This is a genomic window from Pantoea sp. Ap-967 (genome assembly GCF_011752565.1).
Taxonomy (GTDB): Bacteria; Pseudomonadota; Gammaproteobacteria; order Pseudomonadales; family Pseudomonadaceae; genus Aquipseudomonas.
Genome location: NZ_VWXK01000015.1, coordinates 57,672 through 156,766, shown reverse-complemented (window position 1 = coordinate 156,766; position 99,095 = coordinate 57,672). Strand labels below are relative to the sequence as shown.

Annotated in this window: 98 protein-coding genes, 4 tRNA genes and 1 pseudogene; 53 read left to right on the top strand and 50 right to left on the bottom strand. The window is 64.1% G+C overall.

Annotated elements, in window-relative coordinates; translation table 11 throughout:
• Positions 1-604: 604 nt before the first annotated feature.
• The 3 genes from F3J45_RS17505 to F3J45_RS17495 form a co-directional block, all read right to left on the bottom strand.
• Positions 605-847, bottom strand: a complete 243-nt coding sequence (locus tag F3J45_RS17505; RefSeq protein ID WP_167065255.1) for a hypothetical protein — start codon at positions 845-847, stop codon at positions 605-607.
• Between the two features lie 93 nt (positions 848-940).
• Positions 941-1,468, bottom strand: a complete 528-nt coding sequence (gene gloA, locus F3J45_RS17500) for a lactoylglutathione lyase (protein WP_167065252.1) — start codon at positions 1,466-1,468, stop codon at positions 941-943.
• Positions 1,469-1,693: 225 nt separating this feature from the next.
• Positions 1,694-2,053 (bottom strand): histone-like nucleoid-structuring protein, MvaT/MvaU family, encoded by a 360-nt coding sequence (locus F3J45_RS17495; protein ID WP_167065249.1) that lies wholly within the window; start codon positions 2,051-2,053, stop codon positions 1,694-1,696.
• A 356-nt stretch (positions 2,054-2,409) separates the two neighbouring features.
• On the opposite strand from F3J45_RS17495, the gene F3J45_RS17490 reads away from it, so the two are divergent.
• A complete protein-coding gene (locus F3J45_RS17490; protein WP_167065245.1) occupies positions 2,410-3,699 on the top strand; it encodes an OprD family porin in 1,290 nt (429 codons plus the stop codon).
• A gap of 23 nt (positions 3,700-3,722) precedes the next feature.
• Entirely contained in the window at positions 3,723-4,472 is a 750-nt protein-coding gene (gene cobF, locus F3J45_RS17485; RefSeq protein ID WP_167065242.1) for a precorrin-6A synthase (deacetylating), read from the top strand.
• A 103-nt stretch (positions 4,473-4,575) separates the two neighbouring features.
• Here cobF and F3J45_RS17480 read toward each other — a convergent pair whose 3' ends face one another.
• Positions 4,576-4,926 carry a response regulator gene (locus F3J45_RS17480; RefSeq protein WP_167065239.1) on the bottom strand — a complete coding sequence of 117 codons (351 nt, stop codon included), beginning with the start codon at positions 4,924-4,926 and terminating at the stop codon, positions 4,576-4,578.
• 269 nt (positions 4,927-5,195) lie between these two features.
• Here F3J45_RS17480 and F3J45_RS17475 point away from each other — a divergent pair, with 269 nt between their 5' ends.
• The 5 genes from F3J45_RS17475 to F3J45_RS17455 are packed head-to-tail and all read left to right on the top strand — an operon-like array spanning position 5,196 to position 11,677.
• Entirely contained in the window at positions 5,196-8,645 is a 3,450-nt protein-coding gene (locus F3J45_RS17475; protein WP_205300565.1) for a response regulator, read from the top strand.
• Positions 8,642-9,463: a protein-glutamate O-methyltransferase CheR gene (locus F3J45_RS17470; RefSeq protein ID WP_167065233.1), complete on the top strand. Its 822-nt coding sequence runs from the start codon at positions 8,642-8,644 to the stop codon at positions 9,461-9,463. The genes F3J45_RS17475 and F3J45_RS17470 overlap by 4 nt, the downstream gene beginning before the upstream one ends.
• Complete coding sequence (locus F3J45_RS17465) at positions 9,460-10,035, top strand: chemotaxis protein CheB (protein WP_167065230.1); 576 nt, start codon at positions 9,460-9,462, stop codon at positions 10,033-10,035. The genes F3J45_RS17470 and F3J45_RS17465 overlap by 4 nt, the downstream gene beginning before the upstream one ends.
• Entirely contained in the window at positions 10,029-11,255 is a 1,227-nt protein-coding gene (locus F3J45_RS17460; RefSeq protein WP_167065227.1) for a hybrid sensor histidine kinase/response regulator, read from the top strand. The genes F3J45_RS17465 and F3J45_RS17460 overlap by 7 nt, the downstream gene beginning before the upstream one ends.
• Before the next feature lie 44 nt (positions 11,256-11,299).
• Positions 11,300-11,677, top strand: coding sequence for a response regulator (locus F3J45_RS17455; protein ID WP_023629509.1), 378 nt, complete (start codon positions 11,300-11,302; stop codon positions 11,675-11,677).
• A 198-nt stretch (positions 11,678-11,875) separates the two neighbouring features.
• Here F3J45_RS17455 and F3J45_RS17450 read toward each other — a convergent pair whose 3' ends face one another.
• Genes F3J45_RS17450 through F3J45_RS17440 form a run of 3 tightly spaced genes read right to left on the bottom strand, consistent with a single transcriptional unit; the run spans position 11,876 to position 14,514 of the window.
• Positions 11,876-12,457 carry a TetR/AcrR family transcriptional regulator gene (locus tag F3J45_RS17450; RefSeq protein ID WP_167065224.1) on the bottom strand — a complete coding sequence of 194 codons (582 nt, stop codon included), beginning with the start codon at positions 12,455-12,457 and terminating at the stop codon, positions 11,876-11,878.
• A gap of 11 nt (positions 12,458-12,468) precedes the next feature.
• Complete coding sequence (locus F3J45_RS17445; protein ID WP_167065221.1) at positions 12,469-13,317, bottom strand: 3-hydroxybutyryl-CoA dehydrogenase; 849 nt, start codon at positions 13,315-13,317, stop codon at positions 12,469-12,471.
• A 12-nt stretch (positions 13,318-13,329) separates the two neighbouring features.
• Positions 13,330-14,514 carry an acetyl-CoA C-acyltransferase family protein gene (locus F3J45_RS17440; RefSeq protein WP_167065218.1) on the bottom strand — a complete coding sequence of 395 codons (1,185 nt, stop codon included), beginning with the start codon at positions 14,512-14,514 and terminating at the stop codon, positions 13,330-13,332.
• A 165-nt stretch (positions 14,515-14,679) separates the two neighbouring features.
• Here F3J45_RS17440 and F3J45_RS17435 point away from each other — a divergent pair, with 165 nt between their 5' ends.
• Entirely contained in the window at positions 14,680-15,690 is a 1,011-nt protein-coding gene (locus F3J45_RS17435; RefSeq protein ID WP_167065215.1) for an AraC family transcriptional regulator, read from the top strand.
• A 157-nt stretch (positions 15,691-15,847) separates the two neighbouring features.
• On the opposite strand, the gene F3J45_RS17430 is transcribed toward F3J45_RS17435, so the two are convergent.
• On the bottom strand, positions 15,848-17,347 hold the full coding sequence (locus F3J45_RS17430; RefSeq protein ID WP_370526400.1) for a catalase: 1,500 nt from the start codon (positions 17,345-17,347) through the stop codon (positions 15,848-15,850).
• 370 nt (positions 17,348-17,717) lie between these two features.
• Positions 17,718-17,885: pseudogene (locus tag F3J45_RS30525) on the bottom strand (carboxymuconolactone decarboxylase family protein); the annotation flags it as partial.
• 254 nt (positions 17,886-18,139) lie between these two features.
• Here F3J45_RS30525 and F3J45_RS17420 point away from each other — a divergent pair.
• On the top strand, positions 18,140-19,336 hold the full coding sequence (locus tag F3J45_RS17420) for a CynX/NimT family MFS transporter (RefSeq protein WP_167065206.1): 1,197 nt from the start codon (positions 18,140-18,142) through the stop codon (positions 19,334-19,336).
• On the opposite strand, the gene F3J45_RS17415 is transcribed toward F3J45_RS17420, so the two are convergent.
• Complete coding sequence (locus tag F3J45_RS17415; protein ID WP_167065203.1) at positions 19,329-20,762, bottom strand: PLP-dependent aminotransferase family protein; 1,434 nt, start codon at positions 20,760-20,762, stop codon at positions 19,329-19,331. The two genes, F3J45_RS17420 and F3J45_RS17415, sit on opposite strands and share 8 nt — an antisense overlap.
• A gap of 277 nt (positions 20,763-21,039) precedes the next feature.
• Here F3J45_RS17415 and codB point away from each other — a divergent pair, with 277 nt between their 5' ends.
• From codB to F3J45_RS17390, 5 genes are all read left to right on the top strand, one after another.
• Entirely contained in the window at positions 21,040-22,305 is a 1,266-nt protein-coding gene (gene codB, locus F3J45_RS17410) for a cytosine permease (protein WP_167065200.1), read from the top strand.
• A complete protein-coding gene (locus F3J45_RS17405; protein ID WP_167065197.1) occupies positions 22,302-23,519 on the top strand; it encodes a PucR family transcriptional regulator ligand-binding domain-containing protein in 1,218 nt (405 codons plus the stop codon). The genes codB and F3J45_RS17405 overlap by 4 nt, the downstream gene beginning before the upstream one ends.
• A 6-nt stretch (positions 23,520-23,525) precedes the next feature.
• A complete protein-coding gene (gene codA, locus F3J45_RS17400) occupies positions 23,526-24,764 on the top strand; it encodes a cytosine deaminase (RefSeq protein WP_167065194.1) in 1,239 nt (412 codons plus the stop codon).
• A gap of 229 nt (positions 24,765-24,993) precedes the next feature.
• Positions 24,994-25,737 carry a sulfite exporter TauE/SafE family protein gene (locus tag F3J45_RS17395; RefSeq protein WP_167065192.1) on the top strand — a complete coding sequence of 248 codons (744 nt, stop codon included), beginning with the start codon at positions 24,994-24,996 and terminating at the stop codon, positions 25,735-25,737.
• A gap of 77 nt (positions 25,738-25,814) precedes the next feature.
• Positions 25,815-26,543 carry a hypothetical protein gene (locus F3J45_RS17390; protein WP_167065189.1) on the top strand — a complete coding sequence of 243 codons (729 nt, stop codon included), beginning with the start codon at positions 25,815-25,817 and terminating at the stop codon, positions 26,541-26,543.
• Here F3J45_RS17390 and nhaR read toward each other — a convergent pair.
• The gene (gene nhaR, locus F3J45_RS17385; protein WP_167065186.1) at positions 26,534-27,427 is read right to left on the bottom strand and encodes a transcriptional activator NhaR; all 894 of its coding nucleotides are present in this window, start codon (positions 27,425-27,427) and stop codon (positions 26,534-26,536) included. The genes F3J45_RS17390 and nhaR overlap by 10 nt on opposite strands.
• Positions 27,428-27,561: 134 nt before the next feature.
• On the opposite strand from nhaR, the gene F3J45_RS17380 reads away from it, so the two are divergent.
• Positions 27,562-27,816 (top strand): hypothetical protein, encoded by a 255-nt coding sequence (locus F3J45_RS17380; protein ID WP_240164635.1) that lies wholly within the window; start codon positions 27,562-27,564, stop codon positions 27,814-27,816.
• 28 nt (positions 27,817-27,844) lie between these two features.
• Positions 27,845-28,597 (top strand): TerC family protein, encoded by a 753-nt coding sequence (locus F3J45_RS17375; RefSeq protein WP_167065183.1) that lies wholly within the window; start codon positions 27,845-27,847, stop codon positions 28,595-28,597.
• Between the two features lie 50 nt (positions 28,598-28,647).
• On the opposite strand, the gene F3J45_RS17370 is transcribed toward F3J45_RS17375, so the two are convergent.
• A complete protein-coding gene (locus F3J45_RS17370) occupies positions 28,648-28,812 on the bottom strand; it encodes a hypothetical protein (protein WP_167065180.1) in 165 nt (54 codons plus the stop codon).
• Positions 28,813-29,024: 212 nt separating this feature from the next.
• On the opposite strand from F3J45_RS17370, the gene F3J45_RS17365 reads away from it, so the two are divergent.
• Positions 29,025-29,702: a peptidase C39 family protein gene (locus F3J45_RS17365; protein WP_167272452.1), complete on the top strand. Its 678-nt coding sequence runs from the start codon at positions 29,025-29,027 to the stop codon at positions 29,700-29,702.
• A gap of 199 nt (positions 29,703-29,901) precedes the next feature.
• On the opposite strand, the gene F3J45_RS17360 is transcribed toward F3J45_RS17365, so the two are convergent.
• Positions 29,902-31,185, bottom strand: a complete 1,284-nt coding sequence (locus F3J45_RS17360; RefSeq protein ID WP_167065177.1) for an FAD-binding oxidoreductase — start codon at positions 31,183-31,185, stop codon at positions 29,902-29,904.
• A gap of 201 nt (positions 31,186-31,386) precedes the next feature.
• Here F3J45_RS17360 and F3J45_RS17355 point away from each other — a divergent pair.
• From F3J45_RS17355 to F3J45_RS17340, 4 genes are all read left to right on the top strand, one after another.
• Positions 31,387-31,463, top strand: a tRNA-Val gene (locus F3J45_RS17355).
• A 249-nt stretch (positions 31,464-31,712) separates the two neighbouring features.
• Positions 31,713-31,789 (top strand) — tRNA-Val (locus F3J45_RS17350).
• Positions 31,790-31,946: 157 nt separating this feature from the next.
• Positions 31,947-32,519, top strand: coding sequence for an SPOR domain-containing protein (locus tag F3J45_RS17345; protein ID WP_167065174.1), 573 nt, complete (start codon positions 31,947-31,949; stop codon positions 32,517-32,519).
• A gap of 69 nt (positions 32,520-32,588) precedes the next feature.
• Positions 32,589-33,014: a GTP pyrophosphokinase gene (locus tag F3J45_RS17340; protein ID WP_167065171.1), complete on the top strand. Its 426-nt coding sequence runs from the start codon at positions 32,589-32,591 to the stop codon at positions 33,012-33,014.
• A 7-nt stretch (positions 33,015-33,021) separates the two neighbouring features.
• On the opposite strand, the gene F3J45_RS17335 is transcribed toward F3J45_RS17340, so the two are convergent.
• The gene (locus F3J45_RS17335) at positions 33,022-33,264 is read right to left on the bottom strand and encodes a DUF1654 domain-containing protein (protein WP_167065168.1); all 243 of its coding nucleotides are present in this window, start codon (positions 33,262-33,264) and stop codon (positions 33,022-33,024) included.
• 203 nt (positions 33,265-33,467) lie between these two features.
• Here F3J45_RS17335 and F3J45_RS17330 point away from each other — a divergent pair, with 203 nt between their 5' ends.
• Complete coding sequence (locus tag F3J45_RS17330) at positions 33,468-35,867, top strand: membrane-bound PQQ-dependent dehydrogenase, glucose/quinate/shikimate family (protein ID WP_370526398.1); 2,400 nt, start codon at positions 33,468-33,470, stop codon at positions 35,865-35,867.
• A 102-nt stretch (positions 35,868-35,969) separates the two neighbouring features.
• Here the strand turns inward: F3J45_RS17330 and F3J45_RS17325 are convergent, their stop codons facing one another.
• From F3J45_RS17325 to F3J45_RS17270, 12 genes are all read right to left on the bottom strand, one after another.
• Positions 35,970-36,677 carry a GntR family transcriptional regulator gene (locus F3J45_RS17325; RefSeq protein WP_167065165.1) on the bottom strand — a complete coding sequence of 236 codons (708 nt, stop codon included), beginning with the start codon at positions 36,675-36,677 and terminating at the stop codon, positions 35,970-35,972.
• A gap of 201 nt (positions 36,678-36,878) precedes the next feature.
• On the bottom strand, positions 36,879-37,898 hold the full coding sequence (locus F3J45_RS17320) for a proline racemase family protein (RefSeq protein WP_167065162.1): 1,020 nt from the start codon (positions 37,896-37,898) through the stop codon (positions 36,879-36,881).
• A 10-nt stretch (positions 37,899-37,908) separates the two neighbouring features.
• Positions 37,909-39,390, bottom strand: coding sequence for an aldehyde dehydrogenase family protein (locus F3J45_RS17315; RefSeq protein ID WP_167065159.1), 1,482 nt, complete (start codon positions 39,388-39,390; stop codon positions 37,909-37,911).
• On the bottom strand, positions 39,387-40,667 hold the full coding sequence (locus tag F3J45_RS17310) for an FAD-binding oxidoreductase (RefSeq protein ID WP_167065156.1): 1,281 nt from the start codon (positions 40,665-40,667) through the stop codon (positions 39,387-39,389). The genes F3J45_RS17315 and F3J45_RS17310 overlap by 4 nt, the downstream gene beginning before the upstream one ends.
• A gap of 57 nt (positions 40,668-40,724) precedes the next feature.
• Positions 40,725-41,600, bottom strand: a complete 876-nt coding sequence (locus F3J45_RS17305) for a dihydrodipicolinate synthase family protein (protein ID WP_167065153.1) — start codon at positions 41,598-41,600, stop codon at positions 40,725-40,727.
• A gap of 49 nt (positions 41,601-41,649) precedes the next feature.
• Positions 41,650-42,315 carry an amino acid ABC transporter permease gene (locus tag F3J45_RS17300; protein ID WP_167065150.1) on the bottom strand — a complete coding sequence of 222 codons (666 nt, stop codon included), beginning with the start codon at positions 42,313-42,315 and terminating at the stop codon, positions 41,650-41,652.
• 10 nt (positions 42,316-42,325) lie between these two features.
• Positions 42,326-42,997, bottom strand: a complete 672-nt coding sequence (locus F3J45_RS17295; protein ID WP_167065147.1) for an amino acid ABC transporter permease — start codon at positions 42,995-42,997, stop codon at positions 42,326-42,328.
• 10 nt (positions 42,998-43,007) lie between these two features.
• Positions 43,008-43,706 carry an amino acid ABC transporter ATP-binding protein gene (locus F3J45_RS17290; RefSeq protein ID WP_240164640.1) on the bottom strand — a complete coding sequence of 233 codons (699 nt, stop codon included), beginning with the start codon at positions 43,704-43,706 and terminating at the stop codon, positions 43,008-43,010.
• A 176-nt stretch (positions 43,707-43,882) separates the two neighbouring features.
• The gene (locus tag F3J45_RS17285) at positions 43,883-44,713 is read right to left on the bottom strand and encodes a transporter substrate-binding domain-containing protein (RefSeq protein WP_167065141.1); all 831 of its coding nucleotides are present in this window, start codon (positions 44,711-44,713) and stop codon (positions 43,883-43,885) included.
• Between the two features lie 221 nt (positions 44,714-44,934).
• Positions 44,935-45,843: a LysR family transcriptional regulator gene (locus F3J45_RS17280; RefSeq protein ID WP_240158328.1), complete on the bottom strand. Its 909-nt coding sequence runs from the start codon at positions 45,841-45,843 to the stop codon at positions 44,935-44,937.
• A 299-nt stretch (positions 45,844-46,142) separates the two neighbouring features.
• Positions 46,143-47,297, bottom strand: coding sequence for a cysteine desulfurase family protein (locus F3J45_RS17275; protein WP_167065135.1), 1,155 nt, complete (start codon positions 47,295-47,297; stop codon positions 46,143-46,145).
• Positions 47,298-47,462: 165 nt separating this feature from the next.
• Complete coding sequence (locus F3J45_RS17270) at positions 47,463-48,389, bottom strand: LysR family transcriptional regulator (RefSeq protein WP_167065132.1); 927 nt, start codon at positions 48,387-48,389, stop codon at positions 47,463-47,465.
• A 139-nt stretch (positions 48,390-48,528) separates the two neighbouring features.
• Here F3J45_RS17270 and F3J45_RS17265 point away from each other — a divergent pair, with 139 nt between their 5' ends.
• Positions 48,529-49,758 (top strand): acyl-CoA dehydrogenase, encoded by a 1,230-nt coding sequence (locus F3J45_RS17265; RefSeq protein ID WP_167065129.1) that lies wholly within the window; start codon positions 48,529-48,531, stop codon positions 49,756-49,758.
• Positions 49,759-50,123: 365 nt separating this feature from the next.
• Here F3J45_RS17265 and F3J45_RS17260 read toward each other — a convergent pair whose 3' ends face one another.
• The 3 genes from F3J45_RS17260 to F3J45_RS17250 form a co-directional block, all read right to left on the bottom strand.
• A complete protein-coding gene (locus F3J45_RS17260; RefSeq protein ID WP_167065126.1) occupies positions 50,124-51,125 on the bottom strand; it encodes a TerC family protein in 1,002 nt (333 codons plus the stop codon).
• Between the two features lie 210 nt (positions 51,126-51,335).
• Complete coding sequence (locus tag F3J45_RS17255; protein ID WP_167065123.1) at positions 51,336-51,728, bottom strand: glycine zipper domain-containing protein; 393 nt, start codon at positions 51,726-51,728, stop codon at positions 51,336-51,338.
• A gap of 73 nt (positions 51,729-51,801) precedes the next feature.
• Positions 51,802-51,984 (bottom strand): hypothetical protein, encoded by a 183-nt coding sequence (locus F3J45_RS17250; protein WP_205300564.1) that lies wholly within the window; start codon positions 51,982-51,984, stop codon positions 51,802-51,804.
• 178 nt (positions 51,985-52,162) lie between these two features.
• On the opposite strand from F3J45_RS17250, the gene F3J45_RS17245 reads away from it, so the two are divergent.
• Positions 52,163-52,513: a hypothetical protein gene (locus tag F3J45_RS17245; protein WP_167065120.1), complete on the top strand. Its 351-nt coding sequence runs from the start codon at positions 52,163-52,165 to the stop codon at positions 52,511-52,513.
• Between the two features lie 100 nt (positions 52,514-52,613).
• Here F3J45_RS17245 and F3J45_RS17240 read toward each other — a convergent pair whose 3' ends face one another.
• From F3J45_RS17240 to F3J45_RS17225, 4 genes are all read right to left on the bottom strand, one after another.
• Positions 52,614-53,381 carry an SDR family oxidoreductase gene (locus F3J45_RS17240; protein WP_167065117.1) on the bottom strand — a complete coding sequence of 256 codons (768 nt, stop codon included), beginning with the start codon at positions 53,379-53,381 and terminating at the stop codon, positions 52,614-52,616.
• Positions 53,382-53,404: 23 nt separating this feature from the next.
• Positions 53,405-54,472: a phosphotransferase family protein gene (locus F3J45_RS17235; RefSeq protein WP_167065114.1), complete on the bottom strand. Its 1,068-nt coding sequence runs from the start codon at positions 54,470-54,472 to the stop codon at positions 53,405-53,407.
• A 184-nt stretch (positions 54,473-54,656) separates the two neighbouring features.
• Entirely contained in the window at positions 54,657-54,974 is a 318-nt protein-coding gene (locus tag F3J45_RS17230; RefSeq protein WP_167065111.1) for an SCP2 sterol-binding domain-containing protein, read from the bottom strand.
• 56 nt (positions 54,975-55,030) lie between these two features.
• On the bottom strand, positions 55,031-55,741 hold the full coding sequence (locus F3J45_RS17225; protein ID WP_167065108.1) for a histidine phosphatase family protein: 711 nt from the start codon (positions 55,739-55,741) through the stop codon (positions 55,031-55,033).
• A 195-nt stretch (positions 55,742-55,936) separates the two neighbouring features.
• Between F3J45_RS17225 and sohB the strand changes: the two genes are divergently transcribed.
• From sohB to F3J45_RS17210, 3 genes are all read left to right on the top strand, one after another.
• Complete coding sequence (gene sohB / locus F3J45_RS17220) at positions 55,937-56,956, top strand: protease SohB (RefSeq protein WP_167065105.1); 1,020 nt, start codon at positions 55,937-55,939, stop codon at positions 56,954-56,956.
• 154 nt (positions 56,957-57,110) lie between these two features.
• Positions 57,111-57,184 (top strand) — tRNA-Cys (locus F3J45_RS17215).
• A gap of 501 nt (positions 57,185-57,685) precedes the next feature.
• Positions 57,686-57,880 carry a hypothetical protein gene (locus F3J45_RS17210; protein WP_167065102.1) on the top strand — a complete coding sequence of 65 codons (195 nt, stop codon included), beginning with the start codon at positions 57,686-57,688 and terminating at the stop codon, positions 57,878-57,880.
• A 1-nt stretch (position 57,881) separates the two neighbouring features.
• On the opposite strand, the gene F3J45_RS17205 is transcribed toward F3J45_RS17210, so the two are convergent.
• On the bottom strand, positions 57,882-58,322 hold the full coding sequence (locus tag F3J45_RS17205) for a DoxX family protein (RefSeq protein ID WP_370526397.1): 441 nt from the start codon (positions 58,320-58,322) through the stop codon (positions 57,882-57,884).
• 112 nt (positions 58,323-58,434) lie between these two features.
• Positions 58,435-58,519 (bottom strand) — tRNA-Leu (locus tag F3J45_RS17200).
• 253 nt (positions 58,520-58,772) lie between these two features.
• On the opposite strand from F3J45_RS17200, the gene F3J45_RS17195 reads away from it, so the two are divergent.
• The 4 genes from F3J45_RS17195 to F3J45_RS17180 all read left to right on the top strand — a co-directional run bounded on the left by F3J45_RS17195 (position 58,773) and on the right by F3J45_RS17180 (position 62,116).
• Entirely contained in the window at positions 58,773-59,060 is a 288-nt protein-coding gene (locus F3J45_RS17195) for a hypothetical protein (RefSeq protein WP_167065099.1), read from the top strand.
• Between the two features lie 79 nt (positions 59,061-59,139).
• On the top strand, positions 59,140-60,300 hold the full coding sequence (locus F3J45_RS17190; RefSeq protein WP_167065097.1) for a nitrogen regulation protein NR(II): 1,161 nt from the start codon (positions 59,140-59,142) through the stop codon (positions 60,298-60,300).
• A gap of 5 nt (positions 60,301-60,305) precedes the next feature.
• Complete coding sequence (locus F3J45_RS17185; protein ID WP_167065094.1) at positions 60,306-61,751, top strand: ATPase domain-containing protein; 1,446 nt, start codon at positions 60,306-60,308, stop codon at positions 61,749-61,751.
• 11 nt (positions 61,752-61,762) lie between these two features.
• Positions 61,763-62,116: a response regulator gene (locus F3J45_RS17180; protein ID WP_167065091.1), complete on the top strand. Its 354-nt coding sequence runs from the start codon at positions 61,763-61,765 to the stop codon at positions 62,114-62,116.
• A gap of 65 nt (positions 62,117-62,181) precedes the next feature.
• Here F3J45_RS17180 and csrA read toward each other — a convergent pair whose 3' ends face one another.
• The 8 genes from csrA to F3J45_RS17140 form a co-directional block, all read right to left on the bottom strand.
• Positions 62,182-62,379 (bottom strand): carbon storage regulator CsrA, encoded by a 198-nt coding sequence (gene csrA, locus F3J45_RS17175; RefSeq protein ID WP_012315047.1) that lies wholly within the window; start codon positions 62,377-62,379, stop codon positions 62,182-62,184.
• Between the two features lie 254 nt (positions 62,380-62,633).
• Entirely contained in the window at positions 62,634-63,656 is a 1,023-nt protein-coding gene (locus F3J45_RS17170) for a DNA topoisomerase IB (protein ID WP_167065088.1), read from the bottom strand.
• Between the two features lie 57 nt (positions 63,657-63,713).
• Positions 63,714-64,805, bottom strand: a complete 1,092-nt coding sequence (gene modC / locus F3J45_RS17165; RefSeq protein ID WP_167065085.1) for a molybdenum ABC transporter ATP-binding protein — start codon at positions 64,803-64,805, stop codon at positions 63,714-63,716.
• A gap of 1 nt (position 64,806) precedes the next feature.
• On the bottom strand, positions 64,807-65,487 hold the full coding sequence (gene modB, locus F3J45_RS17160) for a molybdate ABC transporter permease subunit (RefSeq protein WP_167065082.1): 681 nt from the start codon (positions 65,485-65,487) through the stop codon (positions 64,807-64,809).
• Entirely contained in the window at positions 65,487-66,245 is a 759-nt protein-coding gene (gene modA, locus F3J45_RS17155) for a molybdate ABC transporter substrate-binding protein (protein ID WP_167065079.1), read from the bottom strand. Before modA ends, modB begins: the two co-directional genes overlap by 1 nt.
• Positions 66,246-66,410: 165 nt before the next feature.
• Positions 66,411-67,487, bottom strand: a complete 1,077-nt coding sequence (locus F3J45_RS17150) for a nitronate monooxygenase family protein (RefSeq protein ID WP_167065076.1) — start codon at positions 67,485-67,487, stop codon at positions 66,411-66,413.
• A gap of 25 nt (positions 67,488-67,512) precedes the next feature.
• The gene (locus F3J45_RS17145) at positions 67,513-67,683 is read right to left on the bottom strand and encodes a hypothetical protein (protein ID WP_167065073.1); all 171 of its coding nucleotides are present in this window, start codon (positions 67,681-67,683) and stop codon (positions 67,513-67,515) included.
• Positions 67,684-67,691: 8 nt separating this feature from the next.
• Entirely contained in the window at positions 67,692-67,994 is a 303-nt protein-coding gene (locus F3J45_RS17140) for a DUF1883 domain-containing protein (RefSeq protein ID WP_167065070.1), read from the bottom strand.
• 160 nt (positions 67,995-68,154) lie between these two features.
• Here F3J45_RS17140 and F3J45_RS17135 point away from each other — a divergent pair, with 160 nt between their 5' ends.
• The 8 genes from F3J45_RS17135 (at position 68,155) to F3J45_RS17100 (ending at position 75,685) form a co-directional block, all read left to right on the top strand.
• Entirely contained in the window at positions 68,155-68,514 is a 360-nt protein-coding gene (locus tag F3J45_RS17135) for a hypothetical protein (RefSeq protein ID WP_167065067.1), read from the top strand.
• A gap of 145 nt (positions 68,515-68,659) precedes the next feature.
• A complete protein-coding gene (locus F3J45_RS17130) occupies positions 68,660-69,310 on the top strand; it encodes a cytochrome c (RefSeq protein WP_167065064.1) in 651 nt (216 codons plus the stop codon).
• Positions 69,307-70,221 carry a c-type cytochrome gene (locus F3J45_RS17125; RefSeq protein ID WP_167065061.1) on the top strand — a complete coding sequence of 305 codons (915 nt, stop codon included), beginning with the start codon at positions 69,307-69,309 and terminating at the stop codon, positions 70,219-70,221. The genes F3J45_RS17130 and F3J45_RS17125 overlap by 4 nt, the downstream gene beginning before the upstream one ends.
• Positions 70,222-70,416: 195 nt before the next feature.
• On the top strand, positions 70,417-71,256 hold the full coding sequence (gene galU, locus F3J45_RS17120) for a UTP--glucose-1-phosphate uridylyltransferase GalU (RefSeq protein WP_167065058.1): 840 nt from the start codon (positions 70,417-70,419) through the stop codon (positions 71,254-71,256).
• Between the two features lie 180 nt (positions 71,257-71,436).
• Positions 71,437-72,792: a glutathione-disulfide reductase gene (gene gorA, locus F3J45_RS17115; RefSeq protein WP_167065055.1), complete on the top strand. Its 1,356-nt coding sequence runs from the start codon at positions 71,437-71,439 to the stop codon at positions 72,790-72,792.
• A gap of 299 nt (positions 72,793-73,091) precedes the next feature.
• On the top strand, positions 73,092-73,655 hold the full coding sequence (gene ahpC, locus F3J45_RS17110) for an alkyl hydroperoxide reductase subunit C (protein ID WP_004375926.1): 564 nt from the start codon (positions 73,092-73,094) through the stop codon (positions 73,653-73,655).
• 125 nt (positions 73,656-73,780) lie between these two features.
• Positions 73,781-75,343, top strand: coding sequence for an alkyl hydroperoxide reductase subunit F (ahpF, locus tag F3J45_RS17105; RefSeq protein WP_167065052.1), 1,563 nt, complete (start codon positions 73,781-73,783; stop codon positions 75,341-75,343).
• 153 nt (positions 75,344-75,496) lie between these two features.
• The gene (locus F3J45_RS17100) at positions 75,497-75,685 is read left to right on the top strand and encodes a hypothetical protein (RefSeq protein WP_167065049.1); all 189 of its coding nucleotides are present in this window, start codon (positions 75,497-75,499) and stop codon (positions 75,683-75,685) included.
• A 5-nt stretch (positions 75,686-75,690) separates the two neighbouring features.
• Here the strand turns inward: F3J45_RS17100 and F3J45_RS17095 are convergent, their stop codons facing one another.
• Positions 75,691-76,338: a YceH family protein gene (locus F3J45_RS17095; protein WP_167065046.1), complete on the bottom strand. Its 648-nt coding sequence runs from the start codon at positions 76,336-76,338 to the stop codon at positions 75,691-75,693.
• A gap of 77 nt (positions 76,339-76,415) precedes the next feature.
• Complete coding sequence (locus tag F3J45_RS30520) at positions 76,416-76,958, bottom strand: WYL domain-containing protein (protein ID WP_167065044.1); 543 nt, start codon at positions 76,956-76,958, stop codon at positions 76,416-76,418.
• Positions 76,959-77,127: 169 nt separating this feature from the next.
• Between F3J45_RS30520 and F3J45_RS17085 the strand changes: the two genes are divergently transcribed.
• Together F3J45_RS17085 and F3J45_RS17080 are read left to right on the top strand one after the other, a co-directional pair.
• On the top strand, positions 77,128-77,373 hold the full coding sequence (locus F3J45_RS17085) for a type II toxin-antitoxin system Phd/YefM family antitoxin (protein WP_167065041.1): 246 nt from the start codon (positions 77,128-77,130) through the stop codon (positions 77,371-77,373).
• Positions 77,363-77,644, top strand: a complete 282-nt coding sequence (locus F3J45_RS17080; RefSeq protein ID WP_167065038.1) for a type II toxin-antitoxin system RelE/ParE family toxin — start codon at positions 77,363-77,365, stop codon at positions 77,642-77,644. The genes F3J45_RS17085 and F3J45_RS17080 overlap by 11 nt, the downstream gene beginning before the upstream one ends.
• Positions 77,645-77,695: 51 nt before the next feature.
• On the opposite strand, the gene F3J45_RS17075 is transcribed toward F3J45_RS17080, so the two are convergent.
• Complete coding sequence (locus tag F3J45_RS17075) at positions 77,696-78,604, bottom strand: LysR family transcriptional regulator (RefSeq protein WP_167065035.1); 909 nt, start codon at positions 78,602-78,604, stop codon at positions 77,696-77,698.
• A 216-nt stretch (positions 78,605-78,820) separates the two neighbouring features.
• On the opposite strand from F3J45_RS17075, the gene F3J45_RS17070 reads away from it, so the two are divergent.
• Both F3J45_RS17070 and F3J45_RS17065 read left to right on the top strand, forming a co-directional pair.
• A complete protein-coding gene (locus F3J45_RS17070) occupies positions 78,821-80,125 on the top strand; it encodes an MFS transporter (protein WP_167065032.1) in 1,305 nt (434 codons plus the stop codon).
• A gap of 30 nt (positions 80,126-80,155) precedes the next feature.
• Positions 80,156-81,376, top strand: coding sequence for a Zn-dependent hydrolase (locus F3J45_RS17065; protein WP_167065029.1), 1,221 nt, complete (start codon positions 80,156-80,158; stop codon positions 81,374-81,376).
• Between the two features lie 289 nt (positions 81,377-81,665).
• On the opposite strand, the gene F3J45_RS17060 is transcribed toward F3J45_RS17065, so the two are convergent.
• Entirely contained in the window at positions 81,666-83,090 is a 1,425-nt protein-coding gene (locus F3J45_RS17060) for a PLP-dependent aminotransferase family protein (protein ID WP_167065026.1), read from the bottom strand.
• Positions 83,091-83,417: 327 nt separating this feature from the next.
• Here F3J45_RS17060 and F3J45_RS17055 point away from each other — a divergent pair, with 327 nt between their 5' ends.
• Entirely contained in the window at positions 83,418-84,830 is a 1,413-nt protein-coding gene (locus F3J45_RS17055) for an amino acid permease (protein ID WP_167065023.1), read from the top strand.
• Between the two features lie 3 nt (positions 84,831-84,833).
• Here F3J45_RS17055 and F3J45_RS17050 read toward each other — a convergent pair whose 3' ends face one another.
• A complete protein-coding gene (locus tag F3J45_RS17050) occupies positions 84,834-85,001 on the bottom strand; it encodes a hypothetical protein (RefSeq protein WP_205300563.1) in 168 nt (55 codons plus the stop codon).
• A gap of 118 nt (positions 85,002-85,119) precedes the next feature.
• Here F3J45_RS17050 and F3J45_RS17045 point away from each other — a divergent pair, with 118 nt between their 5' ends.
• From F3J45_RS17045 to tam, 4 genes are all read left to right on the top strand, one after another.
• Entirely contained in the window at positions 85,120-85,656 is a 537-nt protein-coding gene (locus F3J45_RS17045; protein WP_167065017.1) for an RNA polymerase sigma factor, read from the top strand.
• Positions 85,653-86,495, top strand: a complete 843-nt coding sequence (locus F3J45_RS17040; RefSeq protein WP_205300562.1) for a FecR family protein — start codon at positions 85,653-85,655, stop codon at positions 86,493-86,495. The genes F3J45_RS17045 and F3J45_RS17040 overlap by 4 nt, the downstream gene beginning before the upstream one ends.
• 106 nt (positions 86,496-86,601) lie before the next feature.
• Positions 86,602-89,022 (top strand): TonB-dependent receptor, encoded by a 2,421-nt coding sequence (locus tag F3J45_RS17035; protein ID WP_167065014.1) that lies wholly within the window; start codon positions 86,602-86,604, stop codon positions 89,020-89,022.
• An 87-nt stretch (positions 89,023-89,109) separates the two neighbouring features.
• Complete coding sequence (tam, locus tag F3J45_RS17030; RefSeq protein WP_167065011.1) at positions 89,110-89,886, top strand: trans-aconitate 2-methyltransferase; 777 nt, start codon at positions 89,110-89,112, stop codon at positions 89,884-89,886.
• Positions 89,887-89,978: 92 nt separating this feature from the next.
• Here the strand turns inward: tam and F3J45_RS17025 are convergent, their stop codons facing one another.
• Positions 89,979-90,848 carry a LysR substrate-binding domain-containing protein gene (locus F3J45_RS17025; protein WP_167065008.1) on the bottom strand — a complete coding sequence of 290 codons (870 nt, stop codon included), beginning with the start codon at positions 90,846-90,848 and terminating at the stop codon, positions 89,979-89,981.
• Between the two features lie 244 nt (positions 90,849-91,092).
• Between F3J45_RS17025 and F3J45_RS17020 the strand changes: the two genes are divergently transcribed.
• The 5 genes from F3J45_RS17020 (at position 91,093) to F3J45_RS17000 (ending at position 97,180) form a co-directional block, all read left to right on the top strand.
• Positions 91,093-92,409: an MFS transporter gene (locus F3J45_RS17020; protein ID WP_167065004.1), complete on the top strand. Its 1,317-nt coding sequence runs from the start codon at positions 91,093-91,095 to the stop codon at positions 92,407-92,409.
• A 14-nt stretch (positions 92,410-92,423) separates the two neighbouring features.
• Positions 92,424-93,815 carry an FAD-dependent oxidoreductase gene (locus F3J45_RS17015; protein ID WP_167065001.1) on the top strand — a complete coding sequence of 464 codons (1,392 nt, stop codon included), beginning with the start codon at positions 92,424-92,426 and terminating at the stop codon, positions 93,813-93,815.
• A gap of 95 nt (positions 93,816-93,910) precedes the next feature.
• Positions 93,911-94,621, top strand: coding sequence for a YebC/PmpR family DNA-binding transcriptional regulator (locus F3J45_RS17010; RefSeq protein WP_167064998.1), 711 nt, complete (start codon positions 93,911-93,913; stop codon positions 94,619-94,621).
• Positions 94,622-94,743: 122 nt separating this feature from the next.
• Positions 94,744-95,688, top strand: coding sequence for a LysR family transcriptional regulator (locus tag F3J45_RS17005; protein ID WP_167064995.1), 945 nt, complete (start codon positions 94,744-94,746; stop codon positions 95,686-95,688).
• Between the two features lie 79 nt (positions 95,689-95,767).
• The gene (locus tag F3J45_RS17000) at positions 95,768-97,180 is read left to right on the top strand and encodes a DOPA decarboxylase (protein ID WP_167064992.1); all 1,413 of its coding nucleotides are present in this window, start codon (positions 95,768-95,770) and stop codon (positions 97,178-97,180) included.
• Positions 97,181-97,288: 108 nt separating this feature from the next.
• Here F3J45_RS17000 and F3J45_RS16995 read toward each other — a convergent pair whose 3' ends face one another.
• Entirely contained in the window at positions 97,289-98,662 is a 1,374-nt protein-coding gene (locus tag F3J45_RS16995; protein ID WP_167064989.1) for an MFS transporter, read from the bottom strand.
• Positions 98,663-99,095: the final 433 nt, after the last annotated feature.

The following is a 99,095-nucleotide window of genomic DNA, read 5'->3' as shown; positions in this document are numbered from 1 at the left end:
GCCAACCCGCGTTGTTGGCGCAGGGCCTGGTAGGAGCGAGCGTAGCTCGCGATGGGCTGCAGAGCAGCCCCGGCACTCTGAGCCGCGAAGCTGAAAACCTCGGGCCGCTGCGCGCCCCATCGCGAGCTACGCTCGCTCCTACCGCGTCCGCGCAACGGGGTGCGGCCTACGCTGGAACAAGTCAAGGCTGCCGTGGCCTTTGCACGGCAGCAATAAGCCAACCCGCGTTGTTGGCGCAGGGCCCGGTAGGAGCGAGCGTAGCTCGCGATGGGCTGCAGAGCAGCCCCGGCACTCTGAGCCGCGAAGCTGAAAACCTGGGCCGCTGCGCGCCCCATCGCGAGCTACGCTCGCTCCTACCGCGTCCGCGCAACGGGGTGCGGCCTACGCTGGAACAAGTCAAGGCTGCCGTGGCTTTTGCAAGGCAGCAATAGGCCAACCCGCGTTGTTGGCGCAGGGCCTGGTAGGAGCGAGCGTAGCTCGCGATGGGCTGCAGAGCAGCCCCGGCACTCTGAGCCGCGAAGCTGAAAACCTCGGGCCGCTGCGCGCCCCATCGCGAGCTACGCTCGCTCCTACCGCATCCGCGCAAACCCTGTAGGTTCGAAACTCAGAACGCCTTGTGGCCCTTGTCCAGCTGTTCGTCCACCAGCGACCGGCCATGGGCCAGCGACACATGCTGGGCATTGTCCAGGTCGGCGAAGAACTTCAGCGGCATCGAAATGCGCCTGCTGGTGTGCCCGTGCGGGTCGGTGATCAGGCAGCCGGCGGCATAGGGCAGGGGGGAGTCGGGGTGGGGCATCACGCTGGCGGTGATGGTGTGCTCGCGGTATTCACAGTGAAGAGATTGCATCGTCCTTACCTCGCTGTGGCATGTGAAGCAGTTACCTTCATATACCACAGCAAGGGGCCGGGAGTTCCCGGCCCGACGAGCGCGAGCCGGTGGTCAGCCCTTGAGTTCGCCCGGCTGGATCACTTCCACCCAGTAACCGTCCGGGTCCTTGACGAAAGCCAGGTGGTTCATGCGGCCGTCTTGCAGGCGCTTCTGGAACGGCACGTCCAGGGCCTCGAAGCGGGCGCAGGCCTCGCGCACGTCCGGCACCGAGATGCAGATGTGGCCGAAGCCGCGCGGGTCGGTGTTGCCGTTGTGGTAGGCGAAGTCCGCGTCGTTTTCGGTGCCGTGGTTGTGGGTCAGTTCCAGCACGCCTGGAATCGACTTCATCCACTGGTGGCGCTCGGCGTCGTCAGCCGGGATTTGCGCGGGGTCGACCAGGGCCAGGAAGTACAGGCTGAAGGCGGCCTCAGGGAAGTCGCGTTTGTCGACCAGGCGGAAACCCAGCACGCGGGTGTAGAAGTCCAGCGATTTCTCGATGTCCTTGACCCGCAGCATGGTGTGGTTGAAGACGAACTGGGCGGTGGCGTTGTCCGGTTGCGCGGTGACACCCGGCAGGGTTTGCAGATCGTGCAGGCTCATGGGTACTCCAGAGGCGGGGCTGGCACCTGCGTGCCAGCGAAACAAACAGGCGGCCATGATACGGCAGTGAAGCGATTGCGCAAATGAAAGCGCCCTGCACGAGGGCAGGGCGCTGGAATTAGAGGCCCGCATGTGCGGGCGCGTGATGGGGTCGCTAGTCCTTTAGCTGTCTCGATACTGACCCCGCGCTTGTGAAAAAAGTGTGAAGTTGGCGTTGAAGTTTCATCAGCGCACCCAACTTTCCACCGTGCCGGCGCCGTACTGTTCTTTCCACGCCTTCAGGCCGCGGTGGTTGCCGCCCTTGGTTTCGATCAGCTCGCCGGTGTGCGGGTTTTCATACACTTTGACCACGCGCGGACGGCGTTGCTGTTTCGGCGCCGGGGCTGCGCCTCGGGTGACTGCCTTGGGATCGAGAATGGCGATGATGTCGCGCAGGCTCTTGTCGTAGCTTTTCATCAGGCCGACTAGTTTCTGCTCGAATTCGATTTCGCGTTTGAGGCCGTCATCCTTTTTCAGCGCCTCCAGTTGTGCCATTTGTTCCTGGAGCGCTTTTTCGGCAGCACGAAACTCTGCAAGTCTGGACACTGTAATCACTCCTATCCGTCTTTCGTGGCAGGGCGTGACGAACATTGAGGGGCAATAAACGCCGGCCACGTGGGGGGTTGCTACTGTTCGCTGATAACGAGTGTAGACACTTGCAGCAGTTGGGTAAACCGCAAACTTTTTATAAGTAACGGGGGAACTTAAGCGCTTTGTTGTGCGGTAATTTCGATACCCAAGGCACGTTTTCCAAGCGCCCTAGACCATGGTCCTATGGTGCAGGCCAGAGCCCTTGGGCGATGATTTCCGATGATGGCTGGGCGTTCTTTCGCCGGGCCCCTTGTTGTGCCGCCACCGCGCTGTGCTTCGTTTTTCTGCCTTTCTTGTGGACGTTCCCTCGCATGTTTGCCCCCCTTGCTCTCGCCCCCGGGCGCCGTGTTGCCGGCCTGTTGCTGTTGTGTGCCGGAGCCCAGGCCCAGGCGGGCGGTTTTCTTGAAGACAGCCGTGCCAAGCTCGAAGCGCGCACGGTATATTTCAACCGCGATTTTCGTGACGGCCACAGCAGTTCCAGCCAGGGCGCATCCAAGCGCGAAGAGTCCGCGCAGGGTTTTATTCTCAATGTACAATCTGGATATACCCAGGGCCCGGTCGGCATTGGCGTAGATGCGTTGGGTTTGTTCGGCCTCAAGCTCGATTCCAGTGCCGCTGACAGTAACAGTGGTTTGCTGCCGTCTTCCGGGCATGACCCGCGGCATTCGGCAGACCAGTACGCCAAGTTTGGCGTGGCGGCCAAGGTGAAGGTTTCCAACACCGTGCTCAAGTACGGTTCGATGATGCCGGACCTGCCCTTGATCAAGTACAACGATGGCCGCCTGCTGCCCACCTTGTTCCATGGCGCGATGCTCACGTCCGAACAGGTGCAAGGCCTGACGTTCACCCTGGCGCGCCTGAACCAATACACCACGCGCGATTCCACCGACCGCCAGGATATTCGCGTGCATTGCAAGAACAAGCGCTATGCCTGCGATATCACGGCGGACCATTTCGACCTGGCCGGCGTGGACTACCGTTTCAACGACAAGGTCAGCGCCCAGTACCAGGTAGCGAAACTGGAAAACATCTACCGCCAGCACTTTCTCGGCCTGGTCGCCAGCCAGCCGCTGGCGGTGGGCAGCCTGTCGGCCGACCTGCGCCTGATCAAGAGCGATGACATCGGCAACGCACGTGCCGGCGAGATCGACCACCGTGCGTTCAGCGGCATGCTCGGCTACAGCCTTGGCGGGCACAAGGTCAGTGCCGGCTGGCAGCGCATGTATGGCCAGAGCGCCATGCCGTACCTCGACGGCAGCAACCCGTACCTGGTCAACTATGCCCAGGTGAACGACTTCGCCGCCGCCCAGGAGCGTTCCTGGCAACTGCGCTACGACTACGACTTCAAGGCCCTTGGCGTGCCGGGCCTGAGCTTCCTCACCCGCTACATCAACGGTGACCATGTCAAGGTGCCGGGCAGTAACGCCCAGGGCAAGGAATGGGAACGCGACACCGAACTGAAGTACCAGGTGCAAAGTGGCACCTTCAAGGATGTCAGTGTGCGCCTGCGCAATTCCACGTTCCGCAGCAACTATGAGAAGTGGGCGCGTGACATGGACGAGACGCGGGTCATTGTCAGCTATAACTTCTCTATCTTCTAAGGGGCCAGGTAGCGGGCGGAGCCATGAAAACGTTGTTGTTGATCGGCATTGGCCCGGGCGACCCACGGCAGGTCACGGTCGAGGCGGTCGAGGCCTTGCGCCGTGCCACGCTGTTCTTCGTGCTCGACAAGGGTGCTGGCAAGGACGAGCTGGTGCACCTGCGCAAAGCCATTCTCGAACGTTACCGGCCAGAGGGCGGCTACCGCCTGGTGCAAGTGGCAGACCCCAAGCGCGATGCCCAGGCGCCCGACTACCTGGGCGCGGTGCACGACTGGCACCGCCAGCGGGCGGCGCTGTATGCGCAATTGCTCGAAACGGAAATGGGCGCCGAGGATATTGGCGCCTTTTTGCTATGGGGGGAGCCTGGCCTGTACGACAGCACCTTGCGCATCCTCGACCTGGTCCGCGAACGTGGGGTGGCGCTGCGCTTGCAGGTGATACCGGGCATCAGCAGCGTGCAGGCCCTGGCGGCGCGGCACCAGGTACCGCTGAACCGTATCGGTGAACCGTTGCTGGTGCTACCTGGGCGGCGCTTGGCCGAGTTGGAACAGGTGGACAACGTGGTGGTGATGCTGGACGGGCAGGGGGTGTTTGCCGCCCTGCAGGACCCTGGGCTGATGATTTACTGGGGGGCCTACCTGGGCACCGAGGATGAAGTGCTGATTGCCGGGCCCCTGCAGGCGGTGAAGGCGCAGATTCTGGAGGTTCGCGAGCGTGAGCGGGCGCGCAAGGGGTGGATCATGGACACCTACCTGTTGCGCCGGGAAGTGTAGAGCAAGGGCCGCTTGCGCGGCCCATCGCGAGCGGTGCTCGCTCCTACCCGGCCTGCGTCAACCCTCGTAGGAGCGAGCGCAGCTCGCGATAGGCCCCCCCACCTCAAGGCGTACCCAGAATCTCCAACACCTTGTTGCGCAACTGCTCGATGCTGAACGGCTTGCCAATCAGGTGCATGCCTTCGGGCACCTCGAAGCTCTCGGCGTAGCCGCTGGCAAACAGCACCGGCAGCAACGGCCTGACGGCGCGCGCCCTGGCCGCCAGCGCTTCGCCGCGCATGTCCGGCAGGCCAACGTCGGTCATCAGCAGGGCCAGGTGCTGGTCGGCATCTTCAATGACCTTCAGGGCCGCCGCCGCATTTTCCGCCTCAAGGGTGCTGTAGCCCAATTCGTCGAGCACTTCGACCATCAGCATACGGACGATGTCGTCATCTTCGACTACCAAAAGGTGCATGTTGGCTTCCTGTTGAAAAAAAGGCGTGTCCTACTCTGTGCGCCAGGCACTGGCAGAAGTTCCCGAGGATACCGGCCTATGCAAATAGATGGAACGATTCGCGCATGCCACCTTCAAATACTGGCTAAATGCCCTGCCGAACCGGCGAAAGCTGGTTAGACTCGCTGTGTACCGGTGAGCGCAGCGGCAGGCAAATGACAGGCGCCGGCCGCCACACTTTTTCATGGACTCTTACGCGCGGGCGTTTCCAGATGATTCAAGCAGCCACGATGGACCAGCAAAGTTTCCGCAAGCTGTTGAGCCGCAACATTGGTTTGCCCCTGGGGGTAGGCCTGCTCGGCGCAGTGGCCTTTGTTGCGGTGATCAACTACCTGCTCACCGCCATGCAGTGGGTCGAGCACACCGACCGGGTGATCGGCAACGCCAACGAGACGGTCAAGCTGTCGATCGACATGGAAACCGGCATGCGCGGCTTCCTGCTGACCGGCGACGAGCGTTTCCTCGACCCCTACGAGGTCGCCAAGCCCCGCGTCCTGGGCAGCCTGGAAAGCCTCAAGGAGCTGGTCAAAGACAACCCCCAGCAGGTCGACCGGATCGACCGGCTGATTGCCCTGCAAAATGCCTGGAACAGCTTCGCCAGCGAAATGATCACCCAGCGCCGCAGCGGCGGTGACTTCCGGGCTTCGATCGGCAATGGCCGCGGCAAGCGCATCACCGACGAAATTCGCAAGGAATTCGATGCCCTGGTCGGCACCGAGCAACAGCTGCGCATGACGCGCACCGAGTCGGTCAGCTCGGTGACGGTGACATCCATTACCGTATTCGTGGTGCTGCTGGTTGGCCTGAGCGGGTTGCTGGCCTATTTCGGCCGTCGCGACCTGATGACCTTGTCCGGCACCTACAACGATAACCTGCTAGCCCAGGAGCGTGCCGCCCAGCGCCTGGAACAGCAGGCCTGGCTGCGTGCCGGCCAGACGCAACTGGCCGAGCAAGTGCTGGGCCAACTGACCCTGCCGATGTTGGGCGAGAATATCCTGCGCTTTTTCGCCAGTTACCTGGGCAGCGTGGTCGGCGCCGTGTACGTACGCGACGAGCATGGCCGCCTGGTGCGTGTGGCCACCTATGGCCTGGCGGCCGAGGAGCAGGCCCGCGAGCAAGTGCTGGGCGACCATGCCGGGCTGCTGGCCCAGGCGGTGCGCGAAGGGCGCCTGCTGCGCCTGGACGACCTGCCGCAAGATTACTACCACCTGAGCTCTGGCCTTGGCAGCGGTTTGCCGCGCAGCGCACTGCTGATGCCGGCCAGCGACGACGGGCAGATCAATGGCGTGCTCGAACTGGGTTTCCTGCGCCCGCTGGTGGAGCGTGACGAAGAGTTGCTGCAGCGGGTGGGCGGCAACCTGGGCATTTCCATCGAAAGCGCCCGTTACCGCCAGCGCCTGCAGGAAGTGCTGGCTGAAACCCAGCAGCTCAACGAAGAGCTGCAAGTGCAGCAGGAAGAACTCAAAACCGCCAACGAAGAGCTTGAAGAGCAGTCGCGGGTGCTCAAGGAGTCCCAGGCCCACCTGGAAACCCAGCAGGCCGAGCTTGAGCAAACCAATGAACAGCTGTCCGAGCGTACCGAGTCGCTGGACCGCAAGAACGACGAGCTGAGCCTGGCCCAGGAAGAGTTGCAGGCCCGTGCCGACGACCTGCAGCGTTCGAGCAAGTACAAGTCTGAATTCCTCGCCAACATGTCCCACGAGCTGCGCACGCCGCTCAACAGCTCGCTGATCCTGGCCAAGTTGCTGGCCGAGAACGGCGAGGGCAACCTCAGCGCCGAGCAGATCAAGTTCGCCGAGTCCATCTATTCGGCGGGCAACGACCTGCTCAACCTGATCAACGACATCCTCGACATCGCCAAGGTCGAGGCCGGCAAGCTGGAAGTGCGCCCGGAAAACACCCAGCTTGAGCGCCTGGTCGAGGGCCTGCGCGGCATGTTCCTGCCCATGGCCGAGCACAAGGGCCTGGCCTTCGAGGTCAGCGTCGAACCGCAGGTGCCGGCGACCCTGTTCACCGACCGCCAGCGCCTGGAGCAGGTGCTCAAGAACCTGCTGTCCAACGCCCTCAAGTTCACCGAACGCGGCCAGGTCAGCCTGAGCATCAGCCACCAGCCGGGCGCTGGCATCACCTTCTCGGTGCGCGACAGCGGCATCGGCATTGCTTCCGACCAGCTGGAGGCGATTTTCGGCGCCTTCCACCAGGTCGATGGCACCAGCAACCGCCGCTACGGCGGCACGGGCCTGGGCCTGTCGATTTCCCGTGACCTGGCGCACCTGCTGGGTGGGCAGATCAGCGTCGACAGCAGCCCCGGCAAGGGCAGCGTGTTCAACCTGACCCTGCCGGAGCACTTCGAGGCGCAAGGCAAGCCCATCGAAGCGCTGAGCCTGCGCCCGGCGGTCGATAGCCTGCCGCCGGCGCCCAAGGCCGCCGCACCGGCAGTGGTCAAGCGCCAGGCGCCTGCGTTCGCCGACGACCGCGACCGTGCACCGTTCAACAACCGCTGCATCCTGGTGATCGAGGACGAGCCGAACTTCGCCCGTATTCTGTTCGACCTGGCCCACGAGCTGGGCTACAGCTGCCTGGTGGCCCAGGCCGCAGACGAGGGCTACGAGCTGGCCGCGCAGTATGTGCCCGACGCCATCCTGCTGGACATGCGCTTGCCCGACCATTCCGGCCTCACCGTGCTGCAACGCTTGAAGGAGCAGGCCAGCACCCGGCACATCCCGGTGCACATCATTTCCGTGGAGGACCGCGTCGAGGCGGCCATGCACATGGGGGCGGTGGGCTATGCGGTCAAGCCCACCAGCCGCGAAGAACTCAAGGAAGTGTTTGCCCGCCTGGAAGCCAAGCTCACGCAGAAGCTCAAGCACATCCTGCTGGTGGAGGACGACGACCTGCAGCGTGAGAGCATCGCCCGCCTGATTGGTGACGATGACGTCGAGATCACCGCCGTGGCCATGGCCCAGGACGCCCTGGAGCTGCTGCGCGACAACATCTACGACTGCATGATCATCGACCTCAAGCTACCCGACATGCTCGGCAACGAGCTGCTCAAGCGCATGACCGCCGAGGACATCCGCGCCTTCCCGCCGGTGATCGTCTACACCGGGCGCAACCTCACCCGCGAGGAGGAGGCCGACCTGCTCAAGTATTCGCGCTCGATCATCATCAAGGGCGCGCGTTCGCCAGAGCGCCTGCTGGACGAAGTGACGTTGTTCCTGCACAAAGTCGAATCGCAGCTGTCCAACGAACGTCAGCGCATGCTCAAGACCGCGCGCAGCCGCGACAAGGTGTTCGAGGGGCGCAAGGTGCTGCTGGTGGACGACGATGTGCGTAACATCTTCGCCCTGACCAGCGCGCTGGAGCACAAGGGCGCCATCGTCGAAATCGGCCGCAACGGGCGTGAGGCCATCGAGCAACTGGAGCGCAACGACGACATCGACCTGGTGCTGATGGACGTGATGATGCCGGAGATGGACGGCTTCGAGGCCACTCGCCTGATTCGCCAGCAGCCGCGCTGGCGCAAGCTGCCGATCATCGCCGTCACCGCCAAGGCGATGAAGGACGACCAGCAACGTTGCCTGCAGGCGGGTGCCAATGATTACCTCGCCAAACCGATCGACCTGGACCGCTTGTTCTCGTTGATCCGCGTTTGGCTGCCGCAACTGGAGCGAATTTGACTAGCGAACGTAACACCGATATCGAGATCCGGCTGCTGATCGAGGCGATCTACCTCAAGTACAGCTACGACTTTCGCAATTACTCCGGCGCCTCGATCAAGCGCCGGATCCTGCACGCACTGCGCCAGTTCAGCTGCCTGACGGTGTCGGCGTTGCAGGAACGGGTGCTGCACGACCCGGGCATGTTCATGCAGTTGCTGCAGTACCTGACGATTCCGGTCAGCGAAATGTTCCGCGACCCCGGCCACTTCCTGGCCTTGCGCCAGGAGGTGGTGCCGCTGCTGCGCACCTGGCCGTCGATCAAGGTGTGGATCGCCGGCTGCAGCACGGGTGAGGAGGTGTACTCCATGGCTATCCTGCTGCGCGAGGAAGGGCTGCTGGAGCGCACCATCATCTATGCCACCGACATCAACCCGCACTCGCTGGACCGCGCCAAGCAGGGTATCTACTCGGTGCAGAACATGAAGGAATACGAGGAGAACTACCGCCTGGCCGGTGGCCGCCGGGACTTCTCCGAGTACTACACAGCGGCCTATGGCAACGCCATCATGGACAGCAGCCTGCGCGAGAACGTGACCTTCGCCGACCACAGCCTGGCCACCGACAGTGTGTTTTCCGAAACCCAGCTGGTGTCGTGCCGCAACGTGCTCATTTATTTCAACAAGGACCTGCAGGACCGCGCCCTGGGCCTGTTCCACGAGTCCCTGTGCCACCGTGGCTTCCTGGTGCTGGGCAGCAAGGAGTCGGTGGACTTTTCCGCCTACAGCGACCGCTTCGAGCCGTTGGTCAAGCCTGAACGGATTTTCCGCAAATCATGAAGGGCGTGCGCGCGGTGGTGATCGGCGCCTCGGCGGGCGGCGTCACGGCACTGTTCACGGTGCTGGGCAGCCTGCCGGAGCACTTCGCCATCCCGGTGCTGTGCGTGTTGCACCTGCCCGATGACCGCCACAGCCAGCTGGCCGAAGTGCTGGAGCGGCGCCTGCACCGGCCGGTGTGCCAGGCCGCGGACAAGCAAATGATCAGCGCCGGGCAAGTCTACGTGGCCGGGCCGGGCTACCACCTGTCGGTGGAAACCGATTTCAGCCTGTCACTGAGCCAGGAGGAACCGGTGCACTTCTCGCGCCCGGCCATCGACTACCTGTTCACCTCGGCAGCCGATACCTATGGCGCCGGGCTGCTCGGCATCCTGCTCACCGGGGCCAACGAGGATGGCGCCGAAGGCCTTGCCTACATCAAGAACAGCGGCGGCCGGACCGTGGTCCAGGACCCCCGCGATGCACAGGTGGCGCTGATGCCCGAGGCCGCCCTGGCCTTGCACCAGCCCGACCTAATCCTTTCTCTGAGCGGTATCGGGCAGTTGCTCGCCACCCTGGAACCCAGCGCATGCTAAGCCTCACCCCTGCCAAACTGCTGATCGTCGACGACCTGCCGGAAAACCTGCTGGCCCTCGATGCCCTGATCCAGGGCGAGGACCGCGAGGTGCACCAGGCACAGTCGGCAGAGGCGGCCTTGTCGCTGTTGCTCGAACACGAGTTTGCCCTGGCTATCCTCGATGTGCAGATGCCGGGCATGAACGGCTTCGAGCTGGCCGAGCTGATGCGGGGTACGGAAAAGACCCGCAATATCCCGATCGTCTTCGTTACCGCGGCCGGGCGCGAGATGAACTACGCCTTCAAAGGTTATGAAAGCGGCGCCGTGGACTTTCTGCACAAGCCTCTGGACACCCTGGCGGTGAAAAGCAAGGTGTCGGTGTTCGTCGACCTGTACCGCCAGCGCAAGGTGCTCGACCGCCAGTTGCAGGCCCTGGAGCGCAGCCGCCAAGAGCAGGAGATACTGCTGGGGCAGTTGCAGACGGCGCGTTGCGAACTGGAGCACGCCGTGCGCATGCGCGACGACTTCATGTCGATCGTCTCCCACGAAGTGCGCACGCCGCTCAATGGCCTGATCCTGGAAACCCAACTGCGCAAGATGCACCTGGCCCGTGGCAACCTTGGCGCCTTCAGCGCCGACAAGCTGCAGGCGATGGTCGAGCGTGACGAGCGGCAGATCAACAGCCTGATCCGCCTGATCGAGGACATGCTGGACGTGTCGCGTATCCGCACCGGCAAACTGTCGTTGCGCCCACGCCCATTCGACCTGGGGCAACTGGTGCAAGGCCTGGTGGAGAACTTCGCCGCCCAGGCCACGGCCCAGGGCACGCAGATCGTGTTGCAGCGTTGCCAGGCGCTGGTGGGCGAGTGGGATGAATTTCGGATTGAACAAGTACTGGCCAACCTGTTGTCCAATGCCTTGCGTTACGGCGAGCGGCAACCGGTGGAGGTGCGGGTGTTCGAGCAGGAGGGCATGGCCTGGGTGCAGGTGCAGGACCACGGCATCGGCATCAGCGCCGCCAACCAGCAGCGGATTTTCCAGCAGTTCGAGCGGGTGGCCACCCAGCATGCCAGCGGCGGGTTGGGCCTGGGGTTGTACATCTCGGAGCAGATCGTGCATGCCCATGGCGGCCGTATCCAGGTGCACAGCGAAGTCGGCGAGGGCGCCACGTTCAGCCTGCTGCTGCCGCTGGCGGGGGCGACAGAACAAAATGACCAGGTGCGGGCAACCTCTGCCTAGGCCTGGGGTCTGATGGCCAACTGTATGAATTTCAAGGCGTTATCATGAGCGAAGATGCACAAGATGTGGTGTTGGTCGTTGAGGATGAGCCGGCGATCCGGATGATCCTGCGCGATTACCTGGCAGGTGAGGGCTACCACGTGCTGGTGGCCGAGGATGGCGAGCAGGCATTCGCCATTCTGGCGAGCAAGCCGCACCTGGACCTGATGGTGACGGACTTCCGCTTGCCAGGGGGTATTTCCGGGGTGGAGATTGCCGAGCCTGCGGTGAAGCTGCGCCCGGACCTGAAGGTGATCTTCATCAGCGGTTATCCGGCGGAAATCCTCGAGTCCGGCAGCCCGATCGCGCGCAAGGCGCCGATCCTGGCCAAGCCGTTCGACCTCGATACCCTGCACGAGCAGATTCAGGCCCTGTTGCGTTAGGCTGTGCCGGCCGGTAGGAGCGAGCGTAGCTCGCGATGGGGCGCGCAGCGGCCCCAGGGTCTCGGCTTCGTCACATAGAATGCCGGGGCTGCTTTGCAGCCCATCGCGAGCTGCGCTCGCTCCTACAGGTGCAGCTCGCGCTTGTAAATGTGATCCGCGAACATCGGCAGAGCCTTGGCCATCCACTGCATCGCCTGCCTACCGCAGGGTCCGCTCAATCCCTCCAACCAGCAGGCGCTCCATCAACCCAAGCCCCTGCTCTTCAGGCAGCCCCTTGAGCATCCCAGGCAACTGGTTGAGCAAGGTCGCCAGCACATGCGCCGTGGCCACCCACTCCTCTTTTTGCAGCATGGAACGCGGCGCAATCAGCCGCAGCAACCCTGCCTCATAGCCCTTCCTCAGCACCGCCAAGCGCGCTTGCTGCGCCTCACTCAAACAGCACAAGTCCCGCTCGGCCAGGCGAAACTGCAACGGCCGTTCGGCATGCAATTGCCAATGCGCGGCAATCAGGCAACCCATGGCCGAGGCCCCGCGCGCCATGGCCCGGCGGCCTTGCTCCAGGGTGGCTTGCAGTTCCTCGTACAGCTCCTCGATCAGGTCGTACAGCAGGTCTTGCTTGCTGGGGAAATGGTGATACAGGGAGCCTGCGGTCAAGCCCACATGCGCCGCCAGCTCGCGCATGCTGACCTGGCCGAAGCCCTTTTCGGCGAACAGCGCCATGGCCCGGTCGCGTCGCTCCTCGAAGTTGGCACAGCGCATCGCGGCATTGACCGGGGGCATGGCCTGCGCTCCTAGTAGGTGAAGAAACCGCGGCCGCTCTTGCGCCCCAGCCAGCCGGCCGCGACCATTTCCTTGAGCAGCGGGGCAGGGCGGTACTTGCTGTCGTTGAAGCCTTCGTGGAAGGCCTCCATGATCGCCAGCAAGGTATCCAGGCCGATCAGGTCGGCCAGGGCCAGCGGGCCGATCGGCTGGTTGCAGCCAAGGCGCATGCCGGTGTCGATGTCCTCGGCGCTGGCCAGGCCTTCCTGGCGCACGAAGATCGCTTCGTTGATCATCGGCACCAGGATGCGGTTGACCACGAAGCCTGGGCGGTTACCGGCGGTGATTGGCGTCTTGCCGAGCTTTTCGGTCACCAGCAGGGCCTGGGCATAGGTGCTGTCGCAGGTCTGCAGGCCACGGATGATTTCCACCAGGGCCATCATCGGCACGGGGTTGAAGAAGTGCACGCCGATAAAGCGCTGCGGCTGTTCGATGCTGGCCGCAAGCTCGGTCACCGACAGCGACGAGGTGTTGGTGGCGATCAGGCAGTCTGCGCCTACGTTGGCCGCCACCTGCTGCAGAATGCGCTGCTTAAGCGCCAGGTTTTCGGTGGCCGCCTCGATCACCAACTGCGCAGTGGCCAGCTCGGCGTAGTCGGTGCTGGTGCGAATGCGGGTTTTCGCCGCCGCCGCGCGTTCGGCATCGAGGGTGCCTTTGCTCACCTGGCGCTCCAGGTTCTTGCCCAGGGTCGCCACGCCGCGCTCCAGCGCCGCCTGCGACACGTCCACCAGCAGCACCTGGTAGCCGGCCACCGCACACACCTGGGCAATGCCGTTGCCCATGGTGCCCGCGCCGATCACTGCAATCTGTTCAATGCTCATGCTGGTGCCCCCTCAAACTCGCTCGAAGACCACGGCGATGCCCTGGCCACCGCCGATGCACATGGTCGCCAGGGCGTAGCGGCCCTGGATCCGCTGCAGCTCATGGATGGCCTTGGTGGCGATGATTGCCCCGGTGGCGCCGACCGGGTGGCCGAGGGAAATGCCCGAGCCGTTGGGGTTGACCTTTTCCGGGTCGAAGCCCAGTTCGCGGGTTACTGCGCAGGCCTGGGCGGCGAAGGCTTCGTTGGACTCGATCACGTCCAGGTCGGCCACCGTGAGGCCCGCTTTTTCCAGCACCTTGCGCGTGGCCGGGATCGGCCCCAGGCCCATCAGCTCCGGCTCCACGCCAGCGTGGGCGTAGGCCACCAGGCGCGCCAAGGGCTTGAGGCCAAGGCGGCGCACGGCATCAGCGGTGGCCAGCACCAGGCCGGCGGCGCCGTCGTTGATGCCGCTGGCGTTACCGGCGGTGACGGTGCCGTCTTTCTTGAACACGGTCTTCATGGCGGCCAGTTGCTCGGCGCTGACGTCGGCACGCACGTGCTCGTCGATGGCGAATTGCACGCTGCCTTTGCGGGTTTTCAGTTCCAGCGGCACGATCTGGCTGTCGAAACGGCCCTCGGCCTGGGCGCGGGCGGCGCGGCGCTGGCTGGTCAGGGCCAGCTCATCCTGCATTTCGCGGCTGATGCCCAGCTTGGCGGCGACGTTTTCGGCGGTGATGCCCATGTGGAAGTGTTCGAAGGGGTCTTGCAGCACGCCGACGGTGTAGTCGATGCCCTGCAGGTCGCCCATGCGTGCACCCCAACGGGCTTGCGGCAGCAGGTACGGGCCGCGGCTCATGGACTCGGCGCCGGCGGCCAGGGCCACCTCGGCATCGCCCAGGGCCAGGCACTGGGCCGCCGACACGATGGCCTGCAGGCCCGAACCGCACAGGCGGTTGACGTTGAAGGCCGGGGTTTCCTTGGGGATGCCGGCGTTCATGGCGGCCACCCGCGACAGGTAGGCATCACGCGGCTCGGTCGGGATGACGTTGGCCATCACCACATGGCCGATCTGCTCGGCAGGCACCCCTGAGCGCTCGATGGCGGCGCGGGTCACGGCGGTGGCGAGGTCTGCCAGGGGCAGGTCCTTGAGGGCGCCTCCGAAGCCACCGATGGCGGTACGGACGGCACTGACGACATAGATTTCTGCGTTGCTCATGGCGGCTCCATTGCGTGGGCATGGCGGGAGCGGGCCAGGCTCTGCGAGAATGGCCGGCGATCCCGGATGGGGTCCGAGTCTAGGCAAAGGCTTTAGCGCAGCCTATGCCGGATCTGTTCAGTCAACCTGGCACTTTTTGCCACTCAGCATAGACAGCGAATTCCCATGCGCGATACCGATACGGTCGCGGTGTATTTTCTCAACGCCATGCTCCACGCCCTGCGCGAGCAGCCCGAGGCCCGTGATGCGCGGCTGCGCGGGGTAGGCATCGACCCGGCGCTGCTCGGCCAGCCCCAGGCGCGGGTGCCGGCCAAGGCCTTTGCCCAGCTATGGCTGGAAATGATCGCGCTGCTGGGCGATGAGTTCTTCCAGCTCGACAGCCATGGCATGCCGCTGGGCAGCTTCGCCTTGATCTGCCGGGGGTTGATCCAGGAGCCGAACCTGGAAAAGGCCTTGCGCCAGTGCCTGGGCAATTTCGGCCTGTTCCTGCGCGACCTGCGGGGCAGCCTGACGGTGCGCGGCGGGCGTGCGGTGATTGTTGTGCGTTCGGCCATCGCCGACCCGCTGACCCGGGTTTACGCCGAGGAAACCTACCTGGTGCTGGTAGTCGGGCTGTTGTGCTGGCTGGCCGGGCGGCGTATCGCCATCGACCGCACGGAGTTGGCCGTGGCCCGCCCGGCCCAGGATGATGACCCGCTGCTGTGGGGGCCAGACTTGCGCCTGGGCAGCGGGCGTACCGAGGTTGAGTTCGACAGCGCCTGGCTGCGCTTGCCGGTGGTGCAGGACTTGGCGGGGTTGAAAACCTTTCTGCGCAGTGCGCCCCAGGGGCTGGTGATTCGTTTTCGCAACCACAACGGCTTGGTGGCCCAGGTGTACCGGCACCTGCGCACCCGCCATTATGGGCAGTGGCCAACCTTGGCGGCATTGGCCGAGCGCCAGGGCATCAGTGCCAGCACCTTTCGCCGGCAATTGGAGCGTGAGGGGCGTTCGTACCAGCAGATCAAGGACGAGGTGCGCCGGGCCATGGCCTTCGAGCGCTTGCGCGAGGGGGTGTTGAGCATTGCCGAAATTGCCGAACAGGCCGGGTTCCAGGAGCCCAGTGCGTTTCACCGGGCGTTCAAGAAGTGGACGGGGCAGAGCCCGGGCAGTTACCGCGCGAGGTTGGCGATTCCGTAGGGGATGTCAGCCCTATGGAAACATCTGATTTAACAAAGAACCCTGTAGGAGCGGGCTTGCCCCGCGAACACCGGCGAAGCCGGTGCCACGCACCGCGTCGCCTGCTTCGCGGGGCAAGCCCGCTCCTACAACAGAGGATGGGCGCGCGCCTGGGCGGTCAATCTTCCAGCTGCGCCGCCAGCGCCTTGACCCGCTGCAGCTCGCCCTTGGCCACTTTGGCCACCTTCGCCCCATACTCGGCATCGGCTTTGTACAGGAACGACAGCATGATGTGCTTGCTCTCGTCATCGGCCACCGCCAGCGACTGGCCGAAACTGTTCACCAGGTCGCGCTGCTCGCTGGCCGAATACGACCGGTACAGCTCACCGGCCTGGCGGAAGTTCTGCTCCCGGGCAATGCCCTGTTGCTGAGTGCTGCCATTTAACGCCAGCTGGCTGGCACGCGCCGTCGGGCTGACCGTGCTCGGCTGCAGGCGGCTCGGCTCGTAGTTGACCATGCTGCGGCTACGGTTGGGGTTCAGTGCGCCGTCCTGGTTGCCATTGTTGACCGCCGCCCGGGGCTGGTTGATCGGCAGGCTGCCGGCATTGGCGCCCACCCGGTACATCTGGGTGTCGGCGTAGGAGAACAGGCGGCCTTGCAGCAGGCGGTCCTCGGAAGGCTCGATGCCGGTGATCAGGTTGGAAGGGGCCAGGGCGACCTGTTCGGTTTCCTGGAAGTGGTTGCCGACATTGCGGTTGAGCACCATTTGCCCGACCCGGCGCTCAGGCACGTCGGGCCAGATCTTGGTGGCGTCGAGCGGGTCGAAGTCGAAGCTTGCCAGTTGCTCGGGGCGCAGGGTCTGGATGTACAGGTCCCATTTGGGGAAGTCGCCCCGGTTAATGGCGTGGACCAAGTCCTCGGTCATGTGGCTGAAGTGCTTGGCCTGGATTTTTTCCACCGCCCTGGGGTCGAGGTTTTCCTGCCCCTGCAGGCTTTTCCAGCGGAACTTCACGTAGGTGGCCTGCCCCTGGGCGTTGACGAATTTATAGGCATGCACGCTGTTGCCGTCCATGTGCCGGTAGCTTTTCGGCGTGCCTTGGTTGGAGTACAGCAGCGTCAGGGTGCGCGTGGCTTCGGGCATGTGCGAGAACAGGTCGAAGCGCCGGGCATCGTTGCCCAGGTTGGTGCGCGGGTCTGGCTTGAAGGCGTGGACCATGTCCGGGAACTTGATGGCATCGCGGATGAAGAAGGTCGGGAAGTTGTTGCCCAACAAGTCCCAGTTGCCGCTGCTGGTATAAAACCGGGTGGCGAAGCCGCGGGGGTCGCGCAGGGTTTCCGGTGAATGCAGGCCGTGCACCACCGAGGAGAAACGCACGAACACCGGGGTTTTCTCACCGGGGGTGAACAACGCAGCCTGGGTGAGTGCAGAGAGGTCTTCGAAGGCGGTGAATTCACCATGGGCACCGGTCCCACGGGCGTGTACCACGCGCTCCGGTACGCGCTCGCGGTCGAAGCGTTGCAGCTTCTGGATCAGCTGCACATCCTGCAGCAGGGTCGGGCCTGCGCTGCCTGCAGTTTGCGAATGCTGGTTGTCGCCCACCGCCGCGCCGTTGTCGCGGGTCAGGGGGGCGGCCAGCAGCGTGGGGCTGACGATCACGGTGGCACACAGGATGGTCAATGCAGCACGGCGGTGGCGGGTGGCTCGCATGGAAGGGCGCTCGCTTGATGAAGGAAGCGCCGATGCTAGTAAGACCGTAGGTTGCGCACAGTAGGTGGCTTCTACCTGTAGCGTAGGAAAGGGCGGTGCTGCTACACCCGATTGAGGGGGGTCAAGCGGGCACCATGGCAAAGCCCACGCCGAACCGGTTCCAGGCATTGATGGTGGCGATGGCCAGGGTCAGGTTGACCACTTCGGCCGGTTCGAACTGCGCCTGCAGTGCCTCGTACTCCGGCTGCGGCGCGCCGCGCTCGGGCAGGCGGGTCAGGCATTCCACCCAGGCCAGCGCAGCGCGCTCGCGGGGAGTGAAGTAGCGGGTTTCCTGCCAGACGCTCAGGGTTTGCAGGCGGGCCTCGGTTTCCCCGGCCTGGCGCGCATCGTTGGCGTGCAGGTTCACGCAGTAGGCGCAGCCGTTGATCTGCGAGGCGCGCAGGCGAACCAGTTCGAGCAGCGAGTTTTCCAGGCCGGTTTTGGCCAGGGCCTGTTCCAGGCCGACCATGGCCTTGTAGGCCTCGGGTGCGTGCTTGGCCCATTCGATACGGTTGTGCATGGTGTGCTCCAGAGCATGTGGGGTGGACAAGGCGCTACCTTAACGGCCACGGACGCGCTGCCCGATAGCCAATTGGCCGCTTTGCCAGGAGGCCAATCGCGAGCATTCAGGAGGCCACTGACCTGCATCCAATCTCTTCATTTCTGCCTTGACCGATCAGCCAGGATAATGCCCGGATTGTGTATCTGGAGTGGCGATTCGTGATGAGAGGGGCATTGAACCTGTTGCTGGTGGTGTTGCTGGCACTGAACCTGCGGCCGATCCTGACCAGCATTGGCCCGTTGCTGGAGCCAATGCGTGCCAGCACCGGGCTGGGTTACCAGCAGGCGGCGCTGCTGACCGCGCTGCCGGTGCTGTGCATGGGCCTGGTGCCGCTGCTGCAGCCCTGGCTGCGGCGCTGGATCAGCGAGCATGGCGGCATGCTCGGCGGCCTTGCGGCCATTGGCCTGGCCTGCCTGTGGCGGCTGCAACTGGACAGCGCCTGGGCGCTGATTGCCAGCGCCGTGCTGGCCGGCCTGGGCGTGGCGGTGGTGCAGGGGATGATGCCGGGCCTGGTCAACCGCTGGTTCCCCACGCGCCTGGCGGCGGCGATGGGCCTGTACTCGGCCGCGTTGATGAGCGGCGGCGGCCTGGCAGCCGTGCTTGGCCCGCATGTCAGCGGGCATTTCGGGCACTGGCAGGCCGGCCTTGGCCTGTGGGCGATACCGGCGCTGCTGGCGGTGCTGGCCTGGGCCACCCTGCGCCCGCGCCAGGGCGCGGCGAAACTGGCCGGCGCCGCCGAGGGGCACTGGTTCGGCACGCGCCGGGCATGGTTGCTGGCGCTGTACTTCGGCCTGATCAATGGCGGCTACACCAGCATGGTCGCCTGGTTGCCGGCCTACCATCTTGAGCACGGCGGCACGGCCCAGGGGGGCGGCGACCTGGTGGGGCTGATGACCGTCTTCCAGGTGTGTGGCGCCCTGGGCCTGCCGCTGCTGCTGCGCCGTTTCAGCGACCGGCGCCCGGGCCTGTGGCTGGCGCTGTCGATCCAGCTGCTGGGCTTTCTCGGCCTGCTGCTGGCGCCGGGCCTGATGATGGGCGTGTGGGTGGCGATGATTGGCTTTGGCCTCGGGGCGTGCTTCAGCCTGAGCCTGACCTTGACCCTGGAACATCTGAAAACCCCGGGTGAAGCCGGCAGCCTGGCGGCGTTCGTGCAGGGCATCGGCTTTATCGTGACCGGCATCATTCCCTACATCACCGGCTGGTTGCGCGATGTCAGCGGCGATTTCCAGGCATCTTGGACGCTGCTGACGGTTACCGTGCTGGCCATGCTGCTGGTCACCGCCTGCTTCGCCCCGCGTGGCTATGCCGCCGCCATTGCCCGGCCAGGGCAGGGGGCGCGCAGCGCTGCGCTCAGCTAAGGCGCTGCAGGGTATCGCGCACCCGGTCCAGGGCCGGGTCGATGTCCAGCAGTTCGATGGCGCCGAAGCCCAGCAACAGGCCCGGGCGCACCGGTGCTTCGCTGAAGAACGGCGCCAGCGAATACAGGCCCACCTCGACCCGGCGCGCCAGGCTGGCCAGCAGCTCCACATCCACCCCCGGCCGCGCCAGGGCGCTGAGGTGAAACCCGGCATTGGCCGGCACGGCGCTCAGCCAGGGGGCCAGGTCGCCGTCCAGGCGCGCCAGGATGCGTTCGCGGCGGGCACTGTAGATGTCGTGGCAGCGGCGGATGTGCTTGTTCAGGTGGCCTTCGCCAATGAACCGTGCCAGGGCCCACTGCAGCAGCGTTGGGCTGTGCCAGTCGCTCAGGTGCTTGGCCACGCAGGCGGCCTGCAGCACCGCTGGCGGCAGCACGGCGTAGCCCAGGCGCAGTTCCGGCAGCAAGGTTTTGGAGAAGGTGCCCACATACGCCACCAGGCCCTGCCGGTCGAGGCGCTGCAAGGCGTCGCAGGCGCGGCCCTGGTAGCGGAATTCGCAGTCGTAGTCGTCCTCGATGATCAAGGCACCCAGCTCGGCAGCCTTGGCCAGCAAGGCTTGGCGGCGCCGTTCGCTCATCGGCATGCCCAGCGGGAATTGGTGCGAGGGCGTGACGTAGATCAGCCGGGTGCCGCCTGCGATTTGCTCGACACACAGCCCCTCGTCGTCCACCGGCACCGACTGCAGCCGGGCGCCCAAGGCCAGGAACAGCTGGCGTGCCGGTGGGTAGCCGGGGTCTTCCATTGCCACCGGGCAGCCCGGTTCGACCAGTACCCGGGCGATCAGGTCCAGCGCCTGCTGGGCACCGTTGCACACCAGCACATCGGCGCTGCTGCAATGCACGCCGCGGGCGTAGGCGATGTGGTGGGCAATGGCCTCGCGCAATTCGGGCAGGCCCTGGGCGGAAAATTGCCGCTCGGGGTGCCGCTGGCTGCGGCGCAAGGCGTAGTTCAGGCAACTGCGCCACTGGTCGAAGGGAAACTGCGCCTTGCTCGAAGCCCCGCCAACGAAGTCGTAGCGCGACGGCGTTTCCTGGGCGCGCCGGCCCAGCACGGTGGCGCGTTGCTGCCAGCGCTCCAGCGAGGCCGCAGCTGCCAGCGGCACGGCCTGGGCCTGGGCTGCGCGCAGGGGCTGGCGTGGGGTGATGAACGTGCCGCGGCCGACCACGCCGCTGAGCAGGTTGTCGTAGGTCAGGCGCGAGTAAGCCTCGGCCACGGTCTTGCGCGACACCCCGAGTTGTTCGGCCAGCAGGCGGGTAGGGGGTAGCTGGGAGCCGGCGGCGAGGTGGCCGCTGTCGATGCCAGCACGCAGCTGCTGGTACAGCTGCTCGGCCAGGCCTTTGCGCCCTTCGAGGCGGATGTGCAGTTCCATGGGGAGGGTCCGTAGCGCGCAAGTGCAGAGGATAGCGGATTGAATGAAGAAGGCCATGCCCAGGTGAAATCGGCGGGCCGCTGCGTCCTGATTTGGTGCGCGCCTGCCTCAAGTTAAGTCATAATGCACAGCTCAGTCGATTATCACGGGTAAAACTGTGCATTAAGCACATGTTTTGCTATGACGCATGCCCGCATTTTCCGCGCATGCCCCGGTACCCCGAAGCGGCCCGCATCTTGCTGTCTGAGCGCCATCTATCACCCTCGGAGCCCCACCCATGACTGCCCCCAGCGAATTCCCGCTGTCCGAAGCCCCGCCGTCCGCGCGCAAAGGCCTGTTGCCCATCGCCATGGTGCTGTTCAGCTTTACCTTCTTCACCGGCACCATGTTCGCCGGCGGCAAACTCGGCATGGCCTTCAATTTCGCCGACATGCTATGGATCGCCGCCATCGGCAACAGCTTGCTGGCGCTGTATGCCGCCGCGCTGGCGTTCATCGCCTCGCGCAGCGGCCTGAATACCGTGCTGATGGGGCGCTTCTGCTTCGGCGAGGCGGGCAGCCGGCTGTCGGACTTCCTGCTGGGCTTCGCGGAACTGGGCTGGTACGCCTGGGGCACCGCCACCGTGGCCATCGTGCTGGTGAAGATGCTCGGCCTGGGCGAAGGCTTCAGCACCCCGCTGATGGTGCTGTTCGGCTTGGGCTTCAGCTTGACCGCGATCATTGGCTTCAAGGGCCTGGACCTGTTGTCGCGGGTGTCGGTGCCGCTGATGTTCGTGCTGCTGGTGATCTCGATGGTGTTGGCCACCCGCCATGTGGGCGGCCTGGCGCAACTGGCAGCGCTGGTGCCCCACGAGGCAATGACCTTCTCGGCGGCGGTGACCATGGTCTTCGGCACCTTCGCCAGTGGCGCCACCCAGGCCACCAACTGGACCCGCCTGTCACGCAGCGGGCGGGTGGCGGTAACGGCCAGCGTGGTTGCCTTCCTGCTCGGCAACGGCCTGATGGTGGTGGCCGGAGCCTGGTGCGCAATGGTTTACCAGCAGGCCGATATCGTCGAGGTGATGATCCTGCAGGGCCTGTCGTTCGCTGCAGTGGTGATGCTCTGCCTGAACCTGTGGACCATCCAGGGCCCGACCATCTACAACGTGTCGGCCGCGGCCTGCCACCTGCTGCGCAGCGAGCGCCGGCGCACCATGACCCTGGCCGCTGCCGGCGTGGGGATCGTGCTGGCGGTGGGTGGCATGTATGAAATGCTGATTCCGTTCCTGGTGCTGCTGGGCTCGATCATTCCGCCGGTGGGCGGGGTGATCATGGCCGACTTCTGGTACCGCCACCGTGGCAAGTACCCGGCGCTGGCGGCGGTGAACCTGCCGCGCTACAACCTGACCGGCCTGGTGGCCTATGCCGTGGGCGCGGTCCTGGCCTATAGCTCGCCGTGGGTTGCACCGCTGGTGGGGATTGGCGCTTCGGCACTGTGCTACATCGCACTGCTGGAGCTGGGCGGCAAGGGCAAGCCAGTCGTAACGGAGCAGGTCGAGCCGTGAGCCTGGCCCTGGAAGAACTGCTGCGCCTGCCGGGCCTGGAAGTGATGGCCGTGCGTGCGGGCGCGCGCAACCTGCAGCGCACGGTGCGCTGGCTATACGTGGCTGAGAACGAAGGCATCGCCGAATGGGTGATCGGGGGCGAGCTGGTGTTCGTCACCGGCATCAACCACCCTCGCGACCAAGCCAACCTGCTGCGCCTGGTGGAGGATGGGGATGCCGTGGGCATCGCCGGGCTGGTGATCCTCACCGGTGGTGGCTATATCCAGGCCATTCCACAGGCGGTGGTCGAGCGCGCCGAACAACTGGGCCTGCCCCTGATCGAGCAGCCTTATGCGCTGAAGATGGTACTGGTCACCCACCTGATCGGCACCGCGCTGGTGCAGATGGGCCAGGTGCGGCGATCGCGCCACGACCTGCTGGGGCAATTGCTGACCGGCGACTACCCGAGCCTGGCCATCGCCCGCCAGCGTGCCGCGCACCTGCAACTGCCTCTGGACCAGCCGCAGCGCCTGGTCGCCTTGCGCCTGTCGGCGGTCGAGGCGCTGTTCCAGCGCCACGGGGCCGAGCAGGGCGAGCGCCTGTGGCAACAGACCCGCCAGGCATTGGAAGACCAGCTCGACGCCTGGTGCCGGCGCCTGCCGGGGGCGATGCACGCCGTGCTACCGGGTGAGCTGTTCATCCTGCTGCTGCCCGAGCAGGCCGGCCTGCGCGAGGCACTGGCGCGGCTGCACAAGCAGCTGCTACAAGCGGCAGGCGAGCTTGAGCTGTTCATGGGCCTGTCGACCACCGTGCGTGACTGTGCGCATTACCGCCAGGCCCTTCACGAAGCGCGCCAGGCCCTGGATGTGGCGCACAACCTGCGCCCGGCCACCGGCCTTTGCGATTTCAGCGAGCTGGGCGTATTGCGCCTGCTGCAGGGCATTGGCGACCGTGCGGTGATCGACGCCTTTGTCGCCCAGACCCTTGGCCCGCTGATCGAACCCGGGCGCAAGCACCCCCATGCCTTGCTGCACACCCTCGATGCGCTGCTGGGCGAGAACGGCAACGGGCAACGCGCCGCCCAGCGCCTGGGCCTGCACCGCAACACCATCAACCAGCGCATGCAACGTATCGAACAACTGAGCGGCCTGTCGCTCGACGACCCCCTGTTTCGCATGAACGCCTCGGTCGCACTGCTGATCTGGCGCATGTCCGAAGCCAATAACAAGGAGTAACGCCTGATGAATATCGTCAACGCCCGCTTGCGCGGCAAACCTGGCCTGCACCGAATCGAACTGGCAGGCGAGCGCATTGCCGCGATCCACGCCCAGCACGACGTGGTGGCTGCCAACCCCGGTGACATCGACTCCCGGCAAAACCTGGTGACCGCGCCGTTCGTGGAACCGCACATCCACCTCGACGCCACCCTGACCGCGGGCGAACCGGCCTGGAACATGAGCGGCACGCTGTTCGAGGGTATCGAGCGCTGGGCCGAGCGCAAGGCCATGACCACCCACGAGGACATCAAGACCCGCGCCACCAAGACCATCGGCATGCTGGTGGACCATGGCATCCAGCACGTGCGCACCCACGTCGATGTCACCGACCCGACCCTGGTCGCGCTCAAGGCCATGGTCGAGGTGCGCGAGGAAGTGCGCCACCTGGTCGACCTGCAAATCGTCGCCTTCCCCCAGGAAGGTATCGAGAGCTACGACAACGGCCGCGCCTTGATGACCGAGGCGGTGGCCCTGGGCGCCGATGTGGTCGGTGGCATCCCGCATTTTGAAAACACCCGTGACCAGGGCGTGTCGTCGATCAAGTTCCTCATGGACCTGGCCGAGCGCACCGGTTGCCTGGTGGATGTGCACTGTGATGAAACCGACGACCCGCAGTCGCGCTTCCTGGAAGTGCTGGCCGAAGAAGCGCGGGTGCGTGGCATGGGCGAGCGCGTGACGGCCAGCCACACCGTGGCCATGGGCTCCTACGACAATGCCTATTGCTCCAAGCTGTTCCGCCTGCTCAAGCGTTCGGGCATCAACTTTGTTTCCTGCCCAACCGAAAGCATCCACCTGCAGGGCCGTTTCGACACCTGGCCCAAGCGCCGTGGCGTGACCCGCGTGGGCGAGCTGGACCGTGCCGGCATCAACGTCTGCTTCGGCCAGGATTCGATCGTCGACCCTTGGTATCCGTTGGGCAATGGCAATATCCTGCGGGTGCTGGAAGCGGGCCTGCACATCTGCCACATGCTGGGTTACGAGGACATCCAGCGCTCGTTGGACCTGATCACCGACAACAGCGCACGTACCCTGAACCTGGGCGAGCGCTACGGCATCGAAGTGGGCCGCCCGGCCAACCTGCTGGTGCTGTCGGCCCCGGATGACTACGAGATGATCCGCAGCCAGGGGCATGCGCTGGTGTCGATTCGTGCTGGCAAGGTGCTGATGCAGCGCACGCCGGCGCAGGTCGAGCGTTTCGCCTGATACCCCCGCCTAGGCCTGGTAGGAGCGAGCGCAGCTCGCGATGGGCTGCAAAGCAGCCCCGGCATTCTGTGCAGCGAAGCTTGAAACCCGGGGCCGCTGCGCGCCCCATCGCGAGCTACGCTCGCTCCTACCAGGTTGGCGTAGGTCCGGGCTGTGTGAAAGGACAAAGGCAGACATTCGCCCCCGGCTCTGGCATGGTAACCGCCTCTGTTAGCCAAACAGCCCTGTCATGGATGCCTTCTACCTCATCGCCCTCGGCGCCGTCGTTGCCGGTTTCGTCCAGGGCCTTTCCGGTTTTGCCTTCGGCATGGTCGCCATGTCGTTCTGGGCCTGGGGCCTGGAGCCCCGGCTGGCTGCCTCGCTCACTGTGTTCGGCAGCCTCACCGGCCAGCTGATCGCCGTGTTCAGCGTGCGCCGCGGCTTCAGTTGGCCGCTGCTGTGGCCCTTCGTGCTGGGCGGTTTGGCGGGCATTCCGCTGGGGGTGTGGGTGCTGCCGTACCTGGACATGCTGTGGTTCAAGGCCGTGTTCGGCACCTTGCTGGTGCTGTGGTGCCCATTGATGCTGCTGGCGCCGCGCCTGCCCCGGCTACCGGGCAACCGCCTGGCCGACGGCGCGGTAGGTGTGGTCGGCGGTGCCCTGGGCGGCATTGGCGGCTTCACCGGCACGGTGCCGACCCTGTGGTGCACCTTGCGCGGCTTCGAACGTGACACCCAGCGCGCCGTGATCCAGAACTTCAACCTGTCGATGCTGCTGGTGACCATGCTCACCTACCTGGGCACCGGCGTGGTCACCTGGGACATGCTGCCAGCCTTCGGCGTGGTGCTGCTGGCCATGACCGTGCCAGCGGTACTGGGCACGCGGGTTTACCTGGGCATCAGCGAACTGGCGTTTCGCCGGGTGGTGCTGGGCTTGCTGACCGCCTCTGGAGTGGCCATGCTGAGCGCCTCGCTACCGGCGTTGTTGAGCCGCTGAACACTTGCCTGGCGGCAATGAACTTGGCACCCTTTGGGCCGCATCGATGTCAATGGCACTTTAGAAGGAAGCTACCCTTGAGTTGGGAAAAAGTCGGCAAACTCCTGGCCGCTGTGCTGCTCGGCGTGGTGGCCTTGCTGGTGGGGTACGCGGTGCTCAAGGACCAACCCCGGCTCACGGCCACCCTGACCTATGCCTACCTGACCTACCCCAGCCAGTTCAGCGAGCGCATCAGCCGTGCCAACGACCAACTCAAGTACGAGCGCTTGCAGCCACGCATCAACAGCATCGGCGAGGGCGCATTGAGCCAGTACCAGGTCGACAAGCTGGTCGAGCTGGCCCAGGAACCCTACGCGCAGCTGTTCGCCAAGCCTTTCGAGGCAGGCCTGGTGGACCACCGCACCGGCCTGCTGATCGACCTGCACAACACTGGCAGCAGCGAAGTGCGTCAGGTGAAGGTGCGCCTGCCGGTCAAGGGCCTGGTGCAGGTGCGCGATGCGGCAGGCAACGACAGCATCTTCGAATCAGCGACCTCGGGGGTGCAGATACCCGCCATCGAGCCGGGTGGGTCGAGCAGGGTCTGGGTGTACTTCGACGCCGACTATTCGCAAATCCGCCAGGGTGGCCTGGGCATCAGTTTCGATGGCGGCGAGGCGCAGGTGCGTGTCTACCATGAATACACCGGCTTCCCGGCGCTGGTGGCACGCTACAGCCACGAGGTGGTTGCATTGTTGGGGCTGGCGCTGCTTGCGGTGCTGGCGATGGGCTACGCCTGCCTGACCCGGCGCCCCCGGGCTCACCAGTGAAACAGCTGCCGCCGCGCGCCCTCGGTGATGGCCACGATCCCGGGGTGCTTGACCTTGCGCTCCACTGAAATGGCATAGAACGACTCCAGCACCGCGTCGGTTTGCCCGATCAGCATCACCCCGTACTGGCGGCAGACCTCTTCGGCGATCACGCTGGGGGCGACGAAAATGCCGCTGCCTGACTGGCCGAACGCCTGCATCAAGGCGCTGTCATCGAATTCCCCCACGATCCGTGGCTGCACCTGCTGCTCGCCCAGCCAGCGCAGCAAGCGGCTGCACATCACGGTTTCGGCGCCCGGAATCAGCAGCGGCGCATCCTGCAGGCAGGTGGGGAAGGGCGCGGCATGGCGTTTGGCCAAGGCCGGGGTGGCGAAGAAGCTCAAGCCGCACTCGCCAAGCTTCTGGCTGTAGCCCTTGATGTCCAGGTGGCTGGGCATCGGGCTGTCCGAAATCACCAGGTCCAGGCGTTGGATCGCAAGGTCTGCGAGCAGGCGTTCGAGTTTGTCTTCGCGGCAATTGATGCGCAGCGTGTCGTCCATTTCCATGGTCGGTGCCAGCAGGCGATAGACGATCGACTTGGGCACCACGTCGGCCACCCCTACGCGAAACAGAATCTGCTCCTGCGGGCCTGCGCGCAGCATGGCCTCCAGCTCGCCGCCGAGCTGGAACATCTGCTCGGCGTACACCAGCGCCTGGCGGCCGGTTTCGGTCAGTTCCAGTTGCCGGCCCACCCGCTGGAACAGCGCCAGGCCATAGGTTTCCTCGAGCAAGGTGATCTGCCCGCTGATGGTTTGCGGGGTGAGGTTAAGTTGCTCGCTGGCGCGGGCTACGCTGCCGGTCTTGGCCACGGCCCAGAAGTAGTGCAACTGCCGGTAGTTGAGCACGTCGGAAATTTCCGATTCGAAAAAACCGAAGTATACCGCTTGGAAATACGAATTTTCCGGATGTTTCAGCGTCTTTAGAATGCGAACCCATCAGGCGCAGTGCGCGCCGCCGGGATTTTCCAAGCGAGGACACCATGCTGCATCTCAAATCCATCGGCACCCCCCTGGTGCTGGCCTTGGCCCTGTTGGGCCTGGCCGGTTGCGACCAGGCCGAAAAATCTGCCCAGCAGATGCTCGACCAGGCCGCCCAGTCGGCCAAGCAGGCCATCGATGACACCAACAAGGCTGCCCAACAGGCCTTGAGCGATGCCATGGGCAAGCCGGAGCACGCGCCGAAGGGCGAGGGCCACCCGCCTGCCGACAAGAAAGCCCACACCCAGGAAATCTGACCCTTAACCGCCGCTGCAGGATCGACCGATGGAATACTTGCTGGAACTCGCCGCTAGCCCCACTGCCTGGGTTGCCCTGGCCACCCTGGTGGCCATGGAGATCGTGCTGGGCATCGACAACCTGATCTTCATCTCCATTCTGACCAACAAGCTGCCGGTGGAGTACCGTTCCAAGGCCCGGCGCATCGGTATCAGCATGGCCTTGGTGATGCGCCTGGCGCTGCTGAGCACGGTCGCCTGGATCGTCCAGTTGACCGACCCGGTGTTCGAGGTGTTTGGCAATGCCTTCTCGTGGAAGGATGTGATCCTGATTGCCGGTGGCCTGTTCCTGCTGTGGAAAGCGACCAAGGAGATCCACGAGAACGTCGACCCGCACGGCGCCAAGGAAGAGGCCAAGGTGTCGTCCACGGTAACCCTGGGCTTTGCTGCGGCGATCTTCCAGATTCTGCTGCTGGACATCGTATTTTCGGTGGACAGCATCATCACCGCCGTCGGCATGACCGAGCACCTGCCGATCATGATCATTGCCGTGATTGCGGCGGTGATCGTGATGATGGTAGCGGCCGACCCGCTGGCCAACTTCATCAATGACAACCCGACGGTGGTGATGCTGGCCCTGGGCTTCCTGATCATGATTGGCATGACGCTGATCGCCGAGGGCTTCGGTGCCCATGTGCCGAAAGGCTATGTGTATGCGGCAATGGCGTTCTCGACGGTGATCGAGATCCTCAACATCCTGGCCCGCCGGGCGCGGCTCAAGCGTGAAGCGGCTGAGGGGTGATGTAAAAAAAGCGGGGCGCCTTGCGCCCCATTCGCGCAGATTCGGATGTGTCAATGCACCCCGGCATGCCGCCGCACGGGCGGTGCCTTGGCCGGGGCTTGCGCTTGATGATGGGGCGAATGGCGCCGCACGATACGCAGAACGCCCCACAGCATGGCGGCCGCGACGCTCAGCCACATGCCCACCAGCATGAGAATTGCCATAGTCAGGCTCATGTGTGCCTCCTTCTCTTGGGCCGCCTTGGGTTGGCCCGCCAGACACTGCTTTAGTCTAGCTGCACGCCCATGACGTTCCATTGACCGAAGGTCTATTGCTTAAGCCGTTTGGTTTCATGCCTGCTGCGGGCTATACCCGCGCCGCGTGGCGCCCTATGATCGGTGGCCAGAGCCGGGCGCTGCCTGCCTGGCACCGAAATCAGCGAGTGTCCATGGAGCAACATTTCCTCACCACCGCCCGCCGCCGCCTGCTCGCCGCCTGCCTGCTGGCCGCCAGCCTCGCTGGCTGCGCCGGGGCGCCACCGGCCAACCTCAAGGGCTTGCCGCAGCGGGTCGAGATCAGCAGCGTGCCGTTCTACCGCGGCAATGCCAACCACAGCGGGGCCATGGCCCTGGCCGCGCTGCTGTCGCAGCAGGGCGCACCGATCACCCCGGGGCTGCTGGACAAGCCGCTGAACCTGCCCCAGGGTGCCGAGGCGCTGGAAACCGGCATCCCGCGCGTGGCGCGCGAGTACGGCATGGTGGTTTACCCGCTGGATAAGCAACTGGAGGCCTTGCTGACCCAGGTAGCGGCGGGGCACCCGGTGTTGCTGCGATACCAGGAAGGGTCGGCGTGGTGGAGCGAGCCGCGTTACGCGGTGCTGATCGGCTATGACCGCTACAAGAAGAGGGTGCTGTTGCGCGCTGGGATGCACCGTCGGCAGATGATGGCCATCGACGACTTTGCCTCGGCGTGGGCGAAGGAGGGGAGCTGGGCGGTGCTGGTGCAGCCGCCGCGGCAGCTGCCGGCCGAGGTGAATCGCCAGCGCTGGTTGCAGGCGGCCGATGAGCTGGCCAGGGCGGGGCAGGAGATTGCGGCGAAGCAGGCGGTCAATAGCCTGAACAAGTAATGTTGCTGGCCCGGCCCGGCCCGGCCCGGCACCGGCATTGGCACCGGCCCGGTACTGGCACCGGCACTGGCATCGGTTAGGAGCGAGCGTAGCTCGCGATGGGCCGGGCAACGGCCCCAGGTTTTCAGCTTTGCAGCTTAAACGGCGGGGCTGCGTTGCAGCCCATCGCGAGCTGCGCTCGCTCCTACCCCCCCCTCCATCAGAAGCCGAGGCGGTCGCGCAGGCTGTAGTACCAGGCACCAATGGCGCTGAACGGTACGCGCAGCATCTGCCCGCCCGGGAACGGGTAGTGCGGCAGGCCGGCGAAGGCGTCGAAACGCTCGGCCTGGCCACGCAGCGCCTCGGCCAGCACCTTGCCCGCCAGGTGGGTGTAGGTCACGCCGTGGCCCGAGCAGCCCTGGGAGTAGTAGATGTTGTCGCCAATACGGCCAACCTGCGGCAGGCGCGACAAGGTCAGCAGGAAGTTGCCGGTCCAGGCAAAGTCGATCTTCACGTTCTTCAGCTGCGGGAAGGCCTTGAGCATCTTCGGGCGGATGATCGCTTCGATGTTGGCCGGGTCACGCGCGCCGTACACCACGCCACCGCCGAAGATCAGGCGCTTGTCGCCGGTCAGGCGGTAGTAGTCGAGCAGGTAGTTGCAGTCTTCCACGCAGTAATCCTGCGGCAGCAGGGTACGCGCCAGCTCTTCGCCCAACGGCTCGGTGGTGATCACCTGGGTGCCGCACGGCATCGACTTGGCGGCCAGCTCTGGTACCAGGTTGCCCAGGTAGGCGTTGCCGGCAACGATGATGAACTTGGCGCGGACCTTGCCCTGCGGCGTGTGCACCACCGGGTTGGCGCCGCGCTCGATGCGCACGGCTGGGGTTTGCTCATAGATGATGCCTCCCAGCGATTCGACCGCGGCGGCTTCGCCCAGGGCCAGGTTCAGCGGGTGGATGTGGCCGCCGCTCATGTCCAGCATGCCGCCGACATAGCTGTCGCAGGCCACCACTTCACGGATGCGCTTCTGGTCCATCAGCTCCAGTTGGGTGTGGCCGAAGCGTTCCCACAGGCGCTTTTGCGATTCCAGGTGGCCCATTTGCTTGGACGTCAGCGCGGCGAATACACCGCCATCCTTCAGGTCGCACTGGATGTTGTACTTGGCCACGCGCTCACGAATGATGCGCCCGCCTTCGAAGGCCATCTTGCCAAGCAGTTGCGCTTCTTTTGGGCCGACGGTGCGTTCGATCACGTCGATGTCGCGGCTGTAGCTGTTGACGATCTGGCCGCCGTTACGGCCCGATGCGCCGAAACCGACCTTGGCGGCTTCCACGATGCTCACCTTGAAGCCGTTCTCCAGCAGGAACAGGGCGCTGGAAAGGCCGGTGTAGCCGGCACCGATGATGCACACATCGGTTTCCACCTCACCCTGCAGCGCCGGACGTGGCGGCACCGGGTTAGCCGAGGCGGCGTAGTAGGACTGGGGGTAGGGGGTGTTAGCCATGCTGCAGGAACCTCGTGTTTTATATTTTTAACGAATGTACCGATGCTATCAATAATAATAAACACCCGCTAGTCGTCCGTTGAAAATCCTTTACTCGGGCCCGGCCGCTCCTTCTCTATAAACAGGTTAAGATTCAGTGGGTTAGCGCGAAAAAAAGTGTTGACAGGGTTTTTGGATTGGGTAGAATGCGCACCACACGACAGGCACATAGCTCAGTTGGTTAGAGCACCACCTTGACATGGTGGGGGTCGTTGGTTCGAGTCCAATTGTGCCTACCAAACAAAGTCCCGGTTTCCGGGCGACGAAAAGGGCGATCCGAAAGGGTCGCCCTTTTTCGTTTGCGCTGAACATGCTGGCGCGAGCTGCGCTCGTTGCCATGTGCTCGTTGCCAGGGTATCCGCACGCGGCCGGGTAGGCGCTCGCGATGGCGTCCCCCGATCCCGCCCCAACAACGAAAGTTTTTGATTTTTTTGAAAAAAAACGCTTTACAGGTGTGCGTTCGGTCACTAATATGCGCACCACACGACAGGCACATAGCTCAGTTGGTTAGAGCACCACCTTGACATGGTGGGGGTCGTTGGTTCGAGTCCAATTGTGCCTACCAAACAAAGCCCCGGTTTCCGGGCAACGAAAAGGGCGATCCGAAAGGGTCGCCCTTTTTGCGTTCTACGGCTCCACGAAGCAGCGTGTAACCTTTAGTCGCGGGCGGCGGCCAGGGCGGCCATGCTAGAATCCGCCCCTTCGAATTTGGAGGTACACGCGTGCGCAAACTGGCAGTGGTAGTGGCAGTGCTGGCCCTGGCGGGCTGTGACAATGAGGTGGAAGGTGTGCACAAGCAGGTCGCCGAGCACCTGCACAACCCCAAGACCGCCAAATTCGGCAACGTGCGAATCGACACCAAGGGCACCATCTGCGGCCAGGTGCGTGGCAAGGACGACGCCGGGCAGTACGAAGCCTACCGTAGCTACGTGGCCATCAAGGGCAGCGATGGCCAGTACCAGATCATCGTCGACGATAACGGCAACGACCTGCGCATCCGCGAACAGTGCGGCGGCGCCGACCTGCAGCGCCGTGCCGAGGCACTGGCCGACCAGCCGGCGCCCGAAGGTTGGGACGTCGAGGTGATTCAGGGCGCCAACATGGGTGCGCTGTCCGACATGACCGCCCGGCTGATCGAGAAAGGCATCCCTTCTTCGGTGGAATACCGCGACGGTAAACCGGTGGTGCTGATGGGGCCGTTCCCCAGCAAGGCCGAGGCTGATGCGCGCAAAGCCGAGGTGATGGCCAAGCTTGGCACCGATTCGATCGTTATCCAGCACGGCGCCCAGCGCTGACCGGCAACCTGTTTTCTGTAGCCTTGTCCGTCTATGCTTGCCTTGACACAAGCCAGACGGGGAGGCCTCATGTCTACGCTGGAGCGGGCCATTGCCGTGGCCGCCAGGGCACATGAAGGGCAGTACGACAAGGGTGGGGCGGCTTACATCCTCCACCCGTTGCGGGTGATGCTACGGGTCAGTACGCCGGAGCAGCGCATTGTCGCGGTGCTGCACGACGTGATCGAAGACACACCACTGACGTTATCCGACCTGGCCCGCGAGGGCTTTCCGCTGAAGATTCTTGCAGCCCTGCTGGCGCTGAGCCGGAACAAGGGCGAAAGCTACCAGGACTTCGTCGTGCGCCTGGGGGTAGACCCGTTGGCGCGCACGGTGAAGCTCGCCGACCTTGCCGACAACAGCGACCTTTCCCGCATCCCATGCCCAGGCCCTGCCGACTTGGCACGGCTGGCCCGTTACCGCGAGGCCAGCGCCTACCTGCAGGCATTGCCCTGAGCCTTGGTCAATCTTCCTTGGGCACCGTCCAGAAAATCTGCACGCCGCCATCGTCGCGGTGGGCGAGGGTGACGTTGTCGTTCTCGGCAATTTCTTCCAGCAACGTTTCCCAGTCGTCTGGCGACTCGTGTTCCAGGCGGAAGATCAGCGCGGCGCGGCTGCGCTGGGCGAGCGGGTTGTTGATGATTTTCTGGATGCGCAGGCCCAGTTGCTGGTAGCTGCTTGGGGTTGCTTCGGCGGTGTTGGCCACGGAGGCGATTCCTTGTTGTGCTGTATGTGCGTACAGTATTTCACCGCGTGATTTTTCGCAACTGGGCTAACGCATTCCTGCAATGCCACCAGGGCGCGGGTGTGCGTGTCATTTGTTATGTGCACAAGTTTGGCTTCAAGTTTGTATGTTGTGCTGTACGCATGCGACAATTTGCCCTTCGTTAACCTAGGAAGGGCTGTAACGTGGTAGATGAAGTAAATCCAAGCCGGTTGGGGCGAGCATGGCTCGCGACCCTCGGCGCTATTATTCTGCTGGCCGGTGTGTACTTCATCGGCGGCGGTGGTTGGTTGGCCTGGCTGGGTGGCAGCTGGTACTTCCTGGTCGCAGGCCTGCTGCTGGTGGCCGCCGGTGGCCTGATCATGCGCCGGCGGATGCTGGGTGTGGGGCTGATCGCCTTGGTGGTGCTCTACACCGGCGCCTGGGCGTTGTGGGAGGTGGGCTTCACCTTCTGGCCACTGCTGTCGCGGTTGTTCGCGTTTGCCATCATTGGTGCTGCGGTTGCCTTCTCCATTCCCCTGTTCACCCGTGCACGCAATGCGCGCGTGGCCGGCGTGGCCTTGGGGGCGGTGGCTTCGGTCGGTGTCGTGGTCACGGCGGTCAGCGCCTTTACGCCCAAGAACATCATTCGTGATGCCGAGTCGGTAGCGGCGGCGCAAGACGTGGCCGTACAAGCCGGCGAGAAAGAACCCGGCGACTGGAAGGCATGGGCGGGCGATACCCACGGCTCGCGTTTCTCGCGGGTTGGCGACATCACCCCGGCAAACGTCAAGGACCTGAAAGTGGCCTGGACCGCGCACACCGGTGAGGCAGTGGTGCCTGGTGTGGGTGATGCCGAAGACCAGAACACCCCGCTGCAGATCGGTGACAGCTTGTATATCTGCACCACCTACAGCACGGTGATTTCCTACGACATCGACACCGGCAAGGAAAACTGGCGCTACGCGGCGGGCAAAGGTAACTCCACCTACCAGCGCTGCCGTGGCATGGCCTACTTCGATGCCACGTCGGCAAAGAAAGTGGCTGACGTGCCAGGCGTTGCCGCCGATGCAACGCTGGACGCTTCGGTGAGCCCGCAGCGTCTGATCTTCCCGACCGGTGATGGTCGCCTGATGGCCATCGATGCGCACACCGGCAAGCCGGTGGCCAACTTTGGCGACAACGGCGCCGTCGACCTCAAGGCCGGCATGGGCGAGGTCAAGCCTGGCTACTATCAGCAATCGTCCACGCCGCTGCTGGCCGGTAACCTGGTGATCGTGGGTGGCCGCGTGATCGACAACTTCGAAACCGGTGAACCGCCAGGGGTGGTTCGCGCCTTCGACGCCGTTACCGGTACGCTGGTGTGGGCCTGGGACCCGGGCAACCCTGAGGTTACGCGCGAGCCGTTGTCGCCAGAAGGCTACACCCGTGGAACCCCGAACGTGTGGGTGGCAGCGTCCTACGATGCCGAACTGGGCATGGTCTACCTGCCAACCGGCAACGCCACGCCTGACTTCTGGGCGGGCTTCCGTACCGAAGCGGACGACAAATACGGCTCTTCGATCGTTGCCGTCAACGTCGCCACTGGCCGCCCTGTGTGGTCGTTCCAGACCGTGCACCATGATATCTGGGACTTCGACGTTACCGGTCAACCGCTGATCTACGACATCCCCAACGATGACGGTTCGGTGTCCAAGGCGGTATCGGTGACCTCGAAAACCGGCATGATCTACCTGCTGGACCGCACCAACGGCAAGCCGCTGGCCAACATCGAAGAGCGCCCCGTGCCTCAGGGCAACCTGGCGGGCGAGCGCTATTCGCCCACCCAGCCGTACTCCGTGGGCATGCCGAACATCGGCAACGATGTGCTCAAGGAATCGGACATGTGGGGTGCCACGCCGTTCGACCAGCTGATGTGCCGGATCATCTTCAAGTCCAGCCGCTACGAGGGCGTGTTCACGCCACCGGGTGAGGACTGGGCGATCCAGTACCCAGGCTCGCTGGGCGGCATGAACTGGGGCGGTGCCTCGGTCGACCCGACCACTCACCTGATGTTCGTCAATGACCTGCGCCTGGGCCTGCACTACAACATGGTGCCAGCCAAGGACATCCCGCCGGGCACCGGCAGCAGTGAGGGCATGGGCATCATCGTGCAGAAGGGCACGCCATTCGGCACCTGGCGCGAACGCTTCATGTCGCCGTTGGGCGTACCCTGCCAGGCGCCGCCGTTCGGCACGCTGTCGGCGGTGAACCTGAAAACCCACAAGCTGGTCTGGCAAGTGCCGGTGGGCACCGTACAGGACACGGGCCCGCTGGGCATCGCCACCGGCCTGCAACTGCCGCTGGGCATGCCGACCCTGGGGCCGTCGCTGGCTACCAAGTCCGGGTTGCTGTTCTTTGCCGGCACCCAGGACTTCTACCTGCGTGCCTACAACAGCCGTACCGGGGAAGAGATCTGGAAGTCGCGCCTGCCAGTGGGCAGCCAGAGCGGGCCGATTACCTATCGCTCGGAGAAAACCGGCAAGCAGTACGTGGTAATTTTTGCGGGGGGATCGCCGCATTCTGACAAACGTGGTGACAGCGTGATCGCTTACGCGCTGCCGTAACGGGAAACAGCGCCGCTAGCGCGGCGCATCGCGAGCTACGCTCGCTCCTACGAGGGGCCGCGTAGCCGTACCCGCGGCGTGCCACAATTCCCTGTAATACCTTCAACCCACCGACATGCGCGCCGTCAGGTTTTGCTGCATGTAGTCCAGGAAACGCCGCTGGAACAGCATGGTGTGCTCATGGGCCGCTGCTTCCGCTGCATCCGGGTCCCGCGCCGCGATCGCTTCGATGATTTCATCATGGTCGCGGCCCAGGCGGTGGGCGCTGGCAGAGCTGACCACGTGATCGAAATGCAGGTGCAGCAACCGTTGCCCCTCACCCAGCAAACGCTCGTAGTAGGTGATGAAGTAGGGGTTGCGCCCGGCATGGGCAATGGCCATGTGGAAGGCCTTGTTGCGCTCGGACATGGCCTGGAAGTCGCCGGTGGTCACGGCGTTCAGGTAGGCCGTGTCGGCATCGCGAATTGCCTGCAGGTCTTCGGCCCGGTGCTGGGTAGCCGCCAGGCGCGTTACGGCGCGCTGGATCAGGTCAAGCGCCGACACGTAGTTGGGAAATTCCTCGATCTCGAAAGGCGTCACCAGCGTGGTGCGGTTCGGCAGGATGACCACCAGGCCTTCGGTAATCAGCCGGGCCAGGGCATCGCGCACAGGCGAGCGGGAAAGCCCGAACTGGGCCGCCAGGGATACCTCATCCAGCTGGACCCCGGGCTTGAGTTTCAGGGTGAGGATCTGCTTGCGCAGCTCTTCATAGATGTAGCGCCCGCTGTGCCGACGAGGGCCGCTTTCGGTGTCGTTATCTTTTGCCATCATCAGGTCTCGGTTGGTCTGGGCCGTATCATACAGGCCAGGCCTGGTGAACATTCAGTCTTTGCTGATTGGGTGTGGCTCCAGCATGAGGGAAGGCGTGGCGCCTGGTCAAACGGGCGTCATCCAGGCACCGGGAGCTTCTGGTTGCAAAGCAGGCAACTGCGCCCGGCATTCGCCGGGCGCAGCGGGGGGCGCGTCAGCGCTTCAGCCCACGCCCCAGGTGTCGCTGAGCATGAAGCCTGCCGCGAGTGGGTCGTGCGGGTCCACGCCCAGTTGCTGCAGGCCGTAAAGCCAGGCGCGCCCGGTCACCCGTGGCAGTACCGCCGGCTTGCCGGCGACCTCGGTGTGGCCCAGCAATTCCACTTGGAACTGCCCGCCGATGGTCGAGCGCGACACCAGCTGGTCACCGGCCTGCACCTTGCCACGTGCGGCCAAGGTGGCCAGGTTGGCCGAGCTGCCAGTGCCGCAGGGGGAGCGATCGACCCGCCCCGGTGGCAGGGTGGTGCAGGTTTGGTAGGTGCGATCGTCCAGACGGTTGCGGAACATCACATACGCCACTTCGTTGACCGAAGGCAGCAGCGGGTGCTGGATGTTCAACTGGCAATTGATCACATCCTTCAATGCAACGCCGGCATCGGCCAGGGCGCGGGCATTTTCCGGGGCGATCGACAGGCCCGTCTGTTCGACGTCAATCAAGGCATAGTAGACGCCGCCAAAGGCCACATCGATGTTGATCGTGCCGAACGCTTCGGTTTCGATGGCCAGGTCCAGGTGCTCGACGAAGGCGGGCACCATGTCCAGCGAAACGCTCAGGCAGCGCCCGTCGGCGCACTGGGCGCGCGCGGTGACCAGGCCGGCCGGAGTGTCCAGCACCACCGTGGTTTCCGGCTCCTGCATCGGCACCATGCCCAACTCCAGCAGCGCGGTGACCACGCAGATGCAGTTGCTGCCGGACATCGGGTGGGCCTTGTCGGCCTGCAGTACGATGAAACCGGCATGGGCTTCAGGGCGGGTTGGCGGCAGCAACAGGTTGACCGACATCTGCAGGCAGCCCCGAGGCTCCAGCGTCACCAGGCGACGCAGGCTGTCGTCCACCTCGTTGATGTAGTTCATCTTGTCGAGCATGGTGGCACCGGGAACGCCAAGAACGCCCCCGGTGATGACCTTGCCGATCTCGCCTTCGCAGTGCACTTCAGCCAGCTGAAGCGTCTGTTTCCAACGCATGGGTGTTACCTCACTTGATGTACCAGCCCCAAGGCTGTTCGCTGTCGTAGCGGGTGATCTGCTTGGTTTCCAGGTAGTTGTTCAGGCCCCATTCGCCCAGCTCGCGGCCAATGCCGCTGGTTTTGTAGCCGCCCCACGGCGCTTCGGTGAAGGTTGGCTGGGAGCAGTTGATCCAGACGATACCCGCGCGGAACTTGCGCGCAACGCGCTCGCAGCGTTCCAGGTCCCTGGACATGACCGCTGCACCCAGGCCGAAGCGCGAGTTGTTGGCGGACTTGATGGCCTCTTCCTCTGTATCGAACGGGCGGATGCACACCACTGGGCCGAAGATTTCCTCGTTCCAGATCCAGCTGTCTTCGGGTACGTCGGCGAACACGGTGGGTTGCAGGTAGAAGCCTTTGTCCAGGTGCGCCGGGCGCTCGCCGCCGCACACCAGCCGCGCGCCGGCTTCCAGGCCACGGGAGATGGCCTGCAGGGTGCCGTCGTACTGGCTGCGGTTGACCAGCGGGCCGAGCAGCACGCCTTCTTCCATGCCGTTGCCGATCTTGATTTTACGGGTTTCCTCGGCCAGGCGCTTGAGCAGCGGCTCATAGGCCGAACGCTCGACCAGCACGCGGGAGGTGGCCGAGCACACTTCACCTTTGTTCCAGAAGATGCCGAACATGATCCACTCGACGGCCTGCTCGATGTCGCTGTCGGCGAAGATCACGAAGGGCGACTTGCCGCCCAGCTCCAGCGTGACGTTCTTGATGTCCTGGGCGGCGGCTTGCATGATGCGGCTGCCCACCGGCACGCTGCCGGTGAAGGCCAGCTTGTCCACGCCAGGGTGCGCGGTCAGCGCTGCGCCGACCTTGGAGCCTGGGCCGGTGACGATGTTCAGCACCCCGGCAGGCAGGCCGGCTTCGTCGGCAATGCGTGCCAGTTCCAGGGCGGTCAGCGAGGTTTGCTCGGCGGGCTTGAGGATGATGCTGCAACCTGCCGCCAATGCCGGGGCGATCTTCCACGAAGCCATCAGCATCGGGAAGTTCCATGGCACGATGGCCCCGGCAACGCCAATCGGCTCCTTGCGGGCGATGGAGCTGAAACGGTCATCGGACAGGGTTACATCCTTCTCGCGATTGCGGTCCAGTTCCTCGGCCAGGTAGGCGTAGTATTCGAAGCAGCCAGCGGTATCACCGATGTCCCACATGGCTTCCGGGAACGGCTTGCCGTTGTCGCGCACTTCAATCTCGGCCAGTTCTTCCTGGCGGGCACGGATGCCGTCGGCAATCTTGCGCAGGTAGGCGCCACGTTCAGCGCCACTCAGGCGTGGCCAAGGGCCCTCGTCGAAGGCGGCGCGGGCCGCTTTGACTGCTACGTCGACGTCTTCGGCGCAACCTGATGCCACTGTGGCAATCAGGCGCTCGTCGCTGGGGTCGAAGGAATCGAAGCTGCCGCCATTGATCGGGCTGACCCATTGGCCGTTGATGTAGAACTGGTCGTAGCGGTTCATGCTGTACCTCCAATAAGGGCGAAGCGACGGGCGCTGAATGCGGTCAGGCTTTGTGCGGGTGTGCGCTGTGCGACCAGGTCGGCCACCAGGCGGCCGGTGGTGGCGCCCAGGGTCAGGCCGAGCTGGCCGTGGCCGAAGGCCATGATGACGTTGTTCAGGCGGGGCGAGCGGTCGATGACCGGCTTGGTGTCCGGCAGGAACGGCCGGTAACCGACACCGAACGTCATCCCCTGGGTGTTGAGTTGGGGCAGCACGCGGCGGGCCTTTTCCATGATGATTTCGGCGCGCTTGAAATTCGGCTCGGCGCCTGGGGCGGCGAACTCAATGGTGCCGCCGATCTGCAGGCCGCGGGTCATCGGGGCGAAGCAGAAGCCGCCGTCGGCGTAGATCACCGAATGGCGGATTTCCACGCCGGGCTGCGGCAATACCGCCTGGTAGCCGGCAATGCCCGCCAGCGGGATGTTCACCCCGAGGCTGTCGAAGAACGAACGTGCACCGGTGCCTGCAGCGACCACCACGTGGTCGGCTGGCAGCCGGGTGCCGTCGGCCAGGGTTACACCGCTGGCACGGTCATGGTTCTCGTCGATCTTCACGGCGCTTTGGCGCAGGCGAGTGCCGCCTAGGTGGACGAAGCTCTCGGTGAGCGCCGCGATAAAGCCTTCGGTGTCGCTGACGGCGCGCCAGTCAGGGAACATCAGGCCATGCTGGAATTTGCCGGCCAGTGCGGGTTCGAGGTCGCCAATGGCGGCGCCGTCGAGTTCTTCTGCCTTGAAGCCCAGTTGCTTGCGCAGCTCAAGGTGCGGGCGTTCATGGGCGAGGCCTGTGGGCGAATCGAACACTTCGAGGATCGGCCGGTCCCCCAGCAGGGTCTTGTCGGGGCAGGCATCGAGCAAGGGGGCGTAGTCGGCGTAGACGTGCTCGGTCAGGCGGGCCATGTCCTGGGCAATCTCATGGATCTTCGAGGCGCGGGCGCAGGCCAAGAAGCGCAGGAACCAGGGCAGGATGCCTGGCAGCGCGCTCGGGCGCAGGGCCAGGGGGCCTTTCTGGTCCAGCAACCAGCCTGGGATCTTCATCAGAATGCCAGGCTTGGACAGCGGGATGACCTCACTGACCGCCATCTGACCGCAACTCCACTTGGCGGTACTGTCGCCCGGTGCGGCGGGGTCGACCAGCGTGACCTTGTGGCCTTCGCGCTGCAGGTACAGCGCGCAGCACACACCGACGATACCGCCGCCGATGACTACGGCGTTCTGCGATGACGATTGTGGGGTGTTCATGGGTCTATCTCGTATCAATAAAGGTGCGAGGGGGCCGCCTGGCGGCCCCGTGGAGCATTACTGCTGGGTTGCTTCGAACGCCTTGCGGAACTCGGTTTTTTCTTCATCGGTCAGTGGCAGCAGCGGGGCGCGGGCATTGCCGACCTTGAAGCCGGCCAGCTCTGCGCCGTACTTGACCTTTTGCACGAACTTGCCGCTTTCCAGGTTGGCCATGGCCGGGAACAGGCTGCGCATGATCTGCTGGGCGCCACGGATGTCGCCGCTGGTGAAGGCCTTGTGGAAGGCCACGACCTTCTCCGGGAAGATGTTGGCCGGGCCGCAGATCCAGCTGTCGGCGCCCCACAGGTAGAAGTCCAGGGCCTGGTCGTCGGAACCGCAGGACAGCTGGATGCCTTTGTATTTTTCACCGATTTCGATGGCGCGCAACAGGTTGCCGCTGCTTTCCTTGATGCCGATCACCCGTGGGTGCTGGTGCAGAGCGGCGATCACATCCATGCCCACTTCGACGTTGGTACGGATAGGGTAGTTGTAGAGCACCACGTTGATTTCGGGGAAGGTTTCGAGAATGGTGTTGTAGTGGGCCAGCAACTCTTCCTGGGACGGCAGGGCGTAGTAAGGCGGGGCGATCAGCAGGTTGGTGTAGCCGGCATCGACGGTTTGCTTGATTTGCTCCAGCACTTCGCGGGTGCACGAGCCGTTGGCGCCGGCGATCAGAGTGCCGCGATCGCCCACCACTTCTTTCACGGTGGCCAGGATCTGGCGGCGTTCGTCGTTGGCCAGGGCGTAGTACTCACCGGTGGAGCCCAGGGGTACGAAGCCGCTGACACCGGCTTTGAGTTGATGCTCCAGGATCGCGGCCAGGGTGTCGTGGTCGACCTTGCCAGCGGCGTCGAATGGGGTAACCAGAGCAGGCAGGATGCCGTTCAGTTTCATGATGATTCTCCGAGTGGTTTTTTCAGTGATTAAGACCGGTCAGGTCGTTTCAATAGGCGTAGCGGCGCAGCAAGCGCCCTTCGACCACACCGACCAAGCGGGTCAGTGGGAAGGCCACGAGGAAATAAATCACCGCGACTGCCGAGAGGAACTCGACCGGGCGCGCGGTGCTGTTGGAAATGTTTTGTCCGACAAACATCAGGTCGGCGACACCGACTGAAGAGATCAGCGCGCTCTCTTTGAACAAACTGACTATGTTCGACAGCAGCGGTGGTACAGCACGCAGAAGGGCCTGGGGGAAGATCACGTAGAGCACCTTGACCTTCGACGTCAGGCCCAGCGCCGTGCACGCATCGTGCTGTTCACTGGCAATCGATTTCAGCGCGCCGCGGAAGGTTTCGCTGGTGATCGCGCCCATGAACAGGGTCAGGGCGATCAACACCGACACATAAGGTGGGATGTCCAGCCCGAACACCACCGGGAAGCAGAAGAACACCCAGAAAAGCTGAATCAGCAGCGGTGTGCCGCGGAAAAACTCTACGTAGAGGGTCAGCGGCAGGCGCAGCAGCGGGGTCTTCACTTGGCGCAGCATGCTGACGGCGAAGCCCAGCAGGCTGCCCAGCAGGGCACAGGCGCCGGTGAACGCCAAGGTCAGCAGCAGGCCTTTGAGCAGCACTGGCCAGTACGCCAGAACAACCGAGAAATCGAGTGGCATGGTGGGCTCCTCAGCGCTGGCCGGCCAGTTCCTGGCGCCGCTCGAACCACTGCACCAGCTGCGCAACCGGCAGCGACAGGGCGAAGTAGACCAGGGCGATCAGGGTGTAGGTTTCAAGGGGGCGGTAGGCTTCGGTGGCCAGGCTTTTGCCGACGTACATCAGGTCGGCCACCGCCACGATGGCCACCAGCGCGCTCTGTTGCAGGGTGCCGATGCCGTTGGTAATCAGCACGGGCAGGGCACTGCGCAGCGATTGCGGCAAAATCACGTACAGCGTGCGCTGCCAGCTTTTCAGGCCCAGGGCGATCGAGGCATCCAGGTGCTCGCGCGGAACCGCCTGAACACCGGCCCGGTAGGCCTCGGCGTTGAACGCCGTCAGGTTCAGCCCCAAGGCCAGGAAGCCCATGGCGATGGGGTCGATGAACACGTCGAACAGCATCGGCACGCAATAGAAGAACCAGATGATTTGCAGCAGCGCCGGGGTGCAGCGGAAGAACTCGATGAACAGCTGCGCCGGCCAGCGCACGAAGAACCAGCGGTTCAAGGTCATCAGGCACAGCACAAAGCCACAGGCCAGGCCGATCAGGTTCGCGACCAGCGCCAGCTCAAGGGTGACCTTCAGCCCGTCGAGCAGCGCCGGCAGGGTGCCGCTTAGAAAGTGGAAGTCGAATTGGTACGTCATGGCCAAGCCCTCAATCGAACTGCACGACCTTTTCGAGAAACTCGCGGGTGCGGGCTTCGCGAGGCTGGGTGAAGAGCTGTTCGGGTGGGCCTTGCTCGACCACCTTGCCGTTGGCGCAGAACACCACACGGGTGGCGATATGGCGGGCGAAGTGCATGTCGTGGGTGACGATGATCATGGCCATCTTCTGCTCGGCCAGCTGCAGCATCACGTTCTGCACCTCGATGACCATTTCCGGGTCCAGTGCCGAGGTCACTTCGTCGAACAGCATCAGGCGTGGCTCCAGCATCAGCGCCCGGGCAATCGCCACGCGCTGCTTCTGGCCACCGGAGAGTTGGCTGGGGTAAGCGTTGAGCTTGCTTTCCAGGCCCAGGCGGGCGAGGTAGGCCCGGGCTTTTTCGGTGGCCTGGGCCTTGCTCAGGCCGTGCACCTTGACCGGTGCCAGGATCAGGTTGCCGAGCACCGACAGGTGGGGAAACAGGGTGTAGTGCTGAAACACCATGCCGATCTGCTTGTGCAGGTGTTCATCCAGGGGCTTGCCTTGCTTGCGCGCCCCGTCGATGTACGCCTTGCCCTGGAACTGGATGCTGCCGCCCTGGATGCCCTCAAGGCCCATCAGCACGCGCAGCAGTGAACTCTTGCCGCTGCCGGACGGGCCGATGATCACCAGGCGGTCGTCGGCGCGCATGTCCAGGCTCATGCCGTCCATCACCACCAGCTGTTCTGAGTAAGCCTTGCGCACGTTTTGAAGCTGGATGAAGCCGCCGCCCTGGCCAATGTTCGGGATGAGCGAAGCCTGTGGCTGGGAAGCCACCCGTTGGGGAGTCGTCATAGCAGTTCTCTCCGCGAGGGCGCCCTGGCCGGGGCCCTCGCCGCGTCAAGGAATTACGGGGCCTTGTTGCCCGCAAGGATCTGGGCGGAGGCTTTGTCCACCAACTTGTCGATCTCACCGCTTTCGCGTTGCTGCGTCAGGTAGGCGTCGAGTTCGGCCATGTCGTCGGCGGGCGTTTGCAGGGGCAGGGCGAAGGACACGCCTTGCTTGGCCAGGGCCGGCACCGGCAGCACCTCGTTGGCCCAGGCATTGGCCATGGCGAACAGGTGGTTGGTGTCGTTGGCGTCGGCGAGGATGTCGGCGCGTTTGGACATCAGCGCCATGCGCGTTTCATCCGAGCCTGGCAGGCGCATGAGGGTGGCGTTCTTCACCGCTGCGGTCACCGCCTTGTCGGCGGCCGTGCCGGAGATCACGGCGATGGTCACGCCGGGCTTGTCGTAGTCACCCAGGTTGTTGCCGGCAGCGCTGAACTTGGGGTTCTTGCGGTTGACCAGCAACGAGATCTGGTAGTCGGTGGCGGGGACCGAGAAGGCCACTGCCTTGGCCCGCTCCGGGGTGTTGTTCAGCGCCATTGCCATGTCCCATTTACCGCTCTGCAGCCCGGCTACCTGGTTGTCCCAACTGGTGTCGACGAACTGTGCCTTGACCTTCAGCACCTGCTCGGCGAAGTCGCGGCACAGGTCGACGAAGAACCCGCTGTACTGGCCGGTGGCGGGGTCGCGCATAACGTAGGGCGCCGCGACCGCTGCGCCGCAGCGCAGCACGCCAGCCTGCTGCACAGCCTGCCAATGGGCGGTGTCGGCTTGGGCGAGCGGCTGCATGAGCCAGAGCGCCGCGCCAAGGCCGGCGAGGCGGCCGATATTGCGTGAAGTAAGCCGTGCCATTTCCAAATCTCTCCGGTGAGTTGTTCTTGTAGACAGAAGAGCAAGCGAAAAACGAACGCTGTGTTTTTATGAGTGCTGCATTGTGTGCAGCGATGCATTCAGGCTATTTCGATTTCCCGCCAGCTGTCAACACGGCCTCAATAATTTTTTGAAGCAAAAACGCCCTCGATCACATTGCCGGTGATCGAGGGCGTTGGCGGGGGTGTGGTGGGGAAGTGGGGCTACGCGGCGGTGCCGGTCAACTGCAGCGCCTCGATGAAGCGTTCGAGAATCAGGTTCTGCCGGCGGCCCTTGCGGGTGGCGACAGCCAGCTTCGAGTCGAAGTACAGGCGGCTGGGGTCCAGGGGGGCCATCAAGCCCTTGTCGACCCAGGTGGCGGCGTAATGGTCGGGCAAGAAGCCGATGTAACTGCCGGTGAGAATCAGAAACGCAATGCCTTCGCGGTCGGTGGCGGAGGCGGCGAAGTTCAGCAACTGGTGCAGGCCAATCGCTTCGGCGGTCATGCGGTACACGGGGATGACCGCATCCGCCTGGGCCAGTTGCGCGTCGGTGACCGTCGCGGCGCTGGCGAAAAGCGGGTGGTCGTGGCTGCAGTAGAGGTTGGAGCGTTCCTCGTACAGCAGGCTGTAGTCCAGGCCTGACAGGGGCGTTATCAACGGCACGGCGCCGACGTGCAGGCGGCCGTCGAGCAGGCCGCGCTCGATCTCGCCGGGGGTGCTCATGCTGAGGTTGATACGCACGCCGCTGCCCTCGGCGCGCACCGCCTTGAGCGCGTGGGTGATGCGCATTTTCGGCTGGGTGACCAGGTTGTTGACGATGGCCACGTTAAGGTCGCCGCGCAGTTGCTGGTGCATCTGGTTCACTTCACTGCGAAAGCCTTCGATGGCCACCAGCACGGTTTCGCTGGCGCGCAGCACTTCGCGGCCCTCATCGGTCAGGGCAAAGCCGGCCCGGCCCCGTTGGCACAGGCGCATGCCCAAGCGCTTTTCCAGGTCGCCCATGTGCAGGCTGATGGCCGAGCGGGTAATGCCAAGCACACTCTCGGCCCCAGAAAAACTGCCGCATTCGGCCACGGTCTTGAAGACGCGCAGCAGCCTCAGGTCGAAATCACTGACTTGGTGCAAGGGCATTTTTTTTATCATGCGTGAGTGATCCGATAACTTAGCTAAAGAAAATTCAGATTTAACGCACATTATGGATGGGTTCAAGCTAGCTGTCCCGAGCTACGAGGCAGCTTCAAATGTGACGGGGCCCCTGGCTTGCTGATCAGGCATCCAACTCCTGGCCTGCGCCGCCCTGGTAGGAGCGAGCGCAGCTCGCGATGGGGCGCGTAGCGGCCCCAGCGTTTCAGCTTCACGGCTCACAACGCCCGGGCTGCTTTGCAGCCTATCGCGAGCTGCGCTCGCTCCTACAGGGAATCGTCGGGCGCTTACCACAACGCCGGCGATGCAGAGGCCAGGGTGCGGCGGAACACTTCGATGGCGTGGTCGATTTCCGCTTCGTTGGTGAAGCGCCCGATGCTCACCCGTACGCTCTTGCGCGCTTGCTGATCATCCAGGCCCAGGGCCAGCAGCACGTGGGAGGCTGCATTGCTTGCCGAATTGCACGCCGAGGTGGTGGACAGCGCCAACTCACTGGCCAGTGCCGCGCTGTTGAACCCGGGCGTGTCGACCCGCAGGTTCAAGGTGTGGGGAATGCGTTGCTCGGCGCAACCATTGAGGCTCACCCCAGGCAGTGCCAGCAACCCGCTGCGCAGCCGTTTGGCAAGCTGCTGCAGGCGCTGGTGTTCGTGGTCGCCGGGTTCGCCGGCCAAGGCAAAGGCACTGCCCATGCCGACGATCTGGTGGCTGGGCAAGGTGCCCGAGCGCAGCCCGCGCTCATGGCCGCCACCGTGAATCTGCGCACGCATCAGTGCCCGGGCGCGTGGGCCTACGTACAAGGCGCCGATCCCCTTGGGGCCATACACCTTGTGCGCCGAGAACGACATCAGGTCCACTGCCAGGGCGCGCAGGTCAATGGCCAGCTTGCCCACCGCCTGGGCGGCGTCCACGTGCAGCAGGGCGCCATGGGCACGCACCCGTTCGCCAATGGCGGCGAAATCGGTGACCGTGCCCAGCTCGTTGTTGACTGCCATCAGTGATACCAGGCGGGTGTCGGCGCGCAGGGCGGCTTGCACGGCATAGGGCTGGATCAGGCCCGCGGCATCCGGCGCCAGCCGGGTGATGGCCCAGCCTTGGCGCTCCAGTTCGTTGACGGTGTCGAGCACGGCCTTGTGCTCCAGCTGGCTGGTAATCAGGTGGCCCGGTTGGCCGAAGCCCTGGGCGATGCCCTTGAGGGCGAGGTTGTTGGATTCGGTGGCGCCCGAGGTCCAGACGATGTCATCGGCGCTTGCACCCACGCGGTCGGCCACTTGCTGGCGGGCCAGTTCGACCACTTCGCGCGCGGCCTGGCCATAGGCATGGCCACTGGAGGCGGGGTTGCCGAAATTCACCTGGCGGCCAAGGCAGGTGAGCATTGTTTCGATCACCCGGTCATCGACCGGGGTGGTGGCGGCGTAGTCGAAGTAGAGCGGGGCGCTAGGCATGCGGCAAGTCCGTGCAGTGTTGCCTTGGAATCGGCAATCGTTGCACCCAGCCTACCCGTTCAGGCGAAAATGGATTTTCCTTTTATGCTGTAGTCAGCGGCCTTTTCGAGAATATTTTTCTATAAGGTTAGGTTGTCAGGGAATAGAAATCTTCGCCCGGACGGGTCAAGCGGGCTCCAGTGCCCGTTCCTCTTCGGCAACCACCCGTTGGCACAGCTCGATGATCTGCTCGCGCATCCAGCGGTTGGCCGGGTCTTGGTCCGTGCTCTCATGCCAGTAAAGGTGGGTTTCCAATGGCGGCACATCCACCGGCAGGGGCTGGAAACGCAATTGGTGGCGGCGGGCAAAGCGCTCGGGCACGGTCATCGCCATGTCGGTCTGCTGCAGCACCTGCGAAGCCATCAGGTAGTGCTGGGAGCGCAAGGCAACCTTGCGCTGCACGCCCATCTTGCCCAGCGCCAGGTCGACATAGCCCAGGCCATTGCGGCGGCTGGAAATATGGATGTGGGTCATGCCCAGGTAGTTGTCGAGGGTCAGCTTGGCATCGGCCAGGGGGTGGCCCTGGCGCAGGGCGCAGACGTAGCGGTCCTGCATCAGCTTGACGTGGCGAACCTGCGGGTCGGTGTTCAGCGGGGCGTCGACGGCGAAGTCCAGGCGCCCGGCGGCGAGTTCCTTGGTGGTTTCGCGGCGCTTGCACAGAAAGCTCTCGATCAGCACGGCCGGGGCCAGGCGGCGCAGGCGCTGGAACAGGGGCGGCAGGATCACCGCCTCGGTAAGGTCGGTCATGCTGATGCGGAAGGTTTTGTTCGCCTGTTGCGGGTTGAAGATGCGGCTTTCCTGCACCGAGGTACGCAGCAGGGCCAGGGCGTTGCGTACCGGGCCGATGATGTTCTGCGCCATGGGCGTGGGCACCATGCCCTGGGCGGTGCGCACGAACAGCGGGTCGTTGAAGGTTTCGCGCAGGCGCGACAGGGCATTGGAGACGGCCGGCTGGGTGATGCCGACGATCTGCCCGGCGCGGGTCAGGTTGGCTTCGGTGTAGATCGCGTCAAACACGATGAACAGGTTGAGGTCGACCTTGCTGAGGTTCATGGGCGCCGCTCTTTGTTGGAGTTATGGGTCGATCATATATCGGTTATGAATGTTTATACACGCGGAAAATAGACTAGGTAGATCGGGGTGGGCTGCTCTAGGCTCTGCCCATCTATTCCGAACCATGAAGGTAGCCCCAATGGATTTCGCCTATTCACCCAAGGTTCAGGCGCTGCGCGAGCGCGTCACCGCGTTCATGGACGCCCATGTCTACCCAGCCGAGCCGGTGTTCGAGCGCCAGGTGGCCGAGGGCGACCGCTGGCAGCCCACCGCGATCATGGAAGAACTCAAGGCCAAGGCCCGCGCCGAAGGCCTGTGGAACCTGTTTCTGCCCGAGTCGGAATACGGCGCTGGCCTGAACAACATGGAGTACGCGCCGCTGGCCGAGATCATGGGCCGTTCGCTGCTGGGGCCGGAACCGTTCAACTGCTCGGCGCCGGACACCGGCAACATGGAGGTGCTGGTGCGCTACGGTAGCGAGGCGCAGAAGCGCCAGTGGCTGGAGCCGCTGCTGCGTGGCGAAATCCGTTCGGCGTTCGCCATGACCGAACCGGACGTGGCCTCTTCGGACGCCACCAACATGGCGGCCACCGCCATGCGCGACGGCGACCAATGGGTGATCAACGGCCGCAAGTGGTGGACCTCCGGCGCCTGCGACCCGCGCTGCAAGGTGATGATCTTCATGGGCCTGTCCAACCCTGATGCGCCGCGCCACCAGCAGCATTCGATGGTGCTGGTGCCCACCGATGCACCCGGTGTGAAGATCGTTCGCCCATTGCCCGTGTTCGGCTATGACGATGCTCCCCACGGCCATGCCGAAGTGCTGTTCGAGAACGTGCGGGTGCCCTATGAGAATGTGTTGCTCGGCGAGGGCCGTGGCTTCGAGATTGCCCAGGGGCGCCTGGGGCCTGGCCGTATTCACCATTGCATGCGCTCGGTCGGCATGGCCGAGCGGGCGCTGGAATTGATGTGCAGGCGCTCGGTAGCGCGCACCGCCTTTGGCCGGCCCCTGGCGCGGCTGGGCGGCAACGTCGACAAGATTGCCGACTCGCGCATGGAAATCGACATGGCGCGCCTGCTGACCTTGAAAGCGGCCTACATGATGGACACGGTGGGTAACAAGGTGGCGCGCAGCGAGATTGCGCAGATCAAGGTGGTGGCACCGAACGTGGCGTTGAAGGTGATCGACCGGGCGATCCAGATTCATGGTGGGGCAGGGGTCAGTGGCGATTTCCCGCTGGCCTACATGTACGCCATGCAGCGAACCCTGCGCCTGGCCGATGGGCCGGACGAGGTACACCGGGCGGCGATTGGCAAGTACGAGATTGGCAAGTATGTGCCGGCGGAAATGTTGCGCAGCGGGCGGTGATTTAATTAACCCTGTGCCGGCCTCTTCGCGGCGGTTCGACGCCTCGACAAGCCCGCTCCCACAGGACCCGGTAGGAGCGAGCGCAGCTCGCGATGGGGTGCAAAGCAGCCCCAGCACTATGAGCCGCGAGGCTGAAACCCTGGGGCCGCTGCGCGCCCCATCGCGAGCTGTGCTCGCTCCTACCGGGGCGGCGCTGGCTTGGAGATGGGCGCTTGATCGGCAGCCCAGGGCTGTGGTGTAGGTCAAGCGCCGGTGTTCGCGTATCGTATTTTTGGGCACTCACGCTTTGCGGCGCGGCGGCTGGCAATGTTCCCTGATTGGTGTAGGAGCGGGCTTGCCCCGCGAAGAGGCCGGTACAGGCAACCTCAAACCTTCAACTGCGGCTCGTCCTTTTTCTGCCCACGCGTCCTGATCAGCGACACCACCACCCCACCCAGCAACAACCCGAACGTCACCCCCAGCGACAGCAACGCCGGCACCTTGCCGACCATGCCGTGGTAGAAGATCTTGCAGCCAATGAAGATCAGCACCAACGCCAGCGCATACTTCAGGTACACGAAGCGGTGCATCAGCGCCGACAGGGCGAAGTACAGCGAGCGCAGGCCGAGGATGGCGAAGATATTCGAGGTATAAACGATGAACGGGTCCTGGGTGATGGCGAAGATCGCCGGCACGCTGTCGACGGCAAACACCAGGTCGGCCAGTTCGATCAGTACCAGGGCCAGGAACAGCGGGGTGGCATAGCGCAGGGCCTTGCTCTGCCCTGGCGGGGTAAGGCGCACGAAGAAGTGCGAGCCATGGAGCTGGTCGGTGACCCGCAGGTGCCGGCGGACGAACTTGAGGATCGGGTTGTTGGCAAGGTCCGGCTGGCTGTCTTCCTTGGACAGGGCCATTTTCACCCCGGTGAACAGCAGGAACGCGCCGAAGATATACAGTACCCATTCAAAGTTCTGCACCAACGCCGCGCCCACGCCAATCATGATCGCCCGCAGGATCACCACGCCGAGGATGCCCCAGAACAGCACACGGTGCTGGTAGCGGCGGGGAATGGCAAGGAAGCCGAAAATCATCGCCATCACGAACACGTTGTCCATCGACAACGACTGCTCGACCAGGAAACCGGTATAGAACTCCAGCGCCGACTGCGCGCCCAGCTGATACCAGACCCATACGCCGAACAGCACGCCAACGCTGAAATAGCCCGAGTACAACAGCAGGCTCTCGCGCATTTCGATCTCGCGGTCCTGGCGGTGCAGTATGCCCAGGTCCAGTACCAGCAAGCCGATGACGACCGCCATGAAAACCAGCCACAACCAAGTGCTGGTGCCGAGAAACGGTGTGGTGAGAAATGCTTGCAGAGCTGTCATGAGCCCCTCCTGATCGATCGACGTGGCTGCCCGTGCATGTGGCAGCAGTGATCCGACATCACGGCGTGGCAGCCGTCAGAGGGGCCCGGTATCACATGGGCTGAGACTAGCCCCGTTTGCCTGTGATGCCGAGGATTGAGCTGTTACATTTCTTTGCCCGAATGCAACAGGCCGGCCCACGCGGGGGCCGGCCTGGCAGTACGCAATCGGTCAGCGGTGACGGTGGCGGCGGTGCTTCTTGCTGCTGTTGCTGTCACCCAGGTGGTTGCCGATGGCGCCACCTGCTGCACCGCCGAGGCCGGCGCCGATGGTCGAGCCGGCCTTGCCGCCGACGCTGCCGCCCAGCAGCGAACCGCCGGCCGAGCCCAGGCCACCGCCGATGGCGGCTTCGGTGCGGTTGCCCTTGCGCGCGCCTACGGCGCTGCCGGCTGCACCGCCGACACCGGCACCGATGGCGGCGCCGGTGCGGCCACCGAGTTGCTGGCCGACCACGTTGCCCAGAACACCACCCAGGCCACCACCGATGGCGGCGGTACCGTCACCGGCGAAAGCGCCTTGGCACAGCAGCAGGCCAAGGGCGAGGGAAGGTAGAGTCAGACGCATGTTAGAAACCTCGAAGGAGTCATCAGGTTGAATGCCGCACGGTCGGGCGGCGGGTCAGGGGGGTAAAGACGCCTCAGCGCCCGTAACGGTCACCGCGCCACTGACGATCATCGTCATCGTCGCGATCATGGTGGTGGTGACGATGGCCGCGGTCGTCATCGCGCCAGCCGCCGTCATCACGGTAATGATGGTGATAGCAGCCCGACAGGAGCAGCACGGTGGCAGTCAGCGCAAGGCCGGCAAAGCGAGTCTTCACAATATAGGTCCTTGATCCGCAAAGGTTTACGGGACACATCCTGAGACTGGAAACGATCCATTTGGTTTCCTTGCCGCGCAATATTTTGTCGGGCCAAGGATGAATGGCGCTCTGGCAGCTGCGCGCTGTGCCTGGCCAATGCTAGAGTCGCGTTCTTTTTTTGCCCCGAGGATGGAACATGCGAGCAATTCTGCCGATGGCTGCGGCGCTGGTGTTGGTTGGTTGCGCGAGCGCGGCCATGGACACGGCGCGCGCTGGCAAACCGACCGCGCAGCTCGATTCGCGCAAGGCGCCGGAGCTGGTTGCCCAATGCATTCAGTTCAGCTGGCAGAAGGAGGACGTGTTCGGCGATGACGCCAGTGGCTACCTGGAACCGCGCAAGCAGGGCGGGTTGACGGTGTATACCCGCGAGGCCGAGTCGTTCGTCGACGTGTACCCACAGGCGGGCGGAACCCACGTGGATTACTACGCGCAGAAGAACGATGGCGTGGCCTTGCAGCGCCGGGCTGCAGCGGCGACCTGCCTGTAACGGCGGCCTAGCGGGCGCCGCTTGTACGGCGCATCGCGAGCTTTGCTCGCTCCTACAGGGGGCGGCGCGGCGGCTGGCAATGTTCCCTGCGCCACCTCGCTCAGGACAGGTAGCCACCGTCCACGTTGAGCGCCGTGCCGGTGGTATAGCTGGACGCATCACTGGCCAGGTACAGCACCGCCCCGGCCATTTCCGAAGGGTCTGCCACGCGCTTGAGTGGAATCTGCTGCAGCGCGGTTTTGAGGATCGCTTCGTTCTTCACCAGCGCCGAGGCGAACTTGGTGTCGGTCAGGCCCGGCAGTAGGGCGTTGCAGCGAATGCCAAACGCTGCGCACTCCTTGGCGAACACCTTGGTCATGTTGATCACCGCCGCCTTGGTCACCGAATAGATGCCCTGGAAGTGCCCCGGCGACACGCCATTGATCGAAGCCACGTTGATGATGCTGCCGCCACCCCCTTCGCGCATCAGCTTGCCGGCTTCCACCGACATGAAGAAGTAACCACGGATGTTGACGTCGACGGTCTTCTGGAACGCCCCCGGGTCGGTGTCCAGCACGTTGCAGAACTGCGGGTTGGTGGCGGCGTTGTTGACCAGGATGTCCAGGCGCCCGAACTGTTCGCGGATGCCGGCGAACACCTGCTGGATCTGTTCCAGCTCACCGATGTGGCAGGCAACCGGGGTTGCCTTGCCGCCGGCGGCGATGATTGCCTCGGCCACGTGCTGGCAGCCGTCGAGCTTGCGGCTGGAGACGATCACATGGGCCCCCTGCTGGGCCAGCAGGTGGGCGATGGCTTCACCGATACCGCGGCTGGCGCCGGAGACGAAGGCGATCTTGCCGTCGAGGTCGAACAGGTGGGTCTTGGACATGCTGTTTTCCTTGTTGTCTGGCATCAAAGGGGAGATCTGCCGATGACCTGCAGGCTCATCTGCTCCAGTAAGCGGTTCATGTGGATGAACTGGGCGAAGCGTTTGTCCTGGGTCTGGCCGTGGTAGTAGCGGTAGTAGATCTGCTGCACGATGCCGGCCAGGCGGAACAGGCCATAGCAATAGTAGTAATTGAAGTTTTCCAGTTCGATACCTGCGCGCTCGGCGTAATAGGCGACGAACTCGGCACGGGTGAGCATGCCCGGGGCGTTGCTCGGTTGGCGCCGCATCAATTGCACCGGGGCCGGGTCGCTGGCCTCGATCCAGTACGCCAAGCTGTTGCCCAGGTCCATCAGCGGGTCGCCAAGGGTGGCCATCTCCCAGTCCAGTACACCGATGATGCGCATGGGGTTGTTGGCATCGAGAATCACGTTATCGAAGCGGTAGTCGTTGTGCACGATGCCTGGGCGCGGGTGGTCGGCGGGCATTTTCGCGTGGAGCCAGGCCACTACCTGCTCCCAGCGCGGTGCATCGGGGGTCAGGGCCTTTTCGTAGCGGCTGGCCCAGCCTTCGACCTGGCGCTGCACATAGCCTTCTGGCTTGCCCAGGTCGGCCAGGCCGCAGGCCTCGTAGTCAACCTGGTGCAGTTCAACCAGCCGGTCGATGAAGCTTTTGCACAGGGCCTCGGTGCGTGCAGGGTCCAGGCCCAGCCCGGTGGGAATGTCCGAGCGCAGGATGATGCCATTCACCCGTTCCATCACATAGAACTCGCCGCCGATCAACGAGGTGTCGGTGCAATGGGCATAGGCCTTGGGGCAGTAAGGGAAGCCATGGTTGAGCTGGTTGAGGATACGAAATTCGCGGCCCATGTCGTGGGCCGACTTGGCCTTCTGGCCGAACGGTGGCCGGCGCAGCACGAACTCGCGCTCCGGGTAGCTCACCAGATACGTGAGGTTGGAGGCGCCACCTGGAAACTGGCTGATGCGCGGCTGGCCGCTCAGGCCGGCGATGGTGGCCTTGAGGTAAGGATCGATGACGGCCGCGTCGAGTTCTTCGCCGGGGCGTACCTGGGTGGACTGGTCGGTGAGCGTCATGCGTTTTCCTTATTTTCTGTCGCAACGACTATTGGCTAATCTAATGGCCTTGCCAGGTTGGAACAAGCGTGCCAGGGCCATATAGGCAAGGGTGTTGCCGGTCGATCACTGCCCCGAATGCCGGGCAAAAAAAAACCGAAGCCACTCAGGCTTCGGTTTTTCGTGCTCGCGTGCTGCCCGCCACTCAGGAAGGGAACAGCTCGCTGAGTTTCATCGACAGCATCATGTCGCCTTCGACACGCAGCTTGCCGCCCATGAAGGCCTGCATGCCGTCGGTTTCACCGCTGACGATACCCTTGAGGGTTTCGCTGTCCATTACCAGGGTGCAGTTGGCATCCGGGTTTTCGCCTTCCTGCAGGTCGCAGGTGCCGTCCTTGACGATCAGCGCGTAGTGCTTGTTTTCGTCGGTGATGTTGAAGCCGAACACCAGGTCCAGGCCAGCGGCCGCGGACGGGTTGAACTTCTCTTGCATCTTTTTCACGGCATCAGCTACGGAGGTCATGGTGCATTCCTTATAGAGTGGTATTCATATCCCCGCAGGGACAAAACAGGCCGGGCTCAACGGTAGGTGATGAGCTCCGGCGCCCTCAACAGTTGCACGTGGGCTTGGCTGTTGAAGGAAGCCAGGGCCACGTCGCGGCCGCGGAACTTCAGCTGGCTGAGCGACGTGTTGATGATTTGCCAGTTCAGCGCAAAGGCCTGACTGGGGGTGATGCCGGTGACCAGGTGGAGCAGGGCGGCAATGGTGCCACCGGAGGTAAAGACGGCGATGTTGCCGCCACTGCCGGCGGCGTCCAGCAGCCGCTGCAAGCCGGCCTGTACCCGGGCGGTGAATGCCTGCCAGGTTTCCAGGCCATCGCCTGCGTGCTCGCCGGCATGCCAGCGCTGCACCATCAAGGCGAACAGGCGCTGGAACTCGCTACGGTTCTGTGCGCCGTTGCGCAGGATGTCGCGGGCCTGGGGCTCATCCTCAAGCAAGGCCGGCAACAGGGCGCGGATCACGCCGTCGGCATCGAACTCGTTGAAGGCTGCGTCAGTCTCAATGGGCGGAATCGCGCAGCCTTCGTGCTGCAGGGCTTGCAGGGCCAGCCGCGCGGTATCCTGCTGACGACGCAGGTCACCCGCCACGCAGCGGTCCAGTTGCAGGCCAAGCCGGGCCAGGTGTTCGCCCAGTGCCTGGCTCTGGCGCACGCCCACTGGCGACAGGACGTCGTAGTCGTCAGCGCCGAAAGAGGCTTGGCCATGGCGGATCAGGTAGAGGTTGCCCACGAAGGTATCCGGCTTTGGAGGTTGCTGCGAGGTTAGGATGCCCCACACAGGCTGTCAACGAAAAAACATACAAGCGTTTGAAAAGGTTGTTTGAACTGTGTTGCCAGCGTTTACCTCGGCTGGCGAGGGCACGGGCGCACCGGTATGCTTGGTTCAGTTTCGCGCCGAACGGGCGCAGGTTATTAAGGAGTCAACGTGGAGTTTCTTGCCGAATACGCAAGCTTTCTCGCTAAAACCGCCACCTTGGTGATTGCCATTCTGGTGGTGTTGTCGGCCATTGCCGGGCTGCGCGGCAAGGGCCGACGCAAGGCCGGTGGCCAATTGCAGGTCACGCGCTTGAATACGTTCTATAAAGAGCTGCGCGAGCGCCTGGAAAGCGGCCTGTTCGACAAGGCCGAGCTCAAGGCCCTGCGCAAGCAGCAGGCCAAGGAGCAAAAACAGCAGAAAAAGGCCAAGGCCGACGAAAAGAGCCGGGTGTTCGTGCTCGACTTCGATGGCGATATCAAGGCATCGGCCACCGAGAGCCTGCGCAACGAAATCACCGCGCTGCTCACCCTTGCCACGCCGCGTGATGAAGTGGTGCTGCGCCTGGAGAGCGGGGGTGGCCTGGTGCACAGCTATGGCCTGGCTGCTTCCCAGCTTGCGCGCATTCGCCAGGCCGGTATTCCGTTGACGGTGTGCATCGACAAGGTTGCCGCCAGCGGTGGTTACATGATGGCCTGTATCGGCGAGAAGATCGTCAGTGCGCCGTTCGCCGTACTCGGCTCGATTGGCGTGGTGGCCCAGTTGCCCAACGTCAACCGCCTGTTGAAAAAGCACGACATCGATTTCGAGGTGCTGACGGCCGGAGAATACAAGCGCACCCTGACCGTGTTCGGCGAGAACACCGAGAAGGGCCGGGAGAAATTCCAGGAAGACCTGGACATCACCCACCAGCTGTTCAAGGATTTTGTTTCCCGCTACCGCCCGCAGTTGCACATTGATGAAGTGGCCACCGGTGAAGTCTGGCTCGGCGTCGCTGCGCTGAACCGCAAGCTGGTGGATGCGCTGCAGACCAGCGACGAATACCTCAGCGACCGCGCCCGCACGGCCAACCTGTTCCACCTGCACTATGCCGAGCGCAAGAGTTTGCAGGAGCGCATCGGCATGGCGGCCAGCGGTACGCTGGAGAACACCGTGGTCGGTTTGTGGAGTAAACTCAGCCGCTGGCGCTAACACCTTGAGCCCGTTGAAATTTTTTTTCGTTCAGGGGGTTGCAAGGTGAAACGAATGCGGACATAATGGCGCCCATCGAAACGCAGCAAACTTTGAAAAAGGTTCAGCGTTTCAAGGAGATAGCAAAGCGCAAGCAGCTAGATCCGACCTTTGAGGCCGAGTAGCAAAGTGGTTATGCTCCGGATTGCAAATCCGTCTACGCCGGTTCGATTCCGACCTCGGCCTCCACCATTCGAAAGCCCCGCAACCCTTGAGGTTGCGGGGCTTTTTTAATGCCTGCGAATTGGCCGCCAATGGTCAGTCCGGGCCCTGAAAAAGAAAAACCCGCCAACCAGTGGCGGGTTCAAAAGAACGAGAGAAGCAGGGTTAGTGTGCCAAGGCCCTTGTCATCATTTCGTGAAAGGGCACATTGCGAACTGCGCTCCTATAGAGCGAATCGTAACTATCTGATTCAACTTATATTTTTGTAGGAGCGGGCTTGCCCCGCGAACACCGGCGAAGGCGGTGCCACGCACTGCGTCGCCTGCTTCGCGGGGCAAGCCCGCTCCTACAGGGGGAATGCGGCGCTTGTAAGCCAGGCAAAAAAAGCCCGCCATGAAGGCGGGCAACAAGCGTTTTGAAGGGAGAGCTTTCAGCCTGGGCCCGCCCGGTTAACCCAACATTAACGCCACCCATTGACCCCGCCCGCCGATCCGCCTATACAGGCGTGCCACGATTCCAGGAGCCACCATGCGCGACGAAGACGACCTGCACGAGCCCGAGCATGATCACCTGCTCGACCACGAATTCCTCGATGACGACTTCGAGCCAGAGGCCGACGCCCAGGGTGCCGAAGACGACGTCGAAGAGGACGAGGCGCTGTTCGATGACCTGGACGACGACGAGCCTGGTCACCCCGCCTGGCACGACGACCCGGACGACTGACTCAGCGCCCGTCGATCGAGTAGCGGCCCGGGCCGCTGACCGCCAGCACCAGCAGGCCGCCGAGGATGCTCATGTTCTTCAGGAACTGCGTCATGTTGGCGGCACGCTCAGGTTCGACCATGTTCCAGAAAGGGTGGCCAAGCAGGGCCGTGCCGAGCACGAACAAGGCGAACAGCAGCGCCAGCGGGCGGGTATAGAAGCCCAGGATCAAGGCAATGGCGACGAAAAACTCCATGACCACCGCCACCGCCGCCGCCAGCATCGGTGCCGGAGCGCCCAGCGAGGTCATGTAGCCCACCGTGCCCTCGAACCCGGTCAGCTTGGCCCAGCCGGAAATCAGGAAAAGGATCATCAGCAGCACGCGAGCAATCAGCAGAATGAAGTCGCGTTGACCATCGAGCAGGGAATAGCGCATGGCGGCGTTCCAGATGAGCGGTGACATGCTCAACTCTAGCAGTTGCGTTGGGGCTTGCAGGGAGCAGCTTGAAAGCGCCGCCCGCCAGGGGCGATGGGCTTTTGCAGGAGGGAGTCGTCAGGTGCCCACGGGGTGGACATGGTGCCCCGACCCGGACTCGAACCGGGACGTCTCGCGACGGCGCATTTTAAGTGCGATGTGTCTACCAATTTCACCATCGGGGCACGACGGCAAGTCGCGCATTAGACACCAAAAGCTTGCACAATTCAACGGTTTAGACGCTGTTCAGCGCTGCCGGGAAACCCCATGCTAGGCGCAGGCACCCGGCCATGGCGGGCTGTTTATAATCCATTGGTATAGCCCTGCGAGCTGTGGCGCCTATCCTCTACTCACTGAAGAGCAACCCCCAGTAATTGACACGCTGCTGTCATTACGCCACTGTTGCTCTTCTTGAATGGATCCAATGAGTGTGATGCCATGCCCCAGGCCGCTCCCCCTGCCGAAACCGGGCGCGTCGTTCGCCCGCGGCTGCGCTGGCGTCTGCTGTTGACCCTGGTACTGCTGCTGGGTGGGTTTCTGTATCTGACGCTGATGGCCCTGGGTGGCTACCTGCTGATGCTCGGCCTCGATGCCGCGAGCCCGCAGCCCCAGCGTTTGGTAGCGCTGGGGGCAGGGGCGGGGGTGATGCTGGTGTGCCTGTGGCTGCTCAAGGTGGCCATGCCCCGGCGCTTGAGCCCCGCGCTGGTAGAGCCTGGAAACACATGATCCGGCGTTGTGCACACCCCTTCATGCGTGGGCTCGGCTAAGCTCAACTCGTCCCTTCCGCTGTGCCTGTGGAGCTTGCATGGTTTCAGCCGACCGCACCGAACACCCAGACATGCCCGCCAGCCGCTACGAGCAACTGGTGCAATCGGTGGTGGATTACGCCATCTACATGCTCGACCCCAGCGGCCGAGTGGTGTCGTGGAACCCAGGCGCCGAACGGATCAAGGGCTACCGCGCCGAGGAGATCATCGGCCAGCACTTTTCCATGTTCTTCACCCCGCAGGATTGCGCCGACGGGCGCCCCGAGCGCCTGGTTCGCCAGGCCCTGGAGCAGGGTGTGGCGCAGGACGAAGGTTGGCGCGTGCGCAAGGATGGCACGCAGTTCTGGGCACTGGCCGCGCTGGATGTGATTCGCGATGAACAAGGCCAGATCATCGGCCTGGCCAAGGTTACCCGTGACATTACCAACCGGCGCGAATCGGCGCTGCAGCTCGATGCCGTTCGTGCCCAGCTGTTCCAGGCGCAGAAGCTCGAAGCCCTGGGGCAGCTCACCGGTGGCCTGGCGCACGACTTCAACAACATGCTCACCATCATCATCAGCTCGGCGCGCCTGGCCTTGGCCAGCCCAGACCCTGCTCGCGTGCGACGCATGATCGAGCATATTCTCGATGCCAGCCAGCGTGGTACCGAGCTGACCCAGCAGTTGCTCAGTTTCGCTCGCCACCGGCAGTTCGATGTTTCCCTGGTTGCACCCGCCGAGCTGGTTGCAGCCACGCGCAGCTTGCTCGAACACGCCCTGCCGCGTGATATCGCCTTGCTTGACGAGGTCCAGCCCGACCTGCCGCCAATCGAGGTGGATGCCGGGCAGTTGCAGATGGGCCTGCTGAACCTGTTGTTCAACGCCCGCGATGCCATTGGTGAACGCGGCACCATCCGTTTGGCGGCCGAGGCCGTGGAGCTGGCAGGCGAGGTGGACGGGCTCTGTGGCGCCTATGTGTGCTTCGAAGTGCGCGACAGCGGTGAAGGCATCGACCCGCAAGTGCTGCCGCGTATCTTCGAGCCGTTCTTCACCACCAAGGCCTTTGGCAAGGGCACAGGGCTTGGGCTGAGCCAGGTGTATGGTTTCGCCAAGCAAAGCAATGGCTCGATCAGCGTCGACAGCGCGCCCGGCCAGGGCACCTGCATGCGCCTGTACCTGCCGACCCACCAGCCTGGCGCGCGAGCGCAACTCGACAGGTAGCCATCATGGTGCAAACACTCAAGCGGCTGGTCACGGGAATTGACGGGCTCGATGCGCTGCTCAAGGGCGGGCTGGTGGCGGGTGCTTCCTACATCGTTCAGGGGCCGCCGGGCGCCGGCAAGACCATCCTGGCCAACCAGCTGGCCTGCGGCCATGTGCGCCGCGGCGGCAGGGTGCTGGTGGCGACCTTGCTCAGCGAGTCCCATGAGCGGTTGTTCCAGTACCTGGCCACCCTCGAATTCTTCGACCCGGCCCTGGTGGGTGACCCGATCCAGTTCGTCAGCGCGTTCGACACCCTGGAGCAGGAAGGCCTGGAGGCCGTGGTGCGCTTGCTCCGCCAGGAAATCGCCCGGCAGCAGGCCAGCCTGCTGATTGTCGACGGCGTGCTCAACGCCCGGGTGCGGGCGGAAACGGCGCTGGACACCAAGAAATTCGTCTCCGAACTGCAAGGCCACGCGGCCTTTGCCGGTTGTACCGTGTTGCTGCTGACCAGCGCCCGGCTGGACGAAGGCAGCCCCGAACACACCATGGTCGATGGCGTGATCGAACTGGGCGAGCAATTAATCGGTAGCCGCGCCGTGCGCCATGTGCAGCTGCGCAAGACCCGAGGCAGCGGTGCGTTGTCCGGCCGCCACGAGTGCCTGATCGACGAGGCCGGGATGCACGTGTTTCCGCGCCTTGAGGCGCTGTACAGTCACCCCAGCCAGCTCGGTGGCGAGTCGTTGAACCGGGTCACCACTGGTGTTGAAACCCTGGATGAAATGCTCGACGGCGGCTTGGCCCAAGGCTCGGTCACGCTGCTGATGGGGCCCTCCGGCATTGGCAAGACCTCCCTGGGCCTGGCCTTTCTCGGCGCCGCCAGTGCCCAGGCGCCGGCCCTGCATTTCGGTTTCTATGAAACCCCAGGCAGGCTGCGCATGAAGGCCGCCTCACTGGGTTACGATTTTGCAGCCCTGGAGCGCGAAGGCAGCCTGCAGCTGGCATGGCAACCCACCACCGAAGGGTTGCTCGACCAGGTTGGTGCGCGCTTGCTGGCCCAGGTCGAACAGCACGGCAGCAAGCGCGTACTCATCGACAGCCTCGGCGCTTTCAGCCGCCTGGCAGCGGACCCGGCGCGGCTCAATGCGTTCTTCCGCGCCTTGACCGGCGAATTGCGTGCGCGCGACGTCAGCGTGATGCTCACCTGGGAGATGCGGGACATTTTCGGCTCGGAAATCAGCGCGCCGGCCCCGGACCTGTCGAGCATCGTCGACAACCTCATGCTGATGCGCTTTGTAGAGCTCGATTCGCAATTGCGGCGCATGCTGTCGATTCTCAAGGTGCGCGACAGCCACCACGACCCGGCCCTTCATGAATTGCACATCGGGCCGCAAGGCATCAGCCTGCGCAAGGCATTCGAGGGCGCCTGCGGCGTGCTTTCCGGAACACCGGTGCCGCAAGGGGGTGGGTGACGGGGCGAACGATGAACACCATCCTGATCGTCGATGACGAATACCTGATTGCCGACATCCTCGGTTTTGCCTTGGAGGATGAAGGTTTTCTGGTAGAAAAAGCCAGCAACGGGCGCAGGGCGCTGGAAGCGCTCAGGGAAAAGCGCGTGGAGTTGGTGATCACTGACTACATGATGCCCATGCTCAATGGCGAAGAGTTGGTGATGGCGATTCGTGAGGAATTGCAACTGCACGACCTGCCGGTAATCCTCATGAGCGGCGCACAGGCCAGCCAAGGACGCCCGGAGCTATTCGCCGCGGTGTTCGACAAACCATTCGACATGGACAGCATGATCGCCAAGGTGCGCGAGTTGGTCGGCACCTGAGCTTTAGCTTGCGGCGTGCGCCGGCCAGTGGATCAAGCGCGTCCGTGCGGCTTGAAGCAGGAAGCTCAGTGTTGATCGTCGTGCTTTTCCGGCGCCGGGCTGCCGGCCTGGATGCGCTTGAAGATCTCTTCACGGTGCACCTGAACATCCTTTGGTGCATCGATGCCAATCCTCACCTGCATCCCTTTTACGCCCAGAATGGTGACTTTGATGTCATCGTTGATGACGATGCTTTCGCCAACCTTACGGGTGAGTATCAGCATGTAGTTCTCCTTGGTGATATAGAAATCCGCCTGGCCAAGTGCCGCAGCGGTGGGAGCTTGTCCCTCTTCCTTCTCATTAAAGACGCTTTCACGGGTTAGTAATTCCCTTGAAGGTAAATTCTGTTGCGCCTCTTTAAGTGGCAGGTGCCGAGGTAAAGCGCCAACCGGGTGTTGGCGGTGGTGCTCGATGGCAAGAATAGGGGGGTTCGGCCTTTATGGGAAATTTCTCTGCATGATGGGGTAAATAGCGCGGCTCAATGATCGTCCTTTTCCTCCAGGGCCTGGAGAAACAACAGCAGTGTCACTTCCTCCTGGTCCAGGCCTTTGCGTACCCGGCGCCCTGGCAGTCCGGCCAGGCGCCCGAGGGCGTAGTGCTCCAGTACTGCTGGGTGGATGTAGCAGCGCCGGCACACCGCCGGGGTGTTGCCCAGGCGCGTGGCAACCTGCTTGACGATGGCGGCGACCTGGCGCTTGGCTTCGCTTTCCGGTTCCCATTGCAACGGCCTGAGCAGGCTCAACGCCAGGCTGCTGCCGGCCCAGGTGCGGTAGTCCTTGGCGGTGAAGTCGGCACCGGTGAGCTGCTGCAGGAACTGGTTCACCTCGCTGGAGCCAATGCTGTGGCGCTGGCCGTCTGCATCCAGGTACTGGAACAGCGTCTGCCTGGGCAGCTCCATGCAGCGCTTGAGCAGGTTGGCCAGGCGTCGGTCGCGCAAGGTGACATTGTGTTCGACGCCGCGTTTGCCACGGAACTGGAAGCGGATGGTGCTGCCTTGGACCGTGACGTGGCGGTTGCGCAAGGTGGTCAGGCCATAGGACTTGTTATCGCGCAGGTAACGTTGGTTGCCAACCCGGATCAGGGTGTGGTCGAGCAGGCTGACCACCAGCGCCATCACCTTCTCCCGGTCAAGCCCCGGGCGGGCCAAGTGCGTTTGCAGCTGCGCACGCAATTTCGGCAAGGCCTGGGCGAAGGCCAGCATGCGCCCGTACTTGTGCTGGTCGCGCAATTCGCGCCATTGCACGTGGTAGCGGTACTGCTTGCGCCCGCGTGCGTCACGCCCAGTGGCTTGCAAATGGCCCTGGGGGTCTGCGCAGATCCACACATCGGTGTAGGCCGGCGGGATCACCAGGGCGGCGATGCGCGCCAGCGTGTCGCGGTCGCGTACCCGCTGGCCTTGGGCATCGAGGTAGATGAAGCGGTCGCGCCAGCGCCGGCGACTCAGGCCTGGCTGGTTGTCGTCCACATAATGCAGGCTGGGGGGCAGCGGGCAGTCGAGCATCGGCGGCGGGCCTCGATCAGGTGACTGATCAGTGGACCGCAGCCACGGTGATCTTGCTCAGCCGAGCAGCGCCACCGACTTGATCTGGGCGATCAGGGGCTGGCCCGGCTGCAGCGCGAGCTGGTCGGCCGAATAGCGCGTGATGCGCGCCAGCAGCGCATTGCCGCCGGCCTCCAGGCTTACCAGCACATGGGCCGGGTTGTCGGCCGGGCGTACTTCGCGCACCCGCACTGGCAGGCGGTTGAGGATGCTCGATGCGCAGCCGGCGTCGAGCGCCAGGCTGACATCGCGGGCCTGCACCTTGACCCGCAAGGTGCTGCCCATGCTGTGCGCCGGGTGGGCGATGCGCAGCTGCAGCCCGTCGCTGCCGGGCAGGCGCAGGTCGAGCAGGTCGTACTGCGGGTCGTGGCCAACCACCAGGCCTTCGAACACCACGCCGGCATCCTCGCCCTGGGCCAGCGACAGGTCCAGGCGGGCCAGGGTTTCGCCGATCGGCCCGCTGGCCATGGCCCGGCCTTGCTCCAGCAGCACCAGGTGGTCGGCCAGCCGCGCCACCTCGTCCTGGGCATGGCTGACATACACCAGCGGAATGTCCAGTTCGTCGTGCAGGCGTTCCAGGTAGGGCAAGATTTCGCGCTTGCGCGGCCCATCCAGGGCCGCCAGTGGCTCGTCCATCAACAGCAGCCGTGGGCTGCTGAGCAATGCCCGAGCGATGCCCACGCGCTGCGCCTCGCCACCGGACAAGGTCGATGGCTTGCGTGCCAGCAGGTGGCTGATGCCCAGTAGCTCACTGGCCTGGTCGAGGCTGACCTTGCGCTCGGTTGGCGCAATCCGCCGCCAACCGAACTCCAGGTTGCCGCGCACCGACAGGTGCGGGAACAGGCTGGCCTCCTGGAACACATAACCCACTGGGCGCAGCTGGGGTGCCTGGAAGTAGCCGCGGGTGCTGTCTTCCCACACCTCGCCGTTGACCTCGACGTAGGCACTGGCTGCGCGCTCCAGGCCGGCCAGGCAGCGCAGGCACGAGGTCTTGCCGGAACCGGAATGGCCGAACAGCGCGCTGATGCCGCGCCCGGGCAGTTGCAGGTCGACGTCCAGGGTGAAGTCGTCACGCGCCAGTTTCAGGCGCGCCACAATGGATCCGCTCATTTCAGCTCCAGCCAGCCTTGCTACGGCGCCCGGCATACAGCAGGAGCAGCACCAGGAACGAGAACACCAGCATGGCACCGGCCAGCCAGTGGGCTTGTGAATAGGCCATGGCCTCGACGTGATCGAAGATCTGCACCGAAACCACGCGGGTCTTGTCGGGAATGTTGCCACCAATCATCAGCACCACGCCGAACTCGCCCACGGTGTGGGCAAAGCCCAGGATGCTGGCGGTGACGAAGCCGGGCCGGGCCAGCGGCAGCACCACATGGACGAAGGTGTCCCAGGGGCTGGCGCGCAGGGTGGCGGCGACTTCCAGCGGGCGCTGGCCAATGGCGGCAAAGGCGTTCTGCAGTGGCTGTACCACGAAGGGCATCGAATACACGGTAGAGCCGATGACCAGGCCGGTGAAGCTGAACACCACGGTGCCCAGGCCCAGGGCCTGGGTTGCCTGGCCGAGCCAGCCGTGCGGGCCAAGGGCGATCAGCAGGTAAAAGCCGATCACCGTTGGCGGCAGCACCAGCGGCAGGGCCACCACCGCGCCCACCGGCCCGCGCAGCCACGAGCGCGTGCGCGCCAGCCACCAGGCGATGGGCGTACCGACCAGCAGCAGGATCAAGGTGGTCAGGCTGGCCAACTTCAGGGTCAGCCAGATCGCACCCAGGTCACTGGCGTCCAGTGGCATCAGATTTCATAACCGTAGGACTTGATCACCGCAGCGGCTTTCGGGCCCTTGAGGTAGTCGACCAGGGCCTTGGCCGCTGGGTTGTCCTTGCCCTTGTTGAGGATCACGGCGTCCTGGCGGATCGGGTCGTGCAGGTTGGACGGTACGATCCAGGCCGAGCCGTTTTCGACCTTGCCGTCCTTGTAGATCTGCGACAGGGCAACGAAGCCCAGCTCGGCATTGCCGGTGGAGACGAACTGGAAGGCCTGGGTGATGTTCTGGCCTTCGACGATCTTGCCCTTGGTGGCCTCGGTCAGCTTGAGTTTGTCCAGTACCTGGGTGGCGGCCAGGCCGTAAGGCGCGGCTTTCGGGTTGGCGATGGACAGGTGCTGGAACTGGTTCTTCTTCAGCACTTCACCCTTGTTGTCCACATAGCCGGGCTTGGCCGACCACAGCGCCAGGGTGCCGATGGCGTAGGTGAAACGCGAACCTGGGACAATTTCCTTTTCCTGCTCAAGCTTGGCCGGGGTGCTGTCATCGGCGGCGAGGAACACTTCGAACGGGGCGCCGTTCTTGATCTGTGCGTAGAACTGCCCGGTGGCGCCATAGGCGGCGACCAGTTTGTGGCCGGTGTCTTTCTCGAAGTCCTTGGCGATCGCCTGGATCGGCGCGGTGAAGTTCGCGGCGACGGCAACCTGAACCTCGTCAGCCCAGGCGCTGTTGAGGGAGATCAGGCTGGCCAGGGCGGTGGCGGCCAGGTGGGACAGGCGAATACGCATGAAGACAGCTCCTTGGGGTGGTTATCGTTATGGTGGTGACTATATAGCGATAGGCCATTTGTCGGGAAGGGGGCTGAAGAGAAGGGGATGAAGGCCGAGGATGATGTTGACGCCGTTGGCCTCTTCGCGGGCAAGCCCGCGAAGGGGGCGGCAGCGGTTCGATGGCTAGCGCGCTATCTGCGCCAAGGCTTTCTCGGCAATCTCCCGCGTCAACGCCTCGGCGCCCATAGGCCTGCCCAGGCGCAAGGCCTGGCCTGCCCACAGGTTGCTGAAATCGCTGTTGCCCTGGGGCTCGGTGATCGCCCGCAAGGGCATCAGCGCGCCCCCTGCCAGCGGAAAGCGCGGGGCCAGTGCGCTCATCGGCCCCAGCTCACGCATGATGCGGTTGTTGATGCCCCGCGCCGGGCGCCCGGTGAACAGGTTGGTCAGCGCCGTGTCGCTGGCCGCTGCGGTGTCCAGGGCATGGCGGTGGGCTGGCGACACCTTGGCCTCGGGGCAGAACAGGTAGGCGGTGCCGATCTGCACGGCGCTGGCACCCAGTGCCAGTGCCGCTACCAGGCCGCGGTGGTCGGCGATGCCGCCGGCGGCGATCACCGGCAGTTGCACGGCGTCGGCAATCTGCGGCACCAGGGCCAGGGTGCCGATCTGGCTGGTGATGTCGTTGCTCAGGAACATGCCCCGATGGCCACCGGCCTCATAGCCCATGGCGATGATTGCATCGCAGCCGTGGGCCTGCAGCCACAGCGCTTCCTGCACCGTGGTGGCACTGGACAGCACCTTGGCCCCGGTGGCCTTGACCCGCGCCAGCAAACCCGCCTCGGGCAGGCCGAAGTGAAAACTCACTACCTCCGGGCGCAACTGCTCCACCCACTGGCAGCTCTGTTCGTCGAAGGGCGCACGGTTGGACACGGGCGAGGGCGCCTCGTGGTCGGCGCCGACTTCCGTGTAGTACGGCTTGAGCGCCTGCTTCCAGCGGGCATCGCGCTCTGGGTCGGGCGCAGGTGGCTGGTGGCAGAAGAAATTGAGGTTCAGCGGGCGCCCCGGGCAGGCGGCACGGAACGCTTCGGCCTCGGCACGTACCTGCTCGCCGGTGAGCATGGCGCAGGGCAGGGCGCCGAGCCCGCCGGCCTTGGCCACGGCAATGGCCAGGGGTGAACCGCTGGCACCGGCCATCGGCGCTTGCAGCATGGGCAACTCGATGCCCAGCAGATCGAGGATACGACGGTCGGGCCAGTTGCTCATGCGCTACTCCTTGAATGCGGTGGCCTTACAGTGCCTTGCTCACCTGGATGTCGCTGATCTTCTCGGCGTCATCGCCGTGGATCTTGCGCAGGGCTTCCAGCGCCTGCTCGTGGGAGGCATCGGCCATCACGGCGAAGTCCCAGCGGCGCTGGCCGTCGAGCTTGTACTTGATGACGTACTTGATGTTCTGGGTCATGGCGGGCCTTATCCGAGTTTCGACGACGAGCGACGGATGATCTTGATCTTGTGGGTGAGGGTTGGCTTGCGGGTCACCGAGATCGGGCGCGTGGTTACGGTATCGATGGTGATGTTCCAGAACCCGGTGCTGGGTACGGTGATTCTGGCCGGGAAGCGTTCGAAGTGGCCACCGTGGTAGGTGTGCCGGCCGCCGTTCTTGAAGCTGCGGAAGTTGGCGTCGTTCATCAGGCGGATGTTGCAGCGCTGGGAGCATTCGATGACGACGATGTCGTCCTCGTTCAGGTGCTCGCGCTGGTGTACGAATTTCATGGGGTGCTCCGCAAAGTCTGGTTCTGCAAAGGCGAACGATACCACGATGTGAGCCTGCCCTGCCGCGCTTGGCCGCCGCGCCGTAGATAAATCTGCCAAAGCACGGAGCAAATGCGCCTTGCCGTTGTCGTACACATTCTTGATAGCAGAGGTGCTGCAAATGAAGTGGATGGTGGCGGCGTTGTGCCTGGCGCTTGGCGGTTGTGCCAGCGTCTCGGAACTGGAGCAATCGCGGGAAACCCTGGAAGTGATCTCTGGCAAGACGCCGCGTGAATTCGCCGATTGTGTGAAGCAGCGCCTGGCCGAGTCCCGTGGCCCACTGGAAGAGGAAAAACACGGCGAGGGCCTGCGCCTGATCGTGCCGCAGAAGCTCACCCCCGGCACGGGGCCGGCAGCGTTGGTGGACATCGGCAAGCGCGGCAGTGGCAGCAGCATCAAGCTGCACGAACGGCTCAACAATTTCCCACTGCGCCCTGGGGATGTGCGCACGCAAGTGACCGAATGCATCTCCGGTAGTTGATCTGGCGCAAGTGATGCGCGGTTAAAAGGCCATTTGCCATCCCTTGGTCGGCCCAGGCGTTGTTGCGGCTTTCCCTACGGGGCTAGTATCCATTTGCTTATGTTTTTTAAGCCTAAGCTTATAACAAAAGAAATGGAGATTCGTGATGACCCCGTTGAGTCGCGTCGTGATCGGCAGCTTGCTGATCTTGGCCTGGCCCGCGGCGCATGGCGCCGATGGCCAGAACGTATTCACCCAGGGTGGCGCCAGCCCCGCCGCCATGGCTTGCCTGGGCTGCCATGGGCCTGACGGCAAGGGCATGCCGGCTGCAGGCTTTCCCCGCCTGGCCGGCTTGCCGGCCGGCTACCTGAGCAAGCAATTGCATGACTGGCGCAGCGGCAGCCGCCAGCAGCCGGTGATGGCGCCCCTGGCCAAAGCCCTGACGGACGATGAAATAGATGCCGTCAGCGCTTACCTGGCCAGCCTGCCCGCCGACCCAGCGCCGCCCCTGCGGCGCCAGCAGATCGCGGGCAATGCCACCGAGCGCCTGGCCCTGTACGGCGACTGGCTGCGGCAGATTCCCGGTTGCGTGCAATGCCATGGCCCTGGCGGCAGCGGTGTGGGCGAGCATTTCCCACCCCTGGCCGGGCAGCCTGCGGCCTACCTGGTGGCGCAACTCAATAGCTGGCGCGATGGCAGCCGGCGCAACGACCCCAATCAGTTGATGGTCGGCGTGGCCAAGGCCATGACCGATGCCGAAGTCCAGGCGATTGCCGAGTTCTTCGCCCAGCCCGCCCGCCAGGAGGCCCAGCCATGAAGCGCCTGATGCCAACCCTGTTACTGCTGGCCATGGGCAATGCCTTGGCCGTGCCCATTGCCATGCCAGACCAGTCCCAACTGCAGGTGCCGGCTGGCGATGCCACGCCGCGCTTCATGCCCCCAGGCGAGGGCGAACTGCCGGACAACGCCTTTGGCAAGATGGTCCGTGAAGGCCACGCGCTGTTCGTCGACACCCGGCGCCTGATGCCCGAGGCCGTGGGCAACGGCATGAACTGCAGCAACTGCCACCTCGACCAGGGGCGCCTGGCGCATTCTGCGCCGCTGTGGGGTGCCTACCCGATGTACCCGGCGTATCGCAAGAAGAACGACAAGGTGAACACCTATGCCGAGCGCGTGCAGGGCTGTTTCCAGTTCAGCATGAACGGCAAGCCGCCAGCGGCGGACAGCCCGCAGATGACGGCGTTGTCGGTGTATGCCTATTGGTTGTCTACCCGCGCGCCCACCGGCGTGGAAATTGCCGGCCGCGGCTACCCCGACGTGCCGCAGCCCAAGGGCGGCTACGACTTTGCCCGTGGCCAGCAGGTGTACCGCGCGCAATGCGCTATTTGCCACGGTGACGATGGCCAGGGGCAAAAGGTGGCGGGCGAGTACGTGATGCCGCCGCTGTGGGGCAAGGACGCCTACAACTGGGGGGCCGGCATGCACCGGATCAACACCGCGGCTTCGTTCATCAAGTACAACATGCCCCTGGGCAAGCCGGGCACCTTGAGCGACCAGCAGGCCTGGGACGTGGCCGCCTGGGTCAACCGCCACGAGCGCCCGCAGGACCCGCGCCTGGTGGAAGGTTCCATCGAGAAAACGCGGCTGAAGTTCCATGCCAATGATGGCGTCAACCTGTATGGCCAGCAGGTCGATGGGGTGTTGCTGGGGCAGGGCAGCGGCCATTGAGCATGGCGCCCGGCCCCTGCGCGGCGTGCCCGTGCAGGGGCCGGATGACGTGATTTTCACGAACGGTTTGGAACTATCTACACTGAGATTTCTCTATGATGGCAGCGGTCGCCACAGGCAGGGCATTGTAAGCTGCATGCCGCCTGATTAGACTGCGCCGAATTCCACAGGCCTCGCCTTTGTTTAAGGATGTTTATGATCAAGAAATGCTTGTTCCCCGCAGCCGGCTACGGCACGCGCTTCCTGCCTGCTACCAAAGCCATGCCCAAGGAAATGCTGCCGGTGGTCAACAAGCCGCTGATCCAGTATGGCGTTGAAGAGGCACTGGATGCCGGCCTGAACGAGATTTCCATCGTTACCGGCCGCGGCAAGCGTGCGCTGGAAGACCACTTCGACATCAGCTACGAGCTGGAAACCCAGATCAAAGGCACCGACAAGGAAAAATACCTGGTCGGTATCCGCCGCCTGCTCGACGAGTGCTCGTTCTCCTACACCCGTCAGACCGAAATGAAAGGCCTGGGCCACGCCATCCTGACCGGCCGCCCACTGATCGGTGACGAACCGTTCGCCGTGGTGCTGGCCGATGACCTGTGCGTCAACCTCGACGGCGACGGCGTGCTCGCGCAAATGGTTGCGCTGTACAAGAAGTACCGCTGCTCGATCGTCGCCATCCAGGAAGTCGACCCGCAGGAAACCAACAAGTACGGCGTTATCGCCGGTGAAGAGATCAAGGACGGCATCTTCCGTGTCGACGCCATGGTCGAGAAGCCCAAGCCTGAAGACGCACCGTCGAACCTGGCGATCATCGGCCGTTACATCCTGACCCCGGACATCTTCGAGAAGATCGAACAAACCGAGCCGGGCAAGGGTGGCGAGATCCAGATCACCGACGCGCTGATGAAGCAGGCCGCTGAAGGCAACGTGATTGCCTACAAGTTCAAGGGCAAGCGTTTCGACTGCGGTGGCGCTGAAGGCTACATCGAAGCGACCAACTTCTGCTTCGAGCACTTCTACAAGGCTGGCAAGGCTTACTGATTCACGCTGTTGCTGATGGCTGGGGCCGCTTTGCGGCCCTTCGCGGGGCAAGCCCGCTCCTACACGGCCGGTGCAAATCCCAAGATTTGCACACAACCTGTAGGAGCGGGCTTGCCCCGCGAAGGGGCGCAAAGCGGCCCCAGTGCGTTATGCTGGGCGCCTGCCAAGGAGACTGAATACATGGCCTACGATTTTGATCTGTTCGTGATTGGCGCCGGTTCCGGCGGCGTGCGCGCGGCGCGCTTCGCTGCAGGCTTCGGTGCGAAAGTGGCAGTGGCCGAAAGCCGCTACCTGGGCGGCACCTGTGTCAACGTTGGCTGCGTGCCGAAAAAACTGCTGGTGTACGGCGCCCACGTTGCCGACGAACTGGAACAAGCTGCCGGCTTCGGCTGGACCCTGGAAGAAGGCCACTTCGACTGGGGCACGCTGATTGCCAACAAGAACCGCGAGATCGAACGCCTCAACGGCATCTACCGCAACTTGCTGGTGAACAGCGGCGTGACCTTGCTGCAAGGCCATGCGCGCATCACTGGCGCCAACGAAGTGGAAGTGCACGGCCAGCGCTACAGCGCCGAGCATATCCTCATCGCCACCGGCGGCTGGCCGCAGGTTCCGGACATCCCGGGCAAGGAACTGGCGATCACCTCCAACGAGGCCTTCTACCTCAAGGAACTGCCACGCCGGGTGCTGGTGGTCGGGGGCGGTTATATCGCCGTCGAGTTCGCGGGCATCTTCCAGGGCCTGGGCGCCGATACCACCTTGCTGTACCGCGGCGACCTGTTCCTGCGCGGCTTTGACGGCTCGGTGCGCACCCACCTCAAGGAAGAATTGGAAAAACGCGGCCTGAACCTGCAATTCAACGCCGATATCCAGCGCATCGACAAGCTCGAAGATGGCACCTTGAAGGCTACCCTCAAGGATGGCCGCGAACTGTTGGCCGATTGCGTGTTCTACGCCACTGGCCGGCGGCCGATGCTCGACAACCTGGGCCTGGAGAACACCGGCGTGGAGCTGGACGCGCGTGGCTATATCCGCGTCGACGACCAATACCAGACCACTGCCCCTTCGGTACTGGCCATCGGTGATGTGATTGGCCGTGTCCAACTCACCCCCGTGGCCCTGGCCGAGGGCATGGCCGTGGCGCGGCGCCTGTTCAAGCCCGAGCAGTACCGCCCGGTGGACTACCAGAACATCCCGACCGCCGTGTTCAGCCAGCCGCCGATCGGCACCGTGGGCCTGACCGAAGAGCAGGCGCTGGAAGCTGGGCACAAGGTGCAGGTCTTCGAAAGCCGCTTCCGCGCCATGAAGCTGACCCTCACCGACATTCAGGAAAAAACCCTGATGAAGCTGGTGGTCGATGCCGAAACCGACAAGGTGCTGGGTTGCCACATGGTCGGGCCGGATGCCGGCGAGATCATCCAGGGCCTGGGCGTGGCCTTGAAGGCTGGTGCCACCAAGCAGCAGTTCGACGAAACCATCGGCGTGCACCCCACGGCCGCCGAAGAATTCGTCACCATGCGCACCGCCACCCGCTGATCCATGTGGGAGCGGCCTTGCGTCGCGAAAGGGCTGCAACGCAGCCCCAGGTGCCCTGACGATATCGCCTGGGGCCGCTGTGCGGCCCTTTCGCGACGCAAGGCCGCTCCCACAGCAGGCTCCACTGCAAAGGGGGCGCGGTGCGCAATCCTTTGCTCAGCCCATTCCCTTCTATTAATTATCTCCGGTTATAGCCAAAACCAATCACCAGCATGAGCTTTGCCAATGAGCCTTTGTCGGGAGCAGCGGTTAGGATTCTCTCCATCAACTGATTCCAACCCCATGAAGGAGCGTCTCTCATGCCAATCATCAACAGCCAGGTCAAACCGTTCAACGCCACTGCCTACCACAAGGGCGAGTTCGTGCAGGTCAGCGAAGCCGACCTGAAAGGCAAGTGGTCCGTCGTGTTCTTCTACCCAGCCGACTTCACCTTCGTCTGCCCGACCGAACTGGGTGACCTCGCCGACAACTACGCCGAATTCCAGAAACTGGGCGTGGAAATCTACGGCGTGTCCACCGACACCCACTTCACCCACAAAGCCTGGCACGACACCTCGGACACCATCGGCAAGATCCAGTACCCACTGATCGGTGACCCGACCCACGTCATCTCGCGCAACTTCGACGTGCTGATCGAAGAAGCCGGCCTGGCCGATCGCGGTACCTTCGTGATCAACCCGGAAGGCCAGATCAAAATCGTTGAACTGAACGACGGTGGTGTAGGCCGCGATGCTGCCGAGCTGCTGCGTAAAGTGAAAGCTGCCCAGTACGTTGCCGCTCACCCAGGCGAAGTGTGCCCAGCCAAGTGGAAAGAAGGCGAAGCGACCCTCGCGCCTTCGCTGGACCTGGTCGGCAAGATCTAAGCCGATGCGCACCCCGCGGGCGGTGGACAGCCGCCAAAGCTGAAGTACCTACCGCCCCGTAAAAGCGCCCGGGCGACCTCGCCTGGGCGTTTTTGTATCCGAGTTTTGAAAAAGGAATCGCCCGTATGTTGGACGCCACGCTTAAATCGCAACTGAAAACCTACCTGGAGCGGGTCACCCAGCCGATCGAGATCGTTGCCTCCCTCGACGACGGCGCGAAGTCCCGCGAATTGCACGACCTGCTGGTGGAAATCGCCGGCCTGTCAAACCTTATTACCTTCAGCGCGGACGGCACCGACGCCCGTCGCCCTTCGTTCTCGCTGAACCGCCCGGGTGCCGACATTAGCCTGCGCTTCGCCGGCATCCCCATGGGCCACGAATTCACCTCGCTGGTACTGGCGCTGTTGCAAGTCGGCGGCCACCCATCGAAGGCCAGCACCGAGGTGATCGAGCAGATCCAGGCCCTGGAAGGTGAATTCACCTTTGAAACCTACTTCTCGCTGTCGTGCCAGAACTGCCCGGACGTGGTTCAGGCGCTGAACCTGATGGCCGTGCTCAACCCCAATGTGCGCCACGTGGCCATTGACGGCGCGCTGTTCCAGGACGAAGTGGAATCGCGCAAGATCATGGCGGTGCCGAGCATCTACCTCAACGGTGAACTGTTCGGCCAGGGCCGCATGGGCCTGGAGGAAATCCTCGGCAAGATCGACACTAGCGCCGGTAGCCGCCAGGCCGAGAAGATCAACGCCAAGGACGCCTTCGACGTGCTGGTGGTTGGCGGCGGCCCTGCCGGCGCTGCAGCGGCCATCTACGCCGCCCGTAAAGGCATCCGCACTGGCGTTGCCGCCGAGCGTTTCGGCGGCCAGGTGCTCGACACCCTGGCCATCGAGAACTTCATCTCGGTGCAGGAAACCGAAGGGCCGAAACTGGCCACGGCGCTGGAAGAACACGTCAAGCAGTACGACGTGGACATCATGAACCTGCAGCGCGGCGAAGCGTTGATCCCGGCAACCGATGGCGGCCTGCACGAAGTGCGCCTGGCCAGCGGCGCCTCGCTCAAGGCCAAGACCGTGATCCTGGCCACCGGTGCCCGCTGGCGCGAGATGAACGTGCCGGGCGAGCAACAATACCGCGCCCGTGGCGTGGCCTACTGCCCGCACTGTGACGGCCCGCTGTTCAAGGGCAAGCGCGTGGCGGTGATTGGTGGCGGCAACTCCGGCGTGGAAGCGGCCATCGACCTGGCCGGTATCGTCGCCCAGGTGACGCTGATCGAGTTCGACAGCCAACTGCGCGCCGACGCGGTGCTGCAGCGCAAGCTGCACAGCCTGGCGAACGTCAAGGTCATCACCAGCGCGCTGACCACCGAGGTGGTGGGCGACGGCGAGAAGGTCACCGGCCTGCGCTACAAGGACCGCAACACCGAGCAGGTGCATGACCTGGCGCTGGAAGGCATCTTCGTGCAGATCGGCCTGCTGCCGAACACCGATTGGCTCAAGGGTACCGTCGAGCTGTCGCCACGTGGCGAAATCATCGTCGATGCCAAGGGCCAGACCAGCATACCGGGCGTGTTCGCTGCGGGTGACGTGACCACCGTGCCGTACAAGCAGATCGTGATTGCGGTGGGTGAGGGCGCCAAGGCTTCGCTGGCGGCATTCGACCACCTGATCCGCACCTCGGCACCGGCGTAAGTCTGGGCCGGCCCTTTCGCGGGGCAAGCCCGCTCCTACAGGTAATCCTCAGATCGCCTGTAGGAGCGGGCTTGCCCCGCGAAAGGGCCGGCACTGCCAAAGCAAATCCCGAGGGTGTCTATGCTTACGGCAGACACCCTCAGGAATTTCACCATGACCCTGATCAGCCGCGAACCCTGGTGGCTAGTCCCCCCCAAGCCCGGGCAGCAGGAGCAGGACCTGCACTGGGGCTACCTGGAAATCTACGCCGACGGCCGCACCGTGTTCGTCGACCAGCGCCCCAGTGACCGGGAACTGGCCGAGCGCAAGAGTTGCCGCAACTTCCCCAAGCCTGAACCCTAAGCGGCTCAGCCCTCCAGTTCGGCCAGGCGGGCTTCCAGTGCCGCAATCCGCGCTTCAAGCGCTTCGATCCGCTCCTCCGAAACACTGCCGCCTGTGCTGCGGGTTGTGCCTTCCTGCTGGCGGGCTGCCAGAATCGCTTCGATTTCCGCCGGGTCGCCCAGTGCATGGGTGTAACGGTCCTCGCGTTGCCCGGCCTGGCGCGGCAGGTGCAAGGCCAGGTCGCGCGAAATCAGCCGCTCCAGCTGGTGCTGGATCTGCTCGGTGTCATCGAATTCGTGCAGGCGGTTGCTGCGTGTCAGCAGCTCGTTGAGGGTTTGCGGGCCGCGCAGGAACATCAGGCCCATCAGTACCAGCTGTGCCGGCACCAGCTCCAGGGCCTTGTCCACCCGCTGCTCCCAGCGGTCGGCCCGGCTGCCCATCTGCAGGCGTGTCATGTCCTGGCTTTCCAGGGCACGCAGCGCTTGGCCAACCTGGCCCTGGGTGAGATTCATCACCGGCTCCCGGCTGGTCTTCTGGTTACAGGCCAGCACCAGGGCGTTGAGGGTCAGCGGGTAGCTTTCCGGGCTGGTGGCCTGCTTTTCAATCAGGGCACCGAGAATGCGGATTTCAGTGCTGTTGAAGCGGCCTTCGCCTGCGGTTTGGTGTTCTGACATGGCCCTGTCTCATGGCTGAGGAAAGGCCCCTAGCGTAGGTAAAGCGCCAGGCTTAAGCAATCGTGCCCTGTGCCGGCTCAGAAACCGTCGTCGTTCAGCGCCAGGCTCTGGCGCAGTTGCTCGACCATCGACATGCGCAAGGTTTCCGGCGCCTTCACCCGAATGGACCCCGCCTGGGACAACAGCCAGCCCATCAGTGCGCGGCTGTCCTCGACCGTGGCCGCCAGCATCGCGCCGCCGTTGTCGTGGGGGGCCAGGTGCATGTCTTCGGACAGGGGCTGGTCTTCCAGGCGCCGGGCCAGGCCATCGTCGACCCAGGCACGCAGCTCGATCCATTGCGAAGGCGAAAGCACGTCGGGTTGCAACTGCTGGGCCTGGTCCAGGCTCAGGCCCGGTTGCCAGTACCAGCCATAGGGCATGCCCTTGCTGTTGCAATGCAGCGGGAACAAGGTCGCCAGTTCATTGAGGTCGCGCTCGACCGTGCGCTTGCTGGTCTTGTGCCCTGACAGCGACAACGCGGCCTGCAGCTGCGTCGAACTCATCCCCGGGTGACGGTCGGGCAGGAGCTTGAGCAATTGCCATTGGCGGGCGATGGTATGGCGGGTCGGATGGCTAGGCACGGGCGTCGTCCTTGTACAACAGGCGATATCATAGCGCCACGAATGATGGCACATGGCTATGCATCTGAGCATACTCCTTTAGGAGGTCCGATCCAAGTTTTGAGAGATCGACGGTTGTTAACGGTCTTAAAAAAGACCAAAATATCGGTCTTAATTGAGGGGTGTGATCATGCAGAACATCTTCGCTGATGTAACTGTGAGCGTGTCGGAGCTCAAGAAGAACCCAACAGCCGTGATGTCTGATGCGGCAGGCATGCCCGTTGCGGTGTTGAACCACAATCGCGTGATGGGCTACATGGTGCCTGCCGAGTTGTATGAGGCAATGATGGAGCGACTTGATGATTTGGAATTGAGCGAATTGGCCAAGGCGCGTGCGGGTGAACAAGGCGTTCCGGTGAATCTGGATGACTTATAAGCTCGAATTTCTTCCATCTGCGTTGAAGGAATGGGAGAAGCTTGGGCATACGGTGCGTGAGCAGATCAAGAAAAAGCTGGGCGAGCGATTGCAGTTGCCGAGGGTACAGGCAGACGCGTTGCGCGAGCTTCCCCACCACTACAAGATCAAGCTCAAGGCATCGGGTTATCGGCTTGTTTATCGAGTTGAGGATGAGCGGGTCGTGGTCGTGGTAGTTTCCGTCGGCAAGCGTGAGCGCAGTGCGGCGTATCGCTCGGCTATACAGCGGTAGCTTTTCACCTAGGCGTCACGAACTCCCGGCGCTGGTTTGTGCAGTGCTTTCTCAGTCCAAACTGGCCTGCAACGCCTCGATAAACACCTCTTCAGCCCGGCTCAGCCGTTGCTCCCGGTTCCACAGCAGGTGGATGTCCACATCGGCGAACCCCTCCGCCGGCGGCAGCTTCCACAGCAGCCCCGCTGCCACATCTGGCGCCACGACGTGTTCGGGCAGGCAGCCGATGCCGAACCCGGCGATCACCAGCCGGCGCACTTCTTCAAGGCTCGGTGAAGACGCGACGATCCTTCCTGAAAATCCTTGTTGATCGCGGAAAATGGTCAGGGGCGAGAGCATGCCGCCAATCTGGTCACTGGCGAAACTGACGAAGTTTTCCCGCTGCAGATCGCCCTGGGCCTGGCCAAACAAGGCGTGGTGCTTGCCGCAGAAAAACGCATAGCGCTGGCGCAGGAACAGGCGCTGTTCCAGTCGGGGCTGGGGCCGGCGGTTCAGGCTCAGCCCGGCCGTGGCGGTTTTTTCCTGCAAGGCTGCAACGATGTCGGAGCTGCGCATCACGTCGATTTCCACATCCACCCGGGGGTGCAGGCGGTGAAAGCTGGCCAGGAAGTCGTCGAAGCGCTCGCAGACGATGCGGCTGATCATCAGCAGGCGCACCTTGCCCACCAGCTCGTCGGCCGGTTGTTCCAGCAGGCCGCCGATCTGCGACATCTGCCCGTACACCTCGCCCGCCAGCAGGAACAGTTGCTCGCCCATGTCGGTGAGTACGAAGCGTGGGCCGCGGCGGGCGATCAGCTGGCGCCCTAGCTGCTCTTCCAGGCGCTTGAGTGCCTGGCTCACGGCTGGCTGGGTGAGGTGCAAGCGGGCAGCGGCGCGGCTGATGGACAATTCCTGGCCGATCACCCGGAAGGTGCGCAGCAGGTTCCAGTCCAGGCGGTCGTTGAGCAGGCGTTCGGGCATGGGCAGGCTCGATGATAAGCAGGGTTAATAGTCTGAATAATAAATAGAAAATTGACTAATCATAGCCCCGGGACGATAAATCGCAGGCATTGAGGCCTGCTGCAGTGGTGTTGGCTGCTTCGCAGGGCAAGCCAACGCCCAGGCAACAGGCCACGCGCCGCCAGAGCGCCACCGTGACCTTCAACTCCTGCCAGAAAAACAAGCAAAGGAGCCCCCATGCAGCCCTCCGCTTCGCCCCAGCCGCGCCGTGCCGCCGCCGCCGCGTTCATCGGTACCATGATCGAATGGTACGACTTCTACATCTACGCCACCGCCGCTGCCCTGGTGTTTGGCGCCTTGTTCTTCCCATCCGACAACAGCCTGTTCAGCACCATGGCCGCATTTGCCACCTTCGCCGTGGGTTTTTTCGCGCGGCCCTTGGGCGGCATCGTGTTCGGCCATGTGGGTGACCGCATCGGCCGCAAGAAATCGCTGGTGATCACCTTGCTGATGATGGGCATTGTCACCGTGTGCATCGGCCTGCTGCCAACCTACGGGCAAATCGGCGCCCTGGCGCCGGTGCTGCTGATCGTCCTGCGCGTGGTCCAGGGCATTGCAGTAGGGGGCGAGTGGGGCGGGGCGGTGCTGATGGCCGGCGAACATGCGCCCAAGGGCCGGCGCAACTTCTTCGCCTCGTTCGCCCAGCTGGGCAGCCCTGCTGGGCTGATACTCTCGCTGCTGGCCTTTGGCGCGGTTACCCGCCTGCCCGAGGAGGCCTTGATGAGCTGGGGCTGGCGCGTACCGTTCCTGGCCAGCGCCCTGTTGCTGCTGGTAGGCCTGGCCATCCGCCTGGGGGTGAATGAGTCACCGGAATTCATCGCCAGCCGCGAGCAGGCGGCCAAGGCCAAGCGCAAGGAGCAGGCGCCGGTGCTGGAGGTGCTGCGCACCGCCTGGCGCCCGCTGCTGCTGTGCATCGGCGCCAATACCCTGGGCATTGCCGGGGTCTATTTCACCAACACCTTCATGATCAGCTACACCACCCAGCAGTTGCACCTGGAGCGCTCGCTGATTCTTGAATGCCTGTTCTTCGTGGCGATCATTCAGTTCTGTGTGCAGCCGCTGGCCGCCTGGCTGTCGGAAAAACTCGGTGCCACCCGCTTCCTGGCCTTGGTCGCGTTGCTGGCCATGGCCTCGCCTTACCCGATGTTCGTGCTGGTGAGCTCTGCCGAAGGCCCGCTGATCGTGCTTGGCATCGCCCTGGCCGCCGCCTGCATGGCCTCGTTCTACGCAGTGATCGCAGGTTACGTCAGCGGCATGTTCGACACCCGGGTGCGCTACACCGCCATTTCCATGGCCTACCAGGTGTGCGGCGCCATCGCCGGCGGGCTCACCCCGCTGATCGGCACGTGGCTGGCCCACACCTTCACCGGCCAGTGGTGGCCGATGGCGGTGTTCTACACCCTGATTGCCACTGTTTCGCTGGTGTGCGTGCTTGCCCTTTCGCGCCATTACGCCCGTAGCCAGCACCTGGAACTGGCCTGACCCATCCGCATGATTCTGGAGTATCCGCATATGTTGAAAAGCAATGGCGAGCGCCTGTGGGCGAGCCTGATGGCCATGGCCGAAGTCGGCGCCACCGCCCGCGGCGGCAGCTGCCGCCTGGCCCTGAGCGACGAGGACAAGGCTGGCCGCGAGCTGTTCAGCCACTGGTGCCGCGAAGCTGGCCTGACCCTGAGCGTGGACGCCATTGGCAACCTGTTCGCCCGCCGAGCTGGCAGCGACCCTGGCGCCGCCCCGGTGATGATGGGCAGCCACCTGGACACCCAGCCTGAAGGCGGCCGGTTCGATGGTGTCTACGGCGTGCTGGCCGGCCTTGAGGTAGTGCGCTGCCTCAACGACCTGAACATCCAGACCCGCAAGCCGCTGGAAATCGCCGTATGGACCAACGAGGAGGGGGCCCGTTTCACCCCGGCCATGTTCGGCTCGGCGGTGTTCACCGGCACCCTGGCGCTGGACCAGGCCCTGGCCATTCGCGATGCCGACGGCATCAGCGTGGCCGATGAACTGCAGCGCACGGGCTATGCTGGCCAGCGCCTCTTGGGCGGTGCGGTGGATGCCTATTTCGAGGCCCATATCGAGCAAGGCCCGATCCTTGAAGACAACGCCAAGGCCATTGGCGTGGTCAGTGGCGGGCAGGCCATTCGCTGGCTGGACGTAACGGTCGAAGGCATGGCGGCCCACGCTGGTACCACGCCGATGCCGCTGCGCAAGGATGCCTTGTACGGCGCGGCGCAGATGATCCAGGCGGTCGAGCAACTGGCGGCGGACTTTGCCCCACAGGGCCTGACCACCGTGGGCGAGCTGTCGATTGCCAAGTCGTCGCGCAACACCATTCCCGGCGTGCTGCGCTTTACCGTCGACCTGCGCCATCACCGCGACGAAGCCATTGAAGCCATGGAACGCGACCTTGCCTCGAACCTGCAAGCCATCGCTGAGCAGCGCGGCCTGCAGGTACGCATCGAGCGCCACTGGGTGAGCCCGGCCACGCCGTTCGATGCCGACTGCGTGGCGGCTGTGCAGCAGGCGGTGGACGGGCTGGGTTATGCCCAGCAGCCCGTCGTCAGCGGCGCTGGTCACGACGCCATCTTGCTGGCGCGTTACTGCCCGACGGCGATGGTGTTCATTCCTTGCGTGGGTGGGCTGAGCCACAACGAGGCTGAGGACGTGCTGCCTGAGGATGCCCGGCAGGGCGTGGATGTGCTGCTCAATGCCGTGTTGGCGCGTGCTGAGTGAGCGGTTTTCGCCGGTAGATGTGTAGCGCCTTCTAGACCGAGCGCCGCCCGCGCGGCGCTTCGCGAGCTGCGCTCGCTCCTACGTTTGTTTCGGGCCAGTAACGCCTGTGGCAGACGCGCGCGACCGCCTTGTTGGTACGACGCGATAGTGCGACATGCGCCAAAGCGTTCGCGCGCAAATTTCCCAGGATCCACTGGCCCGAAACAAACGTAGGAGCGAGCATAGCTCGCGAAGCGCCGCGCGGGCGGCGCTGGGTTTCACAGGCGCCGCAGATGCCATGGCGAACCCCCTAAATCCCACCCCGGCGCACATGCTTGACCAACACCTTCTCCAACAACTCCCACATCGCCGGGTCCGTGCTGAACGCCACGTTGAAGCGCATCCACCCGGTTGCCTTGGCATCCACCATGAACAATTGCCCAGGCCCGAGCATGATGCCTTTCTCCAGCGCGTCGTCCAGCAGCGCCGCGCTGTCGGGAGTGGCCGGGTGGCGGGTCCAGATGTACATGCCTTCATCCGACTCGATGAACAGCTCGAAGCCCAGCCGGTGCAAATGCCGGCCCACTTCCTGGTGCGCCTCGGCCAGGCGCTGGCGCAGGCGCTTGAGGTGCTTGCGCCAGCGCCCGTCGATGATCGCCGCATACACCACGCGCTCCATCACCTGCGAGGTGGTCAGGCCCGAGCGCATCTTCAGGTGCAGCAGCTTTTGCATCAGCTCCGGGTTGGCCAGCAGGTAACCTACCCGCACATTGGGCGAAATGCTTTTCGAGTAACTGCCCACGTACACCACCTGCTGCAAGTGGTCGAGGCTGGCCAGGCACGGCTGCGGCTCGGCCACCATGTCGGCGTACAGGTTGTTCTCCACCAGGCGGAAACCGTGCTGGCTGGCCAATTGCAAAAGGCGATGCAGCTGTGGCAACGGGGTGCGCGAGCAGGTTGGGCTGTGCAGGTGCGGCTGGGTGAAGAACGCCGTGGGGCGGTGGTGCGCCAGCAGCTGCTCCAGGTGGTTGAGGTCGTAACCATTTGGCGTGCGCGGCACGCCGATCAGTGTCGCGCCCTGGGTGCGCAGAATGCTCATCAGGTTCGGGTAGCCCGGGTCGTCCACCAGCACCACGTCGCCTGGGCGCACCAAGGTGCGTACCGCCAGGTCCAGTGCCTGGCTGGCGCCGTGGGTCAGCATCAGCTGCGCCGGGTTGGCCACGATCGACAGCTCCTGCTGCAGGTTCTGCGCCGTCAGCGCGCGCAGCTCCGGCAGGCCCATCGGGTCGCCATAGCCGGACAATTCCAGCGGGCTGCCGGCCACCTGGCGCAGGCCGCGGCGCAGCCCGTCCTCGTACATCCAGTCGTTGGGCAGCCAGCCGCAGCCGGGTTTGAACGGCAGCTGGCGAATTTCGAAAATCTGCTGCAGGTACCACTCGGAATTGAACGTCGGGCGCCCCGTCTCCGCTTCGCCGCTCTGGCTATCCAGTAGCTCGTTCGCTGCACGATTGACGAAGAATCCCGCATTTCCCTTGCTCACCAGCAGGCCTTGGGCGACCAGGCGGTCGTAGGCCTCGACCACGGTGAAGGTGCTCACCGAATAGGTCGCGGCGAAGGCGCGAATGGACGGAACCTTGGCGCCGGGCTTGAGGGTCTGGTTGTCGATCAGCTCGCGCAGGCCGTCGATGATCTGATTGACCAACGGCGTTGAGGAGTCTGGATGTAATTCAAGCATTCGGGGCCTTCAGGAGTGCGTAACGCCAAGCGCCAGCGGGGTGTATTGCATCGGCGGCCTGTACAGTGCAGTGCGAGATTCATGCCACTGTGCATGGCTCTCTACGTCGGACATTTTTACATTAGGTGTCAGATATCGCCACATAAAGCATGTTCAGTTCGTTCCAGGTGCCAACCCTGGGGCGCGTCAGCAGGCCGCCACGGAAGGCCTGCGTGTGTTTTTTGCACACCATCCTGCCCGCATTAGCACTGATGTACAGGTGAGGCCGAGGACCATCGCGGCTTCACAGTTTTCCTTGGATAAAAAGAAGCACGGGGTACACAACTGATGGACGCAACATCCACAACCACCACCGCGAAAAGCGGGCACGAGAGCAAGCTCAGTGCCTCGCTCAAGTCGCGCCACCTGACGATGATGTCGATCGCCGGGGTTATCGGCGGCGCCTTGTTCGTCGGCTCCGGCAGCGTAATCCACAGCGCCGGCCCGGCTGCGGTCCTGGCCTACCTGGCCGGCGGCATCCTGGTGGTCCTGATCATGCGCATGCTCGGTGAAATGGCGACCTCTTCGCCCGACACCGGCTCGTTCTCCACCTACGCCGACCGCGCCATCGGCCGCTGGGCCGGTTTCACCATCGGTTGGCTGTACTGGTGGTACTGGGTCATCCTGATGGCCTGGGAAGCCTATGTGGCCGGCAAGATTCTGCACGGCTTCTTCCCCGACGTGAGCGTCAACGTGTTCGTGCTGGCCACGACCTTGCTGCTGATCACCGTCAACTTCTTCAACGTCAAGCACTACGGCGAGTTCGAATTCTGGTTCGCACTGATCAAGGTGGTGGCGATCGTCTGCTTCCTGGTGGTGTGTACCGCCGCGGTGATGAACGTCTGGCAGTTCGGTGAAGTGCGTGGCATTACCCACCTGACCGCCGAGGGCTTCATGCCCAATGGCATCACCACGGTGATCGGTGCGCTGCTTGGGGTGATGTTCGCCTTCCTCGGCGCTGAAATCGTCACCATTGCCGCTTCCGAAGCGAAAGACCCGGCCACCCAGATCGTCAAGGCCACCAACTCGGTGGTATGGCGTGTGTGCCTGTTCTACGTGGGCTCGATCTTCCTGATCGTCTGCCTGGTGCCGTGGAACGACCCGCAACTGGGCGTATCCGGCTACGGCGCCTACCGCCGCACCCTGGAACTGCTGGGCGTGCCGCACGCCGAGCTGCTGATGAACTTCGTGGTGCTGACCTCGGTGAGCAGCTGCCTGATCTCCGGCCACTACACCGCTTCGCGCATGCTGTTCTCCCTGGCCCAGCGTGGCGACGCGCCGTCGTTCTTCAAGATCACCCGCGCCGGCACCGGCGTACCGGTGTACGCGATCATCGGTTCCTGCGCCGTGGCCGTGGTGTGCGCGCTGATCAACTTCAGCGAAACCCTGCGCCCGAAAGACGTGCTGGAAACCCTGATGAACACCACCGGCATGATCGCCCTGCTGGTGTACCTGGTGATCGCCTTCTCGCAGCTGCGCATGCGCCGCAAGCTGATCGCCGAAGGCAAGGAAGTGCGCCTGCAGATGTGGCTGTTCCCATGGCTGACCTACCTGGTGATCGGCTTCATCATCGCCGCCCTGGTAACCATGGCCTTCATGCCTGACTACCAGATCCTGGTGATTTCCACCGGCATCGCCGCGGCCATCGTGGTGGCCATGGGTGTGGTGCACCAGATCCGCATGGGCAAGCAGCAGCACTAAGCGTTACTTGCTGTTGGAAGCGGCCGGCTCCCTTGGGGACCCGGCCGTTTCGCGTTGTTGGGCCTGGGATTGTTCCACGGGCATGTGAAAGCGCTGGTTCATCCAGGGCGAGCCGAGCAGGGCAGCGGCGGCGATCAGGGCCACGATGGCAATGGCCAGGGACAGTTTCATCGGTATGCGCATACAGGGGATGACCTGTAGCTTAGGCCAGTGGTTCAGTGGCGTATGGCCAAATGCCGACGGCTCACTTTACAATGCGAAGCATTATCAATTGACAGCCTGGAACGTCATGAGCAACCCACCGCACAACAAGGCCCTGCTTGACGCGCTGGCGTTGCACTACGACGACCTGGTCAGCTACATCCGCCTGCGCTTTCGCGACCGCCACTTCGCCCGCGACCTGGTCCACGACGTGTACCTGCAGATTCTCGACAAGCCACCGCGTGAGCGGGTGTCGCTGCCCCTGGCCTTTCTGCGCAAGGTGACCTTCAACCGCGCCATCGATCGGGTGCGTGCCGAATCGCTGCGCGCTGCCCATTTGGCCGCCGCCAGCAGCGACGAACCGGCCCTGGACAGCTGGGACGGCGCGCAGGCACTGGACTTCGAACAGCAGTTGCTGGCGTTGCTGGCGATAATCGAAGCGTTGCCGGCGCGCCAGCGCCAGGTGTTCCTGCTGCACCGCATTCACGGCATGGCCCAGCGTGAAATCGCCAGCGAACTCGAAATCTCCAGCAACATGGTGACCCAGCACTTCAACCGCGCCATGCGCGCCATTGTCAGCCGCTGGGAGCCGGCGCGCCGCCTGCGCGAGGAGGGCCGGGGATGAGCGCGCGCAAACCGGGCGAGCAGCCCCAGGCTGACCCACTGGCAGCGTTCAGCGACGCCCTGCGCGAGCGGGTAGCCTCGCGTGAGGCCCTGTTGGCCGAGGCCAAGGCCATGACCGCGCGCCAGCGCAAGGTACGCAAGGGCGCGGGCGCCACCGCGCTGGCGCTGTTGTTGGCAGGCGGGCTGTACGGGGTGGACCCGGCCTGGCATACCGAGCCGGTGCAGGTGGCGGTGGGCGGGCCTCAGGCCATCACCCTGGCCGATGGAAGCCGGGCGCTGCTCGACTCGGGCACCCTGTTGCACGTCGAGTGGCGCCTGCGCAGCCGCCAGATCGAGCTGGTGAACGGCCAGGCGCGATTCAACGTGGTGCACGGTGCCAAGCCATTCATCGTCCGCAGCCAAGGTGTAGCGGTGCGGGATATTGGCACGGTATTCGATGTGCGCAGTGACGTGCGCGGTGTGCAGGTCGGCGTGCTGGAAGGCGCGGTCGAGGTCGGCAACGGTCACGGCCCTGTGCAACCACTGCGCGCAGGCCAGCAGATGCTGGCCTCGGCCAGCGGCCTGGGCGCCGTGCAGTCGGTGCCACGCGAGGCGCTGGAAGCCTGGCCTGCCGCCCTGCTGCGCTTCGACGGCACACCGCTGCGTGAGGCCATCGTCGACCTGCAGCGCTACAGCGAACAGCCCTTGCACTTGGCAGACGCACGCACGGGCGAACTGCGCTTGTCGGGCGAGTTCGACAGCCGGCAGGTGCCGGCGCTGCTGGAGCGCTTGCCGGCAGTGCTGCCGGTGAACGTGGTGCGTGGCGCCGAGGGCGGGCTGACCATCGGGCGCAAGGATTGACCGCCCGCACGCGCCGCCGAAGATTATTTTCAAAGCGACATCAACTTTGCCAACGGGCCAACCGCCATCTCCATGAAGTCACTTGAATCGTTGAGATGGGGATCGTATGGGTAACTCGTTTTCACCGCTGGCCGTGCTGGTCAGCTGCCTGATGGCCAGCGTGGCGGCGCAGGCGCAGGAAGCCACATTCGCCGTGGACATTCCGGCGCAGCGCCTGGACCGCTCACTGAACGAACTGGCGCGCCAGACCGGCAGCCGCATCCTGTTCGCCACCGACACCGCCGAACGCCAGCAGGCCAGGGCGGTGCAAGGCCAGATGACGGTCGAGCAGGCGTTGCTGCACCTGCTGGCCGGCAGCGGGCTGAGCGCCCAGCGCGCGGGCGAGGGTTACCTGGTGGGCTCGGCCGCCAGCAGTGGGGCGCTGGAACTAGGGGCCACCAACGTCAATGGCCAGCTCGATGGCAACAGCACCGATGGCAGTGGCGCCTACACCCTGGGCGTTACCCGCAGCGGCACGGGCATGAACCTGTCACTGCGCGAAACGCCGCAATCGATCAGCGTGGTCACTCGCCAGCGCATGGACGACCAGGGCCTCAACGGTTTGACCGAGGTACTGCAGCAAACCCCGGGCCTGTCGGTGCAAAGCCTGGGCAGCGAGCGCTTCAATATCTACTCGCGGGGGTATTCGGTCGACAACTACCAGTTCGACGGCATTCCGACCACCCTCGATATCGTCAGCCAGGTGTCGGCGCAGAGCCTGGCCGACATGGCCGTGTATGACCATGTCGAGGTGTTGCGCGGGGCGAGCGGCTTGCTCACCGGTGCCGGCGACCCTTCGGCCACCATCAACCTGGTGCGCAAGAAGCCAACGGCGCAGTTCAAAGGGCATGTCAGTGCCGGGCTGGGCTCGTGGAACAAGTACCGCACTGAGGTCGACCTGTCTGGGCCATTGACGCCGACCGGCAATGTGCGCGGGCGCATGGTGGCTGCCTACCAGCAAAGCGACAGCTTCGTCGATCACTATCACCAGGAAAAGCAGGTGTTCTACGGCATCCTGGAAGCAGACCTGAGTGAAACCACCTTGCTCACCGTGGGCGCCGATTACCAGAAGAACGAGCCCCAGGGTTCGTCGTCGGTGGCCTTTCCGCTGTTCTACAGCAACGGCGAGCAAACCGACTTCTCGCGCTCGACCAACAGCGCTGCACGCTGGAGCAGCAACCCCCAGGATGTGCTCAATACCTTCGCCAGCGTCGAGCAACAATTGGGCAATGACTGGAGCTTGCGGGTAGCGTTCAACCAGCTCTACATCAACCGCGAGGACTACCGGCTGGCCACCGCCAGTTGGGGCTTCCCCGACCCGCAGACCGGCGCGGGCGTGCGCTTGTACGGCGGGGCTGGCAGCACCTGGCAGAAGCAGCTGGGCGTGGATGCCCAGCTCAAGGGGCCGTTCCAGGCGTTTGGCCGCGAGCATGAACTGGTGCTGGGCTATAACTTCTCCCGCTACCAGAACCACCATGACCCGCTGCGCGGCACCTCGATCGAAGGCAACCGCGTCAACTTCTACACCTGGGACAACTACACCAGCGAACCCAATACCGGGGGCGGCAAGCTGTACGACGGCGATACCAGCATTTACCAGAGCGGCGCCTACCTGGCGACGCGCCTGCGGCCCACCGACAACCTGTCGCTGATCCTCGGCACTCGGGTCAGTAACTATCGCTATCGGTACGACCTGGAATACGTGGTCAACCCGGCCCTGAACAAGGTCACTGCCAACCGCGACAGTGGCGTCATCACCCCCTACGCCGGCATCGTCTACGACCTGGATGACGTGCATTCGCTGTACGCCAGCTATACCAGCATCTTCAAGCCACAGACGGTCCGCGACGCCAGCGGCAGCACCCTCGACCCACGCGAAGGCGACAACTACGAGGTTGGCCTGAAAAGCGAATACTTTGGCGGGCGCCTGAACACCAGCATTGCCGCCTTTGAAATCAAGCAGGACAACCTTGCCGAAGTCGACCCCGGCAAGGTCGTGCCCGGCACCACCACCTCTGCCTACCGTGCCATTTCCGGTGCCACCACCCGCGGCTTCGAGGTCGAAGCCTCGGGCGAGCTGCAACCGGGCTGGAACCTCAGCGCCAGTTACAACCACAGCATCACCAAGGACGCCGACGGCGAGCGGGTCAACAGCGTGTTTCCAGCCAACATGGTCAAGCTGTGGACCACGTACCGCCTGCCAGGGGCGCTGGAGCCGCTGACCGTAGGCGGTGGCATGAACTGGCAGAGCGGGATTCACTTCACCGCAACCCCCGCGGACCTGGGCAAGACGGTCAAGGCCACCCAGGGCCAGTTCGCGGTGTTCAACCTGATGGCGCGCTACCAGTTCAACGAGCAGCTGTCGACCACGCTCAACGTCAACAACCTGTTCGACAAGAAGTACCTGAGCGCGTTGGATACCACGTTCTACAGCGGATACTACGGCGACCCGCGCAATGTCATGGTGACCACCCGCTGGGACTTCTAAGGGCAGGGCAGGAATTCTTCGCGGCATGCCCGCGAAGAGGCCCAAGTGGCTTATGCTCAAGCCATCGTCCGTCAACAGGAGCCGCCCATGGCCTGGTCCGCCACCCAGTATTCGCTGTTTGAAGATGAACGCACCCGCGCCGTGCGCGACCTGCTCGCCGCCGTGCCGCCACGCCCGGTGCGCCACGCCACCGACCTGGGCTGTGGCCCGGGCAATTCCACCGAAGTGCTGCTGCAGCGCTGCCCGGACGCCCAGGTAACGGCGCTGGACAGCGACAAGGACATGATCGACAAGGCCCGTGATCGCAAGCGCCTGCACATTCCGCGGGTGCGCTGCGAGATCGCCGACATCAGCGACTGGTCGGCCCCCGAGCCGCAAGACCTGATCCTGGCCAACGCCTCGCTGCAGTGGGTGCCTGACCACGGCTCGCTGTACCCGCACCTGGTGCGCCAGCTCAGCGAGGGCGGCAGCCTGGCGGTGCAGACTCCGGACAACCTGGACGAGCCAGCCCACCGGCAGTTGCGCGACATTGCCAGCCGTGGGCCCTGGGCGGAAAAATTCGCTGGGTTCCAGTTGCCGCCGCGGCATAACGCGGCGTTCTACTACGACCTGCTCAGCCCACTGTGCGCGCGGGTGGATGTGTGGCGCACCACCTACCACCACCCGCTGGCCGGTGGCGCAGAGGCGGTGGTGGAGTGGTTCAAGGGGTCGGCGTTGCGGCCTTACCTGGCCCAGTTGGATGCCGAGGATCAGCAAAGCTTCCTGCAGATGTACCTGCAGGCCATGCAGCAGGATTACCCGGCGGCTACCGATGGCAAGGTGTTGCTGCCGTTTCCGCGGTTGTTCGTGATTGCTACGCGTTGAGTCGTTTGCCTGTGCGGGCCCATTCGCGGGGCAAGCCCGCTCCTACAAGGGCGCGCTAGCGGGCTTGCCCCGCGAATGGGCCCGCACAGGCGCTACAACGTTTCCTGCACCATCTGCAAAAAGGTCGCCACCACCCGCCGCGAACGCTGCTCGCTCAGGCACACCAGGGTTTCGGTCAGGTGCCGCTGGCAGTCGATGATGGGCAACGCGCACACCCGCGCATCGGCGCCGAACTCGGCGGCCGACACCACCCCCACGCCAATCCCCACCACCACCGCTTCCCGCGCCGCCTCCCGGCCTTCCACCTGAATCGCCGGGCGAATCCGCAGCCCGGCCCGCTGCATCTCTTCCTCCAGCGTCTGGCGCGTCACCGACCCCGGCTCGCGCAGCACCAGCGGCGTGTCGTCCAGGTCGGCCAGGCTGATTGCGCCACGGCTGGCCCACGGGTGGTTGTGCGAGACAAACGCCACCATCGGGTCGCGGCGCAGTGGCACGCAGTGCAGCCGCTCGTCATCCACATCCCGCCCCAGCAGCGCCAGGTCGGCCTGGTAGCTGAACAGCCGGGCCAGTGATTCGTCGGTGTTGCCGGTTTCAACCTTCACCTGGATGCCCGGGTAGCGCTGGCAGAAGCGGGCAATCTGCGGCAGCACGTGCACCGGGGCATCCACCGCCAGCACCAGGCTGCCGGTGTGCAGGGCGCTGGAATCCTGCAGCAGGTCGTGGGCCTCGGCCTCACAGGCGAACAGGCGCTGGCTGATGCCCAGCAGGCGTTCGCCCAAGTCGGTCAGTTGCACCGAACGCTTGTTGCGGTGAAACAGCAGCACGCCGAAGCGCTCTTCCAGCTTGCGCACCTGGTCGGACACCGCAGGCTGGGTAAGAAACAGCTTTTGCGCAGCACGGGTGAAGCTGCCGTGCACGGCCACCGCGTGGAAGGCCTTGAGTTGAGCGTGGGACACCGACATGACCACTCCGATAACAAGCTGAGCTTATGTGTGAAATACGATAAATCGATTTTATTTATCAGTCAGCAACTGTTTCCATACCTTTCAACCCACGGCCGCCGCCACAAGCAGCGGCCGGGCCATGGCCCGCACACCGGCGCCATCTGACCAGATGACGAGCCCCGTCATGCAGTGCGCAACACAACAACAAGACAGGCGTTTTTTCACAATCTGCCGGCACACTTGAGCAAGAGGTCAGAGTCACATGAACCAATCCCTAGCCGCGTTCAAACGCTGGCGCATCCAGATTTTCGCGATTACCTGGCTGGCCTACGCCGCCTTCTACTTCACCCGCAAGGCCTTCTCGGTGGCCAAGCTCGGCATCGCCGAAGACCCCACCTTCATGCTCGACAAAGCCGCCATGGCCAACCTCGACGGCATCTACCTGGCCGCCTATGCCGTGGGCCAGTTCACCTGGGGCATGCTCGCCGACCGCTTCGGCCCGCGTGTGGTGGTGCTGGGCGGGCTGTTGATTTCCGCTGTTGCCGCCGTGGTGATGGGCAGCTACGCCACCTTCCCGATCTTCGCCACCTGCATGCTGATCCAGGGCCTGGCGCAATCCACCGGCTGGGCTGGGTTGTGCAAGAACATCGGCAGCTTCTTCCCCGCCTCCCAGCGCGGGCGGGTGCTGGGGCTGTGGAGTTCGTGCTACGCCTTTGGCGGCTTGGTCGCCTCGCCGTTCGCCGGCTGGTGGGCCTATACCCTGGTTGGCACCTGGCATGCGGCGTTCTTCTCCAGTGCCGCGGTGGTGGCCGCGGTGGCCGTGCTGTTCTTCCTCCTGCAGCGCAACAAGCCCGAGGATGTCGGCCTGCCGGCAGTGGAGCCGGAGCCCCAGAGCATGGCCCCGGCCGGCAACCTGTGCAGCGTGTGGGCGCCGCTGCGCGAGATCCTGCGCAACCGCACGGTGCTCACCCTGGGCCTGGCGTACTTCCTGCTCAAGCCTGCGCGCTACGCCATCCTGCTGTGGGGCCCGGTGATTGTGTTCGAGCAGATGCCGTCGGTGGGCAAGGTGGGCGCGGCCATCATCCCCACCGCGTTCGAGCTGGCCGGCCTGCTTGGCCCGATCATCATCGGCCTGGCCTCGGACAAGCTGTTCGGCGCCCGGCGCATGCCGGCCTGTGTGATCAGCCTGGTGCTGCTGACCGTGACCCTGGCGGCGTTCATGGCGGCGATGCACAGCGGCAGCATCGTGCTGGTGGTGGCCCTGTTGTTCGTCATGGGCCTGACCCTGTACGGGCCAGACTCGATGATCAGCGGCGCGGCGGCGATCGACTTCGGCACGGCCAAGGCCGGCGCCACGGCAGCCGGCTTCGTCAACGGCTGCGGCTCGGTGGGGGCGGTGCTCGGCGGCCTGCTGCCGGGGTACTTCGACAGCGTCACGGTGTTCCTGGTGTTCGCCGGTTGCGCGCTGTTCTCGGCCCTGGTGCTGCTGCCGCACTGGAACAGCCGCCCGGCGCACGCGCCCCAGGCCAATGACGTGGCCCCCAACACCAGCATGGCGATCAAGCCACTGCGTACCTGAAGGAAAGCAAGCGAATGAGACCCTTTTGGCTGCAACAGGCCCTGGATTCGGAGCAGGACGCACTGTGCCCGCCACTGCAAGGCGATGCCCGCTGCGACGTGTGCATCGTCGGCGGTGGCTACACCGGGCTGTGGACGGCGCTGATGCTCAAGGAGGCGGTGCCGGCGCTGGACGTGCTGCTGATCGAGGCCGATATCTGCGGTGCCGGTGCCAGTGGCCGCAATGGCGGCTGTGCGTTGTCCTGGTCGGCCAAGTATTTCACCCTCGAACGCCTGTTCGGGGTGGCCGAAGCGGTGCGCCTGGTGCGTGAGTCCGAGCGCAGCATCGGTGCCATCGGGGCGTTCTGCGCGGCCAATGGCATCGACTGCGACTACCGCCTGGACGGCACCCTGTACACCGCCACCAACCAGGCCCAGGTGGGCAGCACCGATGCGGTGATTGCCGCGTTGCAGCAAAAGGGCATCAATTCGTTCGAGCGCCTGCCGCTGGGCCAGGTGCAGCGCCTGGCAGGTTCGGCGCGCCACCTGGAAGGCTGGTTCTCGCCGGCCGCCGCTACCGTGCAACCGGGCAAGCTGGTGCGCGGCCTGCGCCGGGTAGCCTTGCAGCGCGGGGTGCGCATCCATGAAGGCACGGCCATGACCGGCCTTGAACACGGCGCGCCGGTGCAGGTGCGCACCCCCCATGGCAGCGTGCGTGCCGACCGGGTGGTGCTGGGCCTCAACGCCTGGATGGCCCGGGCATTCCCACAGTTCGAGCGCAGTGTGGCGATTGTCTCCAGCGACATGGTCATCACCGAGCCGTGCCCGGCGTTACTGCGCGAGATCGGCCTGGATACCGGGGTCAGCGTGCTCGATTCACGAATTTTCGTGCACTACTACCACAACACCTCCGACGGCCGGCTGATGCTGGGCAAGGGCGGTAATACCTTCGCCTACGGCGGGCGCATGTTGCCGGTGTTCGACCAGCCGTCGCCGTACCGGCCGCTGTTGCGCGAAAGCCTGGGCGAGTTCTTCCCGGCCTTGGCCCAGGTGCCGCTGGCGGCCAGCTGGAACGGCCCGTCGGACCGGTCGGTGACCGGGCTGCCGTTTTTCGGCAAGCTGGACGGGCAGGGCAACGTATTCTATGGCTTCGGCTACTCTGGCAGCGGGGTAGGGCCCTGCCACATGGGCGGGCAGATTCTCTCGTCGCTGGCGCTGGGCATGGACAACCCCTGGACCCGCTCACCCCTGGTCAAGGGGCCGTTGGGGCTGTTCCCGCCAGAACCCATTCGCTACCTGGGCTCGCTGATGGTGCGCAATGCCATCCGCCGCAAGGAGCGCGCCGAGGACCGCGGTGTGCGGCCGCGCCGGCTGGATGTGGGCTTGGCGCGTTTTGCCGCTGCCGCCGGCAAGGCCGACAAAGCGTGAGATTACTTGTCGATCCGCTGCCCGAGGGCGTATAAACTGCTCCCACTTTTGGCCGGTCGCTTCCTGAACTGGCCGCTGAAACAAAGAGAGTCGACATGGGCGCACAGTGGAAAGCCAAACATAGAGAAACAGCTGCCAATGCCAAGGGCAAGATCATGGGCAAGCTGTCCAAGGAAATCCAGATCGCAGCCCGCTCGGGCGCCGACCCGGAGATGAACCCGCGCCTGCGCCTGGCCATCGTCCAGGCCAAGAAGGCCTCGATGACCCGCGAGACGCTGGAGCGCGCCATCCGCAAGGGTGCCGGCCTCGACGGCGACGCCGTGCAGTACTCGGCGGTGAGCTACGAGGGCTTTGCCCCGCACCAGGTGCCGCTGATCGTCGAGTGCCTGACCGACAACGTCAACCGTACCGTGGCGCAGATCCGCGTGCTGTTCCGCAAGGGCCAGCTCGGTGCCAGCGGCTCGGTGGCCTGGGACTTCAACCACGTTGGCATGATCGAAGCCACCGCCGAAGGCGATGCCGACCCGGAAATGGCCGCCATCGAAGCCGGTGCCCAGGACTTCGAAGAGGGTGAAGAAGAGGGTTCGACCCTGTTCATCACCGACACCACCGACCTGGACGCGGTACAGAAGGCGCTGCCGGAGCATGGCTTCAGCGTGACTTCGGCGAAGATCGGCTATACCCCGAAGAACCCGGTGAGTGCGGCCAGCCTCAGTGCTGAAGCGCTGGCTGAGGTGGAAGCGTTCCTGGAAGCGATTGACGAGAACGATGACGTGCAGAACGTCTACGTTGGGCTGACCGCTTAATCGTTGGGGCCGCTTTGCGGCCCATCGCGACCTGGCGGTCGCTCCTACCCGTCTCGTAGGAGCGACCGCCAGGTCGCGAAGCGAGGGTGAAACCCTCGCCAGCACCCCAGGGCCGAACACCGATGAACCCCACCTTCGCCTCCCTCAGCCTCGCCCACCTGCGCACCCTCGACTGCCTCCTGCAGCTCAAGAACCTCAGCCATGCCGCCGACCGCCTGGGCGTCAGCCAGTCGGCCCTGAGCCGCCAGCTGGCCCACCTGCGCCAAGCCTTCGACGACCCGTTGCTGGTGCGCCAGGGCCGGGGCTACGTGCTCAGCGAGCATGCCGAAGCCTTGGTCGAACCCCTGCGCCAGGTGCTCGAAGAACTCCAGGCCCTGCGCCAACCCGCCACCTTCGACCCGGCCCGCTGCGAGCGCCGCTTCTGCCTGGCCGCTTCCGACTACGTGGCCGAGCACATGCTGCCGTTGCTGGTGGCGGCCCTGGAACAGGAAGCGCCCGGCGTGTGCATCGACTACCGCACCTGGCAGGCCGGGCAGTATGCCTTGCTGGCCAGTGGCGAGATCGACCTGGCGACCACCCTGTTCGATGAGTCGCCGCCCAACCTGCATGGCCGCCTGCTGGGTGAAGACCGGGCGGTGTGCCTGATGCGCCAGGACCACCAGCTGGCTGCCCTGGCGGTGCTGGGGCAGGACGATTACCTGTCCTGCAAGCATGTGCGCATTTCTGGCGGTGGCGACAAGGACAGTTTCATCGACCGCCACCTGCGCGCCCAAGGCTTGCAGCGGCGGGTCAGCCTGGAGGTGCCGTTCTTCTCGGCCACCGTGCAGGTGATCGGCAACAGCCAGGCTTTGGCCACCGTGCCTGAGCATATCGCCCGGCAATTGTGCCGGCTGCATGGCCTGGCGTGGCGGCCCCTGGGGTTTGTGGCGCATACCCAGCGCTATTGGGTGGTGTGGCACCAGCGCCTGCAGGCCTCGGCCGAACACCGCTGGTTGCGCAACCGGGTGTTCGAGCTGTGGCGCCAGTCGCAGTTCGGGGTGCAGGGCGGGGTTGCGGGTTTGCCATAGGAGGTATGCACGAAGCGGGGTTATTCGCCTGCCGCCAGGCGCCTAGACTGGCAACAACCCACCCCCAGGAGCCCCGCACGTGACCCCAGAACAATTCCGCCAGTACGGCCACCAGCTGATCGACCTGATCGCCGACTATCGCCAGTCCGTGGGCGAGCGCCCGGTCATGGCCCAGGTCGAGCCCGGTTACCTCAAGGCGCAACTGCCAAAAGGCGCGCCGCAGCAGGGCGAACCCTTCGACGCCATCCTCGCCGACGTCAACCAGTTGCTGATGCCGGGCCTGTCGCACTGGCAGCACCCGGACTTCTACGGCTACTTCCCCTCCAATGGTACCCTGTCATCGGTGCTTGGCGATTTCCTCAGCACAGGCCTCGGCGTGCTCGGCCTGTCGTGGCAGTCCAGCCCGGCACTGAGCGAGCTGGAGGAAACCACCCTCGACTGGCTGCGCCAGTTGCTCGGCCTGTCGGGCCAGTGGAGCGGGGTGATCCAGGACACCGCGTCCACCAGTACCCTGGTGGCCTTGATCAGCGCCCGTGAGCGCGCCACCGACTACGCGCTGGTACGCGGCGGCCTGCAAGCCGAAAGCAAGCCGCTGATCGTCTACGTCAGCGCCCACGCCCACAGCTCCGTCGACAAAGCTGCGCTGCTGGCCGGGTTCGGCCGTGCCAACATCCGCCTGATCGCCACCGATGCGCAGTTCGCCATGTGCCCGCAAGCGCTGCAGGCCGCTATCGAGCAGGACCTGGCCGCCGGCAACCAGCCGTGCGCGGTGGTCGCCACCACCGGCACCACCACCACTACGGCCCTCGACCCGCTGCGCCCGATTGGCGAAATTGCCCAGGCCAACGGCCTGTGGCTGCACGTGGACTCGGCCATGGCCGGCTCGGCGATGATTCTGCCGGAATGCCGCTGGATGTGGGACGGTATCGAGCTGGCCGACTCGGTGGTGGTCAACGCCCACAAATGGTTGGGCGTGGCCTTCGACTGTTCGATCTACTACGTGCGCGACCCGCAGCACCTGATTCGGGTGATGAGCACCAACCCCAGCTACCTGCAATCGGCGGTGGACGGGGAGGTGAAGAACCTGCGTGACTGGGGTATCCCGCTGGGGCGCAGGTTCCGGGCGTTGAAGCTGTGGTTCATGTTGCGCAGTGAAGGGGTGGAGGCTTTGCAGCAGCGCTTGCGCCGGGACCTGGACAATGCCCGTTGGCTGGCGCAGCAGGTTGAGGCGACGGTGGGCTGGGAAGTGCTGGCGCCGGTGCAGTTGCAGACCTTGTGCATTCGCCATCGGCCGGCGGGGTTGCAAGGGGAGGCGCTGGATGCCCATACCCGGGCGTGGGCCGAGCGGTTGAATGCATCCGGGGTGGCGTATGTGACGCCGGCGACGCTGCAGGGGCAATGGATGGTGCGGGTGTCGGTGGGGGCGTTGCCGACCGAGCGGGAGCATGTGCAGAAGCTTTGGGTCAATCTGCAGCGAGTGGTTGCTGGCTGACATCGCTGGGGCTGCGTTGCAGCCCATCGCGACCTGCGGGGGAATGCGCGCCCTGGTAGGAGCGACCGCAGGTCGCGATAGGGCCGCAAAGCGGCCCCATACGAACTATCAGTGGCTCACCGCCTGAAAGCTGCCTTTACGGCTGGCTTCGAACGCGGCCTTCTCCATCGGCTTGGCCTCCGGATTGCCCAGGTCTTCCATCGCCAAGCGGTGGGTTTCCGGTGCAATGTAAGCTGCCAGGGCACACACGCAGGTAATGAAGAACGCCAGCCCACCCACCACCAGCGGAATGTTTTCCGAACCCGGTGGCGCCACCAGGGCGAACAGCGCTGGCAGCATTGCGGTCAGCATGGTGCCGATGTTCTGGGCAATGGCCATGGCCGAAACGCGGTAGCGGGTGTGGAACAGCTCTGGGTAGAAGCTTGGGAATACCGCGTTGTAGCCCTGGTACACCATGCCCCACATCACGATCGAGGCGGCGAAGGCCAGCGGCACGTTCTGGATGCTGATCGCATACAAGTAGACGAAGGCCAGCAGGCCCGAGCCCAGGCAGCCGGCGATCATGGTCGGGCGACGGCCGATCTTGTCCGACAGGTTGCCCACGAACGGAATCACCAGCACCGCGACGATGTTGCCCACCACCGGAATCCACAGGTACACGCTCTTGTCGAAGCCGATGCCATAGGCCGGCTGTACCGCGTAGGCCGCGCCGAAGATGGTGGCAACCACCGGAATCACGTTCATCAGGGCCATGAACATCACCAGCACCATGTGCTTCCAGCTGTGGCGGAAAGCTTCGCTGATCGGCGACTTGGCCACCTTGTCCTGTTTTTCCTCCTTCACGAAGGCCGGGGTTTCATGCACTTCCTTGCGGATGATGAAGCCTGCGATCAGCACCACGGCGCTCATCAGGAACGGAATGCGCCAGCCCCAGTCGTTGAAGGCTTCACTGGGCATGAAGTAGGCCAGCGGCAGGAACACCGCCGCCGCCAGCACCTGGCCGGCCTGCACGCCCTGCAGGGTGAAGCTGGCGTAGTAGCCACGCCGCCCGAACGGGGCATGCTCCATGATCATGGAACTGGCACCGGAAATTTCACCGGCCACGGCAAAGCCCTGGACCAGGCGCAGCACCACCAGCAAGGCCGGGGCCAGCAGGCCGATGTCGTGGTAGGTAGGCAGCAGGCCGACGGCCATGGTCGACAGGCCCATCAGGAACATGCACAGCAGCAACACGTTCTTGCGCCCACGGGTATCGCCCCAGTGGCCAAGCACGAAGGCGCCGACCGGGCGTGCCAGGTAGCCCACGCCATAGGTGGCCAGCGAGGCGATGATGGCCATTTTTGGGTCGGTGTTGGGGAAGAAGATCTGCGGGAAAATCAGTGCCGCAGCCTGGGCATAGATGAAGAAATCGTAGTATTCGAGTGCCGAGCCAATCCAACCGCTGGCGGTCGCTTTCTTGGCTTGGGAGCTTGAGTGAGCCATCGTTGTCTCCGTTGTTCTTGTAGGTCGCCGCACGGCTGGCCTCGCCTGTGGAGGCGGGCAGTGGGGTGCGATCGCTTGTCGGGAGTAAGGCGTGCGTTATAGCGCGGGCGATCGCAGGCGGTGTCTGCAATGGATGGACGAACGAGCAGGTGCGGATCGCAAGGCGATGGAGGTGTGCATAGGTCGGTACCCGAATTTATTGAACTTATTATGTTGTGACGTTGGGCGAGTCTGCGCAGGTTCCGCCGAACGCCATCAGGGCAGAAAGGGGCGGTCGGTGTGCCTGCGTCTGGGTTCATGTTTGCCTAGGGATGACGCTGAATCAATTCGTCGAAATCGGTTTTGTGCGGTAATCGAACGCAAAACTAACCATTCCGTACAAACAGATTGCCGGGTCGACTTTACCCGCGAATAATCGACTGTGCCAGAAACC

Coding starts and splice junctions, on each gene's coding strand:
- F3J45_RS17505 (WP_167065255.1), bottom strand. CDS start 847: ATGCAATCTCTTCACTGTGAATACCGCGAGCACACCATCACCGCCAGC.
- gloA (WP_167065252.1), bottom strand. CDS start 1,468: ATGAGCCTGCACGATCTGCAAACCCTGCCGGGTGTCACCGCGCAACCG.
- F3J45_RS17490 (WP_167065245.1), top strand. CDS start 2,410: ATGTTTGCCCCCCTTGCTCTCGCCCCCGGGCGCCGTGTTGCCGGCCTG.
- cobF (WP_167065242.1), top strand. CDS start 3,723: ATGAAAACGTTGTTGTTGATCGGCATTGGCCCGGGCGACCCACGGCAG.
- F3J45_RS17480 (WP_167065239.1), bottom strand. CDS start 4,926: ATGCACCTTTTGGTAGTCGAAGATGACGACATCGTCCGTATGCTGATG.
- F3J45_RS17475 (WP_205300565.1), top strand. CDS start 5,196: ATGGACCAGCAAAGTTTCCGCAAGCTGTTGAGCCGCAACATTGGTTTG.
- F3J45_RS17465 (WP_167065230.1), top strand. CDS start 9,460: ATGAAGGGCGTGCGCGCGGTGGTGATCGGCGCCTCGGCGGGCGGCGTC.
- F3J45_RS17460 (WP_167065227.1), top strand. CDS start 10,029: ATGCTAAGCCTCACCCCTGCCAAACTGCTGATCGTCGACGACCTGCCG.
- F3J45_RS17455 (WP_023629509.1), top strand. CDS start 11,300: ATGAGCGAAGATGCACAAGATGTGGTGTTGGTCGTTGAGGATGAGCCG.
- F3J45_RS17450 (WP_167065224.1), bottom strand. CDS start 12,457: ATGCCCCCGGTCAATGCCGCGATGCGCTGTGCCAACTTCGAGGAGCGA.
- F3J45_RS17445 (WP_167065221.1), bottom strand. CDS start 13,317: ATGAGCATTGAACAGATTGCAGTGATCGGCGCGGGCACCATGGGCAAC.
- F3J45_RS17440 (WP_167065218.1), bottom strand. CDS start 14,514: ATGAGCAACGCAGAAATCTATGTCGTCAGTGCCGTCCGTACCGCCATC.
- F3J45_RS17435 (WP_167065215.1), top strand. CDS start 14,680: ATGCGCGATACCGATACGGTCGCGGTGTATTTTCTCAACGCCATGCTC.
- F3J45_RS17420 (WP_167065206.1), top strand. CDS start 18,140: ATGAGAGGGGCATTGAACCTGTTGCTGGTGGTGTTGCTGGCACTGAAC.
- F3J45_RS17415 (WP_167065203.1), bottom strand. CDS start 20,762: ATGGAACTGCACATCCGCCTCGAAGGGCGCAAAGGCCTGGCCGAGCAG.
- codB (WP_167065200.1), top strand. CDS start 21,040: ATGACTGCCCCCAGCGAATTCCCGCTGTCCGAAGCCCCGCCGTCCGCG.
- codA (WP_167065194.1), top strand. CDS start 23,526: ATGAATATCGTCAACGCCCGCTTGCGCGGCAAACCTGGCCTGCACCGA.
- F3J45_RS17395 (WP_167065192.1), top strand. CDS start 24,994: ATGGATGCCTTCTACCTCATCGCCCTCGGCGCCGTCGTTGCCGGTTTC.
- F3J45_RS17380 (WP_240164635.1), top strand. CDS start 27,562: ATGCTGCATCTCAAATCCATCGGCACCCCCCTGGTGCTGGCCTTGGCC.
- F3J45_RS17375 (WP_167065183.1), top strand. CDS start 27,845: ATGGAATACTTGCTGGAACTCGCCGCTAGCCCCACTGCCTGGGTTGCC.
- F3J45_RS17370 (WP_167065180.1), bottom strand. CDS start 28,812: ATGAGCCTGACTATGGCAATTCTCATGCTGGTGGGCATGTGGCTGAGC.
- F3J45_RS17365 (WP_167272452.1), top strand. CDS start 29,025: ATGGAGCAACATTTCCTCACCACCGCCCGCCGCCGCCTGCTCGCCGCC.
- F3J45_RS17360 (WP_167065177.1), bottom strand. CDS start 31,185: ATGGCTAACACCCCCTACCCCCAGTCCTACTACGCCGCCTCGGCTAAC.
- F3J45_RS17340 (WP_167065171.1), top strand. CDS start 32,589: ATGTCTACGCTGGAGCGGGCCATTGCCGTGGCCGCCAGGGCACATGAA.
- F3J45_RS17325 (WP_167065165.1), bottom strand. CDS start 36,677: ATGATGGCAAAAGATAACGACACCGAAAGCGGCCCTCGTCGGCACAGC.
- F3J45_RS17320 (WP_167065162.1), bottom strand. CDS start 37,898: ATGCGTTGGAAACAGACGCTTCAGCTGGCTGAAGTGCACTGCGAAGGC.
- F3J45_RS17315 (WP_167065159.1), bottom strand. CDS start 39,390: ATGAACCGCTACGACCAGTTCTACATCAACGGCCAATGGGTCAGCCCG.
- F3J45_RS17310 (WP_167065156.1), bottom strand. CDS start 40,667: ATGAACACCCCACAATCGTCATCGCAGAACGCCGTAGTCATCGGCGGC.
- F3J45_RS17305 (WP_167065153.1), bottom strand. CDS start 41,600: ATGAAACTGAACGGCATCCTGCCTGCTCTGGTTACCCCATTCGACGCC.
- F3J45_RS17300 (WP_167065150.1), bottom strand. CDS start 42,315: ATGCCACTCGATTTCTCGGTTGTTCTGGCGTACTGGCCAGTGCTGCTC.
- F3J45_RS17295 (WP_167065147.1), bottom strand. CDS start 42,997: ATGACGTACCAATTCGACTTCCACTTTCTAAGCGGCACCCTGCCGGCG.
- F3J45_RS17290 (WP_240164640.1), bottom strand. CDS start 43,706: ATGGACGGCATGAGCCTGGACATGCGCGCCGACGACCGCCTGGTGATC.
- F3J45_RS17285 (WP_167065141.1), bottom strand. CDS start 44,713: ATGGCACGGCTTACTTCACGCAATATCGGCCGCCTCGCCGGCCTTGGC.
- F3J45_RS17280 (WP_240158328.1), bottom strand. CDS start 45,843: ATGCCCTTGCACCAAGTCAGTGATTTCGACCTGAGGCTGCTGCGCGTC.
- F3J45_RS17275 (WP_167065135.1), bottom strand. CDS start 47,297: ATGCCTAGCGCCCCGCTCTACTTCGACTACGCCGCCACCACCCCGGTC.
- F3J45_RS17270 (WP_167065132.1), bottom strand. CDS start 48,389: ATGAACCTCAGCAAGGTCGACCTCAACCTGTTCATCGTGTTTGACGCG.
- F3J45_RS17265 (WP_167065129.1), top strand. CDS start 48,529: ATGGATTTCGCCTATTCACCCAAGGTTCAGGCGCTGCGCGAGCGCGTC.
- F3J45_RS17260 (WP_167065126.1), bottom strand. CDS start 51,125: ATGACAGCTCTGCAAGCATTTCTCACCACACCGTTTCTCGGCACCAGC.
- F3J45_RS17255 (WP_167065123.1), bottom strand. CDS start 51,728: ATGCGTCTGACTCTACCTTCCCTCGCCCTTGGCCTGCTGCTGTGCCAA.
- F3J45_RS17245 (WP_167065120.1), top strand. CDS start 52,163: ATGCGAGCAATTCTGCCGATGGCTGCGGCGCTGGTGTTGGTTGGTTGC.
- F3J45_RS17240 (WP_167065117.1), bottom strand. CDS start 53,381: ATGTCCAAGACCCACCTGTTCGACCTCGACGGCAAGATCGCCTTCGTC.
- F3J45_RS17235 (WP_167065114.1), bottom strand. CDS start 54,472: ATGACGCTCACCGACCAGTCCACCCAGGTACGCCCCGGCGAAGAACTC.
- F3J45_RS17230 (WP_167065111.1), bottom strand. CDS start 54,974: ATGACCTCCGTAGCTGATGCCGTGAAAAAGATGCAAGAGAAGTTCAAC.
- F3J45_RS17210 (WP_167065102.1), top strand. CDS start 57,686: ATGCGCGACGAAGACGACCTGCACGAGCCCGAGCATGATCACCTGCTC.
- F3J45_RS17205 (WP_370526397.1), bottom strand. CDS start 58,322: ATGTCACCGCTCATCTGGAACGCCGCCATGCGCTATTCCCTGCTCGAT.
- F3J45_RS17195 (WP_167065099.1), top strand. CDS start 58,773: ATGCCCCAGGCCGCTCCCCCTGCCGAAACCGGGCGCGTCGTTCGCCCG.
- F3J45_RS17190 (WP_167065097.1), top strand. CDS start 59,140: ATGGTTTCAGCCGACCGCACCGAACACCCAGACATGCCCGCCAGCCGC.
- F3J45_RS17185 (WP_167065094.1), top strand. CDS start 60,306: ATGGTGCAAACACTCAAGCGGCTGGTCACGGGAATTGACGGGCTCGAT.
- F3J45_RS17180 (WP_167065091.1), top strand. CDS start 61,763: ATGAACACCATCCTGATCGTCGATGACGAATACCTGATTGCCGACATC.
- csrA (WP_012315047.1), bottom strand. CDS start 62,379: ATGCTGATACTCACCCGTAAGGTTGGCGAAAGCATCGTCATCAACGAT.
- F3J45_RS17170 (WP_167065088.1), bottom strand. CDS start 63,656: ATGCTCGACTGCCCGCTGCCCCCCAGCCTGCATTATGTGGACGACAAC.
- modC (WP_167065085.1), bottom strand. CDS start 64,805: ATGAGCGGATCCATTGTGGCGCGCCTGAAACTGGCGCGTGACGACTTC.
- modB (WP_167065082.1), bottom strand. CDS start 65,487: ATGCCACTGGACGCCAGTGACCTGGGTGCGATCTGGCTGACCCTGAAG.
- modA (WP_167065079.1), bottom strand. CDS start 66,245: ATGCGTATTCGCCTGTCCCACCTGGCCGCCACCGCCCTGGCCAGCCTG.
- F3J45_RS17150 (WP_167065076.1), bottom strand. CDS start 67,487: ATGAGCAACTGGCCCGACCGTCGTATCCTCGATCTGCTGGGCATCGAG.
- F3J45_RS17145 (WP_167065073.1), bottom strand. CDS start 67,683: ATGACCCAGAACATCAAGTACGTCATCAAGTACAAGCTCGACGGCCAG.
- F3J45_RS17140 (WP_167065070.1), bottom strand. CDS start 67,994: ATGAAATTCGTACACCAGCGCGAGCACCTGAACGAGGACGACATCGTC.
- F3J45_RS17135 (WP_167065067.1), top strand. CDS start 68,155: ATGAAGTGGATGGTGGCGGCGTTGTGCCTGGCGCTTGGCGGTTGTGCC.
- F3J45_RS17130 (WP_167065064.1), top strand. CDS start 68,660: ATGACCCCGTTGAGTCGCGTCGTGATCGGCAGCTTGCTGATCTTGGCC.
- F3J45_RS17125 (WP_167065061.1), top strand. CDS start 69,307: ATGAAGCGCCTGATGCCAACCCTGTTACTGCTGGCCATGGGCAATGCC.
- galU (WP_167065058.1), top strand. CDS start 70,417: ATGATCAAGAAATGCTTGTTCCCCGCAGCCGGCTACGGCACGCGCTTC.
- gorA (WP_167065055.1), top strand. CDS start 71,437: ATGGCCTACGATTTTGATCTGTTCGTGATTGGCGCCGGTTCCGGCGGC.
- ahpC (WP_004375926.1), top strand. CDS start 73,092: ATGCCAATCATCAACAGCCAGGTCAAACCGTTCAACGCCACTGCCTAC.
- ahpF (WP_167065052.1), top strand. CDS start 73,781: ATGTTGGACGCCACGCTTAAATCGCAACTGAAAACCTACCTGGAGCGG.
- F3J45_RS17100 (WP_167065049.1), top strand. CDS start 75,497: ATGACCCTGATCAGCCGCGAACCCTGGTGGCTAGTCCCCCCCAAGCCC.
- F3J45_RS17095 (WP_167065046.1), bottom strand. CDS start 76,338: ATGTCAGAACACCAAACCGCAGGCGAAGGCCGCTTCAACAGCACTGAA.
- F3J45_RS17085 (WP_167065041.1), top strand. CDS start 77,128: ATGCAGAACATCTTCGCTGATGTAACTGTGAGCGTGTCGGAGCTCAAG.
- F3J45_RS17080 (WP_167065038.1), top strand. CDS start 77,363: ATGACTTATAAGCTCGAATTTCTTCCATCTGCGTTGAAGGAATGGGAG.
- F3J45_RS17075 (WP_167065035.1), bottom strand. CDS start 78,604: ATGCCCGAACGCCTGCTCAACGACCGCCTGGACTGGAACCTGCTGCGC.
- F3J45_RS17070 (WP_167065032.1), top strand. CDS start 78,821: ATGCAGCCCTCCGCTTCGCCCCAGCCGCGCCGTGCCGCCGCCGCCGCG.
- F3J45_RS17065 (WP_167065029.1), top strand. CDS start 80,156: ATGTTGAAAAGCAATGGCGAGCGCCTGTGGGCGAGCCTGATGGCCATG.
- F3J45_RS17060 (WP_167065026.1), bottom strand. CDS start 83,090: ATGCTTGAATTACATCCAGACTCCTCAACGCCGTTGGTCAATCAGATC.
- F3J45_RS17055 (WP_167065023.1), top strand. CDS start 83,418: ATGGACGCAACATCCACAACCACCACCGCGAAAAGCGGGCACGAGAGC.
- F3J45_RS17050 (WP_205300563.1), bottom strand. CDS start 85,001: ATGAAACTGTCCCTGGCCATTGCCATCGTGGCCCTGATCGCCGCCGCT.
- F3J45_RS17045 (WP_167065017.1), top strand. CDS start 85,120: ATGAGCAACCCACCGCACAACAAGGCCCTGCTTGACGCGCTGGCGTTG.
- F3J45_RS17040 (WP_205300562.1), top strand. CDS start 85,653: ATGAGCGCGCGCAAACCGGGCGAGCAGCCCCAGGCTGACCCACTGGCA.
- F3J45_RS17035 (WP_167065014.1), top strand. CDS start 86,602: ATGGGTAACTCGTTTTCACCGCTGGCCGTGCTGGTCAGCTGCCTGATG.
- tam (WP_167065011.1), top strand. CDS start 89,110: ATGGCCTGGTCCGCCACCCAGTATTCGCTGTTTGAAGATGAACGCACC.
- F3J45_RS17025 (WP_167065008.1), bottom strand. CDS start 90,848: ATGTCGGTGTCCCACGCTCAACTCAAGGCCTTCCACGCGGTGGCCGTG.
- F3J45_RS17020 (WP_167065004.1), top strand. CDS start 91,093: ATGAACCAATCCCTAGCCGCGTTCAAACGCTGGCGCATCCAGATTTTC.
- F3J45_RS17015 (WP_167065001.1), top strand. CDS start 92,424: ATGAGACCCTTTTGGCTGCAACAGGCCCTGGATTCGGAGCAGGACGCA.
- F3J45_RS17010 (WP_167064998.1), top strand. CDS start 93,911: ATGGGCGCACAGTGGAAAGCCAAACATAGAGAAACAGCTGCCAATGCC.
- F3J45_RS17005 (WP_167064995.1), top strand. CDS start 94,744: ATGAACCCCACCTTCGCCTCCCTCAGCCTCGCCCACCTGCGCACCCTC.
- F3J45_RS16995 (WP_167064989.1), bottom strand. CDS start 98,662: ATGGCTCACTCAAGCTCCCAAGCCAAGAAAGCGACCGCCAGCGGTTGG.